General features: G+C 44.8%; 91 protein-coding genes, 1 tRNA gene and 1 riboswitch (1 of these 93 cut by a window edge). Of the genes, 34 read left to right on the top strand and 58 right to left on the bottom strand.

Annotation, left to right across the window (positions count from 1 at the left end; translation table 11 throughout):
- Positions 1-15 precede the first annotated feature (15 nt).
- The 7 genes from L870_RS18010 to L870_RS18005 all read right to left on the bottom strand — a co-directional run bounded on the left by L870_RS18010 (position 16) and on the right by L870_RS18005 (position 3877).
- Positions 16-369 carry a DUF3846 domain-containing protein gene (locus L870_RS18010; RefSeq protein WP_051411608.1) on the bottom strand — a complete coding sequence of 118 codons (354 nt, stop codon included), beginning with the start codon at positions 367-369 and terminating at the stop codon, positions 16-18.
- Positions 370-612: 243 nt separating this feature from the next.
- Positions 613-816, bottom strand: a complete 204-nt coding sequence (locus tag L870_RS0114990) for a zinc-ribbon domain-containing protein (RefSeq protein ID WP_028518829.1) — start codon at positions 814-816, stop codon at positions 613-615.
- Complete coding sequence (locus tag L870_RS0114985) at positions 813-1277, bottom strand: gamma-glutamylcyclotransferase family protein (protein ID WP_028518828.1); 465 nt, start codon at positions 1275-1277, stop codon at positions 813-815. Before L870_RS0114985 ends, L870_RS0114990 begins: the two co-directional genes overlap by 4 nt.
- Positions 1278-1355: 78 nt before the next feature.
- The gene (locus tag L870_RS0114980) at positions 1356-1550 is read right to left on the bottom strand and encodes a DUF6900 domain-containing protein (protein ID WP_024860233.1); all 195 of its coding nucleotides are present in this window, start codon (positions 1548-1550) and stop codon (positions 1356-1358) included.
- A gap of 278 nt (positions 1551-1828) precedes the next feature.
- Positions 1829-2773, bottom strand: a complete 945-nt coding sequence (locus tag L870_RS0114975) for an amidoligase family protein (protein WP_028518827.1) — start codon at positions 2771-2773, stop codon at positions 1829-1831.
- Positions 2774-2997: 224 nt separating this feature from the next.
- A complete protein-coding gene (locus tag L870_RS0114970; RefSeq protein ID WP_028518826.1) occupies positions 2998-3228 on the bottom strand; it encodes a DUF4314 domain-containing protein in 231 nt (76 codons plus the stop codon).
- The gene (locus L870_RS18005) at positions 3212-3877 is read right to left on the bottom strand and encodes a hypothetical protein (protein ID WP_037272574.1); all 666 of its coding nucleotides are present in this window, start codon (positions 3875-3877) and stop codon (positions 3212-3214) included. Before L870_RS18005 ends, L870_RS0114970 begins: the two co-directional genes overlap by 17 nt.
- Positions 3878-4200: 323 nt before the next feature.
- Here L870_RS18005 and L870_RS19410 point away from each other — a divergent pair, with 323 nt between their 5' ends.
- The gene (locus L870_RS19410) at positions 4201-4440 is read left to right on the top strand and encodes a hypothetical protein (RefSeq protein WP_155250213.1); all 240 of its coding nucleotides are present in this window, start codon (positions 4201-4203) and stop codon (positions 4438-4440) included.
- On the opposite strand, the gene L870_RS0114955 is transcribed toward L870_RS19410, so the two are convergent.
- The 18 genes from L870_RS0114955 to L870_RS0114865 all read right to left on the bottom strand — a co-directional run bounded on the left by L870_RS0114955 (position 4398) and on the right by L870_RS0114865 (position 18135).
- Positions 4398-5657 carry a site-specific DNA-methyltransferase gene (locus L870_RS0114955; RefSeq protein ID WP_028518824.1) on the bottom strand — a complete coding sequence of 420 codons (1260 nt, stop codon included), beginning with the start codon at positions 5655-5657 and terminating at the stop codon, positions 4398-4400. The genes L870_RS19410 and L870_RS0114955 overlap by 43 nt on opposite strands.
- Positions 5654-5818 carry a hypothetical protein gene (locus tag L870_RS19655; RefSeq protein WP_167549431.1) on the bottom strand — a complete coding sequence of 55 codons (165 nt, stop codon included), beginning with the start codon at positions 5816-5818 and terminating at the stop codon, positions 5654-5656. The genes L870_RS0114955 and L870_RS19655 overlap by 4 nt, the downstream gene beginning before the upstream one ends.
- 7 nt (positions 5819-5825) lie before the next feature.
- On the bottom strand, positions 5826-6386 hold the full coding sequence (locus L870_RS0114945) for a terminase (RefSeq protein ID WP_028518823.1): 561 nt from the start codon (positions 6384-6386) through the stop codon (positions 5826-5828).
- Positions 6387-6603: 217 nt separating this feature from the next.
- Positions 6604-6954: an HNH endonuclease gene (locus L870_RS0114940; protein WP_028518822.1), complete on the bottom strand. Its 351-nt coding sequence runs from the start codon at positions 6952-6954 to the stop codon at positions 6604-6606.
- Positions 6955-7037: 83 nt separating this feature from the next.
- On the bottom strand, positions 7038-7472 hold the full coding sequence (locus tag L870_RS0114935) for a DUF1492 domain-containing protein (RefSeq protein ID WP_028518821.1): 435 nt from the start codon (positions 7470-7472) through the stop codon (positions 7038-7040).
- The gene (locus L870_RS0114930; protein ID WP_024860243.1) at positions 7469-7663 is read right to left on the bottom strand and encodes a hypothetical protein; all 195 of its coding nucleotides are present in this window, start codon (positions 7661-7663) and stop codon (positions 7469-7471) included. The genes L870_RS0114935 and L870_RS0114930 overlap by 4 nt, the downstream gene beginning before the upstream one ends.
- On the bottom strand, positions 7660-8994 hold the full coding sequence (locus L870_RS0114925; RefSeq protein ID WP_028518820.1) for an SNF2-related protein: 1335 nt from the start codon (positions 8992-8994) through the stop codon (positions 7660-7662). The genes L870_RS0114930 and L870_RS0114925 overlap by 4 nt, the downstream gene beginning before the upstream one ends.
- Complete coding sequence (locus L870_RS0114920; RefSeq protein WP_028518819.1) at positions 8975-9256, bottom strand: VRR-NUC domain-containing protein; 282 nt, start codon at positions 9254-9256, stop codon at positions 8975-8977. The genes L870_RS0114925 and L870_RS0114920 overlap by 20 nt, the downstream gene beginning before the upstream one ends.
- A 167-nt stretch (positions 9257-9423) precedes the next feature.
- A complete protein-coding gene (locus tag L870_RS0114915; protein WP_028518818.1) occupies positions 9424-11646 on the bottom strand; it encodes a phage/plasmid primase, P4 family in 2223 nt (740 codons plus the stop codon).
- Entirely contained in the window at positions 11643-12071 is a 429-nt protein-coding gene (locus L870_RS0114910) for a DUF7768 domain-containing protein (protein WP_028518817.1), read from the bottom strand. Before L870_RS0114910 ends, L870_RS0114915 begins: the two co-directional genes overlap by 4 nt.
- Positions 12064-12216: a hypothetical protein gene (locus L870_RS19405; protein WP_155250212.1), complete on the bottom strand. Its 153-nt coding sequence runs from the start codon at positions 12214-12216 to the stop codon at positions 12064-12066. Before L870_RS19405 ends, L870_RS0114910 begins: the two co-directional genes overlap by 8 nt.
- A gap of 1 nt (position 12217) precedes the next feature.
- Positions 12218-12436: a hypothetical protein gene (locus tag L870_RS0114900; RefSeq protein ID WP_028518816.1), complete on the bottom strand. Its 219-nt coding sequence runs from the start codon at positions 12434-12436 to the stop codon at positions 12218-12220.
- A 94-nt stretch (positions 12437-12530) separates the two neighbouring features.
- Entirely contained in the window at positions 12531-14507 is a 1977-nt protein-coding gene (locus L870_RS0114895) for a DNA polymerase (protein WP_028518815.1), read from the bottom strand.
- Positions 14508-14693: 186 nt separating this feature from the next.
- Positions 14694-15266, bottom strand: coding sequence for a DUF2815 family protein (locus L870_RS0114885; RefSeq protein ID WP_028518814.1), 573 nt, complete (start codon positions 15264-15266; stop codon positions 14694-14696).
- Position 15267: 1 nt separating this feature from the next.
- Entirely contained in the window at positions 15268-16386 is a 1119-nt protein-coding gene (locus L870_RS0114880; protein WP_028518813.1) for a DUF2800 domain-containing protein, read from the bottom strand.
- Complete coding sequence (locus L870_RS18785) at positions 16386-16730, bottom strand: hypothetical protein (RefSeq protein WP_051411607.1); 345 nt, start codon at positions 16728-16730, stop codon at positions 16386-16388. The genes L870_RS0114880 and L870_RS18785 overlap by 1 nt, the downstream gene beginning before the upstream one ends.
- A 158-nt stretch (positions 16731-16888) precedes the next feature.
- On the bottom strand, positions 16889-17383 hold the full coding sequence (locus L870_RS0114870) for a hypothetical protein (RefSeq protein WP_051411606.1): 495 nt from the start codon (positions 17381-17383) through the stop codon (positions 16889-16891).
- 545 nt (positions 17384-17928) lie between these two features.
- Positions 17929-18135: a hypothetical protein gene (locus L870_RS0114865; protein ID WP_155250211.1), complete on the bottom strand. Its 207-nt coding sequence runs from the start codon at positions 18133-18135 to the stop codon at positions 17929-17931.
- Between the two features lie 183 nt (positions 18136-18318).
- Here L870_RS0114865 and L870_RS18780 point away from each other — a divergent pair, with 183 nt between their 5' ends.
- The 3 genes from L870_RS18780 to L870_RS0114850 all read left to right on the top strand — a co-directional run bounded on the left by L870_RS18780 (position 18319) and on the right by L870_RS0114850 (position 24031).
- Positions 18319-19176 (top strand): hypothetical protein, encoded by an 858-nt coding sequence (locus tag L870_RS18780; RefSeq protein ID WP_051411605.1) that lies wholly within the window; start codon positions 18319-18321, stop codon positions 19174-19176.
- Between the two features lie 89 nt (positions 19177-19265).
- On the top strand, positions 19266-22001 hold the full coding sequence (locus L870_RS0114855) for an ATP-dependent DNA helicase (protein WP_242836524.1): 2736 nt from the start codon (positions 19266-19268) through the stop codon (positions 21999-22001).
- 236 nt (positions 22002-22237) lie between these two features.
- Entirely contained in the window at positions 22238-24031 is a 1794-nt protein-coding gene (locus L870_RS0114850) for a hypothetical protein (protein ID WP_028518809.1), read from the top strand.
- 37 nt (positions 24032-24068) lie between these two features.
- Here the strand turns inward: L870_RS0114850 and L870_RS18775 are convergent, their stop codons facing one another.
- The 3 genes from L870_RS18775 to L870_RS0114835 are packed head-to-tail and all read right to left on the bottom strand — an operon-like array spanning position 24069 to position 27131.
- A complete protein-coding gene (locus L870_RS18775) occupies positions 24069-26432 on the bottom strand; it encodes a DNA methyltransferase (protein ID WP_051411604.1) in 2364 nt (787 codons plus the stop codon).
- A 25-nt stretch (positions 26433-26457) separates the two neighbouring features.
- Positions 26458-26928: a hypothetical protein gene (locus tag L870_RS0114840; RefSeq protein ID WP_028518808.1), complete on the bottom strand. Its 471-nt coding sequence runs from the start codon at positions 26926-26928 to the stop codon at positions 26458-26460.
- Entirely contained in the window at positions 26925-27131 is a 207-nt protein-coding gene (locus L870_RS0114835; RefSeq protein WP_028518807.1) for a helix-turn-helix domain-containing protein, read from the bottom strand. The genes L870_RS0114840 and L870_RS0114835 overlap by 4 nt, the downstream gene beginning before the upstream one ends.
- Before the next feature lie 289 nt (positions 27132-27420).
- On the opposite strand from L870_RS0114835, the gene L870_RS17985 reads away from it, so the two are divergent.
- The 7 genes from L870_RS17985 (at position 27421) to L870_RS0114800 (ending at position 35852) form a co-directional block, all read left to right on the top strand.
- A complete protein-coding gene (locus L870_RS17985) occupies positions 27421-29607 on the top strand; it encodes a DUF4357 domain-containing protein (protein WP_051411603.1) in 2187 nt (728 codons plus the stop codon).
- Positions 29608-29659: 52 nt separating this feature from the next.
- On the top strand, positions 29660-29887 hold the full coding sequence (locus tag L870_RS0114825; RefSeq protein ID WP_028518806.1) for a hypothetical protein: 228 nt from the start codon (positions 29660-29662) through the stop codon (positions 29885-29887).
- A gap of 193 nt (positions 29888-30080) precedes the next feature.
- Complete coding sequence (locus L870_RS0114820; RefSeq protein WP_028518805.1) at positions 30081-31130, top strand: hypothetical protein; 1050 nt, start codon at positions 30081-30083, stop codon at positions 31128-31130.
- Between the two features lie 146 nt (positions 31131-31276).
- Positions 31277-32416, top strand: coding sequence for an acyltransferase family protein (locus tag L870_RS0114815; RefSeq protein WP_028518804.1), 1140 nt, complete (start codon positions 31277-31279; stop codon positions 32414-32416).
- A 128-nt stretch (positions 32417-32544) separates the two neighbouring features.
- On the top strand, positions 32545-33783 hold the full coding sequence (locus L870_RS0114810; RefSeq protein WP_051411602.1) for a hypothetical protein: 1239 nt from the start codon (positions 32545-32547) through the stop codon (positions 33781-33783).
- A 216-nt stretch (positions 33784-33999) separates the two neighbouring features.
- A complete protein-coding gene (locus L870_RS0114805; protein ID WP_028518802.1) occupies positions 34000-34650 on the top strand; it encodes a CpXC domain-containing protein in 651 nt (216 codons plus the stop codon).
- A gap of 134 nt (positions 34651-34784) precedes the next feature.
- On the top strand, positions 34785-35852 hold the full coding sequence (locus tag L870_RS0114800; protein WP_028518801.1) for a GGDEF domain-containing protein: 1068 nt from the start codon (positions 34785-34787) through the stop codon (positions 35850-35852).
- A gap of 38 nt (positions 35853-35890) precedes the next feature.
- Here the strand turns inward: L870_RS0114800 and L870_RS0114795 are convergent, their stop codons facing one another.
- The 5 genes from L870_RS0114795 to L870_RS0114770 all read right to left on the bottom strand — a co-directional run bounded on the left by L870_RS0114795 (position 35891) and on the right by L870_RS0114770 (position 38711).
- Positions 35891-36544 carry an ATP-binding cassette domain-containing protein gene (locus L870_RS0114795; protein ID WP_028518800.1) on the bottom strand — a complete coding sequence of 218 codons (654 nt, stop codon included), beginning with the start codon at positions 36542-36544 and terminating at the stop codon, positions 35891-35893.
- Position 36545: 1 nt separating this feature from the next.
- Positions 36546-37172 carry an FtsX-like permease family protein gene (locus L870_RS0114790; RefSeq protein ID WP_028518799.1) on the bottom strand — a complete coding sequence of 209 codons (627 nt, stop codon included), beginning with the start codon at positions 37170-37172 and terminating at the stop codon, positions 36546-36548.
- An 81-nt stretch (positions 37173-37253) separates the two neighbouring features.
- Positions 37254-37712 (bottom strand): hypothetical protein, encoded by a 459-nt coding sequence (locus tag L870_RS0114785; RefSeq protein WP_028518798.1) that lies wholly within the window; start codon positions 37710-37712, stop codon positions 37254-37256.
- Positions 37709-38116, bottom strand: a complete 408-nt coding sequence (locus L870_RS0114780) for a DUF4418 family protein (protein ID WP_028518797.1) — start codon at positions 38114-38116, stop codon at positions 37709-37711. Before L870_RS0114780 ends, L870_RS0114785 begins: the two co-directional genes overlap by 4 nt.
- 523 nt (positions 38117-38639) lie before the next feature.
- A tRNA-Arg gene (locus L870_RS0114770) sits at positions 38640-38711 on the bottom strand.
- Positions 38712-38807: 96 nt separating this feature from the next.
- Here L870_RS0114770 and L870_RS0114765 point away from each other — a divergent pair.
- Complete coding sequence (locus L870_RS0114765) at positions 38808-39359, top strand: hypothetical protein (protein ID WP_028518796.1); 552 nt, start codon at positions 38808-38810, stop codon at positions 39357-39359.
- Here L870_RS0114765 and L870_RS0114760 read toward each other — a convergent pair.
- Positions 39342-39647, bottom strand: a complete 306-nt coding sequence (locus L870_RS0114760; RefSeq protein WP_028518795.1) for a hypothetical protein — start codon at positions 39645-39647, stop codon at positions 39342-39344. The two genes, L870_RS0114765 and L870_RS0114760, sit on opposite strands and share 18 nt — an antisense overlap.
- A 1-nt stretch (position 39648) precedes the next feature.
- Positions 39649-40815: a stage II sporulation protein P gene (spoIIP, locus tag L870_RS18770; RefSeq protein WP_051411601.1), complete on the bottom strand. Its 1167-nt coding sequence runs from the start codon at positions 40813-40815 to the stop codon at positions 39649-39651.
- 131 nt (positions 40816-40946) lie between these two features.
- Here spoIIP and L870_RS0114750 point away from each other — a divergent pair, with 131 nt between their 5' ends.
- A complete protein-coding gene (locus tag L870_RS0114750) occupies positions 40947-41834 on the top strand; it encodes a polysaccharide deacetylase family protein (RefSeq protein ID WP_028518794.1) in 888 nt (295 codons plus the stop codon).
- 16 nt (positions 41835-41850) lie between these two features.
- On the opposite strand, the gene L870_RS0114745 is transcribed toward L870_RS0114750, so the two are convergent.
- Genes L870_RS0114745 through L870_RS17965 form a run of 11 tightly spaced genes read right to left on the bottom strand, consistent with a single transcriptional unit; the run spans position 41851 to position 50014 of the window.
- The gene (locus L870_RS0114745) at positions 41851-42534 is read right to left on the bottom strand and encodes a hypothetical protein (RefSeq protein ID WP_028518793.1); all 684 of its coding nucleotides are present in this window, start codon (positions 42532-42534) and stop codon (positions 41851-41853) included.
- A 15-nt stretch (positions 42535-42549) separates the two neighbouring features.
- On the bottom strand, positions 42550-43497 hold the full coding sequence (gene metA, locus L870_RS0114740) for a homoserine O-acetyltransferase MetA (protein ID WP_028518792.1): 948 nt from the start codon (positions 43495-43497) through the stop codon (positions 42550-42552).
- Positions 43498-43518: 21 nt separating this feature from the next.
- Positions 43519-43899, bottom strand: coding sequence for a hypothetical protein (locus L870_RS0114735; protein WP_028518791.1), 381 nt, complete (start codon positions 43897-43899; stop codon positions 43519-43521).
- A 1-nt stretch (position 43900) separates the two neighbouring features.
- Complete coding sequence (locus tag L870_RS0114730) at positions 43901-44632, bottom strand: pseudouridine synthase (protein ID WP_028518790.1); 732 nt, start codon at positions 44630-44632, stop codon at positions 43901-43903.
- 14 nt (positions 44633-44646) lie between these two features.
- Positions 44647-45795 (bottom strand): D-alanyl-D-alanine carboxypeptidase family protein, encoded by a 1149-nt coding sequence (locus L870_RS17975; RefSeq protein ID WP_037272565.1) that lies wholly within the window; start codon positions 45793-45795, stop codon positions 44647-44649.
- Between the two features lie 59 nt (positions 45796-45854).
- Positions 45855-46265 (bottom strand): GerW family sporulation protein, encoded by a 411-nt coding sequence (gene ytfJ / locus L870_RS17970; protein ID WP_037272562.1) that lies wholly within the window; start codon positions 46263-46265, stop codon positions 45855-45857.
- Positions 46266-46275: 10 nt separating this feature from the next.
- Positions 46276-47226, bottom strand: a complete 951-nt coding sequence (locus L870_RS0114715) for a hypothetical protein (RefSeq protein WP_028518789.1) — start codon at positions 47224-47226, stop codon at positions 46276-46278.
- A 21-nt stretch (positions 47227-47247) separates the two neighbouring features.
- Positions 47248-47832, bottom strand: coding sequence for an SMC-Scp complex subunit ScpB (scpB, locus tag L870_RS0114710; protein ID WP_028518788.1), 585 nt, complete (start codon positions 47830-47832; stop codon positions 47248-47250).
- Positions 47802-48557 (bottom strand): segregation and condensation protein A, encoded by a 756-nt coding sequence (locus L870_RS0114705; RefSeq protein WP_028518787.1) that lies wholly within the window; start codon positions 48555-48557, stop codon positions 47802-47804. The genes scpB and L870_RS0114705 overlap by 31 nt, the downstream gene beginning before the upstream one ends.
- 4 nt (positions 48558-48561) lie before the next feature.
- The gene (locus tag L870_RS0114700; RefSeq protein ID WP_028518786.1) at positions 48562-49296 is read right to left on the bottom strand and encodes a site-2 protease family protein; all 735 of its coding nucleotides are present in this window, start codon (positions 49294-49296) and stop codon (positions 48562-48564) included.
- Positions 49297-49327: 31 nt separating this feature from the next.
- On the bottom strand, positions 49328-50014 hold the full coding sequence (locus L870_RS17965; protein ID WP_051411600.1) for a site-2 protease family protein: 687 nt from the start codon (positions 50012-50014) through the stop codon (positions 49328-49330).
- A gap of 249 nt (positions 50015-50263) precedes the next feature.
- Between L870_RS17965 and rpmB the strand changes: the two genes are divergently transcribed.
- Complete coding sequence (rpmB, locus tag L870_RS0114690; RefSeq protein WP_019678047.1) at positions 50264-50449, top strand: 50S ribosomal protein L28; 186 nt, start codon at positions 50264-50266, stop codon at positions 50447-50449.
- 101 nt (positions 50450-50550) lie between these two features.
- Here rpmB and L870_RS17960 read toward each other — a convergent pair whose 3' ends face one another.
- From L870_RS17960 to L870_RS0114670, 4 genes are all read right to left on the bottom strand, one after another.
- Positions 50551-50946 (bottom strand): pyridoxamine 5'-phosphate oxidase family protein, encoded by a 396-nt coding sequence (locus tag L870_RS17960; protein ID WP_037272559.1) that lies wholly within the window; start codon positions 50944-50946, stop codon positions 50551-50553.
- A 42-nt stretch (positions 50947-50988) separates the two neighbouring features.
- Complete coding sequence (gene cysK, locus L870_RS0114680; protein ID WP_028518785.1) at positions 50989-51918, bottom strand: cysteine synthase A; 930 nt, start codon at positions 51916-51918, stop codon at positions 50989-50991.
- Positions 51919-52535: 617 nt separating this feature from the next.
- Positions 52536-54545: a class I tRNA ligase family protein gene (locus tag L870_RS0114675; protein ID WP_028518784.1), complete on the bottom strand. Its 2010-nt coding sequence runs from the start codon at positions 54543-54545 to the stop codon at positions 52536-52538.
- 221 nt (positions 54546-54766) lie between these two features.
- Entirely contained in the window at positions 54767-56407 is a 1641-nt protein-coding gene (locus tag L870_RS0114670; RefSeq protein ID WP_028518783.1) for a glutamate--tRNA ligase, read from the bottom strand.
- A 196-nt stretch (positions 56408-56603) separates the two neighbouring features.
- Here L870_RS0114670 and L870_RS0114665 point away from each other — a divergent pair, with 196 nt between their 5' ends.
- Positions 56604-56840, top strand: coding sequence for a hypothetical protein (locus L870_RS0114665; RefSeq protein ID WP_028518782.1), 237 nt, complete (start codon positions 56604-56606; stop codon positions 56838-56840).
- A gap of 34 nt (positions 56841-56874) precedes the next feature.
- Here the strand turns inward: L870_RS0114665 and L870_RS0114660 are convergent, their stop codons facing one another.
- The 3 genes from L870_RS0114660 to L870_RS17955 all read right to left on the bottom strand — a co-directional run bounded on the left by L870_RS0114660 (position 56875) and on the right by L870_RS17955 (position 59649).
- Complete coding sequence (locus L870_RS0114660) at positions 56875-57378, bottom strand: peptidoglycan-binding domain-containing protein (RefSeq protein WP_028518781.1); 504 nt, start codon at positions 57376-57378, stop codon at positions 56875-56877.
- 144 nt (positions 57379-57522) lie between these two features.
- Complete coding sequence (locus tag L870_RS0114655; RefSeq protein WP_028518780.1) at positions 57523-58914, bottom strand: peptidoglycan-binding protein; 1392 nt, start codon at positions 58912-58914, stop codon at positions 57523-57525.
- A 3-nt stretch (positions 58915-58917) separates the two neighbouring features.
- Positions 58918-59649, bottom strand: a complete 732-nt coding sequence (locus tag L870_RS17955) for a carboxypeptidase-like regulatory domain-containing protein (protein WP_051411599.1) — start codon at positions 59647-59649, stop codon at positions 58918-58920.
- Positions 59650-59795: 146 nt separating this feature from the next.
- Here L870_RS17955 and L870_RS0114645 point away from each other — a divergent pair, with 146 nt between their 5' ends.
- The 3 genes from L870_RS0114645 (at position 59796) to L870_RS0114635 (ending at position 62544) form a co-directional block, all read left to right on the top strand.
- Positions 59796-61421: a spermidine synthase gene (locus L870_RS0114645; protein WP_051411598.1), complete on the top strand. Its 1626-nt coding sequence runs from the start codon at positions 59796-59798 to the stop codon at positions 61419-61421.
- Positions 61422-61617: 196 nt separating this feature from the next.
- Positions 61618-62052: a hypothetical protein gene (locus tag L870_RS0114640; protein WP_028518778.1), complete on the top strand. Its 435-nt coding sequence runs from the start codon at positions 61618-61620 to the stop codon at positions 62050-62052.
- Positions 62053-62073: 21 nt separating this feature from the next.
- Positions 62074-62544 carry a peptidylprolyl isomerase gene (locus tag L870_RS0114635; RefSeq protein ID WP_028518777.1) on the top strand — a complete coding sequence of 157 codons (471 nt, stop codon included), beginning with the start codon at positions 62074-62076 and terminating at the stop codon, positions 62542-62544.
- Positions 62545-62655: 111 nt separating this feature from the next.
- Here L870_RS0114635 and L870_RS0114630 read toward each other — a convergent pair whose 3' ends face one another.
- On the bottom strand, positions 62656-65838 hold the full coding sequence (locus tag L870_RS0114630) for a GDSL-type esterase/lipase family protein (protein ID WP_028518776.1): 3183 nt from the start codon (positions 65836-65838) through the stop codon (positions 62656-62658).
- Between the two features lie 279 nt (positions 65839-66117).
- Between L870_RS0114630 and L870_RS0114625 the strand changes: the two genes are divergently transcribed.
- The 3 genes from L870_RS0114625 to L870_RS0114615 are packed head-to-tail and all read left to right on the top strand — an operon-like array spanning position 66118 to position 67762.
- A complete protein-coding gene (locus L870_RS0114625; RefSeq protein ID WP_028518775.1) occupies positions 66118-66345 on the top strand; it encodes a helix-turn-helix domain-containing protein in 228 nt (75 codons plus the stop codon).
- A gap of 15 nt (positions 66346-66360) precedes the next feature.
- Positions 66361-67047: a JAB domain-containing protein gene (locus tag L870_RS0114620; protein WP_028518774.1), complete on the top strand. Its 687-nt coding sequence runs from the start codon at positions 66361-66363 to the stop codon at positions 67045-67047.
- 1 nt (position 67048) lies between these two features.
- The gene (locus tag L870_RS0114615; RefSeq protein ID WP_028518773.1) at positions 67049-67762 is read left to right on the top strand and encodes a JAB domain-containing protein; all 714 of its coding nucleotides are present in this window, start codon (positions 67049-67051) and stop codon (positions 67760-67762) included.
- Between the two features lie 26 nt (positions 67763-67788).
- Here L870_RS0114615 and L870_RS0114610 read toward each other — a convergent pair whose 3' ends face one another.
- From L870_RS0114610 to L870_RS0114595, 4 genes are all read right to left on the bottom strand, one after another.
- Positions 67789-68220, bottom strand: a complete 432-nt coding sequence (locus L870_RS0114610) for a hypothetical protein (protein ID WP_028518772.1) — start codon at positions 68218-68220, stop codon at positions 67789-67791.
- Between the two features lie 11 nt (positions 68221-68231).
- Positions 68232-69416 carry a methionine adenosyltransferase gene (gene metK / locus L870_RS0114605; protein ID WP_028518771.1) on the bottom strand — a complete coding sequence of 395 codons (1185 nt, stop codon included), beginning with the start codon at positions 69414-69416 and terminating at the stop codon, positions 68232-68234.
- A gap of 66 nt (positions 69417-69482) precedes the next feature.
- Positions 69483-69586: riboswitch (SAM riboswitch) on the bottom strand.
- 504 nt (positions 69587-70090) lie between these two features.
- The gene (locus L870_RS0114600; RefSeq protein ID WP_051411597.1) at positions 70091-71524 is read right to left on the bottom strand and encodes a sensor histidine kinase; all 1434 of its coding nucleotides are present in this window, start codon (positions 71522-71524) and stop codon (positions 70091-70093) included.
- On the bottom strand, positions 71511-72188 hold the full coding sequence (locus tag L870_RS0114595) for a response regulator transcription factor (protein ID WP_028518769.1): 678 nt from the start codon (positions 72186-72188) through the stop codon (positions 71511-71513). The genes L870_RS0114600 and L870_RS0114595 overlap by 14 nt, the downstream gene beginning before the upstream one ends.
- 234 nt (positions 72189-72422) lie before the next feature.
- Between L870_RS0114595 and L870_RS0114590 the strand changes: the two genes are divergently transcribed.
- The 13 genes from L870_RS0114590 to ychF all read left to right on the top strand — a co-directional run.
- Positions 72423-72662 (top strand): hypothetical protein, encoded by a 240-nt coding sequence (locus L870_RS0114590; RefSeq protein WP_028518768.1) that lies wholly within the window; start codon positions 72423-72425, stop codon positions 72660-72662.
- Entirely contained in the window at positions 72659-74683 is a 2025-nt protein-coding gene (locus L870_RS18765) for a putative bifunctional diguanylate cyclase/phosphodiesterase (protein ID WP_051411596.1), read from the top strand. Before L870_RS0114590 ends, L870_RS18765 begins: the two co-directional genes overlap by 4 nt.
- Positions 74684-74745: 62 nt before the next feature.
- Positions 74746-75828 (top strand): 6-phosphofructokinase, encoded by a 1083-nt coding sequence (locus L870_RS0114580; RefSeq protein WP_028518767.1) that lies wholly within the window; start codon positions 74746-74748, stop codon positions 75826-75828.
- 183 nt (positions 75829-76011) lie between these two features.
- Positions 76012-76221, top strand: coding sequence for an NINE protein (locus tag L870_RS0114575; protein WP_028518766.1), 210 nt, complete (start codon positions 76012-76014; stop codon positions 76219-76221).
- 250 nt (positions 76222-76471) lie between these two features.
- Complete coding sequence (locus tag L870_RS0114570; protein WP_028518765.1) at positions 76472-78187, top strand: phospho-sugar mutase; 1716 nt, start codon at positions 76472-76474, stop codon at positions 78185-78187.
- A gap of 93 nt (positions 78188-78280) precedes the next feature.
- On the top strand, positions 78281-79978 hold the full coding sequence (locus tag L870_RS0114565; protein ID WP_037272555.1) for a DUF6311 domain-containing protein: 1698 nt from the start codon (positions 78281-78283) through the stop codon (positions 79976-79978).
- Between the two features lie 139 nt (positions 79979-80117).
- A complete protein-coding gene (gene rpmE, locus L870_RS0114560) occupies positions 80118-80321 on the top strand; it encodes a 50S ribosomal protein L31 (protein ID WP_019678077.1) in 204 nt (67 codons plus the stop codon).
- Between the two features lie 51 nt (positions 80322-80372).
- A complete protein-coding gene (locus L870_RS0114555; RefSeq protein ID WP_028518763.1) occupies positions 80373-81011 on the top strand; it encodes a YigZ family protein in 639 nt (212 codons plus the stop codon).
- Positions 81012-81161: 150 nt separating this feature from the next.
- Entirely contained in the window at positions 81162-82157 is a 996-nt protein-coding gene (locus tag L870_RS0114550; protein WP_028518762.1) for a deoxyguanosinetriphosphate triphosphohydrolase, read from the top strand.
- Between the two features lie 8 nt (positions 82158-82165).
- Positions 82166-83902 carry a DNA primase gene (gene dnaG, locus L870_RS0114545; protein WP_028518761.1) on the top strand — a complete coding sequence of 579 codons (1737 nt, stop codon included), beginning with the start codon at positions 82166-82168 and terminating at the stop codon, positions 83900-83902.
- A 13-nt stretch (positions 83903-83915) separates the two neighbouring features.
- On the top strand, positions 83916-84995 hold the full coding sequence (gene rpoD / locus L870_RS0114540) for an RNA polymerase sigma factor RpoD (protein WP_051411595.1): 1080 nt from the start codon (positions 83916-83918) through the stop codon (positions 84993-84995).
- Positions 84996-85184: 189 nt separating this feature from the next.
- Entirely contained in the window at positions 85185-87923 is a 2739-nt protein-coding gene (locus L870_RS0114535; protein ID WP_028518759.1) for a bifunctional diguanylate cyclase/phosphodiesterase, read from the top strand.
- 61 nt (positions 87924-87984) lie between these two features.
- Positions 87985-88605 carry the 5' portion of a redox-regulated ATPase YchF gene (ychF, locus tag L870_RS0114530; protein ID WP_028518758.1) on the top strand. The gene runs 474 nt beyond the window's last position, so 621 of the gene's 1095 nt are visible here — the first part of the coding sequence; its start codon is at positions 87985-87987; its stop codon lies beyond the right edge, outside the window.

Here is an 88605-nt window from a genome sequence, read left to right as displayed (position 1 = left end):
CCCGCCGCTTTTCGGTTATTCGCCGAGGGAAATCGGCATCAGAATGTTGCCGACCAGCACGAAATCGTATGCCTGCCGGAAGAACTCCGTGTACTTTTCGGTCAGCTCCTGCGGCAGGTCGGTGAAGTCATCCTCGCCCAAGCCGCAAAGGAAGAATGTCCCCTTGATGACGCCGTAGCCCTTGATCGGGCGGTTCCACTTCTGCTCCGGGTGGTAGAGGGCTTCCTCCTCGCACACCAGTGCAACCGGATCATCGAAGGGGTAAATCGCCTGAATGTATCCGCCGACCGTCTGCTGCAGGCTTTCAAGCTCTCCGCTGATCTCCTTTGCGTAGGGGCGCTTGCCCGGTTCAACAACTAAAATGTTCATGTGAATGCTCCTTTGTGTTTATTCCGCTTCTCCTGCGGTAGTGACATATTAACTCTGAACCGAGGATATATCAAGCATTATCGGCAAAATAAATGTGACAAACATTGCCTGCATTTCAGCGCCGTATTGTACATCGCGAGAGAGCCGCACACGCACCCTGTGTGGGGCGGGTTACCGAAAGGGATACCGTTTGGAGGATACCCGTCCCGCGCCACACGTTGCAACGTGGCGGCTCTGTGCGCCTTATTCTTCGCCTTCGTACTTCTCGTGGATGATGCCGAGAATCTTGTCCTGTTCCTCGCGTCCGACGCCGATGCTTTCAAGTGCCTCACGCGTTCCACAGTCGGGGCAGATCGGGCTGTTATCCGCGCGGGAAAGAGCTGGTCGGGCGGTGTACGCCTGCCCGCATTTCGGGCAGATGCGCGGCTCGTTGTTGCGGTCTTTCATCGCTGTACCTCCTTTGCGCTGATTTCGTAGGCGGCATCGAGGAACTTGGTGTCGAAGCCGAAGTTCCGGTAGCCTTCCTCGCAGGTGCGGATGTAGGCAAGCGACGGAATGCCGAGGCTGCGTTCCTCATGCATGATGTATACGAAGGCGGTCAGCTTCTTGGTCTTGCCGCTTGCCAGCTTCACCGGCAGGCGGACTTCCTTCTTGTAGTAGAAGGTCGGGCAGCCCTCGTAGGCATCCAGCCGCTTCTCGTCATCGTAGGTGACCTCCCAGACCGCAATCGGAACGATGCCGTTCTTCTTCGGTTCGATGGTCAGGTACGCGCCGGTCTTGCTGCCCTTGTAAAGCAACTCGTAGTCGGGGATCACCGTGATGCCGATTGGCTTTGCGCCGGGGCAGCGGTACCGCATCTGGCGGATGTTCAGGTTCGAGCCGTAGGCAAGGTAGTACTTCTTTTCCATGTCAATCGTCCTTTCCGAAGGAAGTCTCCTTCTACCACCCTGAGCCGCCCGTAGGCGGCAGGTGGGGAAAGGCGGCGGTTACTTTTCCGCCTTGCCCAGTTCGTATGCCTTGCGGAGCATCTCTCGGATGCCCCAGACGCTCACCTCCGGGAAGTCCTCGGTGTCGTTCCAGCGGGTGTCCAGCCCGCCCCGCTGCTCCAGTGCGTAGTCCGCTTTCATTGCGATCTGCTCCAGCTTCTTGTCGGTTTCCGTTCCCCATTCGATGTTGCTCATTGCTCGTTCCTCCGTGTTTGTTTTCCGGTCCTTTTCCGTTCCGGTAGTCACATATTAACTCTTTTCGGGGAGAATAGCAAGCCGCTAAATGTACAAAACATCGCGAGGGAAAATGTGCCGTTTTTTGTGTAGAATATGCCTTGCCGCTGTTTGCGCCGTGTGCGCCCCGTACAGGGCTTTTTACCGAAAGGGGCAGTTACTCGGAGGATACCCGTCCCGCCTCACACGGGGCGCTGTGGGCGGCTGTTTCGCCGCCCTTGCTCGTGGCGGCAGACCGGTTAAGGTCTGCCGAATCTGAAGGCGTTGTCGCCGGAAAGGTTCTGCGTCAGGGTTTCTCTTGCGGTGGCGAACTCGTCGCCAATGAAGCCCATCCGCATCAGCCAAGTTCTCATTGCGAACTTTTTGTTTTCCTTCTGCTGTTCCTTCGGGCTTGCGCTGCGCAGATCTTTTGCCATCTGGCTCATTGCGAGGCAAAGCTGAATGTAGCTCTTGAGCTTGCCTGCGTGAAGCCCGTTCTGCTTTCCGTTTGCGGGCTTGTCGAACTGGAAAAGGCGGAATTCAATCGTGCCCTTTGTGAAGGTGGCGTGGAGGTTCAGCATATGGTAGCGGCTGTCGTTGTAGTGGTGGGTTCTGCCGTAGTCGCATCCCTGTGCGCCGTACCAGATGTCTGCAAGCTGCGCCATCGTGGTGGGCTTCTTCTTGTTGAGCTGCTGCAGGAAATTCGGGTTTACCGTTCTGCAGTAGCGGTTCATGCGGCTGCTGTCAACCTTGATTGCTTCGGCGATCAGCGTTTCGTGGCTTGCCATCAGGTTTGCGAGGTTTCGCAGGCTCTGCGGTGTGTGTCCCGCTGCGCCGATGTGAATGTGAACTCCGCAGCCTCTGGTGTAGTCGCTCTTTGCGCCCGCCTTGCGAAGGCGTCTGATCAGCTCCTGCAGGGTTTCGATGTCCTCGTAGTGCAGGATCGGTGTGACCAGTTCGCACTTTTCGCTGTCCGGTCCGCTGATGCTGCAGTCGCGCTGGAATTTCCACTCGCGTCCCTGTGCGTCCCAAGCGCTGTAGGTTTCGTAGCCGTTGCGGTGGGCGGTGTACTCGCTGCGGTTGGTTCCGAAGAAATCGGCGGCAAGCTTTGCGGCAGCCTTGCGGGTGATGTTGTTCATCTCAACCTCAACCCCGATCGTCTGCTCCTTCATTCTGTTGATCTGTGCCTGTGTCTTTGCGTTCATGGTGGTATCCTCCTGTTTGGTTTTTGGTGTGTTTTCCCTTTCGGTAGTCACATATTAACTCTAAACCGAGGATATATCAAGCCGCTAAAACCACAGAATATCGAGGAAAATACAGCCTTGATGATTGTGTAGTATACACCCTTGACTTACTTGCAATTGTGTGGTAATATGGGGTACGATGGAATAGGTTCTCACATTTTCCGGCGCCCCCGGAGGCTGTAAAATTAGCCGCCGGAGATAACCTCGAACTCGTCTGCGCCTTCGATCAGCGCAAGGCTTCTGCCATTATCCCACTTCATATGAATGTTGCCTGCGTCGTCGATGATCGCAACCGAACCGGTCGTACCGGGCGGCACGGGCGCGATGTCGTCCGCCATGCGAATCAGGCGGATGCGGGTGCCTGCGGGATAGCGCTCCCGCAGGGCTTTCAGTTCAGCTTCATTCGGAAACCGCATCGTCAGCACCTCCTTCTGGCTTGCCGTGACGAAAGGCGGAGCTTCCGGTCAGGCGGCGGAGCAGAACCTTGCGGGCGGGTTTGAACTCAGCGCCGATCATACCGAGCCGCAGCAGGAAGCAGCGGAATGCGTACTTCTCGTTGTCGCTGGCATCGGGCTTGTTGACCACACGCTGCAGGTTCTTTGCAAACTCGCAAAGCATGGTGATGAACTTGGCGTAGGCATCACCGTCGCCGTCCTTCTCGACCGTGAACCACGGGAACTCGACCGTTTCCTCGCACTCGTTGACCGCAAGGCTATCTGTGTTCAGCGCGTGTTTCAGGAGCGTTTCCTTGTTGGCGATGAGCTGGAGCAGATTGTTCATCGACTGCTCCGTGAAGAAGTCTCGCGGCATCGAAATCGTCAGGGCTTCCGGCTCGTCCTCGGAAGTGTAGCCTGCCTTGTCCAGCCCGTCCAGTACTCTCTCGATGACCTCGGTGTCCATGCGGTCTGCGAAGGAAAGCACCGCATCCTTGCTCAGGGTAAAGAACCCGATCTCGTAGGCGCAGCTCGGAACGCCGCAGTAGCGGACATCCATGTCTGCAAGCTCGCCGATTTTCATTGCCAGTGCCTTGCGCTGGCTCTTTTCGATATTGAACTTGATATTCATGATGTGACCTCCTGTTTTTCACCGCTTGCTGCGGTTTTGATTGTAGTCACATATTAACTCTGAACCGCACAGATAGCAAGACTGTAAAACGGAGAATATGTGCGGGGCGGTTTTTCCGATATTTGTGCATATTACGCCGATAGTTTCTGTGTCAGACTTAGTATCAGTCTGTTCACAATTTGCTACACGATGGTAAAAGACTTTTTTCGACAAAACTTGTGCTTTTTCTTGTTTTTTCGTTCTTCCCAAGTTCGACGAGATGTGATATTATTAGAGCATAGACGGCAGTCTCTGCCGAAAAATGAAAAAGCGAGGTAACTACTATGAACATGAAAAAGATTCTTGAAGTTGTCGCCGCCCAGAACAACACGACTGTTGCAGAAGTCCGGACGGAAATGGAAGAAGCAATTGCTTCCGCCAAAGACAACCCGAACTTCCGGCAGGCTTTCGGAGGAAGAATCCCCAGCATTGAGGAATTCATCCTGTATGCCGTGCTGCAATGCGCCCCGTCACCTGAAAATCAGCCTTCCTTCGTCTCGACCTCTTTGACCAGATCGGAATAAGGAATCTGCTGTCCGTTACGAATTACATACACGCCTTCGGCATTCCCGGTGTCCTCAACGTAGCGCCGGAGGATGACGGAGGCGTATTTTTCGTCAAGCTCCATCATGTAGCAGATGCGGTTCATCTGCTCACACGCCATAAGCGTTGAGCCGCTGCCGCCGAAGGTGTCGACGACCACAGCGTTCTCCTGCGTGGAGTTGCCGATGGGATAGCCGAGCAGATCGAGGGGCTTGCTGGTCGGGTGGTTCGCATTGCGCTTCGGCTTATCGAAATTCCAGATGGTCGTCTGCTTGCGGTCGGAATACCACTTGTGCTTGCCGTTCTGCATGAAGCCGTACAGCACAGGCTCATGCTGCCACTGATAATCCGAGCGTCCGAGGACAAGGCTGTCCTTCACCCAGATGCAGCAGCCTGCAAGGTGGAAGCCTGCGTCGATGAACGCCCTGCGGAAATTCAGTCCTTCGGTGTCTGCGTGAAACACATAAGCCGCGCCGCCTTTTTCGAGGTGGTCTGCCATACACTTGAAAGCGGAGAGCAGGAAGTTGTAAAACTCCTCGTTTTTCATGCTGTCGTTCTGAATGGTCAGACCGCTGGAGCTTTTGAAAGATACACCGTAGGGCGGATCGGTCAGAATCAGATTTGCTTTCGTATCGCCCATAAGTGTATTTACATCATCGGGACTGGTCGCATCGCCGCACATAAGGCGATGCCTGCCGACCGTCCACACATCACCACGCTCCACGAAGGAAGCCTTCTCCAGCGCAGCGGTCAGGTCGAAATCATCGTCCTTTGCCTCGCTGTCGGTATTATCGGAGAACAGGTCAGCCAGTTCCTTTTCATCGAAGCCGGTCATGGAGAGGTCGTAGCCGAGGTCTTGCAGTTCCTGCATCTCCACGGCGAGTAGTTCCTCGTCCCAGCCTGCATCCAGTGCCATGCGGTTATCGGCAAGGATGTAGGCTTTCTTTTGTGCGTCGGTCAGGTGGTCAACATAGACACACGGCACTTCCGTGATGCCTTCCTCCTTCGCCGCCATCAGTCTGCCGTGACCTGCGATGACGTTATATTCCCGGTCGATGATGACCGGATTGACAAAACCGAACTCACGCAGTGAGGAACGGAGCTTCCTGATCTGCTCCGGCGAATGGGTGCGGGCGTTGTTCACATAGGGAATGAGCTTGTCGGTGGCGACAAGCTGGAAATCGGTCGTTGTTTTCATCGCGTGTTCCTCCTCATCAGAACCTTCTGGAGTCCATTGCGGGCATCATTGACCTGCCCCTTGACCGCCTGTCCTTTGATGGTGCGGTACTGCTGCTTCGTCATATACGGGCGGCTGGCTTTCAGGTCACGCCAGAAGATTGCATCTGTATTTGCTTTCATACCTTCCTCACTTTCTGCTGCGGAGAAGCTGCTCCATCAGGTCGTCCTGCGGAGAGCCGTCGAACTTGGTCGTGCAGTTCTGCTTCACGATGTCGAAAATCTCATACCAGAGGACGTTCGCCTGTTTCTGGTAGGACTGACTGAGAGATGCGAACGGTGATGCCACCACGCCTCCGGTCGTCGGGTGCTTGCCGAGCAGACCGTAGGTCGAGAGGGCTTCCTCACACTGGATAAAACGAGCGAACGCCAGCGAGTAGCTTTCGAGCAGACGCTTGTTGACCAGCTTGTCGCAGCCACGGTTCTTGAGCCAGAGCCACGTTTCCTTGTAGATTTCATCCGCACCGAGGGGCTTGCCGTCCTTCTGCCTTGCCGAGAGGTACTCACTCGGCGAGGGCATATCCTCACCAACGAGATCGGCGGCATCATCAAGGTCTGCTCCCTCCAGTGCGGTCGGGGTGAATTCGATGATGTCGGCATCCTCTCCGGCGGCAATTTTCTCAGCTAGGGGCTTCGGCTTGTCGCCTGCACGGACACGTCGTCCGCCACGGTTTGTACCGTCTTTTGCCATATCATCACCTGCCTATAAAAAATGCCGAAACCACGCGGATTTCGGCTTGTAAAATATTCGAGGGGGTTAATCGGGTGTTTGAATTGCACTTTTTGTGCGTGAGAGGGGGCGCCGGTCTTGTGATCGCTGCTCCGTAGAGATTTCGATACCCCCACCGGGCAGCCCCCAGCCCTCCCCATTCTCATAAAAAGCGTATCATTTTAGGAGAAACCTGAAATTAGTAGGAGTATTCCGGTCTGCTGTCCTCAGTTCCGGTTTTCTTATCGTGACAGGACTTACACAGCGCCTGCCAGTTGGTGTCACTCCACATCAGGTAGTGATTGCCACGATGCGGAACGATATGATCAACGACCGTTGCGGTCACATACTTTCCCTGCGCCAGACACTTCACGCACAACGGATGCTTCCGCAGGTACGCTTTGCTGACTCGCTGCCACTTGCTGCCGTAGCCACGCTTGGCGGCAGACGGACGCTCAGGGTGCAGGGGCTTGTGTTCGTCGCAGTACGCACCCTCGGTCAGTCTCGGACAGCCGGGTTGCTTGCACGGTTTCAGTGCCTTCCTCGGCATCGCCGACACCTCCTTCGGGCATAACAAAAGCCGCTGCGGTAATCCACAACGGCTCTTTACAGATTCTTCTATTATACATTATATCACACATTACCGGTGTTTGCAAGTCCCATGATGTCCCAACTTTTCAAGGCAGCTACGGCTGTGCTGTGCAGGCGGAACACGTGGGACTTGCTGTATCCCATTTCCTTCATGATCTCCGACCACGGCAGGAATTCGAGGTATCTTTTACGCAGAAGGTCACGGGCATCACCGTCCTGCACGGCATTGATGCGGGTTTCCATATCCGCGATCAGCGCATCGTATTCTTCCTGCGTTTCCTGTATATCCTGTTCCAGCGCCATGATCTTGAAAACGGTGCCTTCCATTTTGCTGCGGTCGGGAGATACCGTCCTCGGCATATCATTGATGCCGCTGCCGTTCATGCCTTCTGCCCGCTGACGCAGCAGGTGGATTTCGTGTATCTTACGATTGATGCGGCGGCGGAGTCGTTCCGCCTGCTCCCAGTATTCTTTCATGCAAATTCCTCCCTCATCATTTTTATCAGCTTTTCGCCGTTCATATCTGACATGAAGTCAAACCACTGCGACCGCAGGAACTGTTCACATTCAAGCGTTGTTATGATATCGTGTGACTGCAGCGCCTCCCGGTAATCCAAGAGACACTGCTTGATAATTGCTGCCGCCAGTAATTTGTATCCTTCCGTCATTTAACCCTCGCTTTCACGGCTTTCATCATCGCCGCCTGTGTCTTGTCCTTGTTTTCCAGAACCTTCATGATATCCTCGTCGATCGTTCCCACCGAAACGAGGTGGTGGATGACGACCGTTTCGGACTGCTGCCCCTGTCGCCAGAGGCGGGCGTTCGTCTGCTGATACAGTTCCAGCGACCACGGCATCGTGTACCAGATGATGGTGCTGCCGCCAGACTGAAGGTTCAGACCGTGACCTGCGGAAGAAGGCTGAATCAGTGCGACCGGGATTTTGCCCTTGTTCCAGTCGGCGATGTCGGCATCGCTCTTGATCTCCCGGCAGTCGAAGCGCTCCATAATGCTGTCGCGCTCGTGCTTGTACCAGTACGCAATCAGCACCGGCTTGCCGTTCTGCGCTTCGATCAGATCTTCCAATGCGTCCAGCTTGTGCGAATGTATCCGCATCACGCTGCCGCCGTCGGTATAAACTGAACCGCTGGCAAGCTGTGTCAGCTTTCCACACAGGACACCCGCGTTTGCTGCCGTTATGGAATCGCGGGTGAAATCCAGACACATATCCTGCTCCATGTCCTTGTATATCGCTGCAACTGATTCATCCAGCTCAACGGAATCAGCGGTCATCACCAGTTCCGGCATCTTCAGGTGGTCGGTGGTTTTCATGGAAATGCTGATGTCAGCGATCTTGCTGTATATCTGTTTCTCTGCACCCGGTCTGGGAGAATAGGTGAAGCCGTTCCAGTCCGGCGTGAAGTAGGCATCACGGTACTGCCCGATTCTCTTGCCGAGGCGTTCTCCTTTGTCAAGCAGCCGGAACTGCGCCCACAAGTCCATGAGACCGTTGCTGCAGGGCGTACCGGTCAGCCCGACAATACGCTTCACGAACGGTCGCACCTTTCGCAGCGCCTTGAAGCGCTTGGACTGATGGTTCTTGAAGGAACTCAGCTCGTCGATCACCACCATGTCAAAGTCAAACGACATCCCGCTGCTCTCGATGAGCCACTGTACGTTCTCGCGGTTGATGATATACAGATCGGCTTTCTTCCGGAGAGCTGCCAGCCTCTGTTCTCTGTTGCCGAGAACCAGACTGTAGGTCAGCCCTTTGAGGTGATCCCACTTGCTGATTTCTGCCGCCCAGCTATTCTTGCATACACGGATTGGTGCGATGATAAGAACCTTTCTGACCTCAAAGCGGTCGAACATCATATCGTTCAGCGCTGTCAGCGTTATACTCGTCTTGCCTAATCCACATTCCAATAATACCGCCGCCTGCGGATGTGTTTCGATGAAGTCCACGGCAAACTTCTGATAATCATGAGGTTTGTATTGCATCAATGATTCCTCCTATCTGCTCCGGGCTGTCCAGCACAAAGGCTTTGAAGCCCAGCCGCCGAAGTGTTCTGATACGCAGGCGCTGCAGCGGACGGGGCGTTTCGCCGGGAGCCTTGACCTCCACGAAGCCGATTCTGCCGGACGGCATCAATACGATGCGGTCCGGCACACCCGCTGTTCCGGGAGAGGTGAACTTCCAGCAAACACCGCCGACAGCTTTCACGGCAGCGACCAGTTTTTCTTCAATTGATTTTTCTCGCATAGATTCGACCTTTCCGGGCAATAGTGCAGGTCGGTGAATGTCATTTACAAACCTTTCCATAGGAAGAAATTTCTATGATTTTTCTCGCCTGCGTAAGGTTGGAATATGAGTTTCACCGACCTGCACTTTCCCGATTCTACGTTGTTTTTGAATGATGAAAATGCAGGTCAATCCAGAAAGTCGAGCCGGATTTGAAGCCCATAGATGGTAATTCCGCTGTTCAGCTTCTTGCGTTTATATCCTGCCTGCTCCAGCGCACCATAGAAATCGGTGGTACTGCGGACATACTCTCCGTTCTCAATGCAGTACTCACGGTAACGCTTATACAGCTCTCCGGACTTTTCCTGATATGACGCATCCACATCGCAGCAATCATTGATGAATGAGCCCAGCCAGTCATTGCCTTCACGGTAGGCTCCGATTGCGTCCAACACGCACTGCGGGCGGTCTACCTTGAAATCGGCGGCGACCACCTTCATCGCACCCTCGATCAGCCACGAAAGAACCGCACCGCCTGCATTGTCGATCAGGTACTGTGTATAATTCTTCTTGTCGTCCTGCCCCTGAATCTTTGCATGGAACGGAATAACAATCAGTCTGCGCCATGTACCGTCGTCAGAGGCAGCCACCTTCGGCAGGTGGTTCGTGTACAGCACCAGCGTATGGCTCGGTTCAAAGGAGAACGGAGCCTTGAACTTCTTCTCGGCGAAAATGGGATCGGTCGAACAGAGCTGCTTTACCACGCTGGTGTTCAGGCGCATACCCTCCTGCAGCTCCGCCGCAATGATGAGTCGCTTGCCCTTCAGCTCTGCCATTTCAGGCTTCACGTTTCTCTTGCAGTTGACGGTCAGGGCATCGGCGGAGATATTACCGCTGTAGCTACCAAGCACCTTGTAGATAACATTCCAGAAGGTGGACTTGCCGTTGCGTCCGTCACCATAAGCAATAATCATCGCTTCCGTGTATACTTTTCCGATCAGACAGAGACCGCAGATCATCTGCACATAGTCAATCAGGCTCTGGTCACCGCAGAAGAAAACCTGCAAAGCATCCTCCCAGATCTGGCGACCTTCCTCATTCGGCACGACTGCCGTCACTTTCGTAATCAGGTCGGTCGGATCAGTCGCTCTCCAGCCGTCGAGACCTTTGGAAAGGTCGTAGGTGCCGCCGGGAGTGTTCAGCAGCATCGGATCACCGTCAAGCTGCTCCGGGTGCTTCAGCACCAGCGGCTTTGCGGCATCGAGGGCATTGTTCAGACTGCGGATGTGGCGGTATTTCAATACGAAATCATGATACAGCTCGGAAAATCTGAACAGACCATAAGCAGCGCCCTGTTCCGGAGTCAGGCTATCACGAAACTTCTTGCCGCCTGCCTTCGCCAGCGCTCTCGGAACGCCCAGCTTCTCCAATGCACATAGGTCATCTTCCATTTTGCGTTCTGCCTCAGCAAGCTGAACATCCGTGTGTTCGATCATCGCCATGACAGCCGCCTGTTCTGATTCCTCCCAGTAGGTGCCGTTATAGCGCAGATAATTCGTAGCAATCGTAAATGCGATCTCATCACCAAAGCACTCTACGAATGTGCGGGCTTCACCGACATCTGAGAAATCGTCCGGGATCAGCACATTATCGCCGAACTGGTCGGGAGGCACATAACCTTCCTGCGAGGTGACCATTTTGCCGAACTTGCAGGCGCTTGCCCAGATGCCTTCCAGCTCCTCATCGTCGAGGGGCGGATCGCATTCCGCTGCCTTTTCGAGGAACTTCGCATGGGCATCATCCGTCACACCGAAACGCTTGACCAGCTTGCCCGCCATACGGGACATGGTGCTGTTGCGCTGTCCCTGCGGAATACTGCGGTTCGACTTCATGAGCGTGAGCCAGTCCTCAATAGACAGACTGCCCTCGTGCCATACCACGTCACCCTTCGAGCCATACAGGAAGCGTGAAGCGTCCAGTGCATTGCCGTCGAAGAACGGCAGCTCCTTGTAGATGCGGGCTTTGATGTTCTTATGGAATGCGGCATCCTTGCAGGGCGTAGTCGGGAAAAATACATGGAAACGAGGGCGGGCTGTTACAGAGCCTTTCGCCAGCATATGATGACGGCTGTATGTGATCGCAAACTCCACATCGCTGAGCATTTCGGACAGCTTTTCCGGAGTGATCCACTCATCGGGATTGTCGCTGTGATCATTGTCGCAGTCCATCGGCACAACATCAGAGAGCTGAAAATTGGCATCGCTGCGGGCATTATTCGCATACAGCGCGCACACATGGTCGAACGTGACTGCCTTGCGGAGATCCGCTTCCGAGGTAATGACCTTCTGATTCGGGTAAATCGTGTTCTTTGCGTTGCCGGTACAATCGGCAGTGTACAGGGTAAACTTCATATCTTTTCCTCCAAATCCTCCGTGAAATAACGGATTTTCATGTGTTTGCGCTTTGCCCGGTCAATCTCTGCCTTCATGCCGGAGCTGACCGTGTCGCCGAACACCCACAGCTCCACGCACTTGCTCATCAGCACCCAGTTCATGAAAATGGCTGTATCCCGTTCCTCCGGAATACTATCGTCCATGAACTGCGTAAAGTAGATGTGCGGCGTGATAGGCAGGTAGTGCCGGTCAACGGCAAAGCGGCTGTAACGCTTGGCGTTCTCGACGTTCCTCTCTGTATCTCCGGAATAGGGAGAGCAGATATACACGACAGGACGGAAGGCAGCAGCTTTTGCCGCAGCCTTCTCCTCACGCTCGATGCGGGTGAACGCCTCGTGTTCCGTTGGACTTGCATAGCCTTCGCTGTTATAGAAATCAGCCATGCTTCACCTCGTTCCTGCCGCAGGGCTTTCTGTCGCAGCTCTTATTGCAGAGCTTACCGCAGCGGGGGCATTTCACATAGACATTCTCCGGCTTAACCAGCTTCCCGCTGACCAGCGCATAAAACCATTCAATACTGTATTTCATATCATCCCTCTTTTCTTTTCAGCTTCACGTGCAGTCTCTTCCAAGCGCACTCGTTGCAGAGGACTGCCGTACCGTACATATCGCCCAGACCATCGGCAAACACGCACGACAGGTCAACAGCGACCTCCTTGCCGCAGTCCGGGCAGGAGCAGAACACGTTCTCGCTGTTCAACTCCACCTTAACCTCGATCTCATCGGTCTTTTCCTTCACATAAAACATAACCATTCTCCCTTCATTCTTTGCCCCCAGATGTGGGGAGAGCATTCCTGCTCTACAACCCACTACAGAATCGGGAGCGTTTTGGACGAAACAATCAGTCCTTTTTATAAAACTCGCACTCGTATCCGTCCGCCCGCAGGAGCAGACCTTTTGCCCACGAAGGCGTTCGTTCCATCTGTCGGCAAACCTCATCAAGCGACATCCTGCGGTCTGCCTCAATAATCATTTCGTCGTGTATGTGACCGACGATAAAACAGTGCGAAAGCGTCTGCATAGAGAACATAAGCAGATCACGGGCGACCGCCTGCACGATGTTCTCGACAAACTTCGGACCGTAGCTCTCTATGCGTTCCCACTTCTTCGATGCGCCTACGCCCATATAGGTGACGGACTCTCCGCCGAATTGGTTCTCACCGATCTGCGGGTGTGCGTAGCAGAGCTTTCTGCCGGAGGGCAGCGTGATGAAAAGCATCCTGCTCTGGTAGCTGAACTGCAAGCCGTGTGTTTCTGTGATGGTTTTCTTCCTGATCGCAGTCTTTACGGCATCATCGACCGCCCACCAGAATTTCACGATATTCGGCGAGGCATCCCGCCAGTCGGTCACAAGCTGCTTCAGCTCCGGATCGGTCAGGTTCAGGGCATCACCGCCCATAGCCTTCATTGCGCCGACGCAGCCGCCGTAGCCACACGCCAATTCTGCCACCTTGCCTTTCTGCCGAAGGTGACCGTTTTCGCCGTGCTTGACAACCGGGACTCCGAACATCTTTGATGCCGAAGCGCAGTAAATGTCCTCGCCGTTCGCAAAGGCATCCATGCGCCACTGCTCTCCTGCAAGCCATGCAATGACACGGGCTTCAATGGCGGAGAAGTCGGCGACAATGAACTTATATCCCGGACGGGGTACGAAAGCCGTGCGGATAAGCTGCGACAGTGTATCAGGCACATCCTCATAGAACATTTCGACCTCATCATAATAGCCGTGCTTGACGGTCTCCCTTGCATCGGTCAGGTCTGGGATATGGTTCTGCGGCAGGTTCTGTAACTGTATGATGCGTCCTGCCCAGCGTCCTGTGCGGGATGCGCCGTAGAAGCTGAACATTCCTCTTGCACGATGATCGGAGCAGGCTGCCGTCTGCATCGCCTGATACTTCTTGACGCTGGATTTCGACAGCATGAGCCGCAGTTCCAGCACGGACTTGACGGGATCTTTCGCTGTTTTCAGCAATTCCCGCACCGCAGACTTATCCAGACAGTCTGACTTATAGCCACGCTCCTCCAGCCATTCCAGAAGCTGATACACAGAATTCGGGTTCTCGATGCCCGTCAGCCTGCGCATCTCCGCCGACAGCGTTGCCTTCGCTTGTGCGTCCAGCGTGAGTGCAGCATCGACCAGTTCCATATCGACACGAATGCCCCGGTCGTTGATCTCCTGATCCAGATAAAACTGTTCCCAGATGAAATCCGGCACAGGGAAACGGGAAAGCCGCTGGTCGATTGCCAGCTCCGCCTCCACATCCTGCTTGTTATATGCCTTGAAGGTTTCCCACTTGTCCGGAGCATCGGCAGGTGTATGAAACTGCGGGATGCCGTCAACGGTATCATAGGGAACACAAAAATACTTGATGAGTGCTTTACCTTCGGGCATCTTCTGCTGTTCCAGCTTCAGAGCCGCACCCGCAGAGGCAAGCGTGGATGGCAGACCGAGTGTCCGGCAATGGATCATGGTACACTGCCATCCGACCGGACTGAGATAATCGCCGACGGTATCGGCATCAATGCTGTAGCTGCGGAAGATCTGCGGATATTCTTTCCGCAGATATCTGGAGAGACATACACGCTCAAATTGCACGTTGAATGCCCGCTTGATGACCGATTCATCGGTGAGTGCAGAAAGGATCTCATCTGGTACACGGTCGCCGTTCGCCAGATCGTAGAGCTGCACTGCACCGTCATCTATCGCAACACTCATAAGCGTGATAGCAAAATACGGAGAATCGGCGTAAGCGTACACACCACACTTGGTGATGTCACGGTCACTCCGAGTCTCCAGATCGATTTCTATGGTTTTCATGGTTACACATCCTTAAACCCACCCGGACGGAATCCCGTCAGTCGCCCTCCCGACATTGCGTTGTTATTTCTTACGGTTCTTGAAGGTGTCGATCAGAATAGTGATCGAGATGGTTGTCCAGCAGAGCATCATAATGCAGCCGGACACACCCATAATCATCGTGAATACTGTATTCATACCGTTACCTCACGAAAGGAAATCGTCGTCGTCGTCATCATCCATGTCTGCGAAATCATCCTCAGCACGGGACTTGCCGCCGAGAGGCTCTCCGTCGCGGAGCTTCTGGAGGTTGTTCAGACCGCAGGCGATGCCCTTGTTGCCGTTGGTGTTGAAGGCATAGAAGTTGATGGAAGCTCTGCCGTAGATGCCGGAGTAAAGCTCGCTGGTATCGAGGATCGGCTGGCAGGAAGCATCCACAACACCGGGCTTCGTAGCGCTGTTGGCGTTGATGAAGTAGCAGCCTGCGTATGCCTCATCATCGGGGCGTTCCTCGTCTCCGTCACGCAGCGGAGTCTTGATTGCCTTCAGCGGCGGCACAGACTTTCCGTTGCCCTTGAGCTTGCCCTGCCCCTCGTCGTAGGCAGCCTTGATCGCAGCCTTGATCTTCTCGACGGTCATGGTATCGGACTTCGGGATGATGAGGCTCACGCTGTACTTCGGAGTGCCGCCGTTGATCGCCTTCGGTTCATTCACGATGAGGTAGCTGAAGCGGGTGTTCTTGCCAGTAACGACCTTTGTGGGATTGATAATCTTTGCCATGTTAATCTTCCTCCTGAAAATCATTGATTGTCCATGCCGGGCGTTTGTCCGACTCTGGTACGAGTGTGGGTTTGCCCTGCGGCTTTTCGATCAGGGAGCCGAGCAGGGTGTTGAACTTCTTGGTGCCGAGCAGCTTGGTCATTGCGGTCACACCCATGAGCTTTTTCTCAAAAGGATCGTAGCCTGCATCGGTGACTGCCGCTGCAACAGCATCGGGGTTTGTGTATCTGCGGTTGCTGCGTCCTTCCACGACCTTGAAGCCGGGGTACTGCTTGCCGCTGATTGCTTGTTCGAGCGCATAGGCTTTGACGTCGTTTACCCAGCCGATGAAGGTGTCGGCACGATCAAGAATCATGCTGATCTCGTCATCGGCGAGTGTGTCTGGGACAGCGAAGTCGTACTGCGCCATCTGGAGATTGTACTCCGCCCGCTTGCGGCAGGTCGCCTTGATCTTGCAGAATTGGCAGTGCTTGCCCGCACTATAATCGCCCTCGCCCTTTGCCGCAAGTGCCGCAGCAGGGATAAGGACTTCCTCCGCCCAGTCGAGCAGCTCCTCCTTTGTGACCTCTGCGATGCTGACATTATCGCGGCGGGGCTGGAAAATGATCATGCGGACGGTCTGGATGTCATACAGGCTCTCGAAGAGATTCAAAGCGCCGAGCGCATACATCCGCATCTGGCTGTTGCCATCGGCATCGACCAGAACGCCCAGACCGTATTTGAAGTCGATGACGGTCATCGTGCCATCAGCTACAATGATACAGTCTGCGGTGCCGAAGCTCTCAGCAACCCAGCGTGTGAAGTCGAGGCGCTGCTCGACCAGTACCTGCGGATCGGGGCAGGTCTCCTTTGCTGCTGCAACCTGCTCCATGACGAATTCGCAGTAAGCGTCGGTGCATTCTGCCATTTCCTCGTCGAAGTACTCCAGATCGTCAGTGGGATCGCGCACCTTGAAGCCGAGCGCCTTCTTGACCTTGTACTCGCAGAGGGCGTGTGCGTCAGTTCCTTGCTGCGCGTAAGTGCTGCCGGTATCGCCGCCCGCGTTCTCCTTTGCGGAGGGTGGGCAGTTGATCCAGCGTTCGCTGCTTGACGGTGACAGAATCGCGTGTGTTCCGGGCATCACAATCCCTCCGCTTCTGTCAGCACAGCGACGTAGTCGCTTTCGGCAATATCCGAGAGCTTTGATGCACCGTACTTGGCGATCAGTTCTTTTACCTCCGCCGTCTTGCCGCTGCGGGAGATCTCCGAAAGGCGGCTGCGGAGCTGCACGAAGGTGACAGTCGCTTCTTCATGCTTCAGTGTCGGCTGTTCTTTCGGTGCTTCCGCTGCCTGCGGCTCGTCCTTTTCGGGATCGTAGATCTCCTCGAATGTGTCGAGATAGGCGTTAGTTGTCTGCGACGAGAATTTCTGTAATGCAGCAGTAAGTGCATTCAGGGCGTTTACCAGTTCCATCATCGGATCCATTATGCTTGTCCTCCTTTGCCAGATTTTTTGCGAGTCTCTTTGACACCACAGAGATTGCCATCAGGGTGTCGATCAGTTCTTGGGTTTTCCTGTTCATGTGTCGTTCACCTCCCTTCACAACCCACTACAGGATCGAGGGCGTTTTGGACGAAACTTTTTCAGAAAAATTTTCCGAACTCGGATTCAAGCTGTTTCCGTGCCTTTTCAAGCTGTGAACGATAGGTGCTGCGCTTCAGATTGAGCTGTTCCAGACACTTTCGCTCGGACATATCTTCATCAAGGCTCATCTGACCGACGGTGATAGCTTCGGGCATCAGTTCTTTCAGCCGTTCGAAAAGCTGACGCATCAGGATCTGGTCGGTGACGATTTCTTCAGTATCGGATGTATCTGCGAAGGTGTCGCCGTGCATTTCCGTCTCATAATCGAGGGAAATGTTGTCCCCGGCAGCACGATACTCACAGACGTCACAGTCTCCGTCACATTTCCAAAGGTACTGCTTCGGGCAGCAGCACTGCCCATGATACTGGCGGCGGCTGCGGATACGGTTTGTTTCCGGTGTAATATTGGTATAGACTTCCTCGGAAACAGGAATCAGAGTAACTTTGTGCGGATCATTGGCATCACGCATTGGCAGGTAAAACTGTTTTGACATAAAAATTCCTCCATTTGACTTGCGAATGGAGGAATCTCTACCGGCAAATGGGCATGACGAATCAGACCGCATTCCAGATGGATTACTCCATTCAGGATTGCAGCCGTCAGCTCAATTGACAGCCGTGCATATTAACTTGTCCTGCCACAGACCGTTGAGCCACCGTTGATCATTCGGCGCAGTATGCAGCAACAGACAGTTTAACGTCTTGTCCGGGACAAAAGCTCTTCTATAAGGGGGCAGAAATCGGACTCAATACAACGGAAAACAGTTGATTATTGAGAAAGATTCACGGAAAGTTTACAACTATCATCATGAGATACAGTATAAGAAAGGTGTCGAATAATTAACTCCCAGACGATATTTTTTATAAAGCCCTCCATAAATAGCTCCGATAAGCCCGAAAGTTGCACGTTTGTGTGCAACTTTTCTGATTTTACAAAATAAAATCTCTGTTTCGACGATAGAGAACAGATGTTTCTGGACGGTTTTGTCGAAACTGCCTTCACATACAATTGGACACTTCCGGCGGTTTTGAGTACCGCTCAGTCCAAATCGTTCAGCTTACTAATGAGGTCGTCCATCATTTCTTCCTGCTCCAAGTTACCGATTCTCTGAAAATCGCCGTAGTGGTCAACCACGGAGGCGGCAATTTCCGTTGAATGGTAAGTACTGACAGCAACAAGCAAGTTGGCTGCCAGATGTGCTGAAACAATCTTCTCTTTATTTGTCATAATCTTGCCTCTTTCCATATTGAAACTCGTAACATATCCTTGCAATTCTCGCCAAAATGTGCTACAATAAATATGTATACACGTTTATCCGGAGAACGCTTGATGTGCCTCTGTGTCTTGCAATTCCATTATAGCAAAACGCCCTGCCCGAAACTCGGACTGGACGGACAGACACGGACAGTTTCGGACAGGGGGATTAATATGACATTTTCGGAATATTCACTGGGACTTTCTCCCTACATATCGTATGGCAAATCAGAAGCGGACTACTTTACGGAGTTGGTCGGGAGTTTTATCAAAGATTCGGCGATGGATGCCTGTGCGCTCCTCAAACGCAAACCTGATACAAAATACAGATATATCAGGGGCGACCGTCCAATTCAACCGAAGGACGCTCAGTTTCTATATGACCAGAAAGACATTAAGAAGTTTACCTCATGGATCGAAAAGCGGATGGATGATACAGATTCGTATGATAGCATTGAGGCGTGGCTGAAGGAAAACAATATTGAGAACGTTTTTGTGCCGGAAGCCTGTGCTAATCTTCTTGTGACTATTGTTCTTGAAATCATTAGTCCACCTGCAACAAGCAAATCGGACACCCAGCTTCCCTTAGAAGTCGAAGCCGTTGTTTCAGAAACAGAGGTCGGTGGGGCTGAGCTTTCACAAGTTGACCGTGAATTGCTGCAAGACTTCCATGCAGATTACGACAAAATCATAAAGCTGTGTATTGGTGAAGGCTATGCCGAAGTATGGTTTGCCGGAAACATCTCAAAGCAGATTGAAACTCTATTCATTGATAAATGGGAGACGGAGTCCAGCAAGTTTCAAAACCTCATCCTCCGCTCCTGCGTGATAGAAACGCTGGGACTTCTGAAACAAATGTGTGATACATTAAATCCGAATACTAAGGGAACGATCATCACGGCTTTCCAGCCTCCCCTCCGTAGTATTCAGCATCAGTTGAGAAATAATTATGTCAAACTTCACCCCGATGAGTATGTGGGCGTATTCCCGTATGAGGCGCTCGTGCCAGATTGGGCAGATGGAGAAGAATAACGACATAGGCAGGTACGAGCCGCTATATAAGTAAAAGGCTTGTACCTGCCTATTTGACAATAGAAGGGAGCGTAGGAAAAATAATGTTTATGATTGACGCAAATATCGTAACCATCGACAACAAAATCTGCAGCTATTTAGACAGCATCGATAATGAATCGCGTGGGGCGATTTCTCAGGATATACTTGCACAGTTGATACATCTCGTTGAACAGGTTATGTTGAAGTTCTATGCCGGAGGCAGAGACATTGACGATTCCGACGAGAACATTGCTGCGGCTATGGAATTCTCGCAGACGAACGGTGAATTGAAAACATTGTTCCGGTTCAGAAACTATCTGCAGATTATCGCTGCCCATAGCACACTTGACGAGAATGCTTCTGAGCGCTTGATGTTGAAATATTATCAGTACCTTCTGGAAACAAAAAAGCTCCTTCGCAGGCATTTCAATATGCAGATTCTGCATAACCTGAACAAATTTCCGCTTCATCTTGATTCTGCATTACAGGAGTATTATGCGAAGATAGCATATAAAATCGAGCAACATCCTGCAGGCTTTTATGATAAGGGAAACAAGTATTATATACAGAAAATAAAGCCGTTCTTTGCGGCAAATGAAATATATTACGAGGTCACCTTTACTCCAGTAAGCGGCAAAAACTCCAAAACGAATCGTGTTATAGCATTTACAAAGCTTCCGATTACAAGCAACTATGCGTCCAAAATTCAGGTCGTTCAAGACAGCATTGAAATACTTGGAAAAACGATGCCTATTGCAATCATTGTCGGTTGGGAGGTTTCAATAAGAGGATGTGAATACCAGAATTTCATCTCGCTCATAACTGGTGACAGAACAAAAGTCCCATATCCGGAGCAGAGAGAAATATGCAGGTTTCTCACGGCTAATGGATACTCCTTGACCGAACTGATTGATTTCTCAGATATTGCGTATCGGAATGTTACCGGGAATTGGAGAAGTCACCTGAGATCAAGCGTGTTTATAGATATACTCGACCGCTGTCGTACCCTTATCAGAAATGAGGGCGCAGGTCAAAATATCCTCAGATATCTTCTTTTCAACATGAACAACGAAATAATCAAAGGGCAACGAAACGGTTCTTCCAACTCAAACCTTTCAAATCTTTACCTCTTAAACGGCTGTATACCTTTTGACACTATGCCTTTCATCAGTTCACCACTCGGGCATAACCCTAAGCTCGGTGCGCTCTTTTCCTGCATCCCGACATATAATAGACAGCACGAACTTCTGGCACGGCAAATTCGTAATAATACAGAAATCTCAGGCAGGATTTTCACACCGCTTTCAGAGGTTGCGAATTATGGCGATACCGCATCTCTCGCTCAAACCTACAACGACACACTATGGTTTGGTCATAGAGAGAGAAGTAAACTCGTAATCGCCAACGATCATATTTTTATAAACGAATACAAAATCGATACTTGTTCCATCATTAAAACGCTTAGACAGTTGACAACAGAGGGTTGTCAAGATTACCGGCTCCTTGCAGAGGAATGGCTTGACAGCGGCAAGTCCGGAGTGGACTGTGACGAAAAGCGTGAAATCCTTCGTCATATGTTCGAGCAATCATGTGTTGCTGCTATATATGGATCTGCGGGTGTTGGCAAGTCCACTTTGATTAATCACGTGTCACATCTATTTAACGATGAAAAGAAACTGTTTCTGGCGCAGACTAATCCTGCTATCGATAATTTAAAACGACGCGTTGACGCAGATCACTGTACTTTTTCCACTATTGCAAGTTTCCTGCAACGTGAATCATTCAGTACCGACTATCATCTGCTGATAATAGACGAATGTAGTACGGTCAATAATAACGATATGGTGAAAATCCTGAACAAGGCGAATTTCAGTATTATTTTACTGGTCGGAGACACATACCAGATAAATTCTATCCGGTTTGGTAACTGGTTCACAGCATTAAGACATTTTATTCCGAGCAAGTCTGTGTATGAATTGACAGAGCCATATCGTGCAAGAAATAATCAACGGCTTTTGGATCTGTGGTCTAAAGTTCGTGAAATGTCCGATGATGTCAATGAATGGGTAGAAAAACAACGTCGCTCTCTGAAAGTGGATCAAACGCTTTTCGTTAAGGAAGTTGAGGATGAAGTCACACTATGCTTAAATTATGATGGCTTATATGGTATCAACAACATAAACCGCTTCCTTCAGGAGAGCAATCCGAACCCGGCTTTCTCGTGGGGAATACAGCAATATAAAGTTGATGATCCGGTGCTGTTTCTCGAATCCTCGCGTTTTCATCCGTTAATTTACAATAATATGAAAGGCAAAATTATAAAGATAGAAATTCTGGATGCCGGAACAGTCGATGCGAGAATAATATTTGATATCGAACTTGAAAAGCTTATTGATGAACGCGAAGCTGGGTGGTATGATCTCGAATACATCGGAGAGTCAGAAAAAGGCAATTCCATCGTTAGCTTTGCTGTTTTTCAAACAAAAGATGAGGACGAGGATGACGATGGTAACGTATCTCGAACAGTTGTACCGTTTCAGATTGCCTATGCCGTTTCTATTCACAAAGCACAAGGCTTAGAGTACACATCAGTAAAACTCGTAATTACGGACGAGGTTGATGAGTTGATAACGCATAACATCTTCTACACAGCAATTACCCGAACACAAAACCTGCTGAAAATATACTGGACACCGGAAGTGGAGGAGAAAGTGCTCAAGCGAATCAAGCCACGTAATATTGACAGTGATATCGAATTGCTGACCGCATATCTTGGTAAGCCAGAACCTGAATTCCCTTTTTAAACTGAAAAAGCCGCTGAGTAGAACATTCTACTCAGCGGCTTTCCATATCTTGACAAATTTTATAATAAAGTTAATTTTGAATTCAAATGAGATTGAAAACGCCAGTATTCACAAGCGTTATTGCCATAATATAGCCCGTGTGTATTGACATTTTTGTGGTAATGTGATATAATAGAAAGTGTATAATAATATGTGTATATGCCATCTTTTAGTCAGCAGAAAGGAGTATTGTAGCGATGTCTAATGCCATTTCTGTTGAATGCAATTTGTGCGGATTTAAGAATGTGTTTGATCTAAAAGGTTCTCAAAATGGATATTGTATATGCAGCCAATGTAATAGTACTATAATGTATTCAATTTCATTATGCCGCACTTCATATTTCTCTTTTATTGAGAGTTTTGATTGTATAAATGGTAAAATACATTTCCCAGAGTCTGCAGTAATAATAGACGAAGGAGAAGTGGCGTCATTATCTCAAATTCACACAGCTAAAAGCATTCTTAGAAAACTTACTGGATCAAGCAAAGGGGATTATATTATGGAACAGAAAGAATTACGAACATATCGTCGCCGTGATGTTACTCGCGTTAGTGGTTACCATACCTGTGATGAAACTACCGGCGGAGAATGTCTTATTATCAGGTCAAAAAAGCATCTGTGTACAAATGCTCATGAAGAATTTACCTTTCATAGACGATCTCTGGAATTAGTAGAGCTGTTTAACAAAGGGCTCTCTATTATAGCTTTTGGCGGATATGTTTTTTCAAAGTTACAAGCTGAAATAGGCTTTAGCCTATCATTCTCCTACGAAGGAACCCCGTATGTTTTTGAAAGAGTAGGCTTGTCTTATCCGATTGAGGCAAACACATGGAGTAATATAGGCTTTCACTTCGAACAGTATATTCACAGTAGCCATACCATTGAAAACGTCACTATAAAAATGATAGTAAACAGTGCGGCTGGAAATACTCTGGATTTTTGCTGCTTTGACTTTGATGTGGTTACTAAAGAGGAATTTCAAGATGACTCCTGTGCAGAAAGCTTTTATCAAAAGACAAATATGCATATCCCATACCTTTATTATTTAAAATACGATGTGCCTTTTGAAGCGTATTTGCAAGGTGGCTTTACTTTTCAAGAAGGAAGAAGGATTGTATTAAAAAGCTGTAATCGTTGCGGGCGTTTCTTACCAATTAATATTGAAGATGAGATGAAAACTCTCAGTTTTTCGTTGCACTGTAAAAAACGCGCGCCTTGTGTGCATTCCACATTTAGAGCATATGAGATCTTGAATTATAGTGATCTCACGCCAGTAGATTTGAACGGTCTTAATCTTGAAGGGCGTAAAGTCGTTTCATACTATGGTCATCAATTGGAGTGTAAGGCTTGCAAGAAGTTTTTTGTTAATGCTCCTCTGAATCCGCAAAGAAATCCTCAACAATTTAAAGAGGACGGGTTAAGGCGTCGCGCTATAGAAGTTTTGGTAAATAATCTTCTTGAAAGAAACCTCATCCATTTCGAATTTGAGAAAAGAACAAAAAAGGAATTCTCCAAATACATATGGGAAAAGTTCAATAAGCGATGCTTTAAATGTGGTCCGTCGTCAGCTCCTATTCCTTTAGGCGACATGGCTTTAGATCACACTATGCCTCTGGCATACCTCTATCGCCTTGACGAAACTGCAACGTGCCTTTGCAGCAGCCATAATTCGCAAAAGAGTGATACTTTTCCTGTGGATTATTATACTGAAGACGAATTGGTGCGATTAAGCCAAATTACTGGTCTATCGCTCGATGTATTGCACTCAAGAAGCGTTAATATGCCTGTACTGAAACTGTTAATAGAGAATGTTGTTTGGTTCTATGATGAATTTCTTATGGATCCTGACTATCAAAAAGTTAGAGATGGAATATTAACAGCGAATAAGATAAATGATTCGTTAAAACGTATAATTGCTGGCAAGGTCGATTTAGCAGAGGAATATAGAAAACGCACTGGGCATTATCCCACATCAGTAACCACATATTAATAAAAACCGGAGCAGATCAGATCTGCTCCGGTTTTTATTATTTTTTCTGTAGAAAAAGGAACTGATGTGCTATTGTGGCACCCTTATCTTTGATTCCGTGCTTTTCGACTTCTTGAACATCTTCGTCTGCACTATATACAACATCAAATAATGAGTCAGCTCTTAATGCTAATTCGTGAGCCATATCAATTTTATCCGTTTTTCCAAGATGAAGTATTACTTTACCATTCTTTTTTAACACCTTATGACACATTTCAAAAAAGGACTTATAGATATCAAAATCCTTCTTTTGTTTTTGATCCAGAAATATTGCATCAGCATTTTTGTAGTCATCCGGTTCCCAGCCACAGAGCCAAAGTCTCATCCAGTTCTGCATATAAAAACGGATAGAATCAGCAAAAGGCGGTGAACATATTACAGCATCAACTTGAAGTCCTTTTTCGCTTAAATCGTTGTAGTCACCAAAAATCGAACGTCCAAAACAATATTGCTCAAATTCTCCACGCTTATACGAAAGCATAAGTTTGTCTTCTATATGTTGAATAACACTTTTGTAAACAAACTCGCCTTTTGGTGCATATGGAGTAAGTGGATGAGATTGACGTGATAAAGCATATGGTCTGTTTCCGTGTAAAACGTGTAGGAGGCAAGAAAAAACCATCGCTTCAGCGGAGGACAGTTTTTTTATTCGCGGTACAAAGTAGCTTCTGGCACTCAATAGTTCACGATAAGTATCGGGATGAAAATACGAGGATAGCTTACCATTAAACCCAAAATCTGTATATTGTTCTATTTGATTGTCAATAGCTGAAGAATTCTTTGTATTTTCAATATAGTCATTAAGTTCTTTTAGTACACTCAGACAGTCGGTTTGTTCTGGCTTTTCAAGTTTTGCTTTAGACACAACATATGCTAATTCGCTAAGATCGTTTCCTATTCCGATCCTGCCTTGTAAACAAGCTTCAAGAGGAATAGTTCCAACACCACACAGCGGATCAAGTATTACATCTCCCGGTTTTGTAAACTTCGAGACCATGAAATGAGCTATTGCTGGCTTAAGTTTTCCGTGATACGAACAAAGCGAGTGCCACGAATGCCCCCAGTTCCTACCGGAAAAAGGCGGGTTGTGATATGGCATTGATTCCATAAATTGTTTTGCCGCCTTTTTGAATGCTTCTTCTTCAGTTTCTCCCTTGTATAGTCTGAACTTTAACAAACGCTGAGAAAGAACCATTCCATTCTTTGAACGCCGTTCTCTCAATACTTCTTCGGCATATAACTTAAAGCCATTTTCCTCACATATTTTTATCAGAATCTCATGTGTAGGAATATGGACACCTGCAAACTGCGAATCACCAATATCCATTATAAAATAACCGCCGTGACGAATAACTCTTGCCAATTTCTTTATAACCATTTCCATATCATTGAAGTATCCGGCGACCATTAACTGTATCCTTTTATCATAAGACACTGGTTCCAGTTCTTTTATATATGGCAATACACATTTATGCGGCGATAATACTGCTTTCCTTTTAGAGACGTTATTGATTCCAGCGATTATCCCTCTTGAATGGAATAAAGGAAGATCTTTCTCTGATTTTATAAAGCCTGAAAGTTTAAGCTCAAGTTTAGTGTTTCTAATATAATTAGTTCCGTTTAAATACGGAGGCGAAGTAATAACGCAGTCAATAAAATCATCGCCTTCTATCTCTCTTGAGTCAGCATTCAAACATTTTGTTCCTGCTGCTATACAGCACTGATCATTCTCTATATCTTCAATTGCATCCTCAACTTTGCTTATAAAATTTTGAAGAACATCGCGATCATCATCACTTTTTTCTGACTCTTTTGCAAAGCGCAAATCGCCCTGCCTAACCATTTTCGATGACCTGACAATTACAGATGCAAGCAACACAAGGGCTATCTCTTTAGTGTCATCATCCTCTATGTCCATTACAATGGATGATAACTCTTTAATGTTGTTAAGTACTTCGGCATCAAAAAACTTTTCAAATCCATCCCATTCTGGTTCATCAATTGTTAATTGAGGAGTGTACGATTCCAATCTATCAAGAAGCAGTCTTAAATATTTGCTGCCTATTCCAGAATCTCTAAGAGACTTTACTCTATTGATTTTAGCTTCGATCACTTTTTGCATGAAAGGATTAGTTTCACTATAATACGACATAATTCCATATTTTGAAGCGACCAAAGCTGTAGTTCCAGTTCCGCAAAAAGGATCGTAGATAGTATTAATGTTTTCTGCACCGACTTCTTGGATTAAGGCATCAATCAAACACGAAGAATACCCCTCTAAATAGGAGTACCAACGATGTATTGGTTCACCCTTATTTAACATAAATGTACCAGCGGCACCTTTGATTTTACTTTTTGGCATGATTGATATTCATCTCCTATAGTTCTCATTTCCATTCAACGCAAATATCGTTGCGATCTATCTTTGAAAAATCATGGGTGATCAGCTGACACTTGGGGTGTAATTCTGATTCAAGATATTTTAATAGCGGTGAATCATCTATAAAATAATACATTCTCGGAACAACAAATGACGGAAAGATCGACCTTATCTTTTGTAAGGAAATCATATTCGTATCTTGAAAGCTATTAATTTGCATAGCATATTTATGCTGAGAAAGATATTTATCTATTCTGCGGACAACCTCAGGATCATCTTTATATGTGTCTTTCCATTCAGCAATTGCTGTTTTATTGCTAAGCTCCAGCACACCGCCAATCGCCATCACAGGTTTACTAATATACAGATATGCTTTTATTGGCTCATCAGGAAATACTGATCTGTGTTCAAATATCTTTTCTCCTGTCTGAAGATGTTGATAAATGTCTGATTTGAAGCTAAGTAAAATCGTCCTCATTTTGTCTCCTCTGCAAGTGAGCTTTTCCCACTTTTAACCCATTCATCTAATTCTATTAATTTGAATCGCCATTGTTTACCGACTTTATGAGCAGGAAGGCTTGGGTGTTTTTTTATCCATTCTCTTAATGTCGCTGGTTTAATTGAAAGGTATTCTGCTGCCTCATCAACAGAAATCCACTTTTCATTGATAGCAATATTCATAGTCTTTCCTCCTTAGCACATCAACGATTATTATACCATATTTGTTGCTGCAAGTCAAGTTTTATATAGGTTTCTATATTTTTATATCGGTTTATATTGATTTATACAGATTTGTATTTGTTTGTATCAGCTTATTATTCAACAGCCGGTGATCATATAAAGAGAATTCCGTCACGGCAGCTATTTTTGCGCCGCATCAACTTGACTTATTTGTTCGATATGTGGTATAATTAAAGGTAATATACAAGCATCACGTCATTATACTTTACTATTATTAGGGGGAGTAAAAATGCAGGCGCATGAAACTGAATTAGGATTCTTGACCGCAACGATGAGTATTGAAATTCCGTATTTCCAGCGTCCTTATGTCTGGGGAGAAACAAACTGGGAAGATTTATTTGAGAATCTAATAGACAACCAACAAAGTCACTTTTTAGGCTCGATCATTCTAAAAGTGATAAAAACTGCTTCAGGTGAAGTTCCACGTTGGTCTGTTGTCGATGGACAACAACGACTTACTACGCTAACAATCCTCGTAAGAGCTTGCTATGATGTCTTTTCAAAAGGGAAATCAGAAGATGATGACGTAATGAAGGATATGACATCTGATTTGAAAGATATGCTTTTCTTTAAAAGAAAGAAAACTTCATCACAACGTGAAATCAAGATTAAACATTCTGTATTAGATCGTGATGACTACCGCAAAGTCATTGAAGGCGAATATTTCACTAAATTGGATAGCATCACATTAGATAGTGAAGCAACGAAAGACAATAAACCAACTGAAAGCGGAATATTGAAATGCTACAAGTATTTCTGCAAACGTCTACTGAATGATCCCACTAAAAGCGGTATTATATGGGATTTGCTTTTTGACGATCAACAAAAAATACTTGTTAAAATTGATCTCGAAAGTGATGATAGAGAGCAAGCAATATTCGATACGATTAATTCCGCTGGTGTAAGACTTACTTGTGCTGATACGATTAAAAACGCTCTTTTCCAGCGGGCAATGGAACTTTCTGATGATAAAGACACTGTTGAATCGTTATATAGAGATGAATGGGAAAAGACCTTTATAAAGGATAATGCCTGCGTTGACTACTGGTCATATATTCAGCAGGTTGGAAGAATGTCTCGTGATAACTTAGAAATACTGCTTCATTGTGTAGCTCTTATAAAAGAGTTTTATGATCCAGTTGTGCACACCATATCTGATCTTTCAGATTTATACAAAGAATACATTTCAAAACTATCTCAAACGGACTTGACAGGATTTATCAAAGAGATTGCTGAATATGGCGACCTATATCGCCGCTTTTTCAAAACAGAAGACAACATGACTTATTATTCATACGATAATGATATTCAGCGTTTGTTCCATATTCTTAACGTTTGTGATGTCTCGACATTGCATTCTTACGTTTTAAAGCTTTTAAAGATGTATGTTACTGACGACTCCAAATCATTGCCCAAAGAATTACTGGATGAGTTGAAAGCGGTTGAAACATTCGTCATTCGCCATACTATTTGCCGCGTATCTACTAAAAGCTTTAATAAAATTTGCGCTCTCCTTATTTCAGGTAAAACAACAATTCAGGACGAACTTAATACAAAAAGTCATGAACTGAACGACAGTGCTGTGTTCAAAGCTTTATGCTCTGTTCCAAGTAATAAAATAGCTACTTTATTACTATTCTGGATAGAACTGAAACGTAGAAACGATGACAGTAAGATGGATCATCATGAATTAAAATACAGTTTTAGTCTTGAACATATAATGCCACAATCATGGAGCGAGTATTGGGGACTTGATACTACACCCGCAATAGATTACGATACAGGAAAAATTATCGCTGATACTGATTTAGCATATGAGGCAAGACAAAATGCAGTCTATGAACTTGGAAACATGACACTGCTTAATCATCGATTAAACGCCTCGTTAAGAAATTATGGCATCAAGCAAAAAATTGAAGGTTCAGGAAAAACCAAGGGTATGAAAACGTACTCAGAATTACTTGTAGCTAAAGAAGTAATCTCTACTTGTCAAGCAAAAAACGAGTGGAATGAACAGATGATAAGGCGAAGAACTGAAGCTCTGTTTAGTGAATTCATCTCCATATGGGGGGCTGAATTTTACGGTCGAGACTTAAGCGAAGAAATTGTTCTTTACTTAGTCTCTGGAAAATGCAACGCAAGTGCAATTTATCTTGGCGAGAAGAAACTTATGGTGCTAAAAGGATCTGTTTTATCGCTAACAGAAACACCTTCTTGCGGTGCAAGTATTAGTTCACAGCGGAAAGAATTGTTCAGCTCAGGAAAAGTTGTTGATGGAGTATTTACAGAAGACGTAGTTTTTAATACACCATCTCAAGCTGCCGCTTGTATAACAGGAAATGCACGAAATGGTTGGAAAACATGGAAAGATCAAAATGGAACTACACTTGCTGATCTAACTTCCGGAAAGACTTAAGGATAACGTTTTTATTCGTTTTCAATTATTATTAATAGGAGTATTGTTCTTAATGGCAGAACAGAAAATTATAGATCGCGATACATATCGTGCAATCAAGAAAATGAGCCGTGAGGAGCTTCAAGCCTTCCTAATGCGCTACGCCGACGGACTGCTGGAGAAAGACGGCAAGTCCATTGACCTCCGGGAAGTTGAAAAAGACCTCCGTCAAATCAAGGGCATCGGCGATAAGCGCGTCGAAGAAATCATGGCAGTATTTGAAAAGCATCTGGGCGTTTGAACGCCGACCTTGGCACTATTTCAGCTATGTTTCCCCGTAGTGATAAGAGCATTGAACATATCCCCCGCTACTCGAAAGCACAGTATTTTGCAGGAAAACATCAAATCGAGTAAGTCGCGGCACGTTGAGTGCGTAGTATTGATGTCAGTAAAAAAAGTTCCTACATATAATATTACACCTCGGAGGGAAAAAAATGAAACAGCACAAAAAAGTTAAAATCATTGATGAACGTTTAAATATGGTAAATATCATTATTTACTCCATAATTTTGGGTATTCTCGTTAACTATATTTCTGATTCTGTCACTGAAGCCTTTGGTTTAAAAGCCAAAAGCCGCCTTATCTTCGGAATAATATCAATAGCAGTTTTATTAGTGATATTGCTATTACATAGTATTAAAAGATTATCGACAACCATAGATTTTAAATGCACATTCATTCATGATAAAAATAAAGACTTAGTATCCATACCCGAATATAAAATAAGCGAGGATATGAAAGAATATTTAGAAGCTTCATTCGCCGAGAATGCTGCTATAAAGAATCAGTGGAAAAATACAAAGTTCAATTTCATTGACATAAAAAACAAGCCCTGTACGATCGTAAATGAACTGATAGAATACTGTTTATTAGAATCATTCTCAACATTTATTTCAAGTTATTTCAACTTACTGGACGAAAATGAAAAAACGATCACTCTTAATCAAAAAAATATCCCCGAAATATTATTGAATAATCGTTTCTTGAAGCTATTTTCCGAAGATATGGAAAACAGAAGTGTTTTTATTAATAATTCCAATAAAGCCACTATTTCTGACACTTCCAGCGTTTGTTTACAATATGCACAAAATGGCGCAATTTACAGGCGTTTTGATCTAACGCTTCCCAAGGGATCTAAAATTTATAAAGATAAAGACGCTATCATTGTTGACACAAAGCTATTTAAAATGACAATTCAAATTATTTTTAAAGGTTTAAACAGATTTATTGATCATGATTTATTAAAATATTATGTAAAATCAGATGATCCATTTGATTTGAATTGTTTAGCATTCGGAATAAAGCTTAGTGTAAAATATAAATATTCAGCAGCATTTAAACCTTTCGACTGGAAATATTACAATTGGCTGAGTGAATATATTGAAAGATTAGAAAACTACTGTGATATAGACTCCTTTTATTCAACCATTAACTGGAAAATTGCCAAAGCATTGCTTCAGATCAAAAAATCGAGAAAAAAATGACCTGTCATAATAAACTCTTTACATATCTAAGCTGCAAACTGTTTAAGCGGGTTGAGTGCGTGGTATTGATGTCACGGACGTAAAACCTGTGGCTCTATATAAATAGCTTTTAAAGCAAATCTGTTATTATTTAGGAGTGATCTTTTTTGGCAAAAGAAAACAAAAAATTCATGGTCCTGTCTGCCATTGGCATACTTATGGTCGTGGATTCACACACATGGGGCACCTTTGATATATTCGCCAACTTTTTTCCGTTCAACTCGTTTTTCATGCCCATGTTCGTATTTACATCAGGATATTTCAACAGAGTTAACAACGAAACAAATCTCTGGAAATACACATTAAAGAAATTCAAGACTCTGCTTATCCCGTTCTGGGTAGTTTCAGCTCTTGCGATCGTCATAGAGTGGCTGATACTTTGCTATAAATCAGGTTCGGTCGAGCCATTTTTGTTTGAATACAGAGCCAAAGCCTTTCTTAATACCTTTACCAGCGGTGAAATTACCACAATTGCTCTGCCGATGTGGTTCGCACCAATGCTGTTCGCTGTACAGGTAGTTTACGCAATACTGAAAAAATTCCTTTACAAGATCTGGAACAGCAAAATTTTCCTTGTACTATTCACAGCCTGCCATATATTCACTGTATGGTATGCAAAAGGACATGAGCTTCCCGAAGCGCTTCTCCTGCCGCTGAAGGTATTATTCTTCCTTGTTTTCATCGAAATGGGTATCATTTACCGTGATGTACTGGAAGAAAAGCTCAAGAAAGTCAATCACCTTTTACTGCTGGCCGGATTACTGATGGTAAACATGATAAGAATAATGATACTGCCAAATGAATATGATCTCGCTTTTGACAGTCTCGGAACACTGGATCAGTTTACAAGCCCATATGCTGTAACTCCGCTTATTTCATCAATTGTCGGTATCCTCTTCTGGCTCGAAGTAGTTGACCTCATTGGCAAGCCCTTCTACAACAGCAAAATAGTAAATTCCATTTCTGAAAACACATTCTATATAATGAGTTTTCACATCATTTTCTTCAATCTCCTTAACTGCGTCCTTTTTACCATAAACAAATTCACAGAAGTACGCTATTTCGATGTGGAGGCTTTTCAGGAATCAAACTGGTACCGCTGGGAATATGTTCCTCAGTTCCGCTATGTATACTTCTTAGTCGGAGTGCTTGGACCTGTAGGACTTTTGAAACTGTATAACAGCTTCATCAAAAAGCCCTTTACAAAGCTGATAAGCAAAAACAGCGCTGATGTCAAAAAAGCGTAAGCTCGTCTGTCTTATTATGCTTGTAATGCTATTGACAAAAATTATGATTTAGGTTAAAATTATTATATGTTATTTAGGCGTAATGATATCAGTTTTCTTTACGCCTTTTTTATTGGAGGCAAACACAAATGAAAAACGTATCCAATACTTATAAAATAATTAAGGAATGGCTGAATAAAAATCAGGACGCCGTACTCAGGGTATTATTCATAATAGCTGTATGCATTTTCGGCACGGAACTCAGATTCAAGCTTTTCCCCAAATTGACGGACGACATTAACCTTTTCCTGACCCCATGGTATTATTATATTGAAGAGAATAACGGATTTGCAGCTGTCAGTGATGATATCGGCGACTATACGCCTATGTATTATTACTTCTTGGCGGCTCTTACTTATACCAATCTTGAGATACATATAGGAATAAAACTGATTTCTGTAATATTCGACTTCATAATGTCATTATTCGTCATGAAGATCGTCCAGTTAAAAGATCCGGCTGATTCTAATATGCCTGTAATAGCTTTCGGTGTGACCTTCTGTCTGCCTACAGTAGTGCTGAACTCAGCTGCATGGGCGCAATGTGATGTTATATACACCACATTTCTTGTGATGAGCCTGTATTATATGTTAAAAGGAAAAGACCGCCTTTCAATGATAATGCTTGGAATATCCTTCTCTTTCAAGATACAGGCAATATTCCTGACGCCTCTCATAGGCATACTCGTAATACTCAGGAAAATCCGCTGGCGCACACTGCTATGGATACCCATAATGTATATAATATCCATAATCCCTGCTGCAATAGCAGGAGGAGATTTCATGCGGCTGCTTACTGTTTATTTCAAACAGTCCGAGCAGTATCCTCAGCTGACCCTTTCTCTTGCGAATATATGGTCTTTGCTGGAGGATATTGATGATAAAAATCTCGGTGCTGCCGGTATTTATTTTGCAGGTATATGTGTATTGATCTTCATGTACTACTATATCACCAGAAAGAATATGAAAATAACCCCAAAAACAGTGATAGGTATAGCCACACTTGCTTCATTTATCGTTCCTTTTGTTCTTCCTCATATGCATGAGAGATATATGTATTTCACTGAGATAATGTTCGTGATTTTCGCTTTTTATTACAGGAAAAGAGCATGGCTGATCGCAACTACTCAGTTTTGTTCAGTGCAGTGTCTTTTAAAATATCTCTACGAACATAATCCAATAGACCTGAGGCTGCTTGCTCTTATCGAAATAATTAATGCCGCATTCGTTTTCTATACTCTTCATGATGAGATCACTTCGCCTACAGATGACAATATCATAGAAATGGACTTTGAAAAGGCTAAAAAAGCAAAAGTAAAGGTCAGCTGAACCCAAATGTCTAAGAAACAGACCTAAAGATCAATTCTGTATAAGTCCATCACCACTTGAAATAACAACTATAATATGTTATAATTAATGTGTACTTAATAAACGCTTTCAGGCGGTTATTAACGCGAACTGAGTTCGCGGAGCGTAAATTCTTTCATAAAATAGCTGTCTTGAACGACAATTATGTTTTAATAATAAATGAAAAGAGGTATATCTATGTCGAAAAGTCATATGGAAAAGATAAAATGCCCTAAGTGCAATCACGAATCGGAAATGCTTGTATGGGAAACTATGGACACAAAGACCGATCCTCAGATAAAAGCTATGATAAGAAGCGGTGAAGTATTCGCATGGCACTGTCCGCATTGCGATAACAAGTCTCTTATCTTCTACCCTACTCTCTATCATCAGGTAAGCGAGAAATACCTGCTTTGCTATGTTCCGGGTAATCCTTCATCAGCCGTTGAATTTATGAAGCATATCAACGAGGACAATGAAAGCGGCTACGATTTCAACGAAAGCTATACCAAGCGCGTTGTTTCTGATATAAATCAGCTCCGTGAAAAGCTTATCATACTCGATGAAGGCCTTGATGACCGTATCCTTGAGATAATGAAGGTGTTTGCCATAGCTGAACTTCAGAAGTCATTCCCGGATCTTAACGTTATGGAAATATACTTCAACAAGGAAGAGGACGGCTCACACAGTTTTGCTGTAAAATTCGATAATAACGAATGGGGCAGAACAAGTGTCGATAAGAAATCCTACGACATGGTAGCTGAGTCCTTCAAGATACCTCTTGCTGTAAATGACGAGTTCCTCATTGATACAGAATGGGCTGTTTCTATTGTAGAAAAAGAAATATAACTCTCTCAGTCTCTTTATCTGATTTGCACATTTTTTTTGATATTAAACGCAGATTTTTGTGAAAGCTCTTGATTTTATTTAAAAAATATGTTATAATAATTATAACATCTATTTAACATGGGGGGGAATGACATATGATCAGAGATGTTGTACAGATGAGTTATCTTATCATTGTTGCAAATCTTTCTCTCTTTCTGTTCTTAATATTTAATTCAACTGTAAGCACTAAAATAAAAAATTACTTTATGATCGGTACCGCCATTTCGCTGGTGATGCTTATATGCAACATTATTGCATACACTTATCAGGGAACAGGCGAAAATCTGACGCTTTTGAAAATAAATGCTGCCGTGAGCTATTCTATCAGCGGTCCTGTTATCATGCCATTTATATTTATTTCGGGAGTTATCGGAAAAAGAGTCAAACGTACTCTGGAGATTCTGGCTACTATAAACTGTATTGTCTGTATAATAAGCATTTTCAACGGCTGCGTTTTCCAATTTGATGAAATGGGAAATCAGACATTAAAAACATTTGCGGCTGTTCCTTTCATTTTCAGCTTTATGTACCTTTGTGTGCTGCTTTCAGCTTCGCTTATAAAGTTCAGACTTGGTCTGAGGCTGGAAAGTATTTTCCTGACAGTTCTGAGTGCAGCTATCTTTTCAGCGACACTTCTTAACACTTTCCTGCATTTCAGATACCTTATAAGCGGTATGGCTGTTCTGAGCTGTGTGTTCTATTACCTTTTCTTCACTACACAGACCCTTACCCGCGATGCTATGACAAACGCACTTAACAGACACTGCTTCTACAGAGATATATTAACTATGAAGAAGCACCAGATGTTCGTTATATCTATTGACTTGAACGGTCTTAAACAGATAAACGATAATCTTGGTCATGACGAAGGCGATAAAGCTATTCTTGCAGTCTCTGAAAGTACATTCGAGATAATCCCTTCAAGATGCAGATTCTACAGAATGGGCGGAGATGAGTTTGAAATACTTTTCCCGTCAGCTTCACGTTCTGATACCGAAATAATGATGCAGAAGATAAAAGAAGCCGTCCACAGCAGAGGCTACAGTATAGCAATGGGTTGCGGAGAATACAAGAAAGGCATGGATCTCGACGAGCTTATAAAAGAGATAGATGCTATGATGTATGAAGATAAAGCAAGAATGAAAGCCTTACAAGGGCTATAAAAAACGATCCTGTGTTAATCCACAGGATCGTTCTTTTTTTATTTCCAGAATTCATATTGGCTGCTTGCAATATAAGCAGGTGTTTCAATATTTTTTCCTTTAGTATCAATTGCTCTGTAAAATTCAGGCTTTTGCATATACTCATTTATCAATCCTTTAACATATTCAACCGACATATCATCAAGATTGTTTGTAGGTTCATCCATAACAATAACTTCTTCACCTTTTATAAACGCCCTTGCAATCTCTACACGTCTCTTTTCTCCGCCAGAGATCTTTTTTGTCGTAACATTCATCAGGTGCTTGATATTAAGTGTTTCTAAAATTCTTTCAGTTTTTTCGTGTTCAGACTCAAATTTTTTTAAAGGATCAGAAAATAAAGAAGCAATGCAAACATTCTCCATGACACTAAGACTGTCGATCAAACTGTAACTCTGTGGTACATAACCGAATTTTTTCTTCAAAGAAGCACGTTTATTATCGGCTATACTATATATGTCAACATCGTCATAGCTGATAACTCCTGTTGAAGGTTTCTTAAAACCTAAAACGGAATTTATCAACGTACTTTTTCCTGCTCCCGAACTGCCGATTATAACATATACCTCAGATGGTGCAAAACAAATATTTACTTTTTCAAGAATGCATTCTCTGTTTTTATAATCAATAGAAACATTTTCACATTTTATCATATTAATTCTTTTCCTTATTGCTGATCTTAAATGTCAGATATGCTGAATAAACATTTGCAACAACAGATATTACAACAGAAACGCCCATTCCTATTATCGCAGTAATCAGTATCCTGCCTGACACAATAATTGGAAGCCCCAAAGCCGTTTCGATCGTGCTTCTGAATATAACGAGCAGCAAAACACCAATTATTTCGCCTATCAAAGCTGAGAAAAGGGTTAAAATAACTCCTTCTGAAATTATAAGTATTGCCTTGTTACGATTAGATACACCAATAATATCCAAAGCCTCTATACTGCTCTTTCTTGTCTCAACTGATAATGTGAAAATAGCGAATAATGCAATGCATGATATTATTTCAAGAATGATAACAAAGAATACAGCCAATCCCGAAAAGATGCTGACTTTGGAAGAGATGTCACTAAATATCTCATTTGTCTTGTAAACAGCAACATCTTTATCTTTTACAATGGAAGATATCTCATTATAAGCTGAATCTAATGCTACATCGTCTTTTACATTGATCAGTATCATTGAACAGTTAGTATTATTGTTTTCTATTCTAAGAAAATTGAGTACGCTTTCACCAACTTTTTCTTTTACAAAGATACAATCATCATACCCCATGCCGGTAGGTGCTAATTTTCCTGCTACTCTGAAAATACAATCAAAAAATTTAGCCTTATCACCTATCTCATACTGGATATTTTAACCGATTATTATATCTCTTCTGTCATTTTCAGGAACATATTCTTCAATAAGTGAATTCACTAAAGTATCAGAAGTATCATCATACACAATAAACTGAACTTCCGATTCACAGCATGAACTGCTTAAAGATGATAAAAACAATTGCTTCGTCACATTTTTTATGCAATCCTTTTTCAACAGTTCATCATAAAAATCAGCTTCAAAAAGCAATGTGCTCGGATACCCCATAAACAACATATCCTGAAGATCCGAATCATACTCTTGTGATACAATAATAATATCGGCACCAAGCTTATCAGTAACGTTATTTATACTTTTTGAAAAACTATAAGAACAAATATTAGCCATTATTGAAATACAATTCACAAATGCAATTATGGTCAGAATTGTAACATATGTAATATTGCTGTGCAAAATGTCCTTTACAAGAAGTTTAAGCAAATATAGCTTTTTCACTTGCTTTCTTCCTCTTTATTCTTATTGACTAATAAAAAAATAACAGATACAATAATTCCAAATGATGCAGCTAAATATATCATTGGGAACGATACTGTATGACAACGCATCGAATTCATCTTACAGCCACCTACAATAAAAGCGGGAACAAGTACAGACATAATAAAAATCATTGCATTATTAAGAGCAATAGCTGTCTGAAAGCTTTTCTTTTTCGATAATAAAAGCATAGCGGAATTAAGTATTGTTATGATACCTAATGCACTAACGATCTTTGCAGAGACACTGCACATCATTACATGATCGGACGCAGGACACCCTTTAAAGAAAGTAAATGTACCAAACGTCAGAAAAAGACCGCTTACTAACATTAATGCTGCAAATAATAGATTTTTCTTATTCATTTTTTCTCCAATCATATAAAGTAATTTGCTGCGAAAAAACTGTAATGGATATTAATTTTTTCACTTTTTAAGTTGATGAATTTTAAAATATTTATATCACATTATACATATTATGTCAATATCTCTTTTTCTGATTAATAAGGTTTGCTTTTTCACTCAGACCTACAAAGTCCCGATTCTTTCAATTTCTTATTGATATCACACGGACGTTTCAAGCCTTCCCTTCCTGTTGTTCTGTACGTTCATTTTATTTGTGAGTTCTTCGAGGTTGCCCATGTATATATTTTACCCTCTGCCGCTATTTCCTGCAATTGACTCTCCTTGTTTTCACCTTTTTCTCTTCGGGTCATATTTTCACACTCCAAATTATTACAGTGTGTAAAGCCTTAAAAATGTCAATTTTCACAAAATTATGTATTACCTATTTATTACCTAAAACAAAAAGAGCGAATAACTGACAGCAATAAACACATATCAGATGATCGCTCTTTCGGCTTTATGGCTGTATTCAGCCATTTCGGTATACGCCTGACTGGGATCGAACCAGCGCACATGGCGTCGGAGGCCAATGCTCTATCCACTGAGCTACAGGCGCACAAATAGTAAATGTACTTTATTATTATATCAAAAACTCTTGAAATTTGCAAGCATTTATGCTATAATTATAAAAAATAAATTAGGAGGGAACGTTTTGGGGGACTATATTTATCTTATAGTTGCGCAGACAGGTACGCGACCCGCACGATTCTTCAAATTTTTCACAAAAAAGCCTTATAATCATGTTTCTCTGTCAGGTGATGTTGATCTTTCCGAAATGTACAGCTTCTGCCGCACATATCGGCCATTTCCGCTCCCCGCTACCTTCAACAAGGAAGTTGTGGGAAAGGGTACTCTCGGTCAATATCATAACATTCCATGTGAAATATACCGTATAAAGGTCTCTCACGAACAAAAGGAAGCCTTTAATATAATCATAAATCACTTTGAGGAACACCGTAAGGTTTATTCATACAACCTGCTCGGACTTCTTGCAGTTTACTTCAATATAGAATGGAAACGTGAAAGGAGCTTTGTCTGTTCGCAGTTTGTTGCTTATACAATGGATAAGATAGGCATTCCGCTGGAAAAAGCATTTTGTCTCTATAAGCCTGATGATTTCAGGACTTTTCCTGGGGCTGACCTTATCTATACAGGGGAATTAAATTCGTTCTATGAGACTATGCAGTCAAACCTTTATACATAAATAAATAATATATGCTGCCGCTTTCAGTTCATCAGGTGAAGCAAGATATGCCGCACAGTAGGTCTTGCTGTCAGGAGCTATTCCCGAAAGGCTGAATTCACCGCAATGGTCAAGTATCTCAACAGAGGCTTTGTCTTGAGTTACTGCCATTCCGACAGGTATCATCTTTTCCTCACTCATCTGATTATGAGAGTTAGCATATGAATTTATAAACATCCACAAACCGCCGCTCAGAAGCAGATAAAGAAATACTGCTGTGAGGGTGGTAATTTTTTTATTTTTTCGCATATTATCTCCTTTTCATAGAATTAAGAAGCTGTCCGAGAGAATTGCCGAACAGTTGTCCCGCGTACTGCGACTGCTGAAGCGTATTGCCGTGTGATCCTACTTCAATGAGCAGACTGCCGTTTGTAAGATCCTGATTATAGTGCCTGTAATCAAATAGTATTGGACGTGTAAGTCCTGCATGATCTGTTTCAAGCTTCTGCTGCAAAGCACAGGCAAAGTGAAAATTTTCCATATAATTCGACATTCCCAGTGTGCCGTCATCACAGCCTGATATTATCATTATCTGTGACGCTTCCCTGCCGTCTATCTCCACAAAGGGCTGATATGCCACTCCCTCGGCAGATATAGCATCCCTGTGTATATCAAGGACTACCTTTATGCTGGGATACTTTTCAAGTATGGGCATTATAGTCTCACGGCTTCTGCCGTATGAGCCGTTATACGACGGATAATCGTGAACAGCCGTTGCGTGTATAACTCCTATTCCCTGTGCTTCAAGCTCAGCCTGTATGGCATCGCCGACCATTACAACATTTTTGGTATTATCGGTAGTACGATAATTGAAGGAGCTGTCATAGTGCTCGCGGACATAGGGTTCATAGCTTTCGGTGGTGTGTGTATGATATATAAGAACAAGAGGCTCGTCTTTATCTGATACTGTAAAATTAGGCAGAAAACTGCTCTCCTTCTTTAATGTCTCATTAGGAATATCAGTCTTGTTATTGACCTGTCCGCCTTTTTCAAGGTCAAAAAACGCATTTCCGCTGTATCTGTCATAGGAAAGGCGAACAATATCTCCATCAGTATTCCACGTTGTCGGATAAGGCTTTTCACCTGCACTGTCGGCTTTCATGTCGAGAGGATCGGGAAGTCTCACAAGCTCCCCTGATCTGTCACTTTCATCTTCAATACCGTAGCCCTCCGACAGTATCTTGCTGCCATAAAGAAGTTCATCCTGCTTTTTTATTTTGCTTATGCTTTCAGAAGTTATCTCGATATGCTTAGCTGATGAACTACCTGTACTGTCAAGCGTATAGGCTCTTGCATCGGAAAAGGCTGCCCTTAGCTCAGATACTCCGTGCACGCCCGAGGCTATAACTGCAGGCATCATAACAACTGTGATGCACTTGATGATTCCTTTGATTTTTCTGCGTTTATGGCGTGTCATATACTCACCTCACAATTAATTCCTTTGAAATAAGTATATTCTCACCACCATGAGGATATGATAGCCGTATCGTTTCATTCATCGTCATTTTTCAGCATTTTATGTCATAAAGATATTGAGAGGTGATTACGATGTACAAATGCTTCGGACTAAAGAGATGCCACCGCTCTTTTATATTTCTGTTTTTTACCGCAGTATGCTGTACGGTGTATCTTTCACTGCGTTATGCTGTTTTTTCTGCCGCAGAAGCTTACGATGAAAAGCCTGTTCCCCTGCCTGTAATAATGTATCACAGCGTATGTGACAAAGCTCCTGCGGATTATATTGTTTCCCCGTCACAGCTTGAGAACGACCTTATATGGCTGAAAGCACAAGGCTACGAAAGTGTCAGCGCACAGCAGCTTATAGATTATACCAACAATACAGGTGAACTGCCGAACAAGCCTGTTCTCATAACCTTTGATGACGGATTTTACAATAATCTGTCTTTAGCTCTGCCGTTGCTTGAAAAGTACGATATGTGCGCAGTTGTATCTATTGTTGGCAGATACACAGATGATTATGCACCTGCCGATCCCCATGCCGATACATATTCATACCTTACATGGGAGGATATCTCTCAACTCATAGCTTCACACCGCATTGATATCGGCAGTCATACCTACGATATGCACTCCCGAAGCAGCCGCAGACAGGGCTGTGCCATAAATTCAGACGAAACTCCCGAAGAATACGCATTTATACTCAGTACAGATATAGGACTGCTCAACACAGAGCTTCATCAGAACTGCGGCATATCACCTATTGTATTTGCATATCCTTTCGGCGCGCTTTGCCGCGAAAGCCTGCCTGTACTCAGGGATAGAGGAATCAAAATATCTCTTACCTGCCGTGAGGGCATGAACTATATCACACGTTCACCCGATTGTCTTTACGGTATCTTCCGAAATAACCGCAGCGGTCTTGTATCCACAGAGGAATATATGCATGAGCTGACAAAAGAACACCCCGAATCTTAAGATCCGGGGTGTTAATTTATACAACCGTCACAAGGTCATTTCCGATATAACTTGCGGTATTCCTGTCTTTTTTCTGGTCATTTTCGTAAGCCTGCTCTGCCTCTTCTCTGTTCTTCTTCTGTTCCTCAATTAACTTATCAAAGAATTCATCAAAGCTCTTATAGCCCATTCTATCCCAATACTTATCGTACTTAGGATCTCTGTACTTCTCAAATCTCTCAGGGATAGAACCGTCTCTGTCATACTCTTCAATGATCTGGTTCTGGTTTTCTGCGAAATAAACGAAGTCGGGAGCTACCTTATACACAAGATATCCGTAGTAAGCAAAGAACAATGCAGAAATTACTGAAATGATGATAGCTGCGATGGCAAAGCCTTTTCCTTTTCGCTTGCCTATCAGTGTAACAAGTGAAAAAATAAGACAGAGTGGAACCGTTACTATACTGAGACAGGTACAGCATAATATAAGGTTTACAAGTGAGATAACAAATGCAGCTACAGCGAAACCGCTGCCTTTCTGCTCAGGCATACCGTCATCGCTGTACATATTATTCTGGGGATATCCGTTATAATTTCCCGTGAAAGGGTTATTTCCGTTATACCCGTTATTGTACTGGTTGCCATTATTGTACTGGTTGCCATTATTGTACTGATTTCCGTTGTTGTACTGATTGTTGTTGTAGTTATTCATATCGTCCATTTTAAATTCTCCTTTTTATAAGCTTGTCTGCCAGTTCCAGTTGCGCACCTCAAGTTCATCAAGATTATAAGGTGTTTTCTGGTAAACGCAGTAATTGAGCCAGTTTGAAAACATTAGATTTGCTGTACATCTCCATGAAAATACAGGCACATTATCAGGATTGTCACCCGGGAAATAATTATACGGTATCTGTATATCCAAGCCCTTTTCCACATCTCGTCTGTACTCGTTAGCCAAGGTATCCCTGTCATACTCTGAATGACCTGTGATAAAATACTGTCTGCCGTTTTTATTGGCAACGATATGCACACCTGCGATATCTGATACAGTAAGTATCTCAAGCTGCGGGATACGCTCGATATCCTCACGCCGCACCTCGGTATGGCGTGAATGAGGCACATAAAATATATCGTCAAATCCTCTGAGCAGCTGACAATTGCTCACCTCAGCCCTGTGCGGAAAAACGCCGAACATCTTATGGTCGAGAGTATACTTAGGTATACCGTAATGATAGTAAAGACCTGCCTGAGCTCCCCAGCATATATAGAGAGTCGAGAAAACGTGTGTTTTAGACCATTCCATTATGCTGCATATTTCGCTCCAGTAGTCAACCTGCTCATAATCAAGAAGTTCTACGGGGGCACCTGTGATTATCATGCCGTCATAGCGGTCATCACGTATCTCATCAAATGTCTTGTAAAAGGCATCAAGATGATGAACGGAAGTATTCTTTGAAACATGAGAAGCCATCTGAAGCAGATCAACGTCCACCTGAAGCGGCGTATTACTGAGAAGTCTAAGAAGCTGACTCTCTGTCTCGATCTTTTTGGGCATTATATTCAGTATGACCACTTTAAGTGGTCTGATATCCTGATGCTCTGCCCTTTCCTTCGACATTACGAAGATGTTTTCTTCTCCAAGCGTTTTGAATGCCGGAAGCTCTGAAGATATCCTGATAGGCAATCCAAATCGCTCCTTTCATATTTATTCTTTCTTATTTTTGCAGTGCTCACAGCCGTTCATAAAACTGCCGAGATCTGTACACTGCCTGCTGTCTCCGACCACAAACCGGAGCTTTTTAAGCACATCATATTTGCTGCTGTCGGGAAGCTCGAACAGCATATGATTTATCCCTTTCAGCACACTTTTTAGCATTACCGAACGCACAAGACCGTCGCAGAGCATCATATCTCCGCCATCATTATAGTCATAGACCACAGTCCTGTCAGTGCCATAGGAATAAGCTATAAATCCGATAACATCGCCCTTGTCAAGCGCCTCTGTGATATGAAGCTCGGCACTTCCTGCCGACTTTTTCAGCTCGTCATAGCCGACTGTATCAAATCTTTCCTGTATTTCCAGCATATCACTTCTCCTTGCCGATAGCGTTTCTTATAGCGCGCAGTTCTTCGGGAGTAAGCTCTCTGTAGGTGCCGGGCTTCAGCATACCCAGCTTCAGCGGACCTATGCTTATGCGGCGGAGTCTTGCAACTTCAAGACCTACAGCCTCGCACATCTTACGTATCTGACGGTTTCTGCCCTCTTTAATAGTCATAAGCAGAACGACTCTGCCCTCTTCCTTTGTCTTTACAACAACAGAAGCAGGGAGGGTCTTTTTCCCGTCTATCTCAACGCCCTCCGAAAGCCTTACAAGCTGTTCATCAGTAATATCGGGACGTACAGTAACACGGTATGTCTTTGAGATATGGCGGCTCGGGTGCATGATACTGTTTGCAAATTCACCGTCATTGGTAAAGAGAAGAAGTCCTTCCGAATTTCGGTCAAGGCGGCCTACAGGATAGACACGCTCCTCAACATCTTCGAGCAGATCCATTACACAGCGTCTGTCAAGCTCATCTGATACGGTAGTAACATATCCTCTCGGCTTGTTCATCATAAGATATGTGAAGCTGCGCTTTTTCGGCATATAGATTCGTTCACCGTCAACGGTGATTATATCCTTGAAGCCGCATTTGTCTCCAAGCTTTACAGGATGACCGTTTAGCTTGACTCTGCCCTGTGTTATAAGCTCCTCAGCTTTTCTGCGGGAGCACACGCCGCAATCGGCTATCATTTTCTGTATTCTTATTTTTTCCACTTTTTATCCTATCCTTAACGGGAGAAAATGCTCCCGAACAATTCTTTTATTTTCGTTAATATTCCCTTTTCCTCATGATCTTTTTGCACAGCTGATATACTCTCCGCAGCATACAGCGGTATTGTGTCTGTCTCTCTTCCCATAAAGCTTATCCTCAGCCTTGCAGCTACCTCGCCGTACTTTACAGGAGCATATACAAAAGGAGCAGAAAGCAGTGTAAACTGAAAATCCTCCTCATTTCCTGCCATAGTACATACTTTGACGGAGCTGTTTTCAGGTACGAGTCTTAGCCTGTCAGCAGTACCGCCGACAGTATCGACCTTCATATCCGCAGGCAAAGCCACATCAAGTACATTTACCGTATCAAAGCCGTAGTCATACATTGCGATATGGTCGTCCCAGTCATTGCGGTCATTGAGAGTAACACAGATAAGGTCTTTTCCGTCCCTTTCACAGGCAGAAACAAGGCATCTGCCCGCTTCATCGGTAAAGCCCGTCTTTACACCGTAAACTCCGTCATACATTCCAAGGAGCTTATTGGTGTTTTTCAGCCACCTTGTATAAGGAGGAGCGCCGAATTCAAGCTTTATACTTTCCTGTGAGCAGATACTGCGAAAAATCTCATTCCTGAGAGCTTCACGGGCAAGTATTGCCATATCATAAGCTGATGAACCGTGTCCCTCTCCCTCAAGTCCCGAGGGAGTAACGAAATAGGTCTTTGAAAGCCCAATTTTTTTTGCACGATCATTCATCATCTCAGCAAATCTCTCTATACTGCCTGCTATTCTTACAGCCGCCGCATTGGCAGCGTCATTGCCTGATGGCAGGAGCATTCCGCAGCACAGAGCGTACTTTGTTACGATATCTCCTTCCTGCAAGCCCATTGATGAGCCTTCCACCTTTATGGCCTCCCTGTCTGCAACAAATTCGTCGTAAAGTCCGCCGCTTTCAAGACAAAGAAGTGTTGTCATTATCTTTGTAGTGCTTGCCATAGGAAGCTTTTCCGTGCAGTTCTTTGCATACACGATCTCACCTGTATCGGCTGAGATAAGTACAGCAGCTTTTGCAGATATATCTGGCTCTGAAGCTGCATTAACGTTATCACAGCGCACAACTGACGAGACTATAACAAATGCCGCAAATACAGCAAAAATCCTTTTCATGGGCATACCTCCGCATAATATTTATACTAAAGGTTATGCCTCACATCAGCGGGTTATTCTCAGTTGATGGAAACGGAATCGTCCTTATCGCCTTTTTTCTTCTTGTTGATAAATCCGCTTACCTTATCAATAACCATAGGTGCATTATCAATTACTCTGCTTATAGGGTCGGTAGAACGCTCGACATTTACCATTTTTGCAGCTCCGTCAGGAGAGATAACAAGAAATCCCTCAGGCTTTATTGAAACTCCTGCACCGGCTCCGCCGCCGAAAAGGTCCTTGTCATACTTTGAAGGAAGATCAGAACCGCCGGAAGCAAATCCGTAGCTTATCTTTGATATAGGAATTATTGTCGTACCGTCGGGAAGCTTAATCGGTTCACCGATAACAGCATTAACATCTGCCATTTCCTTTATCTTTTCAATGGAGATACCTAAAAGATCACTTACAGGTGTTTTGTTTGCACTCATATTTTATACCTCACTTCTGCCTTGCGGCGGATTTTTTCATTTTACGTTTTCTGAGTTTTTCAGGTAAGAATGTTCTGAAAAAATATGTTATCAGGAACCATGCTCCTGCAATAACCAATGTTCCGAGTCGGAAATAAAGCTTTCCCGCTGCGTCCCAGCGTCCTTTTGATACGCCGAAAGCAGGTCTAACATCTATGGTTTTCACCCTTACCGTAAACAGCTCGCAGAAAAATGCGATGCCGTTGTATATAAGAGCAGAATATTTTCCATATTTAAGTGCACAGTCACAGGCGTCCTCATCGGCTATCTCAAAGTCGATATACAGATCACTGAGCCTGAAGCCCTTGAATATTTTAAGCACAGGACGCTGTGCGCTCTCCCATATGTCTATTATTTTTTCTATCTTATCGCTGAATGACTTCTTTTCCTCGTCTTCAGCAGACTCTTCCTCATATTCATCATCGAAGAGATATTCTTCATCTTCTTTTTTACGCTTTTGTTTTTTCTTCTTTTCTTTTTTGCTTTCTTCACTGCTTTCCGCAGTCTCATTAACATCGGAAGTGATACTTTCGTTAACGCTGCCGCTTGCAGTTACCTCAGCAGCTGAAACTGCCTCTGAAGCGATACTTTCAGCTTCGGGATCATTTACCGGAATATTGTCAAGTTCTTTTTCCCATTCGTACTTTTCCCTTTTCTTTTTCTTCTTAGGCTTTTTGTCCTTGACGGGCTTCGGCTTCTTCGGCTTTTCGGGTTTATCCTTTTTCTTTGCTTTACGTTTTTTCCACCATTTGTATAGGCCTCCGCCTTCTGAGTTCATTATATCGAATATCCACAGCTTTATCTTATATGTGAACTTTCCGTCGATATAGCTGAACTCTCCTCCTGCGGGAATTATCAGAACTATAAGGATAATACCCAAAACGGCAAGAAGTATATACAGCAGAATTTTTAGTACTATCATTCCTGCCGCTCCTTTCGTGAATTATTCAGTAATTTGCTGTGACTCAGCTGTTTCCCTTGCTATAAATTCATCCTCTGTCTCCAGCACAAGATCACTCTGCCCCGGTAAAGGCGGAAGATCAGCGGTAGAACTCAGTCCGAAGCTTCTCAGGAACACGGAAGTAGTCCTGTAAACTATGGGCTTGCCCGGAACATCAAGTCTTCCTGCTTCTTCAACGAGCCCTTTTTCCACAAGGTTGTTGATAACGGAAGAACTGTCTATTCCGCGGACATTCTCAACGAAGCCCTTTGAAACAGGCTGATTGTATGCGATTATTGTAAGTGCCTCCATAGCGGCATTTGAAAGCGGTGCGGATCTTTTGGTCTCAAGAGCGGCACGAACCTGCGTAGCAAATTCCTCACGGGTACACATCTGATAGCTGCTGTCGAATTTCTTTATACAGATACCGCTGCCGTAATCCTCATATCTCTCATTGAGAAGCCTTATCATGGACGGGAGTGTACCTGCGTCAACGCCGCTCGCCTCGGAAAGACGATATATTTCGATAGGTTCGCCGCTTGCGAACAGAATAGCTTCTATTGCTCCGAGCTTTTCCTTGATCTCCAAGTTTTTCTCACTCCGTTCTGTTTTTCTTTGAAGAATATTTTCATATTGTCATCGCTTATAGTAATGCGTCCGTGTCTTGTAAGCTCAAGGACTGCAAGAAATGTGGCAACTCTTGCCGAGCGGTCGGTAACTCCCTCATACAGTCTGTCCATATATACCTCGCCTGAGTCATAAAGCTGTCTGAGTATATGCACTACCTTAGTCATTACCGAAACGATACGACGCTTAACCACTGAATTGATCTTATTCTCAACGTGGAGCTTCGCATGCTCGGACTTTATATTTTTCAGCGATATAGCACTGTAAGCGATCGCAAGTCTCTCAGGCTCATGTACAAGGGTATAGGTCATATCTGCCTTTATCTTCATAGGACTGCGGACAAAGATATCACCGCCCACAAAAGCATCAGCAAGCTTCTGTGCTGCTATCTTACAAAGCGAATACTCTATGAGTGCGCCTTCCAGCTCACGCTTCATCTGTTCAGCCTCTTCAGGCTGGGGAAGAAGCGAGGCAGTCTTTATATATATGAGCCTTGCAGCCATTTCAAGGAATTCGCCTGCAAGCTCTAAGTTCTGCTCATGCGCCTGATCTATATATATGAGGTACTGCTCCAGCAGCTTTGATATCTCAATATCGCATATATTCAGCTTATGCTTTGCGATAAGACTGAGAAGCAGGTCAAGAGGTCCTTCAAAGACCTCAAGCTTGAATGAAATACTTTCCATATTATCAATCCGTTAAATAAAAAAAGTTGTTCGTACCAAATACTATTTTTATAACTCTCCACGTTATCTCTGATATATCAACATGAAAGAAGATAAGATGACGAAGCGGTATTCTCCAGAGGTCAACAAGTAAACCAATAAGAGATACCTCTCCCTCTGTTATGATGTCAAGTACGAATATTCCCAGCAGGATCATGCGTGACCAGTACATTATCTTCTGATAATGACTGAAATACCAGCGTCTGAACTTCGGCCACGAGAACTGATAGAATATCTGAAATCCGTCAAGCGGCGGCAAAGGAAGCAAGGCTATGACACCGAAGCACAGTCCCGAATAGCCTGCTGATCTCAGTATCCTGAAAAGACTCGCAAGCAGTATTGACGACGGTGCAAGATCAAATATTAAAGCCGAGAGATTGTATGTCAGAGCATACATAAAGAAATAAGTAACCGGAGCTGCAAGAGAGATAAGGACTATATCAAGCTTCATTCGTTTCAGATTTGAAACATCATAATTCATCTCTTTTGTCCAGCCCATGCCTGTAACAAGAGTTATGAGCATTCCCTGCTTATCCATATGATCGCGGAAATCAAGGCTCAATCTTCCGTTTCTCGCAGGAGTATCATCTCCGAGGAGCTTTGCTGTACCTGCCTTTACAAAAGCTGCTACAGGCATTATTGCAGCTATCAGCAGTGCTCTCCCGAGAAGTACAAGTAAAAGTCTGTAAAATACGCTCATTTCAAAAACCTTTCAAATATTATTAGTACCTTTATTTCGTCATCAACGGCTCAATCCATTCCACAGACAGCCATATCAGATTTTCCACCTTGTCTATCACATAAATAAGCGGTGCTCTTACCTCAGGAACATATGAGCCGAGAAGAATAAGTACAATAAATGCCGAACTTAGCTCACGCTGATGTGCATCTACCCATTGATCAGCCCGCAAAGGCAGAAACGCTCTTACAAGATTAAAGCCGTCCAGCGGCGGCAGTGGTATCAGATTAAAAACTGCAAGTCCTACATTGAGTGAAACAAATGAGCTCAGAAGTCTCATGGCCGCGATTATTACATCATATTCACCGCTGTAGTCATTGAGCACCATCTCATAAGCCGCAGCCTGTCCAGAATCTGTATAGAAAAGCAGAGTACATATCGCCGCGCCTATAAATGCTGCCAAAAGGTTTGAAGCAGGACCTGCTGCTGAGATCATTGCATATCCTGACTTCGGGTGCTTTAAATTAGAGGTGTTTACCGGTACAGGCTTTGCCCAGCCGAAACCAAGTATAAGCATCAGGACAAGACCTGTAACATCAAGATGTGCCATAGGATTAAGAGATATTCTTCCCTTTTGCTCGGCGGTATCATCTCCAAGCTTTTTTGCCATAAGGCCGTGTGCTGATTCGTGTATTGGTATTACGAGAAGGAAAACTGCTATCCTTGCGGCGTACAGCATCACACTCTCTCCTGTTAATCCTCCTGAGAACATATTTTTCCTTTCTGTTGCAGAGCACAAAAGCTCTGCCAATAGTTATACAATATATATTATACAACATAACGGCATATATTTCAAGTAAAAAAAGAGATTTTACAGGTACTAAAAAATTTTTTTGTTTTTTTTTCAAAAAACACTTGCTTTTTTTCTCATAATGTGATAAAATAATCATGTTGTATTTTTACAGGTTAGTTAAGGAGGTGCAACCTAATGGCAAAATGTGATATCTGCGGAAAGGGCGTAACCTTTGGTATCAAGGTTTCCCACTCACACAGACGTTCAAACAGAACATGGAAGCCTAACGTAAAGCGTGTTAAGGCTATCGTCAAGGGTACTCCTTGTCATATCTACGCTTGCTCAAGATGCTTACGTTCTGGTAAGGTCGAGAGAGCTTGATCATGAAAAAGTAAATAAAGAGCGTTCCGTATCGGGACGCTCTTTTTTCTTTAGTATCAGAAAAGGGGCGATATCTGCATCGCCCCTTACTTTATACAATATCAAAGTATGCGCTCAGGTTCACCAACAGGAGGCATGATAAATGCTGTTGCATCTTCAAGGTGGAATATCTTCATCTTAAAGCCTGTCTGCTCGTTGTATATCTGCTTGAGAAGCGGACTTGTCGCATACATTGCCTCAGTGTATTTCGGATCATCGTCAAAAACGATCTTTCCGGTGTAGCGAAGCCATACTCCGTCAGGCTTGCAGGCAACTATCTCGCAGAGAGGGTTTGCGAGCATCTGTCTGTAAACAGCCTTGAAATCGCCTACTGCAAACATTACCTTTCCGTCCATTTCAATGTGTGAGCCGAAAGGTCTCAGCTTAGGCTGTGCTCCGTCATTTGTTGCAATGAAGAACATTCCTGCTTCTGTAATAAAATCGTAGATCCTGCTCATGTTAAATAAACCTCCTTATATTATCGCCCTGCGGCGTTTGTATCAGTCCTCAAAAAGCGGAGTTGAGAAGTATCTCTCGGCTGTATCGGGAAGTATTGTTACAACTGTCTTTCCCTCGCCCAGCTTCTCGGCAAGCTTCAGAGCTGCCGCTACGTTTGTTCCGCTTGATATTCCGCACATTATGCCCTCTTTCGCTGCGAGGTCCTTTGCCGTCTGTATTGCTTCCTCATCGGTAACTATATATATATCATCATAAATGTTCTGATTAAGTATATCCGGGATTATTCCGTCACCTATTCCCATTTGCAGATGTGTGCCGATATTTCCTCCTGCAAGTATAGCTGCGTTTTCGGGCTCGACTGCCCATATGACCATATCAGGATACTGAGCTTTGAGAGCTTCGCCGATACCTGTGATAGTACCGCCTGTACCTATTCCCGAACAGAATCCGTCTATTTTTACGGCGGTCTGCTCAAGTATCTCCAGAGCTGTGTGGAACTTGTGTGCTCCGATATTGTTTACGTTTGAAAACTGCTGCGGAACAAACACATTTTCGTCCTCTTCCGCCATTCTCAAAGCAGTATCAAGGCACTCCTGTATGCACTTTCCGATATCGCCGTCGTCATGGATAAGAATTACCTCTGCACCGTAGTGATTAACGAGCTTTCTGCGCTCCTCGCTTACAGAGTCAGGCATGATGATTATAGTCTTATAGCCCTTTACAGCTCCCACAAGCGCAAGACCTATTCCCTGATTTCCGCTTGTCGGCTCTACGATTATTGTACCCTCATGTATCTTGCCTTCCATTTCGGCATGGCGTATCATATTGTACGCTGTACGGGTCTTTATTGAGCCGCCTACGTTGAGTCCCTCGAACTTGACGAGAACGTCTGCGTTTCCCTTTTTGTTCATTCGGTTGAGCTTTATCATCGGAGTATGTCCCATAGCTTCCAGAACATTATTATAAATCATCTCATGATCTCCTTATGTCATAATTACATTAGTATTACTATTATACTATACTTCTGTGCAAAAGGCAAGAACTTTTTTGCACACAGTAATATTTATTTTCCATTTTACTAACTGCAATAAACTTTTGAAGTTATACACATGAGTTTATAACAAATATTTTACGTACTAACAACAATATATTCCATTTATAAATAAAGATTATGAACTGTTACGAAGTGGTAATAAAAAAAGTTTCCCAGTTTCTCATATCCTTAGTTCGATGATTTAAAGTGTTAAAGCATATTATTCTTAGTAAATGGGCAAGTGAGAAAGTGAGAAAGTAAGAAAGTGAGAATGTTTATATTTTTCTCACTTACATCGTAAAGCAACACGGGCGAACGCTGTTCGCCCCTACAGTGTGTCATTTTGGCGTTATAAGTAATTGGCGGACGCAGGTCATGCGCCCCTACAATTCTAATCACTAACCACTTGCGGGCTGTCGGGGACGCCAGCCCCTACACATTGTTACGGCATACATAATGGTTAAAGTTAAAGGGGCGGATAATATCCGCCCCTACGCGGAACGCCGAGGGCGGCGTTCCCTACTATGCACTAATCACTACTCACTCGCAGACTAATTATTCTTCGGCAGCAGCAAACTGGCTCTCGTGACGGGTGAAGAAGTCCGTTCTCGGAGGCAGGAATTTCAGCTTATGATCATTGCCTGTGAAATATGTCAGCGGTTCGAGGATAGTATCCCATGACCAGATACGTTCGTCAACTTCCAGGTACTCGCGGAGCTTCTCAGTTCCGAACGGTGCCATTGGGTGAAGAAGTACGCCTGCAATACGTATCATATAGAAAAGGTTTGCAAGTGCCTGTTTAAGAGCTTCCTTGTCAGGATATTCGCCTGTAAGTGCCTTTGCCATGTACTTGCTTCCGTTGCGGATATAGCTGTCCAGAACGTAGGTACACTGGTGAAACGCGAATTTTGACATATGTCTCTCGTAATCCAGTACAGCCTTCTTTGCATCTGCAAGGAATTTCTCCTCGGGAGAATTATTCGGCATAACGCCGTCAAGCTCCTTCTGAGCTGTATAGAAAGCAGTACGTATCATACGGTTGTACACGTTTGAAAGGAGCAGACCGTCCTTAACTACAGGATCTGCGTCCTCAGGCTTTGCATCGGGATTGTATGGCTTTGGCATGAAGCTTACGGAACGCTGTCCAAGACCAAGTCCCAGCCAGTGCATACGGAGCTGCTCGGGAGTATAGTGGTTCAGCAGATCGTCAGCCATAGGCGGCTTTACTGCACCCGAGCTTGAAGCCTTCTTGTCAAGGAAAAGGATATGATGATTAGCCACGATAACAGGGAGCTGTAACTCTCCGTCAGCAGGTGAAGCAGTCTTGTTCTCGCTCTCCTGCTGTGCCATCCACATTGCAGGCTCAGCAATACCGTAGAAGTAAATATTATCCTGTCCGATGAACTGGTACACGGTAGAGTCCTTGCTGCACCAGTAATCGCGCCACTCTTCCTTGTCGTGACCGATAGACTCTAAATATGTCTCGGTAAATGAGATAGGTGCCCAAAGAGACTCTGGCCATACCCATACAGTAAGTCCCTCAACGCCGTCCATAACGGGAGCGGGAACTCCCCACTCGATATTACCTGTAAGGCGGAAAGGAACCAATGTCTTACCTGTTCTGTAGCGGATACCGTTCTCAGTGAGTATGCGGCAGGCTTCGTCGCAGTCCGAGAGCTTGTCGAACTCGATAGTGAACGAGGGCTTCTTCGGCTCTTCGAGATAGTTGTGCTCGGGCATAGACGCCTTGATGCTCATGTACTTTTCCTCGAATTCACGCTTGATATAGATAACGGGCTTCTTTAAGAACTCATCGATAGTCTTCCATACAACAGGACGGATATCCTTTCGCTTTTTAAGTTCCTCTACCCAGTCCTTCATAAGCTGCTCGTAGTCGCGGAGCTTGAAATACCAGTTGGTAACAGGCTTCATGGTTGGAGTTTCGCCTGTGAGGGTGCTGACAGGATTTATGAGGTTCTCAGGCATATACTGATGTCCCATATCGCACTCGTCTGCGTAGCCCTTTTCGGAAGTACAGCCGTCTACAGGACATTTACCGATTACCTGTCTGCCGTTGAGGAACACACCAGCCTTTTCGTCAAAGAACTGCATGGTAGTGATCTGATTGAGCTGTCCCTTTTTATGAAGCGAGCTGATAAAGCGGTCTGTAACAGAAGCGTGTATCTCCTTTGAACGTCCGAGACCTGATGCTGCGAACAGATTGGGAGCTATACCGTAAGCGGCAAGAGTGTCCTTCTGCTTATTGTGGTTTCTCTGTACGAAATCTTCCAGAGAGCCCTCAAACTCACCGTTCTTGACCTTTACTCGCCAGCCCTCTGCGATAGGTGAACCGTAGCAGTCCGTACCGCTGACAAATATAACGTTCTCCTTGCCTATACGGTCTCTCAGGAAACGGGCATAGGTATCTGCAAATACCAGCATACCGCCGACGTGGCCGAAGTGGAGCTCTTTATTGCCATATGGCATACCGCCTGTGACTACTGCCCTTTTCGGGAACACAGGACGGGGTATCTCAAAATTCTTTTTTTCTTTATTGTCTGACATTTTATTTTCCTCTTAACATTATTCGTTTATATTTCGGGTGGGACGTCGAGGACGCTGTCCCCTACAATTGATCATATATAATTTATGGATAATTGACGGGGCGATGTGGGCATCGCCCCCCTACAGATTGTCATTTATAATGCTTACGTTAGGCGCGGACTGCCAAAGGCAGCCCCTACTAAGCATTAATCACTTACGGGCGGATAATATCCGCCCCTACATCAAGCGAATGCCTGAAGCCTTTTGCGTGTTATCTCCTCGCCCAGAACGTGGCTTACTTCCCATATATCGGGAGCATTTGCGTGTCCTGTGAGAGCTATACGGAGCATATTTGTGATATGAACTATACTTCCCTTGAACTGGTCGGGGGTCTTCTTGTAGTCCTTTGGCTTTACTGCAAAGCCCATTTCCTCTGTAATAGCCTTAACCTTGTCGAACCACGCCGCGCTGTCATCGTTATGGTCGTATGTTGCAAGATACTTGCCGAAGAACTCCTTGACCGTAGCTTCATCGCACTCCTCAGGCATAGCATCTGTTACCTTGAAGGTCTCGTCATAGTAGAAGCTCATGAAGTCGCAAGCCTGCTTCCATGTTTCGATATCCCTTCTCGGCTTTGCACCGCCTCTGCCTACATTGAGAGCTGCAAGAGTTCTCTCGGGGTACTTGTTGATAAGGTCTGCAAAGTCCTTGTCGTACTCATTGCACCATTCCAGCCAACCGTCATAGACCTGCTGTGCAGGCATACGGCAGATAACGTTTTTGGATATATCGCGGAGCTTGTCAAGGTCAACAAGTGCGCCTGATACGGACATCTTCTCCAGTGTATAGGGGAATTCGTGATAGTCCGTCTCAGGATTTGCAATACGCCACTCCTCATAATTGGAGTTGAGCAGTGTGAGCAGGAATTCCCAGATAGCGTCCCTGCTGATACCCTCCTGCTGATAGTATGAAAGTGCAAGCTCGGGGTCTTTTCTCTTGGAAAGCTTACGCTTGCCGCCTGTCTCGCCGTCAATCTTCATGAGAGTTGCTGTGTGGCAGTAGATAGGCTGCTTCCAGCCGAGAGTATTGAACAGCTCAACGTGCATCGGCAGTGATGATATCCACTCCTCGCCGCGGATAACGTGTGTGGAGCGCATGAAGTGGTCGTCCACAACGTGTGCAAAGTGATATGTGGGGATACCGTCACTCTTGAGAAGTACGAAATCCATATTGTTCCTCGGCATTTCAAGCTTTCCGCGGATAGCGTCCTCGACGGCGATAGTCTCACCTGTCTCCTGACCTCTGAAACGGAGCACCCACTCCTTGCCTGCTTCGATATTTGCCTTTATCTCATCGAGAGAAAGGTCGCGGCACTTCGCGTACTTGCCGTAAACTCCCGGATTTTCCTTGTTTGCAGTCTGCTGCTCGCGGATCACCTCTATCTCCTCTGCTGTCATAAAGCATGGATAAGCAAGTCCTCTTTCAGTGAGAAGCTTTGCAAATACGTGGTATATCTCCTTACGCTGACGCTGTCGGTAAGGACCGTAGCTGCCGTTGTCGCCCTCTGCTGTAGCACCCTCGTCGAAGTGAACACCGAAATAGTCCATAGCGTTGATGACAGTCTCAACAGCGCCCTCGACCTCACGCTTGTTGTCGGTATCTTCTATTCGCAGGTAGAATACGCCCTGTGACTGATGAGCGATACGTTCGCCGATAATAGCGTTGTAAAGGTTTCCGAGGTGTACAAATCCCGTAGGGCTTGGTCCTATACGTGTAACATTAGCTCCTGACGGCAGCTGTCTCTCGGGAAAACGAGCCTCGATATCCTCGGGAGTATCCTTTACATCGGGGAAAAGGTAGTCTGCAAGTGCTTTATAATCCATAGTATCAATCCTTTGTAAAATTTCCGTCTGTCTGATTACAGACAACATTTAAAATATTATATCACATTTACAGTATAAAGTCAAATTTTAACAATCAGAAAATTGCAATTAAATAGTCCGCAGTATATTGACAGCAATATCGCAAAATGATATAATATCTAAAAATATGATACATCAAGGCAAAGGAGGCAAAAAAATGCGTGATATTCTGGACTGGCTGAAAGAGACTGTAATGCAGCTGAAGAATATAAAAAAGGTAATCAAGTATCTTCTGTTAATCCCTGCGTTATATATTGGCTCTGAGATCAAAAGCCTTGCTTTTATCTTAGTCGGCATCATATTTGTTGCCGGGCGCATAAAAAGGAATCTTGAATACGATGAATACTACGAAAAACAGTACAAAGAAGAAAGAGATGACGAAAGATTAAGATAAAAGCTCCCGTTCATAATGAATGGGAGCTTTCTTTTTACCTTGCAGATAAAAAACGCACAAGTATATTCCATGTTATGCAGTCCACGCAGCCGCTTTCGGTAAGTCCGCAGCACTTCTGAAAGCTTTTTACAGCCTTTTCTGTTTCTTCGTCATACTCACCGCTGACGCTTACCTTCGGCATATTATCATACCATGCAGAAGCTTTCCACAGCATCGCCTGTATTATGTATATAAGTTCACCGCTGTCGCCTAATGCTGCGCGGTAATTTCTCGACGGAAAAGCACGGTATGGTTCGGGAGCACCGTCAAGGTAATCCCTGTATACCCATACTATCCTGTTCCATGTAGCAGGGTCTGTTTCGCCTGTAACGGGAAGTCCGTATGCCTGCTGAAAGGCTTCCACAGCCTTTGCAGTCTCTTTGCCGTAAATTCCGTCGGGCAGTATCTGTGGGATACGTTTGTCAAAAAGTGAGATCCCATAAAGATATCCCTGTAATTCGCGGATATGCTCCTTTTTCTGTTCATCGGTATATGGCAAAATATCACTCCGTTCTTATTAATTCATAATGCATAATTCATAATTGCAGTCAGGGATACACGGGCTGTCGAGAATGACAGCCCCTACAATTTTTCTCAATTCACGGACGCGCAATGCGCGTCCCTACACGCTTACGGTTAAGAGCTATTTTATAGTGTATCCCGGGTTCTGATAGGGACGCTTATCGAAGCCGTAACGCAGGTCGGAGTAAACTCCTGCTATGCTGTCCCATGTGACAGCTCCGACTATGCCAGAAGGGTCTATACCGAACTGCCGCTGAAATGCCGTAACGGACTGCTTTGTAAGCGGTCCGAAATAGCCTGTGTCACTGACCGCAGGTATATTCGGATAGCTTCTGTTGATATAGGTAAGATACTGCTGTATTATTTTCACTGACTCACCGCTTGCTCCCTCACGAAGTACAGTATTAGGATAGAGCGCTACATATGTATACTGGGGCGGTACGCTTTCAACTATGCCCTGATATGCGCGAAAAAGGTCGTTTCTTGTGGCTCTGTCAACTACTCCCGTCTGCGGAAGTCCGAACACTCTCTGGAATGACTTTACCGAACGCTCAGTCTGCTCACCGAAATAGCCTGTAACTTCTACAGGCATTACAGCTTCGTAATACGCGCCAATCACAGCAAGATAGTATTGCAGCATACTCACCTCTATGCTCTGCATACCGATCTTCAGCTCTTCCTTGAACTGCGGCGATATCTCGTCAAACCTCAGCCCTTCGGAATCAAGCTCTGCAAGCCGCTTTACGCTGGTATAGATGTAGCTTATCCTGTACCATGTCGCTGCATTTACTGTGCCTGTTTCCTCAAGACCGAATACCTGCTGAAACTTCCTGACAGCATTTTCAGTGGGAGTATCAAATATACCGTCGGCAGCAGGTATCTTCGGTATCGCAGGGAAATTCCGCGATATTCGGTTGAGCCACACCTGTATGAACTTCACATCATTTCCGAATGAGCCGTTCTTCAGCTCTGTATCGGGATATGACGGCATTGCTGTCTGTACGGGAGCATTCCTCACTATGTCGATATTCTCTCCATAATAGTATTGCAGTATCTCATAAGGGGTAAATCCGCGGTTTGCAAGAGTCACCGTTCCCCATTGTGAAAGTCCCTCGCAGGTAGTCGTAGTACCGTTGCAGAATGCCGTGAACAGCGGTTCAACGCTCCCCTGCCGCCTGACATAATCGTTGAAAAGCTCATCTACAAGGTAGCTGATATTCTCGAAGTATTCCCGACCGTTTATGAATTTCTGGTCGTACTGGGTCGTGGCTGTTATGTCGAAATCATAACCTCTCGAACGATACCACTCGGTATATATGCGGTTAAGTGCAAAGGACACTATTGCATATATATTTGCTCTCAGTGCATTCTCGGGCCATGTAGGATATATCTCACTGGACGCCACATTCTTGATATAGGAGGCAAATCCCACCGTAACATCGGGAGCATTTGAATCGGGAGTCCCAAGATGCACTGTAATAGTCTCAGGTATGAAAGGAGTGCCTGTAAGCATCTGTCACTCCTTTCCGCCGCCGAAATTTGGCTCTGCATTATAATAGGTCATAGTCTCATCTGAACTGTTCATCATAAGCGGCACAGGGATAAGGTTGAAGTTCTGCACAGAGGTTATACCCGAAAATACGGGGACATCAACGCTCCTTGCCTTAAAGAAGCCATCTGCCGTGACAGTTATGTCAAATAGATTATACGGTCTTTCGTCAGGGGAAGGCGACTGCGAATGTACAAGGTCGGGAACGGGCAGAGTGAATTTCGGAGCAGTACCGCTTTCGTCCGTGAGCCCCGAAGCGAGAACAAGCCTTTTCCCGTCAACCACCGCCGTTACCGCTACCATAGCTCCTGCGACTGCCGATGTGTCGTCACCTGTACGTACATTCACCTGTATATAGCCCTTTTCATTACCAAGAAGTTCCTCTGCATCATACTCTGGCGGCTCACTGTCATTATTTGTATCTGTACCGAGGTCGGTATCAAGCTCCGAAAGATCAGGCTCGGGGAAACGGCTGTTGTAATCCTCATCTGCACCGTTTAAATCCTCGTCAATATGCTCGGCATAAGCTGTATCATCGGGAGCATCTTCATCTACCTCACTTATCTCCTCGGGCTCAGCATCGTAACCCTCGGCTGCCTTCGGAAGCTCCTCTGCCTCTTCATTGGGAGAAGTGCTCCTGCTGTAGAGCTTCATCATCTCCTGCTTGTATTTTTCCATATCGAGATTTCCGTTATTCATAATATCTCCTCCTGCTAAAGCATATGCGGCATATCACGTTTTTTATGCACATACTTAAAAATACCATCTCTCAAAACATTGATTTATCACAGAGAATGTGTTATACTGATAACGCAGTAATTTTAAATGTAATACAGGAGAATTTTATGAAAAAAAGATCGGTCAGCAAATCGGCTGAAAAAAAGCCGCTTCCAAAAATACTCAGGAACAAATGGTACTTATACATCACGGAATTCTTTGCAGGTATGTCCGTTATGGCTGTAGAGCTTGGCGCAAGCAGGCTTCTTGCACCTTATTTCAGCTCGTCGCAGATAGTATGGACTATAATAATCGGCACTATCATGATAGCTATGGCTCTCGGAAACATATACGGCGGCAGAAGTGCCGACAAGAATCCCGATCCTGATAAGCTCTACGGACGCATACTCATAGCGTCAGTATGGATAGCCGCTGTGCCATTCATAGGCAAGCTTGCTATCGCAGGAATTGCAGGGCTCCTTGTGGTGACTATCAACACAAATTTCCTCATATGGGCTGCTTTCCTGACCTGTATGGTGGTATTCGTTTATCCTCTGTTCCTGCTGGGTACAGTAACGCCCTCACTGGTTAAATATACCGTTGACTCACTGGACGACAGCGGCAAAACAGTGGGAACCCTCGGTGCTGCAAATACTATCGGCTCTATCATCGGTACTTTCGTTCCTACATTCATTTCTATACCTGCGGTGGGAACTGCCGTTACTTTCCTTATATTTGCAGGCATCATGCTCGTCATAGGTCTCATATACTTCATAAGCTCAAAACAGGGAGCCGTAAAGACAGGCATTGCAGCTGCACTTTTCATCGTCTGCTGCTTCACTTCGCCTATAATGGGCTTTGCATTCTGGGAAAAGGGTCTTGCCTATGAGGGCGAATCCATATATAACTACCTTCAGGTAAAGGACTACCCTGACCGTACCGAGCTCTCGACCAATGTGCTTTTCGGAGTCCAGTCTGTATACATGAAATCAGGCGAGCTGACATGTATGTACTACGATTACGCTATGGCTGCTCCCCTTATGACAGCTTCTCCCGATGATGCAGATATGCTTATTCTTGGTATGGGCACGGGCACTTACGCCAAACAGTGCTCCACCTACTTTGACAATATCACTGCCGAGGGCGTTGAGATAGACAACAAGATAACCGACCTCGCTCACACCTACTTCGACCTTCCTGACAATATCAAGGTCACTACCTATGACGGAAGAGCCTTTCTCGGCGGCTGCGATAAAAAATACGATATCATAATGGTTGACGCATATCAGGATATAACTATCCCCTTCCAGATGTCGTCAAAGGAGTTTTTCACTCTCGTAAAGGAACACCTTACCGAAAACGGCGTCATGGTTGTAAATATGAATATGCGCTCGGAAAGTGCTGACGGCATAAACGACTGGCTCTCCGATACCATCGCTTCTGTATTCGGAAATGTCTACACCGCAGACGTTTATAATTCTACCAACCGTGAGCTTTTTGCTTCCGATAACGGTGATATGACAAAGCTTCTCGAACAAAACACAGCCTCACTGAAAAACGAAGATCTGCGTGATCTCATGACCAATGTGAACTCTTCTCTTGTGAAATACAGTGCAGGGAACCGTATACTCACAGATGACAAGGCTCCCGTTGAACTTCTCGGAATGAAGGTAATCGACGATATCATTCAGGAAGAGCTTGTTTACTATAAAGAAGCCTTCGCTGAAAAAGGTATCAAAGGACTGCTTGAATAAATGAATTAAGGGTGTACTTGTGTACACCTTTTTCTTTGTGTATAAATAGCCCGATCATTCAGTATACTGTTGAATATGCATCAATTCATATATCCGAAGCATTTCAAGACAGCCTGAAACTCTTGACAATACGCAAATATTGGTTTATAATATTATATAATCTTTTTTCAGCTGCGGCTGAGGGAAGGAGGAAAAAGTGGAAAGAAACAGAATAATATCTTTATTTCTGGCTTTCGTTGCAGCAGGTCTCGTTATTCTTGCAGGTAAATCATGTACTGAAGACATAATTGAAGCCAACAAAGAGAGCCGTGCAAAGAATACAACTACAACGGAAATGCCGCATCTCATCACAGAGACAAATATTATCTCTCAGAACTATGAAGAAGTATCTCAGGATATGCAGTCTGAAACATCACTGCCTGCTGAAGAAACTACTACAAGAGAGTATATCGTTGTTACAAATCTGTTTGATGAGGTTATTGAAACTATTCCTGTAACAAGTCCCGAAGAAGCCAATATGCCAACAACTACCCTTTCTATACTTGATGAGTATAATCAGGGCAGAACTGAAGCTGAAATTACTACGACCTATATCAAACCTGCTGATAAGATCGTTATCGAAATGGACTAAAAATTTACGGAGGAAATAACAATGGTAGTTATCGAAATGGAAAACGGAAAGAAGATCAAGATAGAGCTTTATCCCGATATCGCTCCTATTTCTTGCGAAAACTTTGAGAAGCTCATAAAGCAGGGCTTTTATGACGGACTTACATTCCACAGAGTTATTCCGGGATTTATGATACAGGGCGGCTGTCCGAACGGTACAGGTACAGGCGGTCCCGGCTGGCAGATCAAGGGCGAATTTGCTGCAAACGGAGTTAAGAACGACCTCAAGCATACACGAGGAGTTCTCTCAATGGCTCGTTCAATGATGCCAAACTCAGCAGGCTCACAGTTCTTCATCATGCATGAGGACGCTCCGCATCTTGACGGCAATTATGCAGCATTCGGCAAGGTCATCGAGGGCATGGAAGTCGTTGACGAAATTGCAGAGTGCGCAACAGATTATAACGACAAGCCAACAACTCCACAGGTAATGAAGAAAGTTACTATCGAGTGATTAGTAAACAGTGATCAGAATAGGGACGCCGATTGGCGTCCCTTTCATGTTTATTATTACATAAAAAGGGGCGGATAATTCCGCCCCTGCTTAGTTCTAAGCTCTTAACTCTTACTTGAGATATGAAGCAAGTCCGCTTATGTTCTGCTTTCTTATCTCGCCTGCAACAAGTCCTGCAACGATATTTGCTCCCTTTTCACAGAAGTGAGTACCGTCTGTAGAACCTGAAACTGCGCCCATAAGGTGATAGCTCTTTGCTGTATCATAGCCAACTGAGTTGTAATGATTCACCATAAGAGTATTGAGGTCGATGCATGGTATGCTGTACTTCTTTGCAAGATTGTAGCAAGCCTCGTTGTAGTTAGTGTAGCTGTTGACAAATCTGCCGTTTGAGTAAGCCTTCATGCCGATAGTAGTAGTTACAAGTATAGGAGTTGCTCCCTTGTCCTTTGCAGACTTGATGAACTGTGTCATATACCACTCGTATGAGCCCGATGACGGATTATCGACGTTTCCGCAGGTTGGTGCATATCTGTCCGCATTTGACTGACCTGCATCGTTGATAGCAAACTGTATCATTACGAAATCGCCTGTCTTGAGACTGTCGGCAATGGTCTGCCATCTGCCCTCGTCATAGAACTTCTTGGAGCTTCTTCCTGCTATGGAGTGGTTTGCAACAGTTATATCACTGCTTAAGTAGTCCTGCATATAGTAGCCCCAACCCTGCTGCGGAGCATAGGACTCACGGTAGCTCTGTACAGTTGAGTCACCTGCGATATAGAGTGTATGCTGACCGCTGCCTGTATTCTGCTGTTCCTGCGACGGATCATATACCTCAGCGTATGGCTCATCTGTAAGGATAAGCTCTATATAGTCAAGGTTAGGTCCGCCCTCTGACATTGCAGACTGGAAAAGAATAGTATTCTTTCCTGCCTTGAGAGGAAGAACTATGCCGAACTCATTCCAGTCCGTCCATGAACCTGTACCCGGAAAAGACTGCATCCAGCATGAATCAAAGTTATTGTTTACGAAAAGCTTCATCTTACGGTCGCTTGTTGAACCGTTGGCAAAGCGGATATGTGTCATGTAGTTTCCGTTCTGAGGAACATCAACTGTGAATGTGATATTACTGTCTGTAGTGTTGTCAAGATTTACATAGCCGTCTGATCTTGTGTAGCCGCTGTTGACAGTCTCGGTCACACCGTTTGTCCACACCTGATCCACTGCGAAATACTTCACGGGAACAGGAGCTGTGGTAGTTGTAGTCGTAACAGCTGTTGTGGTCGTATTAGTCGGAGCTGTTGTAGGCTGCTCAACTACTACGCTAATTGGTTCGGGAAGCATATCAAGTCCAAGCAGACATCTCTGTATGAACATAGCATCGTTGACTGTCATGCCATCGCCGTTGCCTGTAACGTCTGCATTCATACGTCCGAAAGAGGTGATAGCATGGCTGTCAGTACCGCCTATATCGTACTTATTCGGATTTGCAAGAGCCTGCATGATAAGAACTATATCCGACATATCAACTGTACCGTCACAGTTTGCATCGCCGTAATCTATGAAGAAATCGGGGATATTCGAGAAGTTGATAGTCGTGATCTGAGGCTTGACTTCCTCAGTAGTCGTAGTTACAGTAGTTGTTGTCGTTGTTGTGGTTGTAGTAGTTGTAACCACTACATCAGCTACCTCTATCATTTCCCACTTCTGACAGTTGTGACCGTTTACTTCCCACTGCTGGATATTTGCACCGTTGCTTGTAGCTGCACTTCCTACCTCAACAGCAGAAGCGTCTCTTGAAGCTCTTGTGAGTATAGTAACTGTGCCGTCACCGTTGTCCTGAAATTTGAAGAACTGATCGCTGTAGCCGTTTTTGTCTGCAACAACCATATTTGCGCCGTTATCACGGCTTCCGTTGTCAACATAGAGGTAAAGGTCGGCATTGCTTGGCTTTATGTAGAAATAATCGCCTGTAGCCTGTACGCACTTCCATGTATTATGTGGCTGTGACGAGCTTGCGCCCCACTGCTGGACATTTGCGCCGCTTGCTGTGCTGCCGTCAGCCACTTCCATATAAAGTCCGCTGTTGACGTTTTTGAACATATAGCTTACGTCAGACTTGGGGTGGATAGGCTCTCTTGCTGGAGCAGACAGCTCCTCAGCCATCATCTCAGCGATCTTCTGAGCGCCCATTTTACTCTGGTGCAGATCGTCATTCGAGCCGTTAGCCTGTATAGCATAGTACGAAGCCATTCCGTCATAGCCGATGGAAAGTCCGAAGTTCTGCCACAGGGTGAACAGATCAACTACTCTTACGTTCTGCTCGCTGCCTATTTTATCAAGTGAACCGCCGTACCAGCGACCTGTAAGTCTCGGACTGCGCTGCAAGTCGCCGCGTCTGCCCTGCTGCTTTACGAGAATCACCTCCATGCCCTTTGCCTTTGCGCGTTTGGTCATGTCGGTAACTGTATTGTAGTACTCAGTCTCATTGGAGTAGTTGGAATCATTGATACCGATAGAGATTATGTAGTAATCTCCTGCCTTGCCGTAGGTCTCGATAGGAGCGAACTGTCCTGCATCAACGAATCCCTTGGCGTACTGTCCACTGGTAGCCATATTGCGGACTTCGTAATTGCTGCCGAAGGTCTTTCCGTTGAAGAACTGTCCCCAGCCGTGCTGTGAGGTGTCAGCACAGTTATAGTAATTGGCAACTGTAGAGTCTCCGCATATCCATACCATAGGCGGCATTTCACCCGTGGTGTTTATCTGAGTTATCTCAACTGCCGCAATGGACTGCTCTCTGTTTGACATACCCTCAACAGCCTGTATATTGAGCTGTCCGTCGGTTACAGGCAGCTTCACTGTCTCGGTCGCTCCCCTGCCTGTAAGGTTCATCATCTGGACCATGCCCTCAAGCTTGATAGTGGTACGAGGTGCATTGCCTATAGTCACCTTTACTTCGTACAAGCCCTTTGGAAGATCAACATTGAACGTATTTCCCGAACCGTAGTTATTGAATTTTACCGCGTCTGCAAGGACTCCGCTGCCTCCTGCGGATACATTTGAAACGTTGTAGGTCTGAGCGAAGCCGTAGCCTCTGCCTGAGTTATAGCCGTCAGTCGCGGAAACTCCTGTATAGCCGCCTGCTGTGCCGCTGCCGCCGAAATCAAATTTCCAGCTCGAAGCTGCCTTTGCTCCAGTCGGTCTGAATGCATCTGCCGCACCAAGTCCTGCGAATGCAGAAAGTGACAGAGCAAGAGAGGTAAGACCGCTGAGCAGTTTTTTTGCTTTCATAAAACTCCTCCAATTCCGTACAAAATATGTACAATTTCTCTATTTTAATTATATCACCGAAAATTTCATAAGTCAATATATTGCATATGCATTTTTGAATTATCTTTACTATTTTTTGTTGCTTTTTAACAACTATTCTACATATAATAATGATACGGTGTAAAAAGCAATATAGTCTTAGTACCAAAAGGTCGTAACAGTCGCATTTGTGCTCCATAATATGTTAAAGTCAATAGTACCGATAGGTTCTAATGTTTAACATAAAAAGGAGTGATACCCGTGTACTTTCAAAGACTGAAAGATCTACGTGAAGATAACGACATGAATCAGACTCAGATAGCCGAATTGCTGCACACGAGCCAGACTGTTTACTCGCGCTATGAGAGAGGGTATCGCACTATCCCTGTCGAGCATCTGCTCATACTTGCTAATTTTTACGGAGTTTCCGTAGATTATATACTGGGCAGGACTAACATAAAGGACATCAATAAAAATAAGAGAAAATAGCGAAGGAGGAGCAGTATGGACAGCAAAAATCCCCATGCAGGTCACAGGAGCCGCATGAGAAAACGTTTTCTCGCTTCGGGATATGATGCGTTATATGAACATGAGCTCCTTGAGCTTCTGCTGTTTTACGCCCGTCCTGTAGTGAATACCAATAATATCGCTCATGCTATTACTGACGAGTTCGGCTCACTGGGCAAGGCTCTCTCCGCAGATAAAGACAAGCTGTGCGAAATTGACGGTATGGGCAGCAGCGGTGCGCTGTTTATGAAGCTGATGTATGACTTCGGCACAAGTTACCTGAAACGCTCCCACAACAATGAAACTCTCAACACCGTCAAGCAGCTATGCGACTGTATTTCCGAGCAGTTCAGCAGCTCACAGGCTAAGATATGCAATATTCTCTGCCTGAGTTCTCAGTCCGAGTTGCTGCGCAGTATAACTCTTCCTGTTGATGATATTACAAACGGAAGCATCTCCCAGAAGGAGCTTGCTGCTATGATACTGAAAAGCGGTGCTTTCAGTGTCTGTATCGGTCTCAACCACGGAAACGGTCTTACTCTTCCGAATGACGTTGACTACGCCGTTACCCGCATTTTTGCGGAGCTTCTTTCGGCAGTCGGCATAGTATTCAGAGACTGCATCATCTACGGAAGCGAAAACTGCTTCTCTATGCGTTCAAGCGGCGCATTTTCATTCAGATAATATGGCTGATAAAGATAAAAAGCTCCGCAGGGAGCTTCTGAAGAAAAAATACAGTAATAATGGCTTTGATGCTCTCACCGAAGAAGAAAAGCTGGAATTACTGCTTTCGTACTCCTGTACAGGTGATACCGCACAGCTTGCAAAGGAACTTCTCAGTGAATACGGCAGCATAAATTCTCTTGCAAATACAGATGTTCAGCTGCTAATGAAAGAGAAAAATGTAAGCGAACAAGCGGCTGTGCTTATAAAGCTTATCCCTTGTCTCAGCCGTACTCTTTACCTTGAACATTTCAAAATAACTACTCTTAACAGCACTGACTCCGCAAAAAGCTTTTTCACCAGCCATTTTATCGGAACTGTAGGCGAACAGCTCATAATTACTGCGGTAAACAAGAGATTTCGTGTTGTAAATACAAAAGTACTGGCATTCGGCTCACCGTCACAGACCTACGCTTCTTACCGTGATATTGCCGATTTTGCAGTAAAAAGCAGCTGTACTGTATTCTTTATGGCTCATAATCACCCTCAGGGCGTATCTGTGCCCTCAGACAGCGATATACTGTTCACGAAAAATGTTTCAAACGCACTAATGCGGTTGGGTTCAGTTCTGGCTGACCATATAATCATAGGCTCGGACAGTGCTTTTTCATTCAGAGAAAACAGCCTTCTGCCAGATTTTTCAGCATCGCCGCTGAAAGGATATACCTGCAAATAAAAAGCTCCCTTCAAGGGAGCTTTTCTTTATTCAATTACCTTAGTTTCAGAAGTTTTCGACTGTTTAAGTGTAAACTCTGTATGAGTCGAAACCTTCTTTTCGGGATCATTCTTATCCGCAGCCGTTGAATGTATGGTGAGTTTTACATCACTGAAACCGTCAAGCACCATTGCGAGCCTGTAAACAGTCTCACGCAGTATATCTACCTTGTGAGCGCTGTATATCCGTCCGATAGCAGATTCGGGATTGCATTCAAACAATGCATACATCAGACTCAGCACTTGCTCACAGCATTTCGGCGTTTCCATGACTCCGTTTATCATTTTGAACTTCATATCAATAGAACCGTCAGATGCCACAAACTCAGCCATTTCGGAATTGCTGGCATATCTGCTGAAAATATCAATCAGAACTGCATTTGTAAATTTAAGCTCAGCGTAATTTTCAAGCTCTGCCATAGTATTGCTCCTTATGAAAGTGCAGCCTTAAGCGCGTCAACTCTGTCAGTCTTTTCCCAAGCTACACCCAGATCCTCACGACCCATATGACCGTAAGCAGCAAGCTGTCTGTACTGTGGCTTTCTGAGGTCGAGCATCTTGATGATAGCTGTAGGACGGAGATCAAATACCTTTGAAACAGCCTCTGAGAGCTTATCCTCATCTACCTTGCCTGTACCGAATGTATCAACAAGGATAGAAATAGGCTTAGCAACACCGATAGCGTATGAAAGCTGTACCTCACACTTGTCAGCAAGACCTGCTGCAACAATGTTCTTAGCGATATATCTTGAAGCGTAAGCAGCACTTCTGTCAACCTTTGTCGGATCCTTACCGCTGAAAGCTCCGCCGCCGTGACGAGAATATCCGCCGTATGTATCAACGATGATCTTACGTCCTGTAAGACCGCTGTCACCCTGAGGACCGCCTACAACGAAACGTCCTGTAGGATTGATGAAGAGCTTTGTATCCTTGTCCATAAGCTCAGCAGGGATAACTGCTTTGATGACATACTCCTCGATATCCTTGCGGAGCTGCTTGAGTGATACGTCAGCAGAATGCTGAGATGATACAACAACTGCGTCAACTCTTACAGGCTTGCCGTTATCATACTCAACAGTTACCTGTGACTTACCGTCAGGACGGAGATAACGGAGAGTACCGTTCTTACGTACCTCTGTAAGCTTCAGTGAAAGCTTGTGCGCCAGAGAGATCGGGAGCGGCATAAGTTCCGGAGTCTCGTTACAAGCGTAACCGAACATGATACCCTGATCTCCTGCACCGTTTGAAAGTCCGTCAGACTCATTGTTTTCTTCTCTGTATTCAAAAGCCTCATTAACACCCATAGCTATATCAGGTGACTGCTCATCAATAGATGTAAGAACAGCACAGGTGTGTCCGTCAAAGCCGTATTTTGCTCTGTCATAGCCGATATCGCATACTACCTGACGAGCGATCTTAGGAATGTCGATGTCAGCAGAAGTAGTGATCTCGCCCATACAAAGGATCATACCTGTTGTAACACAGGTCTCGCAGGCAACTCGTCCTGTCTTGTCCTTCTCAAGGATAGCGTCAAGTACTGCGTCTGAGATCTGATCACAGATCTTATCGGGATGTCCTTCTGTAACCGATTCTGAAGTGAAAAAACATTTGCTCATTAATTTTACCTCCTGAAAAATAAAAAAACTTCTCTTTCCGAAAAGAGAAGCCATAGATACACTATGCCCTCATCTTCCGGATAAACCGCAGGAATTAGCACCTTCGACTCATTACGTTCGGGTTGCTGCGACTTCACAGGTCCTGTTACCTCCGTCGCTCTTGATAAGGTTACTGAATTATTATACACTACGATTCGACATTTGTCAATAGGTGTTGCGCTTATACAACAAAAAAACTTATATAAAACAAACGAGCTTCCGTATTAAGGAAGCTCATCTGCCATGATATAGGGATTATTGGGGATTTAATAATTTAATGTTGGGGTAAACATTAAACTACCATGAAAATCAGCTTCGGGATCTCTCCCTCAGCAAATACATTATAGCATAGGATTATGTATTTTCTGTGAAAAATTCAAATGAGCGGCACACAAAATTTTAAACACTTTTACTATTTTTATATGCATTGTCAACAATATGGTGTTATATTGTCTCCACACGATATACTCGCCGTAAAAAACGCCCAACGAATTATCGCCTGTAAACGGCATTTTTTGTTCTGAAATAACTCTTTTCAGGTTCAAAAGAACGAAAAAATATCTGTAAGAACGGATACTGAGTTCATCCCGTCAGGTACTTCCCTGCCATTTCGCTGCACCATACTGATCTGACCTTTATTTCACATCACTTATCTTGAACCAGAATGTAGACCCCTTGCCAAGTGTACTGCGCACACCGTAGTCATAGTTGTGCATTTTCAGCACAGCCTTTACGATAGAAAGTCCCAATCCTGTTCCCACGACTTCACGCTTGTGGTTCTCAGAGCGGTAATACTTATCAAAAATAAGCTTTATCTTATCCTCTTCTATACCGTCGCCTGTATCCTCGACTTCAACAAGAACACCGTCAGGCTGGTTTATCTGTCTTACAAAGACCTGTTTATCCTTGCCCGTATAATTTATGGCATTATTTATAAGGTTATAAATTACCTGCTCTATTTTTACAGAATCGCAGCAGACCGTTCTCTCCTCATCGGGAGTAAAGTGTATCTGATAGCCGTTTTTATCGGAAAGTCCCTTGAATCGGTCAATGATCTCATTAAGCTTGCCCCTTATGCCGAATTCGGACGGTGTAAGCTTCTGCTTGCCGCTTTCAAGCTTTGAAAGGTCAAGCATATCGTTTACAAGAAGAGCAAGGCGGTCGGTCTCGCTTATGATTATTTCAAGATGTTCATTTCGCTTTACAGGATTATCTCCCGAAAGATCACGTATCATCTCCGCATAGGCTTTCAGCATGGTAAGCGGAGTCCTAAGATCGTGTGAAACGTTTGCGATAAGGTCTCGCTGCATTGTATCGACCTTTGAAAGCTCCTTTTCTGCATAGGTAAGGGTGTCCGCAAGCTTTTTTGCTTCAAGATAGCCTCTTCCGTCAAACTTTGTATTGAAATCACCCTTTGCAAGGTTTTCGGCAGAGCTTGTTATCCTGTCTATAGGAGCGGCGATCCTCTTTGAAAGGTACAGCGATATAACAAACGCAAAGATTATCAGTATCACTGTTATCAGCATAATCTGTCTTTTTATAATACTTACAGCAGCTCCTACAGGCGCAAGTACAGCGTTTATGAGCAGATAGCCGTCACATTCGTTTTTTCCGACAGTACAGCCGTAAAGTAGCATATCATATCCGCTTCTCGGATTTTTCATTCTGAGCTTTATGATACCGTTCTCGGACTCATCTATGGCATCTTTATAGATGCGCAGTTTTGAGAATTTGTCATGCAGGATACAGTCGCCGATAACATGACTTTTTTTATCGGGGTTGCCGTATCTGTCAAGAACTTCTACACAAAAATCATTATCCACCGACATAGTGTTTATTTTTCTGTAAAACTCCTCTTCATCGCCGCTGTTATAAGAATCAGCAATAGACTCCATGCATTTTGAAGCCGTGCTTATCCTCATTCTCTCATAGAAATGCTCTAAGAATAAGATCTGGAACAGCCACAGCAGTGTGAATACTACTATAGTAAACAGTACAAAATACAGCCATACCTTGAATTTAAGAGGTATGCGCGAGCCTGCGTTTTTAAAAAACTTAATCCGCTTCAAACTTGTATCCCATTCCTCTCAGTGTGACAATGAATTTTCGATACTCGCCAAGACTGTTTCTGAGCATTTTTATATGTGTATCAACAGTTCTGTCATCACCAAAGAAGTCATAGCCCCATACTTCTTCAAGAAGCTTGTCTCTCGAAAGGGCAATATTCTTATTTTTAACAAGATAGAAAAGAAGGTCGTACTCTTTCGGAGTCATAGAAGCCTTTTCACCGTTTACGTAGACCTCACGGCCTGCAATATCGACTTCAAGGCCTTCAAACGCATACTTGTCAACAGTTACTGATTCCTCCTGTCTTGTATTGCGCTTCAGTACTACCTTTACTCTCGCCATAAGCTCCTTTGGAGAAAAAGGCTTGACAACATAATCATCAACACCTATCTCAAAGCCGAAGAGCTTGTCATATTCCTCACCTCTTGCAGAAAGCATTATAACAGGTACATTCTTTGTCTTGTGTATCTCCTTGCAGGCAGAATATCCGTCAAGGCGAGGCATCATAACATCCATTATAATAAGGTCATAATCATTATCATGGCAGAGATTTACAGCCTCCATGCCGTTTTCGGCTTCCGTAACCTCATAGCCTTCAAATTCAGCATATTCGCGTACTACTTTTCTGATATTCATTTCATCGTCAACGATCAGGATATGAGCCATTTTTTACCTCCGATTATACAGGTTTTTATCATTATTAATGAATCACAGCCTAAGCTATTCTTCGTTTATATTATAGCATTATATCAGATAAAAGTGTATATTCAGTGAAATTTTCTTGTATATTTCCGTCAATTTTATCAAAAATGGTAGACATGGTTAAATTTTTGATTGACTTTTTCAGTAATTTTTGCTATAATGTAGTTGGATATTTGTATATGAAGGGAGGCGGTATCTATGAGAAGAACTTTTAACCCGCTCGCAGCATCAGTCATAATAGTCGCAGCAAGTGCTCTTGTTATAGGATACTGCATTTTTAACCCTGAATATGCGAAGGATACGCTCATAATATACGTCTGCACAATGGTCTGCGCTACGCTTATTCTCGCAATATCAGGCTGGATCTACAAAAACAAAAAGACCTCCATAGATCAGAAGGAGATAACCAAGGTCATCGAAAACCTCATACCGAAATGATAATCTGGTCCGATAACTTTTCATACGTATATATAAATAAAAAGCTCCGTGACCTTCTGGGCATAAGCTCGGAAAAATCCGATAAAAAGGAAGCCGTATGGACAGCCTTCGGAATAAATACTCCCGATGCAAGCGCTCTCGGAAAGATCGCAGGAAGCTACTCTTATGAATCCAGCTTCAGAAACCCGCAGGGCAACCTTGTCTCTATCGCATGGAGCACCTCCCCTGTAAAGAAGTTCAAGAAGCAGTGGGTACACCTCAGCACAGGCTTCAATCTTACAGAGCTGAAAAAAATGCGTGTGAACCTTGCAAGTGCCAACGACTTCTTCAATTCCTCGATGGAGCTTGCCGAGATCGGTCTTATAATGAGCACCGACAGAAAAATATACCGTGCATCGCCCGAGCTTGTACGCATGCTCGGACTGCGCAACAGTACGATCAATATAAACGAGTTCCGTGCAATGGTACACCCTAACGACAGGATACAGTTCGACGGAGCTATCCGCAACAGGGATATGTCCGAGATAAAGAATATAGAAATACGTCTGAGAAGTGCCGACGGCTCTTACCGCTGGTACTCCTACCGTTTCAAGTCTATCCCCGGAACAGGCAATACCCTGCCCCTGTTCGGCGGAGCTGTCATCGACGTAACTCAGGAGCACGAAAAGGATATGCTCATAGAGCGGCTTGCGTATATCGACGAGGTAACAGAGATCGCAAACCGCAACAGACTTGTGAGCATGGGACAGGAAATATACGATTCCTGTAAGATCCTCAATTACTCCTTCTGGATGATAGTTCTCGATATCGACAGATTTCATATCATCAATGATACTATCGGCTATTCAAACGGTAATTACGTGCTGAAGAATTTCGCACATATCCTTTATAAATTCGTTACTCCCGGCGGCCTTGCAGCAAGAATAAGCGGCGATAACTTCGCTCTTCTCCTAAGAGACTACGGCGATGACGAAATGCCCACACGTACTGTAAAATCAATACAGGACGAATTTGCAAAGCTTGCCGTTGACGAGCTTGCTTCCATAAGCCTTACCTGCTCGGCAGGCTATTCAAAGATGCCCGAGGACGGCAGCTCCTTCCTCGATGTAATGGAACACGCCGAGTTCGCTCTCAAATCAGATGACAGCACTCAGGGCAGTATCTGCGGATATGAACCGAGTATGCACGATTCCATCATCGGCAACACCGAGCTTGAAAAGTCTCTTGCTCTCGCTATCGATAACAATGAGCTCCAGCTGTTCTATCAGCCTAAGATCGACCTTTCATCAGGCAGGATCATGGGCGTGGAAGCACTTATACGCTGGATAAAGCCGGACGGCACCATAATTACTCCCGATGCTTTCGTACCGATCGCAGAAAGCTCTCATCTTATAAGCAAGATAAGTGAATTCGTACTTAACGAAGGCTGCCGCCAGAACAAGCTGTGGCAGAAAATGGGCTATCCCAGCATCGTTATGTCTATAAACTTTGCTTCCTCAGACTTCTACCAGACCGACCTGCGCGAAAAAGTGTTTGAAGCTCTCGCAAGATCGGGACTTGACCCGCAGTGGCTGGAAGTCGAGCTTACAGAAACTCTTGCACTCAGCGATATAGACTTTGCCGTAAACCAGATGAACAAGCTCCGCGATCTCGGCGTAAAGCTTGCTATGGACGACTTTGGCACAGGCTACTCTTCACTGAGCTATTTGCAGATACTCCCTATCACTCTGCTGAAGCTGGACCGCTCGTTCATAACCGATATCGAACACGATAATATCGCATATGAGATAGTTTCTGCGGTAATCCGTATCGCAAAATCAAAGAAGATTGAAACTATCGCAGAGGGTATCGAGGATACTGTTCAGGAATCTATCCTCAGAATGGCAGGCTGTGACTACGCACAGGGCTATCTCTACGGCAAACCTATGCCGCCCGAGAAGATACAGGAATTCTTTGAAGCAAACGAAAAGAAATGCCGTGAATTCAAAGAAAAGCGCAGCCACAGCGGCAAGAAAAAATAACAGCTTTTAAGGGGATATTGAAAGCTGTATCAAAAATCTAATGCAAACGGAGGTCTTTAATTATGAAAAGACGAATAGGTATTCTGACAAGCGGGGGCGACTGTCCCGGTCTTAACGCAACTATCCGAGGAGTAGCAAAGGCTTGCTATGAGCGTTTTGGCGAGGACAATGTCGAAATAGTCGGCATATCAAACGGATATTACGGACTTATCAACAACCTTTGCAAGGAGATGTCACCTACCGCATTCTCAGGCATACTTACTCAGGGCGGAACTATATTCGGCACAAAGCGTCAGCCCTTCAAGATGATGCAGGTCATCGGCGAGGACAACGTTGACAAGGTAAAAAATATGAAGGAGACCTACAAGAAGCAGAAGCTGGACTGCCTCCTTACTCTCGGCGGAAACGGTACTCACAAGACCTCCAAGCTGCTTTCTGATGAAGGACTTAACGTTATCGGACTTCCAAAGACCATCGACAATGATATCTACGGCACTGACGTTACATTCGGCTTCCACACGGCAGTTGATATAGCTACAGATGTTCTTGACCGACTCCACACAACGGCTGCAAGCCATTCCCGTGTACTTCTCTGCGAGATAATGGGAAATAAAGCAGGCTGGCTCACCCTCAACGCAGGTATCGCAGGCGGTGCTGACGTTATCATTATCCCCGAGATACCCTATGATATCGACAAGATATGCGATGCTGTAATGGCAAGAAGTGCTTCAGGCAAGACCTTCTCCATAGTTGCTGTAGCTGAGGGAGCTTTTGATGTGAACGAAGCTCAGATGAAGAAGAAGGAACGTGCAAAGAAGCGTGCAGAAGCAGGTATACTCACCGCGACCAGCCGCATTGCCGCACAGATACAGTCAAATACAGGACTCGAAGCAAGGGTCTGCGTACCCGGACATATGCTCAGAGGCGGTGCTCCGAGTGCATACGACAGAGTTCTTTCAACTCAGTTCGGCGTTCACGCTGCATACCTCATAGCTAAGGAACGCTATGGCAGAACAGTTGCAAAGATAGGCAATAAAATAACATCGAACAAACTCGAAGATATCGCAGGAAAGACCAAATTTGTCGATACGGACAATCATCTCGTTATCGCAGCCCGTGATATCGGAGTTTCCTTCGGCGACTGATACAACAAAAGATCATATTTTTTTCATAATTCGTTTAAAAATTGACCTTTTTGTTATTTTTTAACATTTCAGATAAATTAAAAATGTTGATTTTGCGAATTGTTTTTTTCAATTTGTTATGATATAATCTAACCATAGTAATTTAAGTGATTGCTATACAATGATATTAGGGAGGACTTTATTATGTCAGAAAAAAATTGGTTAACTACATTATTGCTTTGTCTGTTTCTCGGTGGTTTAGGAGTACACAGATTTTATGTAGGCAAAATAGGAACAGGTATTCTTTGGCTCCTCACATTAGGCTGCTTCGGTATCGGCTCTCTTATTGATCTTATCATGATCATTTGCGGCAAGTTTACCGACAAGGACGGAAACCTTATTACTCACGACTAAATAAACCTAATAAAACACAGGCTTGAAATACAGCCTGTGTTTTTTTGTAGTATCATTAATAGCAATATATATTTTTGCTTCACCTGTATCAATAATAAATATAAGTTGGTTAATTCCGCTAAAAATAGTTACATAATCAATGTAAGTAACTGACCAAATCAGAAAAAAAAAGCATAAAATGAAAAAAGCTATTCCCAAAGGCAGCAATATGTGGTATAATAATTATATATCTGTTCAGGAGGTATTATAAATGTCAGAAATGGAACTTTACAGTCTTTGGTGTAAAAACGCCACAGCTGATCCCGATCTTCAGGCAGAGCTTGCCGAGATAAAGGGCGACAACGATGCAATAATTGATAGATTTTACCGTGACCTTGAATTCGGTACAGGCGGTCTCAGAGGTGTTATCGGTGCAGGTACCAACCGTATGAACATTTACACTGTAAGACGCGCTACTCAGGGCTTTGCAGATTATCTCAACCAGGAATACAGGAACCCGAGTGTTGCTATCTCATTCGACAGCCGTATAAAGAGCGATGTTTTCTCAAAGGCTGCTGCCGAGGTACTTGCAGCAAACGGTATAAAGGTACATATATATTCTGAGCTTATGCCTACACCATGCCTTTCATGGGCAGTACGCGCACTCAAGTGTCAGGGCGGTATCATGGTGACAGCAAGCCACAACCCTGCTAAATACAACGGTTACAAGGTATACGGCGAGGATGGCTGCCAGATCACTCTCAGAGGCGCAGAGATAATCCTTGAAAAGATCAATTCACTGGACATATTCAATGATGTAAAGTCGTCTGACTTTGAAGCTGAATTAGCTAAGGGCAATATCTCATACATCGGAAACGATGTTATCGAAGATTTCTATAAACACGTTCTTGCAGAGGGAATAAACACAGATCTTTGCGCAAGCAGCGGACTCAAAGTTGTTTACACTCCTCTCAACGGTACAGGCAACAAGCCTGTCCGCGAAATACTCAAGCGTATCGGCATCACAGATGTTACTGTAGTTAAAGAACAGGAAAATCCAGACGGTACTTTTGCAACTTGTCCTTATCCTAACCCTGAGATACGTGAAGCACTTCAGGTAGGCCTCAGCTACTGCGAAAAGGTAAAGCCTGATCTCCTTCTTGCTACAGACCCTGACTGTGACCGTGTAGGTATCGCAGTTCCTGACGGAAAGGGCGGCTATGCACTCTTCTCAGGCAACGAAGTCGGAGCTATGCTTCTTGAGTACATCTGCCAGCAGCGTATCAGAAAGGGCACAATGCCTGAAAATCCTGTTGCTGTCAAGACTATCGTTACTACAGATATCGTAAACCTCATCGGTAAAGAATACGGAGTTGAGATCATTGACGTCCTCACAGGCTTCAAGTTCATCGGTGAGCAGATAGGTTTCCTCGAAGCAAAGGGTGAAGAAAAACGCTATATCTTCGGCTTTGAAGAGAGCTACGGTTATCTTTCGGGCGGCTATGTAAGAGACAAGGACGCTGTTGATGCTTCAATGCTTATCTGCGAAATGGCTGCTTACTACCGTACACAGGGCATAACACTTATGCAGGCTCGTGAAAATATGTACAAGAAGTACGGTATGTTCCTCCAGACTCTCTACAGCTTTGAGTTTGAAGGTGCAAGCGGTATGAAGCACATGGAAGAGATCATGACAGGTCTCAGAAACGATCATCCTACTGCTATCGGCGGTCTCAAGGTCGAGAGATTCGAGGACTACAAGGCAAGCACTTCCAAGAATATCGCTACAGGCGAGATCAAGGAGCTTACACTTCCCAAGTCAAACGTTCTTGCGTTCTATCTTGAGGGCGGCTGCAAGGCTATAGTTCGTCCATCAGGTACAGAGCCGAAGATAAAAACTTATATCACAGCCAAAGCTCCTACACACGCACAAGCAGAGGTTATCGAACAGAAGATTTATGCTGATTTTACACAGAGCATGAAATAATATAAAAGGGCGGACTTCTGTTCGCCTCTTTATTTGCGGCAGACATTTCCGCTGGTGAAATAACAAAATATAACAAGGAGTACATACTAAAAAATGGCTAATCCAAAACCAACAACAGAAAAAAAAGGTATATTAACAGATCACGGCAGCAAAATCACATTTCTGATCGGAGCTATACTCGGTGCTCTCACGTTCATCGTGATATTCGGCACTTCCATGATATCACCTTCAAATACAGACTGGATATTTGCCTACACAGGCGATGCCACACAACATCACCTCGGCTGGGTATTCTTCAGGAACAGCCCGTGGACCTTCCCGATTGGTCTCACTGACGGACTTACCTGCAATGGCGCAGTTTCGTGTATGTACTCGGATTCTATCCCGCTTTTCGGATTGATATTCAAGATACTCTCCCCCATTCTCCCCGAGACCTTCCAGTTTCTCGGTCTGTGGGGTATGATATGCTTCGCTCTCAACGGCGGCTTCGGAGCTGTTCTGCTCTACCGTATAAAGCCCGATATATTATTCTCGTCAGTCGGCTCTCTGTTCTATGCAGCCTTTCCGGCAGCCATAAAGCGCATCACCCACCACAATACTCTCGGCGCAATATGGCTTTTCATCATCGCTATGATACTCTGTCTCGACTATAAGAAAGAGTACAAGCACAAGTTCGCTCCCATGATTCTATGGGCAGTTGACTGTATGCTCGCTGTTCTGATACACAGCTATTTCGTTCCCATGGTGTTCATGGTAATGGCGGGATACGTGATACTCGTTGTATTCAGAAGTAAAAATCTCAAAAAAGCAGTTGCCGTGTTCGGCACTTCAGTCGCTTCGACTCTGCTGACCTTGTTTGTCATAGGAGCCTTCTACGGACAGGGCAGCTATATTGACGGCGGATTCGGCGGATACTCTTCAAATCTCAATACATTTTTCAACCCGCAAGGAGTTTCAAAGTTCCTTCGCCCGCTCAACAGCCTCGATGGACAGGGAGAAGGATTCGGATATCTCGGTCTGGGCATGATAGTATGTGTTATCATCTCATTGATAATCTTTTTAAGTATCCTGGAAAAGAAGGAAGGCAGCTTAATAAAGGCTGCATTAGGCCTGTTTAAAAAGTACAAAGTCGAGTTCTGGGCAATTACAGTTGTATTTATGTTCAGCTTCTGCTGGGCTGTCAGCAACAGAATATCCCTCAACGGAAGACTTCTTCTCGAGATACCTCTCCCGCGTCTTGCAAGAGGAGCTCTCAGTATATTCCGTTGTTCGGGACGTTTTATATGGGTTTCCGGTGTTATCGTCATGACATCCGCTATGGCAGTCATTTCAAAGATCCCAAGGAAATCAGCATTAGCCGCAATTGGTCTGTGCTTCCTTATTCAGGGCTTGGATATCCGTGACTGGTGCAGGGGTCTCCATAAACAGTACTCTACTCCTCCCGCTTATGAATACGCTCTTAAAGACGAGAAGTGGGAAGAACTGACAGAGAATACAAAAGAAATAATCTTTCTGCCTATGAAGGACGCTTACGGTCTGTATATGCAGATGTACTTCGATTTTGCACAGATGGCAGCTAAAAAGGACATGAGCCTGAGCAGCTTCTACCTTGCACGTATGGACCTCGAATCTGTCAGAAACTACGCTCAGGAGCAGTATGATATGCTTAAAGCAGGAAACGGCAGGAGCGACGTTCTCTATGTATTTTTTGATAAAGAGGACGCTGTTGAGGAGACAGATAAAACAAAGGTTTATGAGATCGATGGCTACACTGTCGCTAAAGTTAAATAAAAATAATATTAACATTTGCTATTGACATATCTGTTATAAAGTGTTATAATTTATAAATGTAATGTATATTCGGCACTACTGTCTAACGGAACTGATGGGCTGCTCGATTTACAATAATAAATCGAAAGAGGTGACAATCGTGAAAGAGGGAATCCATCCTGAGTTCAAAAAGACCACAATTACTTGCCACTGCGGTAATGTGATCGAGACTATGTCTACAAAGGAAAACATCAAGGTTGAAATCTGCTCAAAGTGCCATCCGTTCTATACTGGTAAGCAGAAGCTTGTTGATACAGGCGGACGCGTTGACAGATTCAAGAAGCGTTTCAATATGGACAAGTAAGTCACAAGCCCCGTCATTGACGGGGCTTTTCGTCAATAAGGTTAATTTATTATGAACTATTTCACTATTTCTGCCAACGCAAAGGCTTCATTTATAGAAAAGCGCTCCGAATTTATCGGTTACATCTCCCCTGTCAGAACAAACGACGAGGCTGTTGCCTTTATAAATTCCATCAAAGCCGAACACCGCAAAGCCAAGCACAATGTCTATGCGTATATACTGCGTGAGGACAATATTTCCAGATATTCCGACGACGGCGAACCTCAGGGAACTGCGGGCGTTCCCGTACTCGATGTGCTGAAAAAACGCGGACTTACTGATGTATGCGTTGTAGTAACACGCTATTTCGGAGGTATTCTCCTCGGCGGCGGCGGACTTGTCAGAGCATACTCCCATGCAGCTTCACTTGCCTGCGATGCGGCTCACATCATGGATATGTGCCTGTGTCACCGCCTGAAAATTACTGCGGACTACGGTATGTACGGCAAGATTTCCTATCTTCTGCCGAACTATGAAACTATCACCGTTAATTCGGATTTCGGCAGCGATGTCACTCTTGAGATACTCGTCCTTTCCGAAAAGCTCGATGCGCTTCAGAAGGAGCTTGTGGAAGTCACCAACGGTTCGGTAAATATCGAGGACTGCGGGGAGCTTTTTGAAGATTTTTCCTCAGTGCGAAAAAAATCCTGAAAAAAATAAAGGGTTTTTTGTTTCAAAATAGTATAAGTATATAGAAGCGATTTTTAAAGAGCTGTGCACAGCTTTATACTGTGCGCATTTTTTTGACTGTATATGCACGTATACAGTTTTGCCATTTCAATAGGTCAGGGGGAGATACAAATGACTGTACGTGAACAGATAGAGATCAGTGAAGCAGGCATACTCAGCAAATACGCCTGTGCCAGCATCGACGAAGTCGGCACAAAACGCGATCGCTATGAGGAAAAATGCCCTTTCCGCACTGAATTTCAGCGTGACCGCGACCGTATACTCCACTGTAACTCCTTCCGCAGATTAAAACGTAAAACTCAGGTGTTCCTGTCACCTGTGGGCGACCACTACAGGACACGCCTTACACATACTCTCGAAGTATCACAGATAGCAAGAACTATTTCCCGCGGCATGAGGCTGAATGAAGATCTTACCGAAGCAATTGCCCTCGGTCACGATCTGGGGCACTCACCTTTCGGTCACTGCGGTGAGAGAACTCTCAATGAGATATGCCCCCACGGCTTCAAGCACTACGAACAAAGTGTAAGAGTTGTGGAAGTCCTCGAAAAAAAGGGCAAGGGGCTCAATCTCACTCATGCCGTCAGAAACGGCATACTCTGCCATACAAATATGGTGGCTGATACAAAAGAGGGCAATATAGTACGACTTGCCGATACTATAGCTTACATAAACCACGATATCGAGGACTCTATCCGCGCAGGCATACTTGATCCAAACGATCTGCCCCGGGATTGCGTAAGAGCTCTCGGCAGGACAAAAACTCAGCGTATAACTACGCTGATCGCCTCCGTAATCGGCCACGGAGCAGTTGATATCGACTTTGCTCCCGATATACGAAAGGCTCACGATGAACTGAAAAAATTCATGTTTGATAAGGTGTACACCAATCCTGCCGCAAAGCAGGAGGAAGGCAAGGCTGTACTCCTTGTGCAGAAGCTTTATTCCTACTTCATCGAACACAGCAGCAAGCTGCCCGATGAGTATAAAATTATAATGAAAGATTCCGATGCAGACCGCGCTGTATGCGATTACATTTCGGGTATGAGCGACGAATATGCCGTTGATCTTTATACCGAACTGTTCGTACCGAAATTCTGGAAGTGAGGTAGAAAATGCCTGTTAACGACGAATTTCTCTACAACCTGCGAAATGCCAATCCTATCGAAACAGTAATGGGCAGCTATGTTAATCTCATAAGGCGAGGACGCAATTATGTCTGCTCATGTCCTTTTCACTCGGAAAAGACTCCGTCATGTACGATCTTTACCGATACTCAGAACTTCTACTGCTTCGGCTGCGGCGCAGGAGGCGATGTCATCACCTTCACCATGAAGATAGAAAATCTTACATTTTCCGAGGCTGTAAAGCTCCTTGCTCAGCGTTCGGGAATGGAAGTCCCTGCCTTCGGCAACAAGGACAGCGGCTACGCAAAGCGTAAGACTCGTATCTATGAGATGAACCGCATCGCTGCCAATTACTTCTATACCAACCTTATAAAAGGCTCGGACAAGACAGGTCTGCAATATTTCGCAAACCGCAAGCTTACTCCTCAGACTATAAAAAAATACGGTCTCGGCTATGCCTCTGATTCATGGAACGAACTTACAGATCTTCTTAAATCAAAAGGCTATTCCAACGAGGAAATGGCTGACGCATGGCTTGCAGGCATGAAAAACGGACGGACCTTCGATATGTTCCGCAAAAGAGTCATGTTCCCAATAGTTGATCTCCGCGGCAATATCATAGGCTTCGGTGGACGAGTCCTTGACGACTCACAGCCAAAATACCTCAACACGGGTAAAACTCCCGTATTTGACAAGGGCTCTAATCTGTTCTCCATGAACTTTGCCAAGAATTCAAACGCAAAACGTCTGATACTTTGTGAGGGATATATGGACGTTATTGCCGTAAATCAGGCAGGCTTCGAGAACGTGGTCGCCACACTCGGAACTGCTATAACTCCCGATCAGGCGCGGCTCATAAGCCACTATGCCGAGGAAGTGATAGTTGCCTACGACAGTGACGGTGCAGGTCAGAAGGCTACTCAGAAAGCTATCAACCATTTCGCGGACGTTGGTCTGCGGACTAAGATAATACACATGGAAGGCGCAAAGGATCCCGACGAATTCATAAAAAAATTCGGACGCGACCGCTTCAGAATGCTGCTCGACGGCTCTAACGACGCTAACGACTTCATGCTTGACAAGTGCGAGGTCGGACTTGATCTTTCTACCGAGATAGGCAGAGTAGAGCTGCTGAAACGAACCGCAAAGGTGCTTGCAGGCATAGAATCACCTTTAGAGCGAGAGGTTTATATATCTCGCACGTCTAAGAAGTGTGACATACCTGTACAGGTGCTGAAAACCCATATCGACTCCATGCTGCAAAAGAACAGCCGAAGTGCCAAAAAGACCGAATGGCGCAATATAAAGGCTAAAACCTCGTACATACGCGATGATATCAACCCCGACGCCGTTTCCAACAAAAAGGAAGCCCGCGCCGAGGAGACTATAATCAGCTACCTGCTGAACCGTCCTCAGGAATATGAGGACATCGAAAAGCTGGCTCCGCCGCAGACATTTGTAACTGCTTTCAATAAGAAAGTTTACACGGCACTGCTTGAAAGGCTGAAAAATTCCGACAAATTCTCGATCTCACTGCTGTCCGATGAATTTTCCACGGACGAAATGGGAAGAATAAGCGGAATAGCAGCAAAAAAACGCAATGTTGACATTACCCGTGATGTTGTGGCAGACTGTGCTCAGGTGCTGAAAAACACAAGACCCGCTTCTAACGGAGACCTCAGCAATGATGAACTGCTGGAGCTCTTCCGTTCAAAGAATAAATAGGAGGAATATTAAAATGGAAAAGAAAAATACCATCGAAGCCTTGATGGAACAGGGCAAGATCAACGGCAAACTCACAACAAAGGAAATTACAGACGCTTTGGAGGAGCTGGATTTTGACGTTGATCAGATCAATACCTTCTATGACAATTGTGAAAATCTAAACATCGAGATCGTCGAGGATATGAACCTTGATGCCGACCTTAAGATCGGTCTCGACTCAAATATGACAGACGACCTTGAAATGGCTCTTTCAACAGAGGGAATCGCTATCGACGACCCTGTAAAGATCTACCTCAAGGAGATAGGACGAGTTCCGCTTCTTACTACAGAAGAGGAAATAGAGCTTGCACAGAGAATGGCTAAAGGCGATCCTTACGCTAAAAAGCGCCTTTCGGAAGCTAACCTTCGTCTTGTTGTTTCTATCGCTAAGAAGTACGTGGGCAGAGGTATGCAGTTCCTCGACCTTATCCAGGAAGGTAACCTCGGTCTTATAAAAGCTGTTGAAAAATTCGACTACACAAAGGGCTTCAAGTTCTCCACATACGCTACATGGTGGATACGTCAGGCTATTACACGTGCTATCGCAGATCAGGCAAGAACTATCCGTATACCAGTTCATATGGTTGAAACTATCACAAAGGTAAAGAAAGTTTCAAGCCAGCTCCTTCACGAGAACGGTCACGATCCAAGCCCCGAGGAGATAGCAGACAAGCTCAATATGCCTGTTGACAAGGTACGTGAGATAATGCGTGTGGCTCAGGACCCTGTATCCCTTGAAACTCCTATCGGTGAAGAGGAGGACAGCCACCTCGGTGACTTTATCCCGGATGATGACGCTCCTGCTCCTGCTGAAGCAGCTTCACATACTCTCCTCAAGGAGCAGCTCAATGAGGTGCTTTCCACACTTACAGACCGTGAGGCAAAGGTGCTCAAGCTCCGTTTCGGTCTTGAGGACGGCAAGTCACGCACCCTTGAGGAAGTTGGTCAGCGTTTCGACGTTACCCGTGAGCGTATACGCCAGATAGAGGCTAAAGCTCTCAGAAAACTCCGTCATCCGAGCAGAAGCAAAAAGGTCAAGGATTTCCTTGACTGATAGCTGCATAGTTATTTCCGAAGCCGCCTGAAATGGGCGGCTTTTTTATTGACAAAATACGCTTTTTGCTGTATAATTAAAGTGTATAAATCGTACGTTATCACGGTCACCTGCTGACCGTAAAAATGCAGGTACTAACATGAGGCGCGGTGTCTTTTCTGCGCCCGTCATGCGGTATACGGAGTAAATATGGGTATTTTTGATTTTAGTAAAACTCCTCCCGCGCTGAGCCGTGACTGGAAGGTCTTTCAGCAGTTCGTCGGCAATATAGGTGCGTTCACGTATATTGCAAAGGAAAAAGCTGCCTATCTTGATTCGGCTGCCTGTCATATGCTTGGCTGTCCAAACGAAAAGATAAACGAATTTGAATTCTTCAACCTCCTTGAGATGATCTCAAAAAATCCTGTTGAAGGACAGAAGCACATCTACAAATATACCGACGGAAATGTGACAAGGTATATAAAAATGAATATCTACGAAAGCAGTGACGAATGGCTGGGCTTCGTTCAGGACTTTACCCGTCAGATATCGGAATTCAACGACCGACAGGCTTTTGTGGAATATGACCCTGTTACAAGGCTTCCGTCTTATCCGTCGTTCTCACAGAAGATCAAGAAGATACTTCCCGATGTTCAGCACGCCTGTCTTGCCACTATCTACATAAACGGCATCGACAAGCTGGGCTCATACCTCACTGTTGACAATACCAACAGCTGTATAACATCTGTTGCGGAAGCTCTTAAAAGTTTTGCCAGTGATACTCTCATAATCGGCTCAAAATCCAACTATGAGATATGCGTATTCTTCCGCGAATGCGACAAAATGAGCATATATAATATCCTCAACAGTATGGACGAGGCTGTTCAGAAATGCGTTCTTACCGACGATTTCGGCGAAATAATTGATATTTCCGACAAGAGCCACATCAGTCTTTCTATCGGCTGTGCTTCATATCCTGAGGAAGCCTCAGACTTCAATATGCTCGTTAACTATTCAGAGTTTGCACTCTTTGAAGCAAGAACGGACAAAAGAGCTGTTATCAACTGGTTCTCGGAGGAAAACTACATACGCGAAAAGGACTCCTACCGCAATGCACAGACCTATTCGCGCATTGTACAGGAAAACCTTCTCACCTACTATTTACAGCCTATAGTTGAGACTCAGACAGGTGAGATAGTAGCCTACGAAGCGCTTATGCGTACTATCGGAGATATCAAAATGGCTCCGAAGCAGATACTGAAAATAGGCGATGCGCAGAATAATCTCTACGCTATCGAAAAGCTCACCTTCTTCAACACAATGAAGCTGCTCAGCGATAATCAGCAGATCTTTGAGAAGCGAAAGCTTTTCATCAACTGCCTGCCTAATCATCTGCTCACAGATGAGGACTTCAATGAACTCTATCTTACTTACGGTGAACTTCTCGAAAAGACCGTTATTGAGATCGTTGAGGAGTCTGCGGCTACTGCAAAGGGCATAGAGACTCTGAAAAAGCGCTGCGGATTTGCACACGCTATGCTGGCTATAGACGACTATGGCACAGGCTATTCAAACTCTTCAAATCTGCTGCATTACTCCCCTGATTACATCAAGATAGACCGTTCGCTCATAAGCGATATACACAACGATCTGAAAAAGCAGCAGCTCGTTACTTCTGTTATCGAGTTCTGCCACGAAAATCAGCTCAAATCACTGGCTGAAGGCGTTGAGACTCTTCAGGAGCTCAAAACTGTTATACGTCTCGGCGTTGATCTTGTACAGGGATATTATACATCAAAGCCAAAGCCGCTCTTCCTTAACAGCATATCCTCGGATATCAAGGACGAGATAATCAAGACCAATCTTGAGACCCGCCCCGAAGGCGTTAAGAAGATCTATGCCGCACAGAATGATACGGAAGTCGATCTCCTTAAGCTGGCTCTTGAAAAATACACCGATATCCACGTTTATCAGAGCAAGCTAACTATCGTCGGCGATCCCGACAAGCCCGTAAAAATGAATATATCCATAATGGATAATCACAGCTGCGAGCTTACACTCAAAAACGTCAATATGATAAGCGGAAACAGCAAGCCTACTATCACTGTGGGTGAGTACGCAAGACTTGTACTAACTGTTGTCAAGAACAACAAGCTCAGCTACTCGGGTATCTATGTGCCTATGGGCTCACAGTTCGAGCTTAACGGCAAGGGCAATCTTTCTATCGACTGCTATGCCTCCGAGGGCATAGGCATCGGTAACGACTACGACCACGGGTACGGCGATATCACCATAGACTTCGGCGGTACTCTCGAAATTATCTCCAACAGTGTTGAATCACTGTGTATCGGAGGCGGATATAACGATGATGACTCAGACATAAAGCTCGTTTCGGGCAAGGTCAAGCTGTTTATGTACTCACATAACGGTCTGGGCATCGGAAGCTTCAACGGTGATGCAAATATCGAGATCGGTGAGAATTGCTCTCTCGATATGAATATGTCCGGCATAAAGATAGCAGGTATTGGAAGCTGCAAGGGTATCGCTACTATCAGCACTTCCGCTGATATAAATATGTCATGCACAGGTGCACAGGCCGTCGGAATAGGCGTTCTTGAGGACGGCGAGGGCAGTATCTACATCAAGCAGGGCAAGATAAACATGAAGATGCGCTCAGGCAAGAACTCGTGTATCGGTGCGATCAAGGGCAGCGTCAATACAAAGATAAAGAATGCCGACATCACTATCGACTCTGAAGGCGATGAGGTAACAGGTATCGGTGACGCTCTCGGCACAGGAAATGTCACTATTATAGATTCACAGGTATCTATGGTCGTTAACGCTGGAAATCCTAAGGATATAGGCACTGAAAGCGGCGACGTACAGATACAGAATTCAAATGTAAGCTCGCTTGTGAACAACAAGCGCACGACTTACGCAAACAATTAAAGTATTCAGTTCCCCGCCTTTTCGGCGGGGAAACATATGATAAGAAAGGTAAGAAATAAATATGAAACTTGGTATGGTTGGTCTGCCTAATGTAGGCAAAAGCACACTTTTCAACGCACTGACGAACGCAGGTGCAGAATCAGCAAACTATCCCTTCTGCACTATCGAGAAAAACGTTGGTATCGTTTCTGTTCCCGATGAGAGACTGGACAAGCTTGCCGAGATGTATGAGCCTGATAAGTTCACTCCCGCAACTCTCGAATTCGTTGACATCGCAGGTCTGGTAAAGGGAGCTTCAAAGGGCGAAGGTCTCGGAAACAAGTTCCTTGCTGATATCCGTGAGGTAGATGCCATCGTTCACGTTGTAAGATGCTTTGAGGACCCCAATATCATTCACGTTGACGGAAGTATAAACCCTCTCCGTGACATCGAAACAATCAATCTGGAGCTTATTTTCTCCGATATCGAAATGGTTGAAAGACGTATCGACCGTGCTAAAAAAGCTGCAAAGGGCGACAAGAAGTACCTTGCAGAGGCTGAGTTCCTTGAAAGATTAAAGGCTCACCTTGAAAACGGCAAATCCGCAAGAGGTTTTGACTTCACAGATGAGGAGCGCGAGCTCATAAAGTCAACTCCTCTTCTCTCTGCCAAGCCTGTTATCTATGCTGCTAACCTCAGCGAA

The organism is Ruminococcus flavefaciens ATCC 19208 (genome assembly GCF_000518765.1).
Taxonomy (GTDB): Bacteria; Bacillota; Clostridia; order Oscillospirales; family Ruminococcaceae; genus Ruminococcus; species Ruminococcus flavefaciens.
Note: the sequence above shows the minus strand (reverse complement) of the source record. Positions and strands in the feature narration are given on the sequence as shown.

What these genes read in the sequence shown, in the direction of transcription:
- L870_RS18010 (WP_051411608.1), bottom strand. Translation starts at nt 369, where the DNA reads ATGAACATTTTAGTTGTTGAACCGGGCAAGCGCCCCTACGCAAAGGAG.
- L870_RS0114990 (WP_028518829.1), bottom strand. Translation starts at nt 816, where the DNA reads ATGAAAGACCGCAACAACGAGCCGCGCATCTGCCCGAAATGCGGGCAG.
- L870_RS0114985 (WP_028518828.1), bottom strand. Translation starts at nt 1,277, where the DNA reads ATGGAAAAGAAGTACTACCTTGCCTACGGCTCGAACCTGAACATCCGC.
- L870_RS0114980 (WP_024860233.1), bottom strand. Translation starts at nt 1,550, where the DNA reads ATGAGCAACATCGAATGGGGAACGGAAACCGACAAGAAGCTGGAGCAG.
- L870_RS0114975 (WP_028518827.1), bottom strand. Translation starts at nt 2,773, where the DNA reads ATGAACGCAAAGACACAGGCACAGATCAACAGAATGAAGGAGCAGACG.
- L870_RS0114970 (WP_028518826.1), bottom strand. Translation starts at nt 3,228, where the DNA reads ATGCGGTTTCCGAATGAAGCTGAACTGAAAGCCCTGCGGGAGCGCTAT.
- L870_RS18005 (WP_037272574.1), bottom strand. Translation starts at nt 3,877, where the DNA reads ATGAATATCAAGTTCAATATCGAAAAGAGCCAGCGCAAGGCACTGGCA.
- L870_RS19410 (WP_155250213.1), top strand. Translation starts at nt 4,201, where the DNA reads ATGAACATGAAAAAGATTCTTGAAGTTGTCGCCGCCCAGAACAACACG.
- L870_RS0114955 (WP_028518824.1), bottom strand. Translation starts at nt 5,657, where the DNA reads ATGAAAACAACGACCGATTTCCAGCTTGTCGCCACCGACAAGCTCATT.
- L870_RS19655 (WP_167549431.1), bottom strand. Translation starts at nt 5,818, where the DNA reads ATGAAAGCAAATACAGATGCAATCTTCTGGCGTGACCTGAAAGCCAGC.
- L870_RS0114945 (WP_028518823.1), bottom strand. Translation starts at nt 6,386, where the DNA reads ATGGCAAAAGACGGTACAAACCGTGGCGGACGACGTGTCCGTGCAGGC.
- L870_RS0114940 (WP_028518822.1), bottom strand. Translation starts at nt 6,954, where the DNA reads ATGCCGAGGAAGGCACTGAAACCGTGCAAGCAACCCGGCTGTCCGAGA.
- L870_RS0114935 (WP_028518821.1), bottom strand. Translation starts at nt 7,472, where the DNA reads ATGAAAGAATACTGGGAGCAGGCGGAACGACTCCGCCGCCGCATCAAT.
- L870_RS0114930 (WP_024860243.1), bottom strand. Translation starts at nt 7,663, where the DNA reads ATGACGGAAGGATACAAATTACTGGCGGCAGCAATTATCAAGCAGTGT.
- L870_RS0114925 (WP_028518820.1), bottom strand. Translation starts at nt 8,994, where the DNA reads ATGCAATACAAACCTCATGATTATCAGAAGTTTGCCGTGGACTTCATC.
- L870_RS0114920 (WP_028518819.1), bottom strand. Translation starts at nt 9,256, where the DNA reads ATGCGAGAAAAATCAATTGAAGAAAAACTGGTCGCTGCCGTGAAAGCT.
- L870_RS0114915 (WP_028518818.1), bottom strand. Translation starts at nt 11,646, where the DNA reads ATGAAGTTTACCCTGTACACTGCCGATTGTACCGGCAACGCAAAGAAC.
- L870_RS0114910 (WP_028518817.1), bottom strand. Translation starts at nt 12,071, where the DNA reads ATGGCTGATTTCTATAACAGCGAAGGCTATGCAAGTCCAACGGAACAC.
- L870_RS19405 (WP_155250212.1), bottom strand. Translation starts at nt 12,216, where the DNA reads ATGAAATACAGTATTGAATGGTTTTATGCGCTGGTCAGCGGGAAGCTG.
- L870_RS0114900 (WP_028518816.1), bottom strand. Translation starts at nt 12,436, where the DNA reads ATGTTTTATGTGAAGGAAAAGACCGATGAGATCGAGGTTAAGGTGGAG.
- L870_RS0114895 (WP_028518815.1), bottom strand. Translation starts at nt 14,507, where the DNA reads ATGAAAACCATAGAAATCGATCTGGAGACTCGGAGTGACCGTGACATC.
- L870_RS0114885 (WP_028518814.1), bottom strand. Translation starts at nt 15,266, where the DNA reads ATGGCAAAGATTATCAATCCCACAAAGGTCGTTACTGGCAAGAACACC.
- L870_RS0114880 (WP_028518813.1), bottom strand. Translation starts at nt 16,386, where the DNA reads ATGCCCGGAACACACGCGATTCTGTCACCGTCAAGCAGCGAACGCTGG.
- L870_RS18785 (WP_051411607.1), bottom strand. Translation starts at nt 16,730, where the DNA reads ATGGATCCGATGATGGAACTGGTAAACGCCCTGAATGCACTTACTGCT.
- L870_RS0114870 (WP_051411606.1), bottom strand. Translation starts at nt 17,383, where the DNA reads ATGTCAAAACAGTTTTACCTGCCAATGCGTGATGCCAATGATCCGCAC.
- L870_RS0114865 (WP_155250211.1), bottom strand. Translation starts at nt 18,135, where the DNA reads ATGGAAAGAGGCAAGATTATGACAAATAAAGAGAAGATTGTTTCAGCA.
- L870_RS18780 (WP_051411605.1), top strand. Translation starts at nt 18,319, where the DNA reads ATGACATTTTCGGAATATTCACTGGGACTTTCTCCCTACATATCGTAT.
- L870_RS0114855 (WP_242836524.1), top strand. Translation starts at nt 19,266, where the DNA reads ATGATTGACGCAAATATCGTAACCATCGACAACAAAATCTGCAGCTAT.
- L870_RS0114850 (WP_028518809.1), top strand. Translation starts at nt 22,238, where the DNA reads ATGTCTAATGCCATTTCTGTTGAATGCAATTTGTGCGGATTTAAGAAT.
- L870_RS18775 (WP_051411604.1), bottom strand. Translation starts at nt 26,432, where the DNA reads ATGCCAAAAAGTAAAATCAAAGGTGCCGCTGGTACATTTATGTTAAAT.
- L870_RS0114840 (WP_028518808.1), bottom strand. Translation starts at nt 26,928, where the DNA reads ATGAGGACGATTTTACTTAGCTTCAAATCAGACATTTATCAACATCTT.
- L870_RS0114835 (WP_028518807.1), bottom strand. Translation starts at nt 27,131, where the DNA reads ATGAATATTGCTATCAATGAAAAGTGGATTTCTGTTGATGAGGCAGCA.
- L870_RS17985 (WP_051411603.1), top strand. Translation starts at nt 27,421, where the DNA reads ATGCAGGCGCATGAAACTGAATTAGGATTCTTGACCGCAACGATGAGT.
- L870_RS0114825 (WP_028518806.1), top strand. Translation starts at nt 29,660, where the DNA reads ATGGCAGAACAGAAAATTATAGATCGCGATACATATCGTGCAATCAAG.
- L870_RS0114820 (WP_028518805.1), top strand. Translation starts at nt 30,081, where the DNA reads ATGAAACAGCACAAAAAAGTTAAAATCATTGATGAACGTTTAAATATG.
- L870_RS0114810 (WP_051411602.1), top strand. Translation starts at nt 32,545, where the DNA reads ATGAAAAACGTATCCAATACTTATAAAATAATTAAGGAATGGCTGAAT.
- L870_RS0114805 (WP_028518802.1), top strand. Translation starts at nt 34,000, where the DNA reads ATGTCGAAAAGTCATATGGAAAAGATAAAATGCCCTAAGTGCAATCAC.
- L870_RS0114800 (WP_028518801.1), top strand. Translation starts at nt 34,785, where the DNA reads ATGATCAGAGATGTTGTACAGATGAGTTATCTTATCATTGTTGCAAAT.
- L870_RS0114795 (WP_028518800.1), bottom strand. Translation starts at nt 36,544, where the DNA reads ATGATAAAATGTGAAAATGTTTCTATTGATTATAAAAACAGAGAATGC.
- L870_RS0114790 (WP_028518799.1), bottom strand. Translation starts at nt 37,172, where the DNA reads ATGGGGTATGATGATTGTATCTTTGTAAAAGAAAAAGTTGGTGAAAGC.
- L870_RS0114780 (WP_028518797.1), bottom strand. Translation starts at nt 38,116, where the DNA reads ATGAATAAGAAAAATCTATTATTTGCAGCATTAATGTTAGTAAGCGGT.
- L870_RS0114760 (WP_028518795.1), bottom strand. Translation starts at nt 39,647, where the DNA reads ATGCGAAAAAATAAAAAAATTACCACCCTCACAGCAGTATTTCTTTAT.
- spoIIP (WP_051411601.1), bottom strand. Translation starts at nt 40,815, where the DNA reads ATGACACGCCATAAACGCAGAAAAATCAAAGGAATCATCAAGTGCATC.
- L870_RS0114750 (WP_028518794.1), top strand. Translation starts at nt 40,947, where the DNA reads ATGTACAAATGCTTCGGACTAAAGAGATGCCACCGCTCTTTTATATTT.
- L870_RS0114745 (WP_028518793.1), bottom strand. Translation starts at nt 42,534, where the DNA reads ATGGACGATATGAATAACTACAACAACAATCAGTACAACAACGGAAAT.
- L870_RS0114735 (WP_028518791.1), bottom strand. Translation starts at nt 43,899, where the DNA reads ATGCTGGAAATACAGGAAAGATTTGATACAGTCGGCTATGACGAGCTG.
- L870_RS17975 (WP_037272565.1), bottom strand. Translation starts at nt 45,795, where the DNA reads ATGAAAAGGATTTTTGCTGTATTTGCGGCATTTGTTATAGTCTCGTCA.
- ytfJ (WP_037272562.1), bottom strand. Translation starts at nt 46,265, where the DNA reads ATGAGTGCAAACAAAACACCTGTAAGTGATCTTTTAGGTATCTCCATT.
- L870_RS0114715 (WP_028518789.1), bottom strand. Translation starts at nt 47,226, where the DNA reads ATGATAGTACTAAAAATTCTGCTGTATATACTTCTTGCCGTTTTGGGT.
- L870_RS0114705 (WP_028518787.1), bottom strand. Translation starts at nt 48,557, where the DNA reads ATGGAAAGTATTTCATTCAAGCTTGAGGTCTTTGAAGGACCTCTTGAC.
- L870_RS0114700 (WP_028518786.1), bottom strand. Translation starts at nt 49,296, where the DNA reads ATGAGCGTATTTTACAGACTTTTACTTGTACTTCTCGGGAGAGCACTG.
- L870_RS17965 (WP_051411600.1), bottom strand. Translation starts at nt 50,014, where the DNA reads ATGCTGTACGCCGCAAGGATAGCAGTTTTCCTTCTCGTAATACCAATA.
- rpmB (WP_019678047.1), top strand. Translation starts at nt 50,264, where the DNA reads ATGGCAAAATGTGATATCTGCGGAAAGGGCGTAACCTTTGGTATCAAG.
- L870_RS17960 (WP_037272559.1), bottom strand. Translation starts at nt 50,946, where the DNA reads ATGAGCAGGATCTACGATTTTATTACAGAAGCAGGAATGTTCTTCATT.
- cysK (WP_028518785.1), bottom strand. Translation starts at nt 51,918, where the DNA reads ATGATTTATAATAATGTTCTGGAAGCTATGGGACATACTCCGATGATA.
- L870_RS0114675 (WP_028518784.1), bottom strand. Translation starts at nt 54,545, where the DNA reads ATGTCAGACAATAAAGAAAAAAAGAATTTTGAGATACCCCGTCCTGTG.
- L870_RS0114670 (WP_028518783.1), bottom strand. Translation starts at nt 56,407, where the DNA reads ATGGATTATAAAGCACTTGCAGACTACCTTTTCCCCGATGTAAAGGAT.
- L870_RS0114665 (WP_028518782.1), top strand. Translation starts at nt 56,604, where the DNA reads ATGCGTGATATTCTGGACTGGCTGAAAGAGACTGTAATGCAGCTGAAG.
- L870_RS0114655 (WP_028518780.1), bottom strand. Translation starts at nt 58,914, where the DNA reads ATGCTTACAGGCACTCCTTTCATACCTGAGACTATTACAGTGCATCTT.
- L870_RS17955 (WP_051411599.1), bottom strand. Translation starts at nt 59,649, where the DNA reads ATGAATAACGGAAATCTCGATATGGAAAAATACAAGCAGGAGATGATG.
- L870_RS0114645 (WP_051411598.1), top strand. Translation starts at nt 59,796, where the DNA reads ATGAAAAAAAGATCGGTCAGCAAATCGGCTGAAAAAAAGCCGCTTCCA.
- L870_RS0114635 (WP_028518777.1), top strand. Translation starts at nt 62,074, where the DNA reads ATGGTAGTTATCGAAATGGAAAACGGAAAGAAGATCAAGATAGAGCTT.
- L870_RS0114630 (WP_028518776.1), bottom strand. Translation starts at nt 65,838, where the DNA reads ATGAAAGCAAAAAAACTGCTCAGCGGTCTTACCTCTCTTGCTCTGTCA.
- L870_RS0114620 (WP_028518774.1), top strand. Translation starts at nt 66,361, where the DNA reads ATGGACAGCAAAAATCCCCATGCAGGTCACAGGAGCCGCATGAGAAAA.
- L870_RS0114615 (WP_028518773.1), top strand. Translation starts at nt 67,049, where the DNA reads ATGGCTGATAAAGATAAAAAGCTCCGCAGGGAGCTTCTGAAGAAAAAA.
- L870_RS0114610 (WP_028518772.1), bottom strand. Translation starts at nt 68,220, where the DNA reads ATGGCAGAGCTTGAAAATTACGCTGAGCTTAAATTTACAAATGCAGTT.
- metK (WP_028518771.1), bottom strand. Translation starts at nt 69,416, where the DNA reads ATGAGCAAATGTTTTTTCACTTCAGAATCGGTTACAGAAGGACATCCC.
- L870_RS0114595 (WP_028518769.1), bottom strand. Translation starts at nt 72,188, where the DNA reads ATGGCTCATATCCTGATCGTTGACGATGAAATGAATATCAGAAAAGTA.
- L870_RS0114590 (WP_028518768.1), top strand. Translation starts at nt 72,423, where the DNA reads ATGAGAAGAACTTTTAACCCGCTCGCAGCATCAGTCATAATAGTCGCA.
- L870_RS18765 (WP_051411596.1), top strand. Translation starts at nt 72,659, where the DNA reads ATGATAATCTGGTCCGATAACTTTTCATACGTATATATAAATAAAAAG.
- L870_RS0114580 (WP_028518767.1), top strand. Translation starts at nt 74,746, where the DNA reads ATGAAAAGACGAATAGGTATTCTGACAAGCGGGGGCGACTGTCCCGGT.
- L870_RS0114575 (WP_028518766.1), top strand. Translation starts at nt 76,012, where the DNA reads ATGTCAGAAAAAAATTGGTTAACTACATTATTGCTTTGTCTGTTTCTC.
- L870_RS0114570 (WP_028518765.1), top strand. Translation starts at nt 76,472, where the DNA reads ATGTCAGAAATGGAACTTTACAGTCTTTGGTGTAAAAACGCCACAGCT.
- L870_RS0114565 (WP_037272555.1), top strand. Translation starts at nt 78,281, where the DNA reads ATGGCTAATCCAAAACCAACAACAGAAAAAAAAGGTATATTAACAGAT.
- L870_RS0114555 (WP_028518763.1), top strand. Translation starts at nt 80,373, where the DNA reads ATGAACTATTTCACTATTTCTGCCAACGCAAAGGCTTCATTTATAGAA.
- L870_RS0114550 (WP_028518762.1), top strand. Translation starts at nt 81,162, where the DNA reads ATGACTGTACGTGAACAGATAGAGATCAGTGAAGCAGGCATACTCAGC.
- dnaG (WP_028518761.1), top strand. Translation starts at nt 82,166, where the DNA reads ATGCCTGTTAACGACGAATTTCTCTACAACCTGCGAAATGCCAATCCT.
- rpoD (WP_051411595.1), top strand. Translation starts at nt 83,916, where the DNA reads ATGGAAAAGAAAAATACCATCGAAGCCTTGATGGAACAGGGCAAGATC.
- L870_RS0114535 (WP_028518759.1), top strand. Translation starts at nt 85,185, where the DNA reads ATGGGTATTTTTGATTTTAGTAAAACTCCTCCCGCGCTGAGCCGTGAC.